Here is a 114,253-nt window from a genome sequence, read left to right as displayed (position 1 = left end):
TTCTCATGGGTGCAGGTCAGACCCGCGAGGAACCAAAGGACGGGAACGGGCGCATGTTCAGCCTCTTCGGGCAAGAACAGACCAAAGGTCATATCGGTGCCAGTCGCTTCTGATGCGTGCCGATACACACCTTGAACACCGCCGTAGCATTTGCTTTGCGAAATCGTTTCCATTGATGACCTCCAATTAGACTTGGACCCAGGCGATCACAGCCGAGACCGTTAAAATGCTAAGCGCCGTCGAAACGAGGATCGACGCTGACACGCGCGCAGGGGCGACCCCGTAGTGCTGCGCGAGAATATAAACGTTGCCCGCAACGGGCAGCGATGCCGCCGCAACCATAACCGAGGCCGGGAAGGGATCAACTCGGAACAGGACAAACGCGGCGAATGCGACAGATGCAGGATGCAGCACCAATTTGGCAAAGCTGAGCCAACCCGCGACGACTAACCGTTCCGCAGATTTGCTCGCAAGCGACGCACCAATCGCGAACAAAGCACCTGGAGTGGCAGCAGCGCCAAGAATGGTCAGGAAATCATTGATCGGACGAGGGATCGACCAGCCAGATGCCGAGATCAACATGCCTACCACGATAGAAACGATCATCGGGTTCTTCAGAAGACCCATTCCAACTGTGCCAAAAACGCTCCACGACAAACGTCCGTGGCGGCTACCGTAGATCAAGATCACGATGAGCGACGAAAAGACGATCAGATCGACAACCAGTACCATCATAATCGGGCCGATGGCTTCTTCGCCGAGGAGCATGGACAACATCGGAATACCGAGAAAGCCCGTATTCCCGATCACACCAACCTGTGCCTCTACCGCGGCCTCAGCGGTGCCAAGCTTTCGGACTATGGCGACCGTGGTGACCAGCAAATAGACCGCCATCGATCCAACCAAATATGCCCCCATGAACGGCCAATCGATCAACTGGTCAAACGACAGGTTTGCCGAGAACCGGATCAGCATCGCCGATAGGGCAAAATAGAATACGAACTTGGTGAGATACGAGGTCGCTTCGGACGAAAAGAAGCCCGTTCGCCCTGACCCATAGCCCAGCGCGATCAACATAAAGAACGGGAGTGTTTGAAGAAGAATTGCCCACATGCAAAACGGCTAGCATGGCATGTGAAGGAACGGAACCCGCCTTCTTTGCTAAGCCAGATTAGGCGCGGTGATAGGGTGAACCAGACAGGATCGACGCGGCACGGTAGAGCTGTTCACTCAGCATCACGCGCACCAGCATGTGGGGCCAAACCATCTTGCCAAAGGACAACGCAGCATCCGCTTTGGCACGAAAGGCAGGGTCCAGACCATCCGCGCCACCGATGACGAAGGCGATGTCCTGACGCCCTTGATCGCGCCAGCCCCCAAGTTGGTCGGCAAAGTCGGGAGAGGTCATGACCTTTCCACGCTCATCCATGATGCAAATGAGAGCGCCATTCGGGATCGCTTTTTCAAGCAGGGCGGCCTCAGCCCCCATACCCGCGTTCTTTTTATCCTCCACCTCAATGACGTTCGCAGGACCGAGCGCAAGCGCTCGTCCTGTTCGGTCAAACCGTGTTAGATAATCGTCGATAAGGTTACGTTCCGGCCCCGCCCGAAGGCGACCGACCGCAACTATATGAACGCGCATCAGTTCAGGCTTCAGCAGCCCCTGTCGGGAGCCACATTTTTTCCAGCTGATAGAATTCGCGCACTTCGGGACGGAAGACGTGGACGATTACGTCGCCACAGTCGACCAGAACCCAGTCGCCAATCTCTGCGCCCTCGACTTTACAAATAATGCCGAACGCTTGCTTCATACGTTCGGTGAGCTTTTCCGAAACCGCAGCGACCTGACGGGTCGAACGGCCAGATGCAATCACCATGAAGTCAGCCATTTCAGTTTTACCGCGCAGAGGGATCTGCACGATATCTTCGGCTTTGTCGTCTTCGAGAGACGCAACGACAGCGGCGAGAATGTCATCGCTCGTTACGTTATTAGAAGCCACGGTCATCGCTGGCTCCATGTGGGCAGTCGCATCTGCCGAGGTATTGAAAGACAGGTCATTGTCCTCCGGGGTTGCGCGTCGTCCAAACCCCGACGCTGGGCCTGTGCTAAAGGTAGCAGCGCATCGCTTTATTTTCAACAGAACAGGACCGCAACAGCAAACAACGTATAGATTCACATATGTGACATTCCACCCACGCAGAGTTTCCTTGCGAGACTCACCAAAAATAACTATGTGACCGCCCATGATCCAAATTTTCGACATGGATGACCGCGCGCGTTTGCGTGAACGGTTTTACGGCGAAAGCCGTTCGATCCTCGCCCGACTGTAATGTTGCGCGAGGCGCAGCACCGTTGCGCCTGTCCTCACGATCTGACTTTCAACATTTCCAAAGGTAAGAGCCATGTCGCCCAAGACGCTCTATGACAAAATCTGGGACGCACACGTCGTCCAACAATCCGAAGACGGCACCTGCTTGCTGTACATCGACCGCCACCTCGTTCACGAAGTGACCTCGCCGCAGGCATTCGAAGGTCTGCGTATGGCTGGCCGCAAAGTGCGCGCTCCGGAAAAAACCATCGCTGTTCCGGATCACAACGTTCCGACCACTCTGGACCGTGCGGACCCAGCGACCATGACCGAAGACAGCCGCATTCAGGTTGCTGCGCTCGACAAGAACGCCAAAGAGTTCGGTATCAACTACTACCCAGTGTCCGACGTTCGTCAGGGCATCGTGCACATCGTCGGCCCAGAGCAGGGTTGGACCCTTCCGGGCATGACCGTCGTGTGTGGCGACAGCCACACCGCAACTCACGGCGCATTTGGTGCACTGGCACATGGCATCGGTACGTCCGAGGTTGAGCACGTTCTGGCGACCCAGACGCTCATCCAGAAGAAGTCGAAGAACATGAAAGTGGAAATCACTGGCAAACTGATGCCGGGTGTGACCGCGAAAGACATCACTCTGGCTGTGATCGGCGCAACTGGCACCGCTGGCGGTACTGGTTATGTCATCGAATACTGCGGCGAAGCGATCCGCGATCTGTCGATGGAAGGCCGCATGACCGTCTGTAACATGGCAATCGAAGGCGGCGCACGCGCTGGTTTGATCGCTCCTGATCAGAAAACCTTCGACTACGTTAAAGGCCGTCCGCATGCTCCGAAAGGCGCTGACTACGATGCGGCTGTTGAATACTGGAAAACCCTGTTCACCGACGAAGGCGCACACTTCGATAAAGTTGTGACCCTCAAAGGTGAAGAGATCGAACCCGTTGTAACTTGGGGCACCTCGCCCGAAGACGTTCTGCCGATCTCTGCTGTCGTTCCGTCGCCGGAAGACTTCAAAGGCGGTAAAGTCGAAGCTGCGAAACGCGCGATCGAATACATGGGTCTGACCTCTGGTCAGAAACTGACCGATATCAAAATCGACACCGTGTTCATCGGGTCCTGCACCAACGGCCGTATCGAAGACCTTCGCGCCGCTGCAGAAATCCTGAAGGGCAAAAAAGTCAAAGACGGCATGCGTGCTATGGTCGTTCCTGGTTCGGGCCTCGTCCGTGCTCAGGCCGAAGAAGAAGGCATCGCGCAGATCTTTATCGATGCTGGCTTTGAATGGCGTATGGCAGGTTGCTCCATGTGTCTCGCGATGAACCCCGACCAATTGGCCGAGGGCGAGCGTTGCGCATCCACCTCCAACCGCAACTTTGAAGGCCGTCAGGGCTACAAGGGCCGCACCCACCTCGTTTCGCCGGCAATGGCTGCAGCTGCTGCAATCACCGGTAAACTCACCGACGTTCGGGAGATGATGTAATGGAAAAGTTTGAAACACTTCAGGGTATCGCAGCACCGATGCCGTTGGTGAACATCGACACCGATATGATCATCCCAAAGATCTTCCTTAAGACGATCAAACGTTCGGGTCTGGGTGTAAACCTGTTCGACGAAATGCGTTACGACCGTCAGGGCAACGAAATCGCTGATTTCGTCCTGAACAAACCGCAGTATCGCGACGCACAGATTCTTGTCGCCGGCGACAACTTCGGCTGTGGTTCGTCGCGCGAACACGCGCCGTGGGCTATTGCTGACTTTGGCATCAAATGCGTGATCTCGACCTCGTTCGCAGACATCTTCTTTAACAACTGCTTCAAGAACGGCATCCTGCCAATCGTCTTCCCGCAGGATGTTGTCGATGTTCTGATGAAAGACGCGGAAAAGGGCTCTAACGCTCGTATGACCGTTGATCTTGAGAATCAGGTTGTCACCACTTCGGACGGCCAAGAGTTCGCCTTCGAAGTCGACGCGTTCAAAAAACACTGCCTGATGAACGGTTTGGACGATATCGGCCTAACCATGGAGCATGTTTCGGCGATTGACGCGTTCGAAGCAAAGTCCAACGCAGAGCGTCCGTGGCTCTAAGCCACAAGATATAGCGTTACTTTAGCGGGGATCGTCCAAAAGGCGGTCCCCGCTATACATTTGGATACAGGACAAATGTAGTCTGCCACATTTCGTGCCACAGTTTCGCCCGCCAAAGCACCGCTTTGAAATGGTTGCATTCTCGCACCACTCATGCCGCAAAACCGCCCAATAGATTTCGTCATATTAACCCGTTAGTTGCAGCGGGGTCCGAAAATGGGCAACATTATGTCAAAGATGAGGCAGATCGTGCATATCGCACGAGGTCAAACTGGAAACAGGACACGGCAAAGCATCGGGTCCGGCCGGATTGAGGAAAAAAGAGAAGTGTTTTCGCGAATTGCAGGGGCAGTTCTGCGTGCAGCGTTTGTGGTGTTGCTTGTTGCGACTCCGTCAATGCTGTTACCGGGCACCCATTCAGACACCACCCAAATCGTCGCCCTTGTGGCGCTGATCGCGGCTGTCTTTACGTTCGTGGAATACAACTCGGACTATCCGAGCTTGGTCGAATTCCGCGATGCACCGCCATTCAATCGCATCCGTTTCATCGCATTGTTCCTCAGTGTGTTCTTCATCACGTTGATCGTACGCGGGAAGTTCGAACAAACCACGCTGACACTGTTTATTTCGGCCGTCGGGCATCGCCTGTCCGAGATGATCGACTTCCCGTATTCCCCTGTCCGCTTGATGGTTCTGATGCTACCCCAAGACGCCGATTTGGACCTAATCCAGTCGCTACGCACCGCTGCGGGCATCTCCTACCTTGTTTCCATCGTGTCCTTGGCGAGCTTTGTTCTCGCTCTGCGCATGAACCAATGGCCGTCGCGCACAAGTGGCTTCAACGTATGGACCAACATGCCGACGTTCGACCCGACGGCAGGTGGGGACATTGTGGAACGCCTTCAACGCGATGGCCAAGTTAACATTATCTTTGGATTTCTCCTGCCATTTGTCCTTCCGGCCTTCGTAAAGCTGGCCTCGGACTTTATTGACCCGATCAGCTTAGCAGAGCCGCACACGTTGATTTGGACGGTTTCGGCATGGGCGTTCTTACCTGCGTCACTCCTAATGCGCGGGATCGCGATGGGGCGCGTGGCACAACTGATCGAAGACAAACGTCGTCGCACCTTGTCCGACGATTCCTTGCAGCTTGCCTGATTTCCATGGGTGTATCGCCCGTTTGGGCGGACACCATTCGTATCGCAACCTATGCAGCGCCCCTGTCCAGAAATGGACCGGGGCTTTTGCTTGCCGACATCCTGAATGAAACACCTGAGATCGTGCAGGTTTCCGAGCGAATCGGAGCGTTGGCCGCCGATGTCCTTCTGCTGACTGATATCGATTATGACCGCGACCTACGCGCGCTGAACGCATTCAATGATCGCCTGACAGCCCCCTACCCTCATATTTTTGCACTGAGACCTAACAGCGGCATGCAAACGGGCTTCGATGTCGATCAAAATGGACGGCTCGGTGGGGCACGTGATGCCATGGGCTATGGGCTGTTCAGTGGTGACGGGGGAATGGCTATTCTATCGGACTTCCCCATAGGAACTGTCACCGACTACAGCGATGCGCTTTGGGCGGACCTTCCGCAGACGCTCATGGCCAAAGATGATCCCCTTCGAGGCGTCCAGCAGCTATCGAGCGTAGGACACTGGCAGGTTCAGATTTTGACGCCCAACCGCCCCCTCACACTCCTAGCGTTTTCAGCCACTCCGCCCGTTTTCGATGGGCCTGAAGATCGAAATGGGCGGCGAAACGCGGATGAAATTCGCTTTTGGCGGAACGTTCTGGACGGCGACTTTGGTCCTCCGCCCGACGACTTCGTCATATTAGGCATCGCCAACCTTGACCCCGACCGAGGGGAAGGACGACGTGAGGCCTTAATTAGTTTGTTGAACGACCCACAGATCCAAGACCCACTACCCAACCAGCCCACAGCGTATTGGCCCGATCCAATCGGCGCGTTACGCGTCGATTACGTCCTGCCGTCCGCCACTCTGACAATTCAAAACGCAGGAATCGAGGACACACCTATCGGACCACATCGCCCCGTTTGGGTAGATGTTTTATCAGCGCCATAAACCCCTTGGTTTCTTGACCCTTGGGCAGCAAACAGATAGGCCATCCCAGACCTTTTCAGACAAGGAAGTACGAGATGTCTAACCCCTCGATCCTGATCCTCGCCGGCGACGGTATTGGCCCTGAAGTAATGGGCGAAGTTAAGAAGATCATCACTTGGTACGGCGATAAGCGCGACCTCGCTTTTGACGTGAGCGAAGACCTCGTCGGTGGCTGCGCCTATGACAAATACGGCACCCCGCTGCACGACGATACAATGGCCAAAGCGCAAGACGTTGACGCTGTGCTGCTCGGCGCTGTTGGCGGTCCTCAGTACGACAACCTCGACTTCTCGGTGAAGCCAGAGCGCGGCCTTCTGCGCCTTCGCAAAGAAATGGACCTGTTCTCGAACCTGCGTCCGGCCCAGTGCTTTGACGCGCTTGCAGATTTCTCGTCGCTGAAAAAAGACGTCGTTGCTGGCCTCGACATCATGATCGTACGCGAACTGACCTCGGGCATCTATTTCGGTGAGCCGCGCGGCATCATCGAAGAAGGCAACGAGCGTGTTGGCATCAACACCCAGCGTTACACCGAATCCGAAATCGCACGCGTTGCACGTTCGGCATTCGAACTGGCACGTAAACGCGGCAACAAGGTCTGCTCGATGGAGAAGGCCAACGTTATGGAATCGGGCATCCTGTGGCGTCAGGTTGTGACCGAAGTTCACGATGCTGAATATCCAGACGTCGAACTGTCCCACATGTATGCAGACGCTGGCGCAATGCAGCTCTGCCGCTGGCCCAAACAGTTCGACGTGATCGTAACCGACAACCTGTTCGGCGACCTTCTGTCGGATGCGGCTGCTATGCTAACCGGTTCGCTCGGCATGCTGCCGTCCGCATCGCTCGGCGCTCCGATGGCGAATGGCCGTCCGAAAGCACTCTACGAACCGGTACACGGTTCTGCGCCCGACATCGCTGGCCAGGGCAAAGCAAACCCGATCGCCTGTATCCTGTCGTTCGCAATGGCTCTGCGCTACTCCTTCGACCAAGGCGCCGAAGCTGACCGTCTGGAACAGGCTGTTGAGAAGGTTCTGGCGGACGGCGTTCGTACTGCAGACCTGCTCGGCCCTGAAGGTGGCGTTCCTGTTTCCACTTCGGAAATGGGTGACAAGATCATCGCGGCACTCGACGCATCGCTCTAATCGCGATCTAAATTTTAGGAAGCGGGCGTTCATTTGAGCGCCCGTTTTCTTTTGCCTGAAGTCAGGAGTTTATCACTTGCACCACGCCAAAACCCGCTCCATAGCTGGGTTAGCGCAAACGGAGGCACCATGGCGGAATACGCAAAGAGCAACGTAAAAGGGGCCTTTTATGCCTTGGGCGCGATGGGTATCTACGCAACCCACGACGTCGTTGTGAAGTATCTGGGCGAAGCGGGCTTTGGCGCGTTCCAGATCATTTTCTTTGCGGCCTTGTTGAGCTTCCCATTGGTCACGATCATCCTGATGCGCGACACTGAGGCTGATAACCTCATCCCGCGTCACCCATACTGGATGGCACTGCGGATGGCGTGCATGGTGAATACGGGCGTTTGCGCCTTCTACGCCTTCACCGTGCTCGAATTGGCGCAGACCTACGCAATCCTCTTTGCCTCACCGTTGTTAATCACCATTCTGGCGATCCCGCTGCTGGGCGAAAAGGTAGGCATTCATCGTTGGCTGGCCGTTATCGTCGGTTTGATCGGGGTCATCATCGTACTCCGCCCTGGCAGTTCTGAACTTTCACTAGGTCATTTTGCGGCGATGTTTGCTGCGGTGACCAACGCCGTTGTTGCGATTATCTCGCGCAAGATTGGGGCAGAAGAACGCTCTGTCGTCATGTTGATGTATCCGATGCTGGGCAACTTCGCGGCGATGGCGATTGCTATGCCGTTTGTCTACCAACCGATGGAGATCGAGCATCTGGGCATGACCGGCATTATCGCGCTCTTCGGTCTGGTCGCATCGTTCCTCTTTATTCAGGCCTATCGCTCTGGTGAGGCTGCGATCGTCGCACCGATGCAATATAGTCAGATCATTTGGGCGACAGTTTACGGATACTTTCTGTTCGGTGAGAAACTAGATGCGCCTACGGTCATCGGTGCATCGATCATCATCGCCTCTGGTATATACATCGTCTTACGCGAAACTCGTGGCGCATCGAACACCAAACCAGTGTCCCAAACCCGCCTTCGGAGCGAAACTGTTACCTCCCCTCGGGTCTCCGTTTTGATGCGTATTCTCCAGGTCAAACAGGGCGGAAATTCCTAAGCGAATTGGGCTCCAAGGGCCTTGCAAATCCCCTATGGAAACTGTAACCCGCACTCCACGGTCGGAGCGTAGCGCAGCCTGGTAGCGCACCTGCTTCGGGAGCAGGGGGTCGGAGGTTCGAATCCTCTCGCTCCGACCAATTACGAAGAAGGCGCCGCTTGGGCGCCTTTTTTGTTGTCTGTTCTTCAGCTCAATCAATCTGCCGGATGATCGTCGTAATCAGTCCGCAAAATCCGGGCTGCATCACCGTCGGGATCTTCGTATTGTTTGGACCGCATCGTCCAGAAAAACCCAAATAGACCGACGGCGCCCAAGCACAGCGATACAGGAATGAGGAGTGACAGAACTTCCATATTACTTGGTCCGTAGTGCGTTGACTGAAACGATAATCGACGAGGACGACATCGCAATTGCCGCCGCAAGAGGTGTTGCAAAGCCCATAAAGGCAATCGGCACTGCGATCATATTATAGACCGCCGCAACGGCAAAGTTCTCAAGGATTCGAGATCGAGCCGATTTAGCGGTTCTGATGCCATCTATGATCCGAGAGAGGTTCCCGCTCACCAGAACCATATCTGCGGCGACCCGAGTGGCCTCTAACGCCGAAGCTGGTGCGATCGACACATGAGCAAGAGCCAGCGCGCCAACGTCGTTCAAACCGTCACCAACCATCAGGACCCGTTTACCCTGCGCCGCTTTCTCACGCAGAACCTCGGCCTTGTCTTGCGGCAATACGCCCGCCTGCCAATCGGTGATCAACAGTTCATCTGCGAGCTTGGACACGGCAGCGGTCGTGTCGCCCGACAACAAGGTCACTGGCATTCCCATCGCCTTGAGACCCGCAATCAACTCCGCTGCCCCATCACGCAGCGCGTCTTCGAATTGAAGTGCAAAGATTTGTCCGTCGATATCGAGGATTGTAGTGCTCTCCCCCTCAACCCCAATCCATTCGGCGCGTCCCAAACGCACCGCCCGACCATCGAGTAGACCCTGAACCCCCATACCTGGCTGTTCAGTTATATCGGTCACCGTCACGGAAGGCAGATCAAGGTCCCGCCCCGCAGCAACAATCGCCTTGGACCGCGGGTGACCCGACCCTTGAGCCAAGGCAGACGCGATCGCATGCACTTGAGGGTCCAGTTTGGTGATGAGCTGAGGTGTCCCTTTTGTCAGCGTCCCTGTCTTGTCGAACACCACCTCGTCAATCTCAGCGAGGCGTTCGAGCGCGGTCGCGTGTTTGACCAAAAGCCCCGCTTTGAACAAACGTCCCGATGCCACAGTCGAGACGGCAGGAACCGCTAGACCCAACGCACAAGGGCAAGTGATGATCAGAACCGCGACCGCGATATTCATCGCATGCCGCACATCCCCGCCCGTCATCCAGAGCCAGAAAACGAAGGCCGCGAACGCAAGAATATGGACGAGTGGCGCGTAAATACGGGCCGCACGGTCAGCCAAGGAATTGTATTTAGACTTCGCCTGCTCTGCCATCGACACAAGGTCAGCCAGCGCATGCAGCAACGTGTTCTCACCAACAGCTGTGGCCCGAATTTGCAGTGCGCCTGTCAAGTTGACCTCGCCCGCTTTCACTTCGGTTCCGACACTGACCGCAACGGGATCCGTTTCACCCGTGAGGAATGCGCGGTCTAGTTCCGATGCACCGCCGACCACTTCACCATCGACAGGCACACGCCCCCCCGGCTGAACGAGCAGAAGGTCGCCTACAGAAACGGCTTTGAGGGATACGGTTTCCGCGCCGTTCTCACCAATCCGTAGGGCGGTCGGTGCTTCCATTGCGGCGAGCTCGGTTGCGGCGGATCGCGCAACGCTTCGCATTTTTTGATCTAGATAGCGACCAGCCAACAAGAAGAACGTCAACGACAAAGCCGCATCGAAGTACGCATGGTCGCCATGGCTGATCGTTTCAAACAATGACATGCCAGCCGCGAGCAAAATCGCCAACGTGATTGGAACGTCCATATTCAGGTGAGCGACCTTAAGCGCACGCCATGCGCTGGTGTAAAACGGACGAGCCGAAAAGACGATGGTCGGCAGCGCGATCAAGGCCGACAACCAATGGAACAAATCGCGTGTTGCGTCCGTTGCCCCCGACCACACGGCGACCGACAGCAACATCACGTTCATCATCGAGAAACCAGCCACGCCCAATCGCATGGCCAGATCACGCGCCGAACGGTCCGCCTCGCCCACTGAGAGCGTCGCGCTGTCCAGCGGAGTTGCCTCGTACCCAAGGCTTGCGATGAACGCGACGACGTCTTCGTCGCTTGTGGTCGCGGGCACCCGCACGGTTGCCCGTTTGCGGGTCAAGTTTACCCGCGCGTCCTCGATCTCTTCCCGAGCGAGAAGACCGCGTTCAACCGTCTGAATACAGGCCGCGCAGTGGATCGTCGGGAGGGACAGATGCAATTCGCGGCTACCTTCGGTCGCGTCCTTTGCGGCACGACGAATGGCAATTGGAGTTGCCACACAGGCGGGACAAGCAGCAACTCCGGGATATTCAGCGGTGCTCATGATTAACTTCCGAACTTCACCTGAAGCCTTTGATGAAAATTGGTGCCATCAGCGGCGACGGCTTTGAGACGGAAGTCCCAATTCCCCGGCGCAGTGTGAATCGGTGCACGATAAACACGACCATCGAAAGCAAACTCGGGCGTTTGATCATCACGCACGTTGGTCGGGCGGCCAAAGATGCCGCCGATTTGCGCGTCGCCGACAGGTTGTCCATCAGCGCCAACTAGCTCAAGGATCAACTCATCACCCTCAACCCGCGCCTCAGCCGTCCAACCCAATGCGATCTGCTCTGCCCGTTCGCGGTCGAACTCTTGGCTCGCGACGTATGAGTTTTTCACTTCAAGACCGGGGAACGTCCGAATTGCGCTGAAAGCCATGACCAAGTTCACAGCAATAATCACCACAAAGAATGACGCAAAGATTGCAAAGAACTTTGGGCCTGTGATTGGGGCCTTAAAGAAACCGAGCATCAGTTGTTCCTTCCGTTAAAGATTGTATCGACAGACGCACGTTCCTGATTGGTCAGATCGGTGACCCAGAACGTGAACGGCACACGCTCGGACGAGGCGGCCTCGCTGCCTGCTGGAGCTTCAACATAGACACGAACGTTTTTCATTTCATCAGCATTCACGGTGATGATGGTGCCCTCAGAGCCCTCAACATCCAAGTTAAGTTCGGAGCCATTATTCAGAGCCAACCCAAATGGGCGTGCTTCACCGTGTTTGTTGCGGAGGCGAACCTCATAAACGTTACGGATGGTGCCATCAGACTTCACGATAAAGGTCGGGTTACGCACAGGCGATACCGTCATATCGATGTCCGAACGAATGAACAGCGCGAATACAAGTGCAAAGCCAACGATCGACCACAGCGCGGTGTAGAGGATCGTGCGTGGACGCAGGATATGCTTCAGCACCGGGATAGTTGGTTTGCCCTGCGTCTCGGACTCTTCGTCCTTGAGAGCGAGATAGTCGACCAGACCACGCGGCTTACCGATCTTGTCCATCATCTCGTCGCAGGCGTCGATACACAGACCACAGGTGATACACTCCATCTGCTGACCGTTGCGAATGTCGATCCCCATCGGACACACGTTCACGCAAGCCATACAATCAATGCAATCACCCTGATTAGCATCTACAGCCTGTTTTTTAAGTTTGCCGCGAGGCTCGCCACGCCAATGACGATAACCGATGGTGATGGTATCTTCGTCCATCATTGCAGCTTGGATACGAGGCCACGGGCAAGCGTAGATACAAACTTGTTCACGCGCGATGCCGCCAAAGAAGAAGGTCGTCGCGGTCAAAATGAACACAGTGGTATAGGCAATCGGGTGCGCGGAACCGTTCACCAGATTAACAAGAAGCGTCGGCGCATCGGTGAAATAGAAGACCCACGCGCCGCCAGTTGCCAGAGCAATCAACGCCCAAAGCACCCACTTAGTCAGACGGAGGCGCGCTTTGTTCACGCTCCATTTTGCATTCCAAAGACGGACACGCGCGTTGCGGTCGCCCTCAACCCAACGTTCAACAAGGATGAACAGGTCGGTCCAGACGGTTTGCGGGCAAGCATATCCACACCAAACCCGCCCCAACGCTGAGGTAAAAAGAAACAAGCCAAGGCCTGCCATAATCAGCAAGCCAGCCACGAAATAAAACTCGTGCGGCCAAATTTCGATCCAGAAGAAGAAGAAGCGACGGCTGGCAAGGTCAACGAGAACCGCCTGATCTGGCAGTTCCGGTCCACGGTCCCAGCGAATCCATGGGGTCAGGTAATAGATCCCCAAGGTTACGATCATGATCAGCCACTTAAGATTACGGAATTTCCCCTTAACACGACGCGGAAATACAGGTTCGCGGGCGGCGTAAAGTTGTTCTGGGGCCTCAGGAGAAGACATAATTAAATCCTAATATGGCTGTTCGCATTGTCCCCTTTTGGAACGAGAGCATTCAAGTCGCTTTGACTCAGATCAACAGTAATTGTCACACGAGCGATTCAGGATTAAATTTTTCGTAATTCGCAAAAGAAAACACCCTCGGCGGTGAAACCAGCCGAGGGTGTGGCCCTCTCGCCAGAGGGAAGTCATCGGTCAGGCGTCATGCGCGAACAGGGGGCTAGACCGATGGATTTCGACGCGGCGGCTGCAACACCGCGTCGAAAATTCTTTTACTGACCGCCACCAAGCTGGTGAACGTAGGCGGCAACTGCATTGATTTCAGCAGCCGACAGGCCAGAACCAGGACGGAACTCTTCGGACCACGCAGGCATGACACCTGCGCGACCTTTGACAAGGGTTTCAGTGATCGCTGCTTCATCACCGCCGTAGAGCCAAATGGCATCGGTCAGGTTCAGAGCACCGGTCATTTCACCATCAGGGTAAAGTGCGGTCGGATCTTCATATTCACGAGTAGCGGCAAGGCTGCCCATACCTGCGTCACCGTGGCACGATGCACAGTTGTCGAGGAACAGGGTTTCGCCTTCAGCAGCCAAAGCTGCGTCGTGCTCTTGGCCCGAGATACCGCGAACGTATGCAACAACCGCACTGGTTTCTTCGCCAGAGAAAACGTCTGCAAAGGACGGCATCACACCGCCGTAACCGCGAGCCGAGAACGACTGTTCGTTACGGATACCGTTGGTCACAGTGTATGCGATCTCGTCAATACGGCCACCCCAGATCCAGTCGTCGTCGATGAGAGCTGGGTAGCCCTTGGCACCAGCTGCACCCGAACCGTGACACTGAGAGCAGTTCGCTTTGAAGACAGCCGAACCCATGTTCACAGCAAAGCCGTGCAGGTTTTCGTCGTCTTTTAGAGCGGCCAGATCAACAGTCTCCAGCGCGGCGACCATATCAGCGTTTGCTGCATCAACCGCTGCCATCTCGTTCGCAACCCGTGCGCGGGTCGAGAAACCGAGGTAACCGGCAGTTGCTTCTTTTAGACCCGGCCAAGCAGGGTAAGCGACGGTGTACCAGATACCCCATGCGATCGTTGCATAGAACACCCAGACCCACCAACGCGGAAGCGGGTTGTTGTACTCTTCAATGCCATCCCAGGAATGGCCGGTCGTTTCGACCTCTTTTTTATCATTACGCGTGCTCATGTCCGAGCCTCCAGATCAACGTTTGTGTCAGGTGCAGGGGCATCTTCGTGCCGAAACAGCACGCTTGCCGCTTCGTTGTGGACCGTCCGGCTACCCGGACGGAAAGCGAAAACAATCGCACCCACAAAGAAGACAAACATCGCCAATAGCACCCAGCTGTCTGCGATTTCGCGGAAAATGTGATAGTTCATCTCACAGTCTCCTTAGCGGCTCGCATCAGGTTCAAAGGTGGAGAAATCAACCAGAGTGCCAAGCATCTGGAGATAGGCGATCAATGCGTCCATCTCGGTCAGCTCGGGTTGGCCGTCGAAGTTTGCGACGACTGCACCCGGATAGCGCTCTACCAGACCATCCCAATCGCCATCCGGATTGACTTGAACTTCAAAGTCAGCGGTAGCGCTTGCGATCATTTCTTCGGTGTAAGGAACACCAACAACCGCGTGGGTGGACATGAGGTCAGCGATATAGGTCGGCTCCAGCTCACGATTCAGCAGGAAGCTGTATTTCGGCATAACCGATTCAGGCACAACCGATTGCGGGTTACGCAGGTGATCCACATGCCATTCGTTCGAGTAACGACCGCCAACACGTGCAAGGTCAGGACCTGTACGTTTGGAGCCCCACTGGAACGGGTGGTCATACTGCGATTCCGCTGCCAGCGAGTAGTGGCCGTAACGTTCGACCTCATCGCGCATCGGGCGGATCATCTGCGAGTGGCAGACATAGCAGCCTTCACGGATGTAGATTTCACGACCCGCCAACTCCAGCGGGGAGTAGGGGCGCATGCCCTCTACGTCCTCGATGGTGTTCTCCAGATAGAAGAGCGGAGCGATTTCTACGATCCCGCCGATGGTAACTACACCAAGTGCACCGACCAGAAGCAGGGTGGCGTTCTTTTCCAGAACCTTGTGTTTATCAAGGATACCCATTTCCCGATCTCCTTATTCTGCAGCGGCGACAGCAGCGGCAGCAGGCACGCGCTTGCTAAATGCTGTCATCCACAGGTTGTAGGCCATGATGAGTGCGCCAGCGAGGTAGAGAATGCCACCTGTGCCACGCAGCACATACATCGGGAATTTCGCAGCAACGGTGTCAGCGAAGGAGTTCACAAGGAAGCCGTTCGCATCAACTTCGCGCCACATCAGGCCTTCCATAATGCCAGTTACCCACATCGAAGCGGCGTAGAGAACGATGCCGATCGTTGCGAGCCAGAAGTGCCAGCTCACCATGCGGAGGCTATAGAGCGATGCACGGCCCCACAGACGCGGTGTCAGGAAGTACAGAGCACCAAATGTGATCATGCCGTTCCAGCCAAGAGCGCCAGAGTGAACGTGACCGATGGTCCAGTCAGTGTAGTGCGACAGTGCGTTCACTGCGCGGATCGACATCATCGGGCCTTCGAAAGTCGACATACCGTAGAAGCCGATCGAGATAACCATCATGCGGATGATCGGGTCAGTGCGCAGTTTATCCCATGCACCAGACAGGGTCATCAGACCGTTGATCATACCACCCCACGACGGCATCCACAGCACGATCGAGAACACCATACCGAGGGTCGAAGCCCAGTCAGGCAGAGCGGTGTAGTGCAGGTGGTGCGGACCGGCCCAGATGTACAGGAAGATAAGCGCCCAGAAGTGGATGATCGACAGTTTATAGGAATAAACGGGACGTTCAGCCTGTTTTGGTACGAAGTAGTACATCATGCCGAGGAAGCCAGCGGTCAGGAAGAAGCCCACAGCGTTGTGGCCATACCACCACTGTGTCATCGCGTCTTGGACGCCAGACATCACTTGAACCGAACGCGAACCGAAGATCGACACTGGAACAACGAGGTTGTTTACGATGTGAAGCATCGCGATGGTGACGATGAAGGACAGGAAGAACCAGTTCGCAACGTAGATGTGCGGCTCTTTACGTTTGATGATCGTTCCGAGGAAGACCAACAGGTATGCGACCCAAACGACAGTCAACCAAAGGTCAACGTACCATTCCGGCTCTGCATATTCTTTCGACTGGGTTGCGCCCATCAGGTAGCCTGTTGCGGCCAGAACGATGAACAGGTTGTAACCCCAGAACACGAACCACGCGAGGTTGCCGCCCCAAAGACGAGCAGCCGAAGTGCGCTGAACGATGTAGAACGATGTCGCGATCAGCGCATTACCACCAAATGCAAAAATCACTGCGGAGGTGTGCAGCGGACGCAGGCGACCGAAGTTGCCGAAGCCCTGTAAAAATTCAAAGTTAAGCGCAGGGAACGCAAGCTGGAACGCAATAAACGTCCCCACCAAGAAGCCAGCAAGGCCCCAGAAGGTGGTCGCGATGACCCCATACCGCACGACGCCGTCCATGTAGCCGGTCTCGGGCGCAGATTTTGGTTCGCCGGCGCGACGCACCGACCAAATAAAGAGGCCGGCAGCGACGGCCATCACGATCAACGCATGGACCTGATAAGCCAGGTCGCGCGCGAAGTTCGCGGCAACTGCGGCGGCAAGGGCGACAACCCCCAACACCACTATTTTAATCCAATCCCACATATCAAACGTTCCCTTCTTCTGCCTGCGTGGATTCGTTTCGCAGGACTTTTGCTCTGGTTGGGGTTTCCCACCCATCCGGCTCAACTGCCTTGATCCATGTCAAGTTATCGTGAGCCTTCTTTTGCTACCCAATACAGGTCCAAACGTGCCGATAGAGCATGACCATCACGGGAGTATGAAATGCCTTACAAGACCATTTCGGTCGTTATAACTGATAGCGCGGCTGACTTAGACGCGCTGGTGACAGCTCATACAATCGCGAGCCGGTTAGACGCGCATCTAGATGTACATTGTGTTGGCATTGACCCCGCACGCTACGACCCAATGCCTGGCGGCACCTCTGCCATCATGGTCGAAACCGGCCTCGCCGAAGCCCGCGCCCGCGCTGAAAGCCTTGAAAAATGGGCGCTTGAGCATCTACCTGGCGAAAAGGGCGCGCTTTCAACGCAAGCGGTCGTTATTCCTCAGATGGGTCTGGACACACTGGTTGCGCGTCTTGCCCGCTACTCTGATCTTATCGTTGCCTCGAAGCCCTACGGCAAAAACCGCGGCCCACTTCAGGTCAATGTCCTCGAAGCCGAACTCTTTGGTACTGGCGCACCTGTTCTCGTGGTGCCCGAAACGGGTCCTGTAGGCGTTGAACCTTTTAAACGCGTTGCTATTGCGTGGAACGAAAGCAGCGAAAGTTTTGCTGCGATCCGCGCCGCCATTCCGATTCTCGCTGCGGCTGATCAGGTCGATATCGTAATGATCGATCCGCCGAGCCATTCTCCTGAGCGGTCCGATCCGGGGGGTGCAATCTGCATGATGCTGTCGCGTCACGGAATTCGGGCTGAAGTATCCATCCTCGCCCGCACAATGCCGCGTGTTTCTGATGTCATGATGCGGTTCGCGACCGAACATGGCTGCGATTTGATCGTGATGGGCGCCTATGGCCACTCCCGTTTCCGCGAATCAATCTTGGGAGGAGCAACGCGCGACCTCCTTGAGCGGACGGAAATCCCACTTTTGATGTCACATTAAAGATGAAAAAGGCGGCCCGTGGCCGCCTCTTTTATGGGATCATCCCGCCATCCATGTCGTCGCCCGTTTCGAGCAACAAGGCTTGAAAATCGTCGACACGAATGCGCCGTTTTCCATCGAGATGAATAATACCTTCGCGTTTCAGCGCGGAAATCTGACGGCTCACAGTTTCGAGTGTTAGACCCAAATAGTCCGCCATCGCCTCCCGCGTGAGCGGCAGATTGATATTAATCTGACCTGACAATGAAGACATTCCAATCACAGATTCACGCCGTGCAATGATTGCCAAAAGGCTCGCGATTTTCTCGCGTGCAGTCTTGCGACCCAAGATCAGCATCCATTCACGCGCTGCGTCCAATTCGTCCAGCGTCATATCTAGAAGGCGTTCCGCAACGTGCGGCGTCGTCATCAAGAGCTGTTCGAACGGTTTGCGGCGAAAACAACAAAGCGTCACATCGCTCACTGCGATGACGTCATAGGGCGAATGTGCACGACCCGGGCGACCGATAAAATCGGACGGCAACAAAAGTCCAACCATCTGGGTCCGACCATCCTCAAGTGTCTGGCTCAGACTCGCCACGCCCCGCACGACCGACGCCACAAACGTCAGTTCATCACCGGCCCACGCGATCGACTGACCGGCCTCGTAGTTCCGATAGTATTTGATCAACTCCAGTGCTTCGAGTTCGTCTGAATCGCATTTGGCACATACGGCCCGATGACGAATTGGACATTCTTGGCACTGAATATCGAGCGAGATTTGACTCATCGCAAAAACAATCCTGGTTCGCGCAGTTATTAAGGAACGACTATAACCCATTTTTTGGAGGGATACACAATGGAAACCCGTAGCAGATTGCGGGAATTGGGACTCTTTGACGCTCGCGCGCCACGATATACGAGCTACCCGCCTGCCAATCACTTTAACGGGAATGTCTCTCCCGACACGACCGCGCAATGGTTGCAGGCCGTTCCTTCGGGCGAACGGGTTTCGTTGTATTTACACATCCCGTACTGCCGACGCCTGTGTTGGTTCTGCGCATGCCGCACACAAGGAACAAGTACCGACCGTCCGTTGGTTCCCTACTTGAAATTGTTGAAAAAAGAACTGGCTTTGATTGATGCACACCTGCCAAAGGATGTGCTGATCAGTCAAATCCACTTAGGCGGCGGCACACCGACGTTGCTCCCTCCTGATTTGATCCTCGAACTCGGCGAAGCAGTAAACTCCTTCCGCCCAATGGCCGACGACTTGCAATTTTCGGTAGAGATTGATCCCACTGAGGTCGACCAAGCCCGCATCGACGCTCTGGTAAAAATCGGCATGACACGTGCGTCAATTGGCGTTCAAGATTTTGATCCAGCTGTCCAAGACGCGATAGGCCGTCAGCAAACATTTGATCAAACGCGTGATGTGGTCACGATGCTTCGTGATGCGGGCATTAAATCCGTGAATATGGACATCCTATATGGCCTTCCGCACCAAACCCGCGAACGTATGGCGGATTCTGTTCAGCGCGTTCTATCGCTGTCGCCAGATCGAGTTGCGCTCTACGGTTACGCCCACGTTCCGTGGATGGCTAAGCGTCAAGTTATGATCCCCGCAGAGGCTCTCCCGGACGCGGAAACACGTCTCGACCTGTTCGACATCGCCCGCGATTTGTTCATGTGGGACGGCTACCAAGAGATCGGCATCGACCACTACGCCCGCCCCGAAGATAGCCTTGCAACGGCAGACAAAGCAGGGACGATGCATCGCAACTTCCAAGGCTACACGGACGATACCGCAAAGGTCTTGATCGGCTTGGGCGCGTCGGCAATTTCGAAATATCCTCAAGGGTTCGCACAGAACATTTCGACCTCTTCGAAATACGCTGTGGCGATTGAAAGTGGGCAACTGGCAACAGCGCGTGGTCACACCATGAGCGACGATGACACTTTGCGCAGCGATATGATTGAAAAGTTGATGTGCAGCTTTGAACTCGATCTCGCTGAAATTGCCGCGGAACATGGCCTGCCGCTTTCAACCATTCAAAAGATGGTCCAGCCGATGATCGATCAGTTCCACGACCAAATGATCGTCAAAAACAACGTTATCCGCCTGAACGAACATGCGCGCCTGATCGCGCGCCTGTGCGCTCAAAAGATCGACGCGTATCAAATGCCAGAAGGGCGGCACAGTCGCGCCCTTTGACCTGTTCGATTTTGCCAGCTAATGATGTCCTTGATTTGATCAAATTGAGGACATCATGGCATTTGATCCACAACCTATCCGTTCTGGCTACGGTTATTCTATTTCCCCGATGACCGAAGCTGATCGCAATGCCCTCTACCATGCTGCGTCGGATCCTGTGACTTGGGCAGGGCACCCCGCCAGCGACCGCTACAAGCGCGAGGTCTTTGATCCGTATTTCGATAGCCTTCTGGCGAGCAAGGAAACGGTCAGTCTCCGCACAGAAGAAGGGGAGGTCATTGGCTGTTCTCGTTACTATCCCGCCCCCGATGTGCCTAGCAGCATTTCCATCGGCTATACCTTTATCGACTGCAAATATTGGGGTGGCGCAACCAATCGGGCGTTCAAGCGGCTGATGCTGGAATATGCTTTCGAAACCTTCGACGAAGTTTGGTTGCATATCGCTCCGTCAAATATCCGCTCCCAAAAAGCGAGCGTGAAAATCGGTGCGAAGTGGCGTTATGATGCTGACCTCTCTTTGGGTGGCGGCGCTGTTCAACCATGGAAATGCTACACAGTCTCACAGGCTGACTGGAACGCGGCTTTGCCGTCGGGAAACAGCTAAAAATGCGTCTCGGCATCATCGTCCTGATTTTGGCCTACGGAATGAGCCAGTTCTTCAGAGCTTTCATGGCCGTTCTGGCGCCGACCTTAACCGCCGAAACTGGCGCAACCGTCGAGCAGCTCGCCACAGCGTCTGGTGTTTGGTTTCTGACATTTGCAGCAATGCAGATCCCAATCGGCGAAGCTCTCGACCGTATTGGACCAAAACTGACTGCCGCTGTCGTGTTTGCAGTTGGAGGTGCTGGGGGCGCCGCGTTGTTTTCAATGGCGACCGCGCCGTGGCACATCACGGTTGCGATGGGCCTCATCGGGATCGGCTGCGCTCCAGTCCTGATGGCCTCATACTATATCTTTGCCCGCACCTATTCGCCCGCCGCGTTCGCCTCACTTGCCGCGATGATGGTGGGGCTAGGATCGCTCGGGAATATCATGAGCTCAGCGCCACTTGCTTGGGCTATTGAGGCATTCGGCTGGCGGCCTACGGTACTGGGGCTAGCGGCACTGACGCTCTCCATCGCGGGCCTGATCGTCGTAGTTGTCGAAAACCCAGAACGCGTCACGCACAGCCAAAAAGGAAGCGTGATGGATGTTCTGAAAATCCCAGCACTCTGGCCGATCTTATTGTTCCTGATGGTGATCTATGTGCCATCTGCGGCGTTGCGCGGCCTATGGTCCGGCCCCTATCTGCAATCGGTTTTCAACGTCGACGGAGGAGTCATAGGAAACGTGACCTTCTTTATGGCCATCGCAATGATCGTGGGTAGCTTTGCCTACGGTCCATTGGATCGCGTATTTGGCACACGGAAATGGATTGTTTGGGTCGGGAACTTTATGGGGATGCTGGCCTGTGTCGCCCTCGCTATATGGCCTGACCAAGGTCTACTCAGCGCTACCATCCTTTTGTCGACAATTGGCTTCTTTGGCGCGTCTTACCCAATGATCATGGCGCATGGACGCGGGTTCCTTCCCCCGCACCTCGTTGGCCGCGGGGTAACGCTTATGAACCTGTGCTCTATCGGCGCGGTCGGCCTCATTCAAACCTCGGCAAAGCCACTCACCGCCGCACTTTGGAGCGGCACGGTGACAGCCGCCGAATCCTACAGCAGGCTTTTCGCCTTTTTCGCCGCCCTTTTGGCAGCAGGTTTGATCGTTTATCTCTGGTCAAAAGACACAAAGGACTAGTGCGGCTTTATCGGCCTCTTCCACTTAGCCCCCTTTGCAGCTATACGCCCCACTGGTTAAACCAAGGAGAAGCCAATGGGCTATAAAGTCGTCGTCGTTGGCGCCACGGGCAACGTGGGTCGCGAAATGCTCAATATCCTCGCTGAACGCGAGTTTCCAGTTGATGAAATCGCCGCTCTGGCCAGCCGTCGTTCGCTGGGCACCGAAGTGAGCTTTGGCGACAAGACCCTTAAGACCCAAGACCTCGACACATTTGATTTCGCAGGTTGGGACATTGCACTGTTTGCAATCGGTTCTGACGCGACCAAAATCTATGCCCCCAAAGCGGCAGCATCGGGTTGCGTTGTCATCGATAACTCCTCGCTTTACCGCTACGATCCGGACGTTCCGTTGATCGTTCCCGAAGTGAACGCTGACGATGTCGTTGGCTACACAAAGAAAAACATCATTGCGAACCCGAACTGCTCTACCGCGCAGATGGTTGTCGCTCTGAAGCCACTGCACGACCGCGCTAAGATCAAACGCGTTGTTGTTTCGACATACCAGTCGGTATCGGGCACAGGCAAAGAGGCAATTGACGAGCTTTGGGACCAGACCAAGGGCATGTATGTCCCGGGTCAAGAGGTCGCTCCGTCGGTTTACCCGAAGCAAATCGCGTTCAACGTGATCCCACACATCGACGTGTTCCTCGACTCGGGTGACACGAAAGAAGAGTGGAAAATGGTCACCGAGACCAAAAAGATCCTCGACAAAAACATCAAACTGACTGCGACCTGCGTGCGCGTTCCTGTGTTTGTCGGTCACTCGGAATCGATCAACGTTGAGTTCGAAGAATTCCTCGATTGGGAAGAAGCGACTGACATCCTGCGCGAAGCTCCGGGCATCATGGTTGTCGATAAGCGTGAAGCTGGCGGCTATGTCACTCCGATCGAATGCGTTGGCGACTATGCGACCTTCATTTCCCGCATCCGTCAGGACGTTACCGTTGAGAACGGCATCAACTTCTGGTGCGTCTCGGACAACCTTCGCAAAGGTGCCGCGCTGAACGCTGTTCAGATCGCAGAAGTCCTAGGTCAGCGATGCCTGAAAAAAGGCTAAGCGCCACGCTATATCAAAAAGAGAGGCCGGCCCCTTGGGTCGGCCTTTTTTCGTTTCAGATCGAATCGGATGTGCCGTCAGCTAAGACCCTGATCTCTCGGACAGAATAAGAACGAACGTTCTCTGCCCCGATCCGGCAAACACCCCCTACAATTGAATAGGGTGGCCCTACCCACGTCCCTCACTCAGCCACCCCTACGCGCAGATGAATTTATTAAACATCCTGAGGTAGATTAACCCTGAGGCGAGCATGTCCCAACCAATGACCGCCTCAGTCAAGACGAACCTTCTTCTGTCCGGTGGCAAGCGTGTCCCAATCCTCGCTTGTTGCCGGATGTGAAGCACCCCGCCAAAGCCCTACTCGGGCCGCAGCCACCACTCACAACGGATCACTGATCCACAACACAGGATGAAAACAATGTCACTTGTGATGAAAGCTCGCCAACGTCGCCGTGCGGCATTGCTTGCCAGATACCGCAAATTGATTGCGTCACGGCCTGTCGTACTGCGGGGCGTTACCGCTATTTAAGGGAATTTCCCCTGACGTAGAAAAGGCGACCCTAGGGTCGCCTTTTTCATTAAACAGCTACGAATTTCTTCGACACGGGGTCGTAGGCATCCAACGTGCCGTCGCCGATATTGTTCCAAAGTCCGTGCAACGTCAGCATATCGTCATCGAGAGCCTTTTTCACAAACGGGAAGGTCGCGAGGTTTTCCAAACTGACCAGAACGGCCTCTTTCTCCAGTGCGGTCGTACGATCTTCGTCTGGCAGTTCGCGAACACGCTCAAAGCCAGGGCGCAACAGGTTGAGCCATGTACCCACGAAGGAGGTTTTGTCTTCAAGCTCTGGCGCATGCCCCATGCACATCGCCTCGCATCCAGCCACGCCACCGCATTGAGAGTGACCCAAAACGATCACATGCGCGACTTTTAGCGTTGTCACAGCATATTCGACCGCGGCAGACGTGCCGTGGTGATCGCCATCGGGATTATACGGCGGGACAAGGTTTGCGATGTTGCGGTGGATAAAGAACTCGCCCGAATCTGCACCAAAGATCGACGTCACATGAACGCGGCTGTCACAGCACGAGATGACCATGGCTCTCGGGCGTTGCCCTTCATCAGCCAGTCGCCGATACCACGCACGGTTTTCGGTATACGAGGTCGCTTTCCAACCTTGGTAGCGGCGCACCAAGTAATCCGGCAGTGGTCGAACGAATTCCATCTTTTCTCCCTTTCTGAACGGTTTCACAAATAGGCGGCATTTTCCCGAATTTCGAGACATTTTTCATTCTGCTGTAAACCAGTTGCCAATCGCCTCTGGGTAAACCCAACCCATGCAAGATCCGTTTTCATATAGGCTTGATGCCATGCCGAGGTCACAGCGCGTTGTCCGTCTTGTGCCACGACACCAATGTTTCTCTGTTAGCTTAACCCTCGATCGCATCTTGCAGGATTGCGACGATGAAGAAGCCGAAGCCAAGTTGATCGAAACCTTTGAGCATCTGGATCGGCTCCTTGTTTCCATTGAAAAATTTCATAGGGCGGGTGCCTTTGCGGCCTTGCCGGACCTAGCAAACGTTTTAGCTAAAAGTCTCACAGAAATCGGACTTGGGGACGCCGCTTTGATCGCAGGTCACATTGCAGAATGCGCACGTCGGCCAGATTTAATAGCACTCAGCGCCGTCATCGCGCGGCTGGAACGAGCTGTCCAATTTGCAGCACACAGCATATTTGGAGAGGTCATGGGACCAAAGCAGCCTTGATACCGCAACGGACTCAGATAATGTCATCTAAAATTTTAGGAGATGCATCTTGACCACCTCGCGAAATGACGCTCACCCAATTCCCACATGGGTGGTATCGCCAGAAAGTTGGGCAAGTTTTTCTGCCAACCTGTCGCCAGTCGCCCTCAGCTGGGCAACTCAGCACGGGTTCAATGGAGGCGCTGGTCAAGCCGTCATCGTCCCGAACGAACACGGTGAAGTCAGCCTCGCACTCCTCGGCGCGGGCGATGAAAAAGCGAAGATCAGACAGCGTTTCATCGTCGGCGCCGCTGCGGCCAAACTCCCCAAAGGCACTTACAAACTAGAAGGCCTCGAAGGAGACGATCTTTTTGAAGCCGCACTAGCGTGGGAACTCGAGGCTTACAGGTTCAGCCGCTACCGGACCCAATCCGAAATGCCGGCGCTTCTCGCCCCCAATGAAGCGATTAATGGCGAAAAACTAGCCGCGTTTGTGAACGCTGAATACCTCACCCGCGACCTCATCAACACGCCAGCGAGTGACATGGGCCCAGAGGAATTGGAGCAAGCCACACGCGATCTCGCTCAGAAATTCGGCGCGCGCGTCCAGTCCGTCGTCGGAGACGATCTACTGACCGAGAATTTCCCACTGATCCATGCCGTTGGACGAGCCTCGCCTCGTGCACCACGGTTGATCGAGATGAATTGGGGCACAAAAGGACCCCGTTTAACTCTCGTCGGTAAAGGGGTCTGCTTTGACACGGGCGGCCTCGACATCAAACCCTCTGCATCCATGGGATTGATGAAAAAGGATATGGGCGGCGCGGCAACCGTGCTGGGCCTCGCGTATATGATCATGTCGCTCAATTTGCCGCTGCAGCTACGGGTCCTGATCCCCGCCGTTGAGAACTCGGTCGCCGGCAATGCATTCCGCCCACAAGACGTCTTGCCAAGCCGCAAAGGGCTTAGCGTTGAGATAAACAACACCGACGCTGAAGGTCGATTGGTCTTGGCCGATGCGCTCGCATTTGCGGCAGAAGATGAACCCGATTTCCTTGTGTCCATGGCCACACTCACTGGTGCCGCTCGGGTCGCTGTTGGTCCAGACTTGGCACCGTTCTACACCGATGACGATGCTGCGGCGGACGCGCTAACGCGTGGTGGTAAGGCACTGTTTGATCCCGTCTGGCGGATGCCATTCCATGCGCCATATGAGGCGCTAATTGAGCCAGCGATCGCAGATTTGGACAACGCCCCCTCGGGCGGCATGGCCGGATCGATCACAGCGGCATTGTTCCTTCGTCGTTTTGCAAGTCCAGCCTACATGCATTTCGACATCTATGGATGGCAACCAATCGCAGCCCCTGGACGGCCCAAAGGCGGCGCAGGCCAAGGCGCGCGGGCGTTGCTACATGCGTTGAACGATATTCTGGACCTCTAACATGTCAGACCGCCGCACGACTGCCGTGAATGAGCGCGTGGCAGCGTCCCATTTGCTTGGCACTGTCCAAGCGCCAGAGTTCGTCGATGGTGAAACCACTTATGTCCAGCGTCCCGTTGTTGACCTTTTGGACATTCCAGGGGGCAAGCGGGATCGACAACTTTTGGCTGGCACCAAGGTCACAGTATATGAGGATTTGCACGGCTGGTCGTTCGTTCGGTCTGACCTCGACGGCTACGTCGGCTACGTCCTTAGCTCTGCGCTAAACCAAACTTGGCGACCGACACATCGCATCGTGACGAGATCAACTCACGCCTATCGTGACGCAAATATGAAATCGACGGATCTCCACCGTCTATCTTTGGGCGCGGAAGTCCCAGTTGAAACCTTCGTGGGTGAGTTTGCCCATACCCCTTTCGGTTATATCCCTGCTTCGCATTTGCGACCCCGCGACGAATACGAAACTGACACCGTCGCCGTTGCAACGCGATTGCTCGGAACACCTTATCTATGGGGTGGCAACTCTGCGGACGGCATTGATTGTTCGGGCCTCGTTCAAATGGCTCATCGGCTGTGCGGGCTGCCCTGCCCTGCCGATAGTGACCAGCAACAGGCCGCAATGGGAAACTCGGTCGATGACGCCCCGCAACAAGGCGACCTCTTTTTCTGGCCGGGCCACGTGGCACTAGTCGCGGACTCTCAACGGATCATTCACGCAAACGCCCATCACATGGCCGTTGCCTATGAACCGATCCAAGATGCGCTAGAACGGATCGGACCTGTGACCGCGCATAAACGACTGTAGTCAATCAACCGCTCGTATCAACTTCCGTTCGAGCACGGACAAAACGGCTTTTAGGTCGTTTCCGCGTTTCAGCACTTGCCCCTCGGCTCCAATGACAGCGTATTGGCCCTGCTTCAAACGTAGCTTTGGTCGCTTTTCGATACGATACAGTGGATGCTCTGCCGTGCGCCGAAAAACAGAGAAAATTGCGACCTCACGCAGGCACGACAGCCCATAGTCCCGCCATTCACCGGCTGCCACGAACCGACCATATAACCCGAGGATCGGCGCAAGCTCTGTGCGGTGGAAGGCAACCTGTTCCGGCTGCGCGGCAAAAGACGTAGGTATTTGTATCGTCATAACGGTGAGATTTGCTGCAATTTCGTTACAAATCAAGCATGCCTTGATGTTGCCCAGAAATTACCCCGCAAAGGTCCTCGACCGGCAAAAGTCGCGCCGCAATCATTGCGCATAACCAACTTATGCAAAGTGCTACGGCGCGGCGATGTTTAGCCCCCACCCAGTTCGCCGCGTCGGACACCTTGCGAAGAATAGGACCCCGCATCCCCAAGATGCGGGGTTTCCTGTTTCTTCACAAAGCCTACCCGCAGAAAATCCGTGCCAGCGTGCCGTCCTCGCCGACTTGGAAATTCAGACGCTCGGCACGATAGTCCATGGTCATCATGGAATTTGGACGCAACACGCGGACCTGCCGCAGGATCAATACACCCTCAAGCACCGTCGCATCGCGTCCGATCAGACCGCCATACTGAGCACCACCACAGGTATCTTGGGTCACATCTGGGAGGGCTGGCAGTTTAGATGTGCCAACGTCCTGACAAGCCGAAAGAAACATTGAGGACACAATAATAGAAAAAACCAATCGGGTCATTTTTGTCATTTTCATCATCTAGTTCACTTCAATCATCCACATCCACATTCGAACCGAAAAAATACCGTTGAATAGGACTTTAGCATCGTTCACCTTTGCGGAAATTGCAAAAAGGGAGGTTTCGCATGCGCACCCGTGCAGCAGTTGCCGTAGAAGCCGGCAAACCACTAGAGATTATGGAAGTGAACCTCGAAGGCCCGAAAGCGGGCGAGGTCCTGATCGAAGTCAAAGCTACGGGCATTTGTCACACCGACGAATTCACGCTTTCTGGCGCGGACCCAGAGGGGCTCTTCCCTGCCATTCTCGGCCACGAGGGCGCTGGTGTCGTTCTCGAAGTTGGTCCGGGCGTGACCAGCCTCAAACCAGGCGATCACGTTATTCCGCTCTACACGCCAGAATGTCGCGAGTGCGAATACTGCCTCAATCCAAAGACCAACCTATGCCAGTCGATCCGTTCGACCCAAGGTCAGGGCCTTATGCCCGACGGCACATCGCGGTTCTCGATGCTCGATGGCACCCCGATCCTGCATTACATGGGTTGCTCGACCTTCTCGAACCACACAGTTCTGCCTGAAATCGCACTGGCGAAGGTGCGCCCTGATGCGCCGTTCGACAAGATTTGCTACATCGGCTGTGGCGTCACGACGGGTATCGGCGCGGTTATCAACACCGCAAAAGTCGAAATCGGCAGCCGCGCAATCGTCTTTGGTCTTGGTGGCATCGGCCTCAACGTAATTCAGGGCCTCCGTCTTGCAGGCGCAGACCAGATCGTCGGCGTTGATCTGAACCCTGACAAAGTACCCATGGCAACCCGCTTTGGCATGACCGACTTCGTGAACCCAGCTGAGGTTGACGGTGATCTGGTGGCCTACCTCGTTGCGCTGACCAAAGGTGGCGCGGACTACACGTTTGACGCAACAGGCAACGTAAACGTCATGCGCACCGCTCTGGAATCCGCGCACAAAGGCTGGGGTGAATCGATCATCATCGGTGTGGCACCTGCTGGTGCAGAAATCAGCACACGTCCGTTCCAGCTTGTCACTGGTCGCAGCTGGCGCGGCACCGCATTTGGTGGCGCTCGCGGTCGCACTGACGTGCCGAAAATCGTCGATTGGTACATGGACGGTAAGATCGAGATCGATCCGATGATCACCCACACGATGCCTCTCGAAGACATCAACAAAGGCTTCGACCTGATGCATGCGGGTGAATCGATCCGTTCGGTCGTGATCTTCTAAAACGCAAAAGCCCCGCTTCTAGCGGGGCTTTTCATTTGTTCAGTTGGCGATCTAGGCCCCGTAGCGAGCCATGAACATCTCAACAGCGCCATCGACAACACGCGCCTTGTCAGCCTCAGCGACAGGAACGTCGTGTAGAAACATCACGCGATCCATCAGATCGACTTTGCATAGGGCCTGAAACTGATCGGCGGCGAGCTCAAAATCTTGGATCTTTAGTTCACCACGTTCAACGTACTGCTTTAGAAAATAAACAATGCGGGAACGAACTAGCGCTGGGCCACAATCGTAAAACTGGCGACCCACTTCGGGAAACCGCTCGGATTCAGCCATGCACATCCGGTACATACGCGTGTTGAACGTCTGAGACATGATGTTGATCATCTCATACCCAGCAAAGCGCAGAACGTCGCGCGCAGGCAGAGAAACGTTCACTTTGGCCGTCGCCGTATCCGCTTGAACCGCACATTCGTTCCGCGCAACCTCCATAAACAAGAGGCGTTTGTCAGGGAAATAGCTGTAAAGCGTTGCCTTGGATACGCCTGCGGCTTTCGAGATGTCATCCACGCTCGCCCCGTCAAAGCCGTCTTTGAGGAATATCTCGCGGGCACCTTCAAGGACCTGCTCGAACTTACGTCCTCGTTTAATTTCCTGACTGTCGTCGGGCATGATGCCTCCGTCTGAACCGAGCCACATTATAAACCGCTCGGTTCAGATCAAACAAGGCATCGCCTTATTCTTGAGCGCAAACGCCAGCTTGTAGCGACGTGGCATCGAAACAACCTTGCGTCGTCTCAGGCGCAGGGTTCTGCGGCCACGTCAGGTTCGGGAATTGCATCGGTCCACCCATCGCTAAGACAGGCGAAGAGACGAACATCAGTGTGGCAGCGGTAAGGGCAGGAAGGAGTTTCATATCAGACCTCATAACTGGGATGAGTCGATTTCTAAACTAAACTGTTTGGTTTTGTAAATACAAAAATGAACCGATCAGTTCAGTTCGTGCGGCAACTGGTCTCCGTTGCACCTGCCTCAGAAAGGTCTAGGGTGGCCTCAATCAGAGAATGGAGCGCTCAATGATCCCCGGTTTCTCGAGCCGACGCCGCTTTTCCGACCTTACAGAGCAAGAAATTCTGGCCCTCGCCATTTCCTCGGAAGAGGATGATGCGCAAATTTATCGCATGTATGCTGAACGGCTTCGGGCGGATTTTCCTGCCTCTGCAGCGATCTTTGATGGCATGGCCGCAGAAGAAGATGAGCACCGTCGCCGATTGATCGACGAACATGAACGTCGGTTTGGCGGTGTGATCCCGCTCATCCGTCGTGAGCACGTTTCCGGCTATTACGCGCGTCGCCCAATTTGGCTGGTTGAAAACCTCGGCCTCGAAACCATGCGGTCAGAAGCAGCTGCAATGGAGAAGCAAGCTGAACGGTTTTACCTCGCGGCGGCCAAGCGCACCTCGGATGTGGGCACACGTAAATTGCTGGGTGACCTCGCCGCGGCCGAGGCCAATCACGGAGAGTCGGCGGTCACGCTCGAACAAACTCACCTGACGGAAACGACGCGCGACGAAGAAGCAGACGAAGCCCACCGCCAGTTCGTTCTCACTTGGGTCCAGCCTGGCCTTGCGGGTCTCATGGACGGCTCGGTTTCCACCCTCGCGCCGATTTTTGCGACGGCTTTTGCGACACAAAACACGCATACGACTTTCCTCGTTGGCCTCGCGGCGTCAATCGGCGCTGGTATCTCGATGGGCTTTACCGAGGCCGCATCGGATGACGGCCAAATCTCCGGCCGAGGTTCCCCAGTGAAGCGCGGCATCGCGGCAGGCGTGATGACCACATTGGGCGGTCTTGGACACGCGCTACCCTATTTGATCCCGCATTTTTGGACCGCGACTATGATCGCCTTCGCCGTAGTCTTTGTTGAACTGTGGGCCATCGTTTGGATTCAGAACCGCTACATGGACACGCCGTTTTTGCGCGCCGCATTCCAAGTGGTCCTTGGCGGTGCGCTCGTGTTTGCAGCAGGTGCTTTGATCGGCGCGGGATAGATCACGCCGAATTTTGTCGATCATAGCGGCGAGGGCTGTTCCTTGACTTTAGGGGACGTTAAGACGGAGCCGAACCCAGAGGAGCAAACCATGACCCGACCCAAACCCGTTGTTCTGTGTATTCTGGATGGCTGGGGCAATCGCCCTGACGCGACTGCTAACGCACCTGCACTCGCGGACACACCCACCTTTGACCGCATCATAGCAACCTGCCCTACGGCAGAGTTGATCACCCACGGTCCCGATGTCGGCCTCCCCAGCGGGCAAATGGGTAACTCTGAAGTCGGTCACACAAATATTGGCGCAGGCCGTGTCGTTGCTATGGACCTAGGCCAGATCGACCTTTCGATTGAGGACGGTTCCTTTGGCAAAACCGAGGGCATCTTGGCCTTCATTACCAAGTTGAAAGAAACAGGCGGGCAGGCTCATTTGATGGGTGTCGTCTCGGACGGCGGTGTTCACGGCCACATCGAACACATCATCGCAGCCGCAAAAGTTTTGACCGACGCGGGCCTTCCGGTCGCCCTCCATGCGATCACTGACGGGCGCGATGTTGCACCGAAATCGGCAGACGTTTTCATGGCTGATCTCTTGGCGCGACTGCCCGAAGGCTGCACCGTTGCGTCGGTCACTGGTCGCTACTTTGCCATGGACCGCGACAACCGTTGGGAACGTGTGTCGACCGCATACCACGCGATGATCGACGCCAAAGGCGCGTTCACCGCGCCGGACGCGGCAACCGCTGTTGCAAACGCCTTTGCCCGCGGCGAAACCGACGAATTCATCCAAGCAACCGTGATCGAAGGATATACTGGTGTTCAATCTGGCGACGGTTTGTTCTGTTTGAATTTCCGCGCCGACCGCGCCCGCGAAATCCTTGCGGCCATGGCACAGCCAGACTTTTCTGGGTTTGATCGCGGCGCGCTGCCGCCGTTTGCAGCGCGACTGGGCATGGTCGAATATTCCGTCGATCACAACGCATGGTTCGAAACCGTTTTTCCTAAGCGCAAGATCGTGAACACCTTGGGCGAATGGGTTGCAAAGCAAGGTCTGACCCAGTTCCGACTGGCAGAAACCGAGAAATATCCGCACGTCACGTTCTTCCTTAACGGCGGCAAGGAAACGCCTGAAGTCGGCGAAGACCGCTTTATGCCGTTGTCGCCGAAGGTTGCGACCTATGATCTTCAGCCAGAGATGTCAGCGCCCGAAGTGACTGCGAAATTCGTGGAAGCGATCGAACAAGGCTACGACCTGATCGTCACCAACTATGCAAACCCTGACATGGTCGGACACACTGGCGACCTGCAAGCCGCGATGAAAGCCTGCGAAGCCGTCGATCAAGGTTTGGCTAAAGTTGTCGAAGCCTTGGAAAAAGCTGGTGGAGCAATGGTCATCACCGCGGACCATGGCAACTGCGAAATGATGATCGATCCAGAAACAGGCGGCGCACATACCGCGCACACGCTCAACCCAGTTCCAGTGGCAGTCTTTGGTGGGCCCAAAGGCGTGACGCTACGCAACGGACGTTTGGCTGACCTCGCACCAACCCTGCTGGACCTGATGGAGCTTCCGCAGCCCGACGAAATGACTGGACAGAGCCTGCTCATCCGATGATCCGCACGACCACTCTCGTCCTATCGCTTTGGACTGGAACCGCCTTTGCTGAGGCAGATCCGGGCCAAGCAGCCCTTGCTGCTGCGGCACGGATCGAGGGCGCGAGTGTCATGCTCCAAGAGGCAGACACTGCACGCGACAGGGTGTCCGCTCTGACTGAAACGGTCAAAGCCTACGAGGACGGCCTCGTCGCTCTTCGCGCGGGGCTTCGCCAAGCCGCCATTCGGCAAGAAGCGCTTGAGACCGAACTGGACGCAAAATCGGATGAAGTCGCGCAATTGCTCGGCGTTCTGCTTTCAATGGGCCGTGCACCTGCGCCCGTGCTGTTGCTGCACCCAAGCGGGCCAACGGGAACAGCGCGGTCTGGCATGATCCTCGCAGATGTGACCCCTGCCCTGCAACAAGACGTCACCAAACTGCGCTCTCAACTCGAAGAAGTCGCACTGTTGCGCGATCTGCAGGACAACGCAGCCGATAAATTGCGCCAAGGGCTGGACGGAGCTCAGACCGCTCGCGCCTCATTAAGCGCAGCAATATCCGACCGCACCGACCTACCGCAGCGTTTCACCGAAGACGCTATTCAAACCGCGCTCCTCATTTCCTCTGCCGAAACGCTCGATGCGTTTGCGAGCGGTCTGAATGACACCATTGGTGAGGAAATGGACATTCCATCGCCCGACGCACTGTCGATGCGGGGCAACATTCCCCTTCCTGTCCAAGGGCGCATCCTCCGTGGCTTCAACGAAGAAGACCTCGCAGGGATTAGCCGCCCTGGGGTCCTTTTGGCGACGCAGCCCCGCGTCCTCGTCACGACACCTGTCGCAGCCACGTTGCGGTTCAAAGGACCGCTGCTCGATTATGGAAACGTGGTGATCACTGAGCCCGCCGCAGACATCCTTTTTGTTTACGCGGGCCTCGCTGAAACGTTTGGCCAAGTAGGTGAAGTTCTGCCCGCTGGATCACCGGTGGGCATGATGGGTGGAGATTCACCCCTAGTTGACGAGATTTTGACCGATTTAGAGAACGGATCAGGCATTCGGGCCACGGAAACCCTTTATCTTGAGGTACGAGAAGGGCAATCTCCGGTAGACCCCGCGATCTGGTTCGCGATGGAGTGAGGTATACTATGAAGAAATTCGCCATTGCGGCAGCGTCGGGCACCATTCTTGGTCTTCTGGCTACAACGCAGATCGCTGGCCCCTTGATCGCTCAAGAGGCCGACCGCAATTCAACGGTCTATGAACAGCTTGATCTGTTTGGCGATATTTTCGAACGCATCCGCGCGCAGTACGTCGAAGAAGTCGATGAAACCGCGCTGATCGAGGCGGCGATCAACGGGATGCTCACATCCCTCGACCCGCACTCCAGCTACCTATCCCCCGATGCTGCCGCAGATATGCGCATTCAAACCTTGGGTGAATTTGGCGGCTTGGGGATCGAAGTGACCCAAGAAGAAGGCTGGATCAAAGTCGTCTCCCCGATGGATGGAACGCCAGCGGATGCTGCGGGCATTCTCTCGGGCGACTTTATCACCCAAGTCGATGGCGAGAGCCTTTTGGGCCTCACACTGGATCAAGCGGTTGACCTGATGCGCGGCCCTGTCGGGTCCGAGATCATCCTGACCGTCGTGCGGGAAGGTGAAACAGAACCCTTTGAAGTTTCGATCATCCGCGACACAATCAAACTCACAGCCGTTCGCGCACGGACCGAAGGCGATGCTGTCGTCCTCCGCATCGCGACCTTTAGCGGTCAGACCTACGACGACCTGATCTCTGGCTTTGAGGCTCAGATCGAAGAAGCTGGCGGCAAGGAAAACGTCAGCGGCGTTATCCTTGATCTGCGTAACAACCCTGGCGGCTTGCTTGACCAGGCGATCTATGTGTCTGACGCGTTCCTTGATGCTGGTGAAATCGTATCGACCCGCGGCCGCAACGCGGCTGACGGCGACCGCTACAATGCGACGCCAGGTGACATCACTGACGGCATGCCCATCGTTGTTCTGATCAACGGCGGGTCTGCATCTGCATCGGAAATCGTATCAGGTGCGCTCCAAGATCACCGCCGCGCGATCGTGGTCGGCACCAAATCGTTTGGCAAAGGTTCGGTACAAACCGTCATGCCGCTGCGCGATGATGGCGCGATGCGTTTGACAACAGCACGTTACTACACGCCGTCGGGCCGTTCGATCCAATCGCTCGGCATCCAACCAGACATCATCGTTCAACAGCCACGCCCGCGCCCTGCGGTTGAGGTGACCGAGGATACACCAAACATGCGGTCCGAAGCAGACCTGCGCGGCGCGCTGAACAACGATAGCCTGACCGAAGACGAAATCCGCCAAATCGAAGAAGACGCAGCTCGCGCCGAAGCAACGGCAGCCCTTCGCGAAGAGGATTACCAGTTGGCCTATGCAATCGACATCCTTCGTGGATTGAGCGCACTGGGCAATCGCGAGTAATTTCGCGCGCTTCTAAACCCAAGGGCAGCACCTAATCGTGCTGCCCTTTTTCGTTTGTCTGCTTGGCCTTATGGTGGTCGCGCGATAGACTTTGCCAAACCGTTGAAAGGCTCCTACGATGACCCCTGAACAGATTGCTGCACTCCCCTACCGTCCTTGCGTGGGCGTTATGCTTGTCAATCAAGAGGGGCGGATTTTTGTCGGTCAACGCAACGACCGCGATCAAGATGCGTGGCAAATGCCACAAGGCGGCATCGACAAAGGCGAAGACCCACGTGACGCCGCCCTGCGCGAGCTGTGGGAGGAAACGGGCGTTACATCTGACCTCGTGACCGTCGATGCCGAAACCGAAGGCTGGGTTGCCTATGATTTGCCGCATGATGTGGTCCCGAACATTTGGAAAGGCCGTTACAAAGGGCAAGAACAGAAATGGTTCCTGCTGCGCTTCAAAGGGTCAGATGAGCAAGTCAACATCGCAACTGAGCATCCTGAATTCACCCAATGGAAATGGATCGATCCCGCCGACGTTGTGGCCTCCATCGTCCCGTTCAAACGTGCCGTTTATGAACAGGTGCTTGCGGAACTCGGCCCCAAAATCTAGCGAAGCCGTTCGAGCATATGGAGCGTTGGGCGCCCATCCGCAGATAACCCCACACTGCTCTGCCATGCCCTAAGGGCTGACCGAGTCTGCGGCCCCGGCCTGCCGTCTACAGACCCAGCGTTAAATCCCGCAGCATTCAGGCGCCGCTGCAATTCTGCAGCCTCAGCAGAAGTCAAACCACGATCGCCGCGGGGCCACGACGCAACAAACGGACCGCCCCCTGCAATACGGTCTGCCAAATGCCCGACGCCGATCACATAGGCTTCGGATGCGTTGTAGCGCTCAATCGTTCGGAAATTCGCGAATGTCATCAGCGCGACGCCGCGCGCGCCTGCTGGCAAAAGCAACCCTGCCGACCCGTAATCAGGAACCGCTCGCCCATCGACACCAACAACACCTTGCTGCGCCCATTCTGACGGCATTCGCATGGTGCTGCGTCCCGCTTGTGCAAAATTGAAAGTGGATGGCAAACGCACCTCGACGCCCCAAGGCATTCCTCTTCGCCAATTGAAGCGCGCCAAGTAAGCTGCCGTCGATGCTAGAGCGTCAGTCGGATCATCGGACCAAATATCCCGCCATCCATCACCGCGAAAATCGACGCCATAAGCCTCAAAGCTTGTCGGGATGAATTGAGTATGACCCATCGCGCCGGCCCAGCTGCCCACGAAATCTCGTTGCCGAACATGGCCAGCCTCAAGGATGCGCAGCGCTGCCATCAGCTGTTGCTCAAAGAACCGACCGCGCCGTCCGTCATAAGCAAGAGTGGCCAGTGCTTCGATCACTGGAATGTCACCGCGACGGGCGCCATATGCGCTTTCCATCCCCCAAATCGCACAAACGATCGCAGCGGGAACCCCGTAGCGGTCCTCAATTTCGGCTAACAGACGGCGATTGTCGCGGAACGCCCTGCGTCCATTAGTGACGCGGCTCTCCGACACGACGAGGTCGAGGTAGTCCCAAATCTCGCGCCGAAACTCCGCCTGATTGCGATCCCGCTCGACCACTTCGGCGTTATAGCGAACGTTTGCAAAGGCCGCGTCGATGGTTCGTTGGGATATACCCCGCGAACGCGCTCGTGATTTGAAGCTAGCCACCCAGCCGTCAAAACCGCTTTGCGCATAGGCCAAACTCGGCACAGACAAAGCACCCAAAACCATCGCGCGACGGGACAAAACCATAGGACTACTCACACCTTGAAACCTAGCTTCAAGGTAGATCACTCCTGAAAACTTACAACAAAAGCCTCAGAGACCTGCGAGATTACGCCGATCTACTTACGCGTTCGTTTCACCTTACGGCGCACCTTATCGGCTTTCTTCTTGGCAGCGTTCGCTTTGCGTCGCACAGGTCGGCCACGGCCACCGCGCATTGGGCCCTTCGGCATGATGAAGTCATCGATCGAGATAATTTCGCCGACAAGACCACCGGAAATCGGCGCGGCTTCGGTCAATTTCAGAGTGACCCGTTGGCCAAGGCCGATGACCATGCCCGACTGCGACCCAAAGAGCTGTTGGGCTTCGGCATCATAGTGGAAAAATTCGCTCCCGAGTGAACGCACAGGCACCAGGACGTCTGCGCCCGTTTCATCCAGCTTCACAAAAACGCCAAACTTTTGAATGCCACTAATACGGCCAGGTAGCTCCGTCCCAACGCGATCTTTCATGAATGCCGCGAGATAACGGTCAGTCGTATCTCGCTCGGCGATCATCGAACGGCGTTCGGTATCGCTGATTTGCTGCCCCGTCGCTTCGAGCATTTCGATATCCCAATCGCTGAGACCATCATTGCCCCATTTATGCGTCTTGATCAGAGCACGGTGCACGATGAGGTCGGAATATCGACGGATCGGCGAGGTGAAATGCGCATAGTTGCGCAGTGCCAAGCCAAAGTGACCAAAGTTATTCGGCCCGTAATAAGCCTGCGTCATCGACCGTAGGGTCGACATGTTGATCAACTCATCCTGCGGCGTGCCTTCAGCCTGACGGAGAAGTTGGTTGAGGTGGCGGGTCTGCAAAACCTGACCTTTGGCCAGCACCAGACCGCTTGCTTGCGCGACTTCACGTAGGCTGTCCAGCTTTTCGGGGCTTGGTTCTTCGTGCACGCGGAACAACAACGGCGTGCGGTGTTTGATCAGTTCTTCAGCGGCGGCAACGTTCGCCAGCACCATGAATTCTTCGATCAATTTGTGCGCATCGAACCGTTCTTTGAACGCGATCGACGTGACCTCGCCCGCGTCATTCAACACGATCTGACGTTCTGGCAGATCCAATTCGAGAGGCTGGCGCACCGCACGCGCCTTTTTCAACGCTTCATAGGCGGCGTAGAGCGGCTTCAAAACGGGTTCGAGGAGCGGACCTGTTTTCTCATTCGGCATGCCGTCGATGGCGGCTTGTGCCTCCTCATAGGCCAAAGAGGCCGCCGACCGCATCAATCCGCGCACGAACCGATGGCTGATTTTGCGCCCCTCAGCATCGATCCGCATCTCGACGGCCATACAAGCGCGATCAACAGCTTCGTGCAGCGAACATAGATCACCCGACAGACGGTCAGGCAGCATCGGGACAACACGATCAGGGAAATAAGACGAGTTTCCGCGCTTACGCGCCTCACGATCCAAGGCGGAGTTCGGGCGCACGTAATAAGCGACGTCGGCAATCGCGACCCAGAGATAGAAACCTCCTTCGTTGTCGGGATCACTATCTGGAATTGCTAGGACCGCGTCATCCCTGTCGCGAGCATCGGCTGGGTCAATAGTGACAAGCGGCAGATGACGCAGATCGGTGCGGTCCTTGAGTTCCGCTGGCTTAACGCTGTCCGCTTCCGCGATCACATCGTCAGGAAATGCGTCGGGAATGCCGTGTTGGTGGATCGCAATTAGGCTGACCGCTTTGGGTGCGGATGGGTCACCAAGTCGATCAATAATGCGCGCTTTAGGCAGGCCAAGCCGCCCTTTTGGGCCGCTCTGCTCTGCTTCGACCAATTCGCCGTCCTTGGCCCCTGCGGTCGCGCCCTCTGGAACGATCCATTGTTTGTCGGCTTTTTTATCGATGGGGACTATACGGCCACCCTCGTGGCTCTGCCGAAATACACCGACAATCCGCAACGGGTTTGACCCGACGCGACGGATCATGCGCGCAGTGTAATCGTAGTCCTCGCCTTTAACCTCGGTCATCCGACCCAAAATTCGGTCGCCAGGTGCCAAAGCGGGATCCGTATCGCGCTGGATCATAAGAATGCGCGGCATCGCACCATCACCACGCCATTCCAGTGGACGCGCCCACAGGTCACCGTTGTGATCAGGGTCGATCACTTGCAGCACCGCAACGGGCGGTAGTTTTTCAGCGTCGCGATACGACGACCGACGCTTGGTCAGCGCACCTTCATCTTCCAACTCTCGCAAGATGCGTTTGAGATCGATCCGCGCAGAGCCTTTGATGCCAAAGGCCTTAGCGATATCGCGCTTAGCGGTGAGGGTCGGGTTCGTGGAAATCCATTCGAGGATTTCCTCTTTTGAAGGAATACGTGTCATGCGACAGCCCTAACACCAGACGGGGCACAGCGCACCCGCCTTCTTTGATGAAACCATACTCTGGTCCCGATCCAACGTCTTGCGAAAGTCAGGGATCAGCCGAAATAATCGTTCAGAATTCGGGTGTAGATGGATTTCAACTGACCGATCTGGTCAACCGCGACACGTTCATCCACCTGATGCATAGTTTTCCCGACAAGCCCAAATTCGACCACAGGACAGTGGTTTTTGACAAACCGTGCATCCGACGTGCCACCCGAAGTCGATAGCTCGGGTGTTTTGCCCGTCACAGCCTGAACAGATTTTGACACCAGATCCGACAACTCACCCGGAGGCGTGACAAAGCTCTCACCCGAAATTTTCACGCGCATATCGACTTTGACGCCGAACTCTTCGGCGATCTTATCGGCTTCGCCCTGCATCCACGCGGTCAGACTTTCACCTGTATGAAGGTCGTTATAGCGGATATTCACGGCCGCGCGGGTCTGCGCAGGGATCACGTTCGTCGCGGGGTTGCCCGTGTCGACTGTGACGAAAGCCAGCGTCGATGGATCAAAGTGGTCGGTGCCACTGTCCAACTCATGCGACGACATACGGTCAACCAACCGCGCCAGCGCAGGAATAGGGTTATTCGCACGATGCGGATAGGCCGAGTGTCCCTGAACACCCGTCACAGTAAACCACGCCGTCAACGAACCGCGGCGCCCGATCTTCATCATTTCGCCCATTTCATTCGGACAGGTCGGCTCACCAACCAGACAGACCGACATGGATTCACCCTGCTGATCCATCCAATCCAAAAGAGCGACCGTGCCATCATCGGCATCACCCTCTTCGTCACCTGTGATGGCGATCGCAATCGCGCCATCGGGCGGCGTTTGTTTCACAAAATCAATAGCGGCCGCGACGAATGCCGCAACGCCAGACTTCATATCCGTCGTACCGCGACCATACATGAACCCGTCTTTGATCTCTGCGCCAAACGGATCAACGGTCCAGTCGTCCCGGTTTCCCAATGGTACGACATCCGTATGACCATTGAACCCGAACGTGCGGTTCGCCCCTTTACGGCCCCATCGCGCGTATAAGTTCGAAATTCCGCCACGGTCCACGCGCGTGCAGTCAAATCCAGATGCACTCAATAGCTCTTCGAGCAGTACCAAAGCGCCACCTTCGGCGGGCGTCACAGAGGGACAGCGGACAAGTTGAGCGGTAAGATCAACGGGATCGATAGGTGCGGTCATAAGCGTCTCCTTTGCACCAGCCCTACCCAAGCCCCAAAGCCGATGCAATCAGGCGAATGTGGCGACTGGAACACAAAAATTCCACATGGGTAAATTTAACTATACAAAAGTGTTAACAAAAAATCTTTGCACAGGTTATGGTTGTCTCAAAATAGAGACCCGAGGCAGGGCAGACCCCAAGATGGTCAGTGGCGAGCAGTAAAGCCACATTTATAGAGTTCGGATTTTGTGTCCGTCTTGAAGCATGCGCTGACCTTGGCAGAGAGCTGAGGCAAAGATGGTTAGTGGAGTCGAAATCGGTTACAACACCGGTGCGAGCGCCATGCAGATGGCCGAAACAATTTTCGGCGATGGCGTCACAGTTGTGTCCGCCTCCTATACGGGCGACAACAGGTCATCTGCGATTTACACAAACGGTGATCTCACTGGCGGTGTTGCGCCGTCAGACACGGGTGTCATCCTATCTACGGGTCAAGCCTCCAGCTTTACCACGTCGAACCGATGGCAATCGAACACATCCACCAGCACCACAACGAACACGTCTGGCGTCAACAATGACGCCGACTTCAACGCGATTAGCGGCGGTTCGACCTATGATGCGGCTTGGCTCGATGTAAGCTTTATCCCGACAGGCGACACACTAACCCTGAGCTTTGTTTTCGCGTCGGAAGAATTTCCAGAATACACCACATCATCGTTCAACGACGCCGTGGGCGTATGGGTCAATGGTGTCCACGTTCCCCTATCGATCGGGGACGGCACGACCTCTGTGAACAACGTAGGTGGACCGACGGGTTCCAACCTTTACGTCGACAACACCCAAGACCAATACAACACGGAAATGGATGGCTTTACCGTCACCATGACCCTGAACATCCCCGTCGATCCCAACATCTTGAACACGATTAAGATCGGGATCGCGGACGTTGGGGACAGCAGCTACGACTCAAACATCCTGATCGCTGCGGATTCAGGTCAAACAACTTTGATCGCCGTGACTGATGATGTGTCGATGTATGCCAACGGAACCAAAACGTTTGACCTGCTTGGCAACGATACGAACGCCACCTCAGGCACCCTTCAGATCACAGAAATCAACGGTGTTCCGGTTACGGCAGGCAGCACACTCACACTGACAACAGGCCAAACGATCACTGTAAACGCTAACGGCACAATCACGGTTGTTGCCGATAGCGACGGAGAAGCGGTCAACTTTACCTACCAAGTTGACGCCTTGGACGGTTCGACTGTCGTCGGAACGTCGACGGGTATAGTCAACCTCGACGTCATTCCCTGTTTTGTCTCTGGCACGTTGATTTCCACAACGCGCGGCATGGTGCCGGTCGAAGACCTTTCAATTGGTGACATGGTCCTCACCATGGACGAAGGCCCGCAGCCTTTACGCTGGATCGGCAATCGCGAAGTCGAAGCCACAGGGAAAATGGCTCCTGTCCTGATCGAAGCGAATGCAATCGGTGAACACGACGCGTTGATGGTATCCCCACAGCACCGTGTTCTTATGCGGGACCCGCTGGCCGCACTGCTCTTTGGCGAAGAAGAGGTGTTAGTCAAAGCGCGAGATTTGGTGAACGGATCAACCATTCGCCACGTCGAAGGCGGAACGGTCACCTACCACCACATCCTGTTTGACCGCCATCAAGTCGTCTATTCCGAAGGCCTCCCGACAGAGAGCTTCCACCCCGGCCCACAGGCAACAAATCAATTCGACCCAGAAGTGCTCGAAGAAATTTGCACGCTGTTCCCAGAATTGACGCCAGAGACTGGAATGAACCACGGCCCTGCCGCGCGACTTTCGCTGAAATCATACGAGGCTCGCCTCCTTGCCGAGGCTGCTGCATGAGTTGGATCGGCCTGCGCGATCACAACGGTACCCAGCGGTTTCACCCCAGTGGGTTAATCGGTGATCAAACCAAGGTGAAACGGGTTTCGGCCGATGCCCTGATCGCCAAGGGCACGCTGCTTATCGAAACCATCCATGACCCCGATAAGGTCAGGCGTAATTTGCTACGGTTCGCGGCAAATACCCCGTGGCACAGCGCCCTAAGGCTGACTTTGGACCCAGATGGGACCTTACGGTTGCTGATGGGGCAGGGGCAGGTCACCGCAGATTTTGCGTTGAAAACCGACCTACATACCCACAAAGGCACCGCCGCAATCTGGTTCACATGGGACGCACCAGCCCGCAAGGGTCTGTTGGCCGTCCTAACCTCGACCAATGAGTTCTATTGCTGTGATCTCTTTGCCCCGATCCCGCTGTGCTTTCGGGACGCAGACCGCATTTGCACACATCCCCAAGCAACCCAGATGGACTCTGCAACGACATTCGTTGCGATTGCCGATAGCATCGAACCTGTCGGGCCGCCCGCAACCCTCTCGGGCCAATCGATCATCGAAACACCCAACGGCCACGTCCGTCTTGAAACGCTGAAACCAGGGGCAACGGTTGTCACTGCAGATGGAGAAACGGCTCAGATCCGATCAATCGCCACGCAAACGCTTCCTGCCCGCGGTATGTTCACACCACATATCATTCGTGCACCCTATTACGGAGCGAGAACCGATTTGATCATCGGTCCACGCCAGCATGTCGAACTCGGCGGATCAAAAATCGAATACCTGTTCTTGACGGAATATGTGCTGACTGAGGTTGGCCACCTGACAGACGGACGCGAGGTTCTGGCCACCAGTCAGAGCGATCTTGTGACGTATTACCATGTCATGCTCGACCGCCATGACGTCCTCGAACTTACAGGTGTTCGATTGACCAGCCTTGACCCTGCACCATTCCGCCAAAACGCTGCAATGCGTCAGCACGGCATCCTGCGCGACGTGCCACAGGAATTGCTACCGACAGGCCCATCAATTGACCTGCAGCATCTCAGAAATTTCGAAGCTGTATTGATCCCGAACCGCTAGATCAGGCGTCATTATCGTCAAAGAACGGGGTCATCTGCGCGACGATCACGCTGTTTTCTTCAAGTGCGCGCTGCATCAGTTCCTGTTCGTCTTCGTCGATATCGTGACCTTCGGCAAGACGTTCATCCAAAGTGCCATAACCCGTCACGTCCAGCGGATTTAAGTCGGCCTGCTTTAGGATCGCAACCGTTTCGCGGACGGCTTCAGCTTCATCAACACCGCTGGAATAGCACATCAGCGCGGCGCCAGTGCTGCCATCTGGCAGACCGTCACCTTCCTTGCGACCGACCTGTACCAAAAGGGTGTAGACCTGTTGTTTGGTGTCTTTTTTGACCATTTCGGCCCCCTCTTGCCTTGTTCGGCGCATGATTAACGGTTGAGACCGTTTGACTGTGAACGCGATGATTTTCAAGTGGCGACGCAAACCGCATTATACTTTTGCACCGCGAAAATCGGCAAAACCTACTCAAATGATCCCCGAAAATAACCCTTAGGTGAATAGACCTGTTCACCTATTTGGCCCCTAATGTGAACGTCGAGACACCTCATTCGCATGTGGTGTCGCTTCAGTCTTTCAGAGACGCGGGTGACTCTCCGTCACGCCCACGTCACGACTTTGCCCCGCAAGCTACCGCTCGCGGGGCTTTTTTATGGCCGCGACAAAAGCAAAGGCGCGCCCAAAATGGACGCGCCCTAAACTCAATATGAGAAAGATAATTAATCGCGCAGAAGTTCGTTGATGCCTGTCTTCGAACGCGTGCGTTCATCTACACGCTTAACAATAACGGCGCAGTACAAGTTGATACCGTTTTTCGACGGCATCGAGCCCGAGACGACGACCGAATACGGCGGCACTTCACCGAAGAAAACTTCGCCCGTTTCGCGGTCAACGATTTTGGTCGACTGGCCGATGTAAACGCCCATGCCCAGCACCGAACCTTCGCGGATGATGCAGCCCTCAACAACCTCAGAGCGAGCACCGATAAAGCAGTTGTCTTCGATGATGGTCGGGCCAGCCTGCATCGGTTCAAGAACGCCACCGATACCTACGCCACCCGACAGGTGAACATGTTTACCGATTTGTGCGCACGACCCAACGGTCGCCCATGTGTCAACCATAGTGCCTTCACCTACGTGCGCACCGAGGTTCACGAAGGACGGCATCAGAACGACGCCTTTGGCAATGTACGCAGACTTACGAACAACTGCGTTCGGAACAGCACGGAAGCCAGCCGCTTGGAAGTCTTCAGCGCCCCAACCTTTGAACTTGCTGTCGACCTTGTCCCACCAGCTGTGACCCTGCGGACCACCAGACTGAAGCTCCATATCCTTGATACGGAAACCCAAGAGCACGGCCTTTTTCGCCCACTGGTTTACATGCCATTGACCGTCATGCTGACGTTCGGCAACACGCAGTGCACCGCTATCAAGCGCGTTGAGCGTATCTTCAATCGCTTCACGGGTTTCGCCCGTGGTCGCAGGGGTGATCGTATCGCGGGCTTCCCACGCGGCTTCGATGGCAGCTTCGAGCTGGACGTTCGACATGTGGCCTCTCGGTGTTAGATGTGGTTTGAACCTTCCGAGGGGCTATAGACCGTTTCACCCCCAAAGAGCAATAAAAGGCACGACCCATGAGAGACGACAACCGACGCCACCCCCTTCGCCACTCAGGAGAAGACCGTCAGGCCGCCAAACACATCCCTGACACTCCGCAGACGCGGTCGCCGACCTATAAACTGGCGTTTTCGGACACGGATTTCATGTGTCGCGAAGATCTCCGCCCTGTTCGTCTGCAACTCGAACTCCTGAAAACAGAGTTGGCGATGGACGAAGCTCAGATCGAATCAACGATCGTTCTGTTCGGTGGTGCACGGATTCCAGCACCCGAAAACAAAGCCACGGCGCGAACACAGACGCTCTCTGATCTGTCGAAATACTACGAAGAAGCACGACGCTTTGCCCGCATGATGACCGAGCTTTCGCTGAAAAATGGGGGCCAAGAGAACGTCATCGTCACGGGCGGCGGTCCTGGAGTGATGGAAGCTGGTAACCGAGGCGCAGCAGAGGCAGGCGGTAAATCAATCGGCTTGAACATCGTCCTTCCGCACGAGCAAGCGCCAAACCAATACGTGACGCCAGAACTGTGTTTCAACTTCCACTACTTCGCCATTCGGAAGATGCATTTCCTGATGCGCGCGAAAGCGGTTTGCGTGTTCCCAGGTGGTTTCGGTACCTTGGACGAAATGTTCGAGAGTTTGACCCTGATTCAGACAGGTCGGATGGAGCAAATTCCATTCTTACTCTTCGGTAAGAAATTCTGGGAAAAGATCATAAACTGGGATGCACTCGCTGACGCGGGCACCATCTCGGATCAAGACTTGGCGCTCTTCCGCTATGTTGAAACAGCAGAAGAAGCGATGGACGCGCTCGCAAACTGGGAAAACGTGGGTCAAAAGCGCGGGTCTATCCCGGGACGTTGACCGAATGTGCGGGGCTTTAGAGCCCCGCTTCTGCTTCGATCTGAGCGCGCGATTTACGTGCCCGTTCGGTTGCGGATTTCAACTGACCACAAGCGGCCATGATGTCCTCACCGCGCGGCGTGCGGATTGGTGACGCATAGCCTGCTTCCATCAGGATCCGCGCAAACGCGTGGATACGGTTGTTCGACGACCGTTTATACGGAGCCCCCGGCCATTCGTTGAACGGGATCAGGTTCACTTTGGCTGGAATACCGTCGAGCAGTTTGACTAAACGATGGGCGTCCTCGAACGTGTCGTTCACACCGTCGAGCATCACATATTCAAACGTGATACGTTCGCTGTTCGTCGCCTTCGGATATTCGCGAAGTGCGTCCAAAAGGGCCTCAATGTTCCATTTTTTGTTTACCGGAACGAGCTTATCGCGCACTTCATCGGTCGTTGCGTGGAACGATACCGCGAGAAGGCAGCCAATTTCCTCGGCAGTCCGTGCGATTTCGGGAACAACACCAGAGGTCGACAGCGTGATGCGGCGACGGCCCAGTGCGATGCCTTCACCATCCATGGTGATCTTCATCGCATCACGGACGTTTTCGAAATTATAGAGCGGCTCGCCCATGCCCATCAGAACGATGTTAGACAGCAAACGTGGGCCATCATCACCAGTGCCAGTGCCTGGCTCGGGCCATTCATCCAAATCATCGCGCGCCAGCATGATCTGACCAACGATCTCAGAGGCCGTGAGGTTGCGCACCAATTTCTGCGTGCCCGTATGGCAGAACGAACAGGTCAGCGTGCAGCCAACTTGGGAAGACACGCACAGCGTTCCGCGGCCTTCCTCAGGAATGTAGACAATCTCGACCTCGTGGCCGCCCGCAATACGAACGAGGTATTTGCGGGTGCCATCCTCGGACACGAGCTTTGTCACCAACTCAGGACGCTCAATCACGAAATTCTCGGAGAGCATCTTGCGATAGTCTTTGGACAGGTTGGTCATGACGTCGAAATCGGTCACGCCCCAGTGGTAGACCCACTGCCACACCTGATTGAGGCGCATCTTGGCCTGCTTCTCGGGCGTACCTGCTTCGATCAATGCCTCACGCATTTGTTCGCGGGTCATGCCAGCAAGGTTTTTGGCTCCCTCCGGCAGTTTGCGGGGGATTGTCAGGACGTCTTGGGTAATCGGAGCAGTCGCGGTCATAGCAGCCTCGGGTGCGGGTAGATGGGCGCTCATATAGGATTCGGGGCAGAATTCAAAAGAATTCCGCCCCAATATAAGTCAAATAATGGTGCAGCGGGTCGAAATTAACCAGCGCAGCGGCGCTGAGCCTCTTCCAACGATGCCGTGAAACCCAAAAGCGAGAAGCTATCTTTGGTCACGGTGCCGCGTGCGGAACGCGCTGTCAGGACCGCTTCAGAGCCAGCACGCATCGCCGCAACAATCTGTGCATCGGCTTCGGCATTAGCAGGCCAAGCGTTTTCGCCCTGAACGTAGAGATCATACTCGCGTCCACCGATTTCCATCTTCACAGTTGATTCACCTGCGAACGGATACCCACCCGTGAACACCACTTGGCCATTCAGACCAGCAGAGGGCTTAAAGAAAACGTAGAGCAGGATATCACCACGGCGCACCGCAACCACGTTGCCATCGCGTGTGTTCACTGTCTCTTTGGGTGCCGAAACGATCCAGCATTCGCGCGGATCATTGCCTTCAAAGACACTCCAGTCGGTGTTGGCGGCTACGCGATTGTCAGAGTCCTGCGCGACAGCAACACTAGCCGTACCGAGCGCAAGAGCGACAACTGCCGCACGCATCATTCCAGAAATCATTAGACAGCCTCCAAGCTGTTTTTGCCTCTTCTTCCACTCACCCGATGCTCTACCGTCACCGTTCCGCCAGCGGATCTATTCTCTCGATGTTGTATCTTTACCAAGAAAAGAGGCCTATGGGAAAGTCCTATTGGCGCACGAAATTGTGCGGATTCCCGCCTGAACGCCCTGAACTCAGGCCATTGCATCCCAAATCAGCTTAATCGCCATCGCTGTAGAGGCGATCACTAGAACGGGTTTGATAACGCGCGAGCCGACTTTCATCGCCAATTTAGAGCCCAGATAAGCCCCTGCCATCTGCCCCGCGCCCATACATAGCCCCGTCACCCAGAGCGGTTTAGCAACCAACGCAAAGGCAAGCGTCGCACCCACGTTGGATGCAAAGTTCAGTAGTTTTGTATGTGCCGTCGCTTTCAGCACGCCATAGCCACCCAAGGCGACGAAACCGAGCATGAAAAACGCCCCCGTGCCTGGCCCGAGGAGGCCGTCATAGAACCCGATTACGGGCACGAACGCGATCATGAACAGAGCTGGGCTGATGCGTTGCACTCGATCCAGATCATCCAAACCGGGTTTAAATGCAAAGAAGAGCGCGACTGCGATCAGCAAAACGGGCAAGCCCAAGCGGATCACATCTGTGGGCAGGAACGAGGCGAGCAACGCACCTGCGATCGATGCTGCAAATGACATCAACGCTGAGGGCATTTGGGCTAACAGGTTCACATGCCCAGCCCGCGCATAGTTGATCGCAGCCATGCCTGCGCCAAACAACCCTTGGACCTTATTCGTTGCGAGTGCCGTAATCGGGTTCAGACCAGCTATCAGCAGCGCAGGAATGGTAATCAATCCACCACCGCCCGCGATCGAGTCGATAAAGCCCGCCACAAACGCAGCGCCGGTAAGAAGAACGAGAAGTTCGACAGAATGTTCTAGCACTTAGGATACAAACTCGCTGCGTTTATACCCCTGCAGATAGAGGAGCGCGGTCAAATCGCCGTGGTTAATACGAACGTTGCACTCTGCCTGCACACTTGGCTTCGCGTGAAGCGCCACGCCAGTGCCCGCACGACCGAGCATACCGAGGTCGTTCGCGCCATCACCAACGGCAATCACATCGGCCTCTGAGATACCCAGACGCGCTGTGATCTCTTCCAGCGCCTGAACCTTCGCTTCGCGACCAAGGATCGGGTAGCCGACTTTACCCGTCAGCTTGCCGCCTTCGGCAATCAGGGTATTCGCACGGTTTTCATCAAACCCCAACGCTGCAGCGATGCGTGATGTGAACGCGGTAAATCCGCCAGACACCAAGGCCGCGTAACCGCCCTGTGCTTTCATTGTCTGCACCAGTTCATAACCGCCTGGCATATGGGTGATGCGGGTATTCAGAACGTGTCCGATAACAGCCTCATCCAACCCTGCCAAAAGGCCAACACGCTCTTCCAAAGCGCCGTTGAAATCCAACTCGCCATTCATCGCACGCTTTGTGATGTCTGCGACCCGTTCACCTACGCCAGCTTCGGCGGCCAGTTCATCGATGCATTCCTGACGGATCATCGTCGAATCCATATCGGCAAGGAGCATCTTTTTGCGACGTCCTTCGGTCGGCTGGATCACCAAATCGATCCCATTCGACTGCAGATCGGACCAAACATCCCAAAAATTCGACGGCTCTACGGGCACTTCGAACTCCGCTACCTCATCAACCGACAACCAGATCGCGTCGCCACCGCCCCACGCATTACGGAGCGATTCCACCAATGGCGTTTCGATTTTCCGCTCGGATGGCGCACAAAGAAGGGTGACGGTGAACATCGGACAACTCCGGTTACGACTGGTTTCGCTAGCGTTTCGCATATCCCTAAGCCGCTGCCAAGCAGGTCCGAAGTTTCCGATAGTAGTCGCTGATGGTTCAATTGCGACCTTTTGCCGAAAACAAGCGTCATTTTCCCCATTGCAGCTTTCTGCACTGCCGCATATGTCCAGCAGCGGGACACCTCTCCCCAACGAGAGGCGCTTATCTGAAAGGGTACCAGAAATGGTCAAAGAGACTCCGGCAACGCGTCCGGCAAATGCGCGTTTTTCTTCCGGCCCCTGCGCCAAGATTCCAGCCTTCGAACTCAATATGCTCGCCGACGCCCCGATGGGTCGCTCTCACCGCGCTGCTGTTGGTAAAGCAAAGCTGAAAGAGGCAATCGACCTCACCCGTGAAATTCTCGGCGTTCCCGCCGACTACCGCATCGGCATCGTTCCGGCGTCTGATACTGGCGCTGTTGAGATGGCCATGTGGTCGATGCTCGGCGCTCGTGGCGTCGACATGGTCGCTTGGGAATCCTTCGGCGAAGGCTGGGTCACCGACGTGGTGAAACAGCTGAAACTAGACGCAAACGTTCACAAAGCTGCTTATGGCGAAATCGTCGATTTCACCAAAGTGAACTTTGACAACGACGTTGTCTTTACTTGGAACGGCACCACTTCGGGCGTTCGCCTGCCGTCTGGCGATGCGATCCCTGCGGACCGCGCTGGCCTGACCATTTGTGATGCGACCTCCGCTGCTTTCGCGATGGACCTCGCTTGGGACAAACTCGACGTTGTGACCTTCTCTTGGCAGAAGGTTATGGGCGGCGAAGGTGCCCACGGCATCCTGATCCTCAGCCCACGCGCTGTTGAACGCCTCGAAACTTACGTTCCTGCATGGCCGCTGCCAAAGATCTTCCGCATGACCAAAGGCGGCAAGCTGATCGAAGGTATCTTTGTTGGTGAAACGATCAACACGCCGTCAATGCTGGCTGTTGAGGACTACCTTGTTGCGCTGAAATGGGCGCAAAACCTCGGTGGCCTGAATGCACTGATCGCACGTTCGACCGCCAACGCTCAGGCCATCTGGGACTTTTGCGCAACTCGCGACTGGATCGCTAACCTTGCTGTTTCCGACGACATTCGTTCGAACACTTCGGTTTGCCTGAAGTTCACCGACGACCGCATCCAAGACGGCGCTGCATTTGCCAAGGCCGTAGCAAAACGTCTCGAAAAAGAAGGTGTTGCGCTGGATGTGGGTGCCTACCGTGACGCGCCTGCTGGTCTGCGTATCTGGTGTGGTGCAACCGTCGAAACCTCGGACATCGAAGCAATGCTTCCGTGGCTCGAGTGGGCATTCGAAGCAGAAATCGAAGCACAAGCGTGATCTTGCGGGGCGCGATTAACCGCGCCCTTACCCCCCATTTTCGGGCAGATGCCCACAAATAAAGGAGCCCCATCATGGCCCCCAAAGTTCTTATTTCGGACGAACTCTCCCCCGCAGCCGTTCAGATCTTCAAAGATCGCGGTCTTGAAGTCGACTTCCAGCCTCAGCTAGGCAAAGACAAAGAAGCGCTCGAAGCGATCATCGGCAACTACGATGGTCTCGCGATCCGCTCTGCGACCAAAGTGACCGAGAAAATCATCGCCGCTGCGACCAATCTCAAAGTCGTCGCTCGCGCTGGTATCGGCGTCGATAACGTGGACATCCCGACTGCCTCGAAAAAAGGTATCATCGTGATGAACACGCCGTTCGGCAACATGATCACCACGGCTGAGCACGCTATCGCAATGATGTTCGCTGTCGCACGTCAAATCCCCGAAGCGTCTGCATCCACCCATGCTGGCAAATGGGAAAAGTCGAAATTCATGGGTGTTGAGCTGACTGGCAAAACACTTGGCGTTATTGGCGCAGGTAACATTGGTTCGATCGTGATCGATCGCGCTCAGGGCCTGAAAATGAAGGTCGTCGCATACGATCCGTTCCTGTCCGAAGAACGCGCTGCGAAAATCGGCGTTGAGAAACTGGAGCTCGACGAGCTGCTCGCACGTGCTGACTTCATCACCCTGCACGTTCCGCTGACCGACTCGACCCGCAACATCCTGTCGCGCGAAAACCTCGCGAAAACCAAACCAGGCGTTCGCATTGTGAACTGTGCTCGCGGTGGTCTGGTTGACGAGGAAGCTCTCGCTGACATGCTGAAATCGGGCCATGTTGCTGGCGCTGCGTTCGACGTGTTCTCGGTCGAGCCTGCGAAAGAAAACCCGCTGTTCAATCTGCCGAACGTTGTCTGCACCCCGCACTTGGGCGCAGCTACTTCGGAAGCGCAGGAAAACGTGGCGCTTCAGGTTGCAGAACAAATCTCTGACTACCTGCTGACTGGCGCTGTTACCAACGCACTCAACATGCCGTCCGTGACCGCCGAAGAAGCAAAAGTCATGGGCCCGTGGATCAAGCTGGCTGGTCACCTCGGTAACTTCATCGGCCAGATGACCGACGAACCGATCAAAGCGATCAACGTGATGTATGACGGCGTCGTTTCCGACATGAACCTCAAAGCGCTCGATTGTGGCGTGATTGCAGGCATCATGAAGAAAGCGAACCCTGACGTGAACATGGTGTCCGCACCTGTGATCGCAAAAGAACGCGGTATCAAACTCTCGACCACCACTCAGGATCAGTCAGGCGCGTTCGAAGGCTACATCAAAGTGACCGTTGTCACCGATGGTTACGAGCGTTCGGTTGCTGGCACGGTGTTCTCTGATGGCAAGCCGCGCTTTATCCAAATCAAAGGCATCAACGTCGACGCCGAAGTTGGTCAGCACATGCTCTATACCACCAACGAAGACGTTCCGGGCATCATCGGTACGCTGGGCTCGACCCTTGGCAACAATGGCGTCAACATCGCGAACTTTACCCTTGGTCGCGCTGGCGCAGGTGGCGAAGCAATTGCGCTTCTCTATGTAGACGAAGCGCTCAATGCTGAGACACTAAAAGCCCTGTCAGAAACCGGTAAATTCAAGCAGGTCAAACCGCTGGTCTTTGACGTGGCTTAATCCACGCTACATTCACTAAAAGGGGGCGGGTTTCCGCCCCTTTTTCCATTTGAAGCCCTGCCGTTACACAGGCCAACTATGACGAGGGCTTACCACACGTTCGGGACACATCATGATTTACGCTATTGGCGATATTCACGGCCAAATCGACCAACTCGAAAACGCACTTCGCCTTATAGAAGTCGATGGTGGTGCAGACGCTCATATCGTCTTTCTCGGGGATTATACGGACCGTGGTCCCAATAGCCGCGCTGTGGTAGAGCGACTGCTGAATGGCGTTGCCGAAGGTCGGAACTGGACTGTTCTGCGCGGCAATCACGACCGGATGTTCTGTCGTTATCTCGCGGATGGCACCGAGCACGACTCCCAGATTAAGTCTGGCAAAGGTTGGTTCGATCCTGCCCTCGGCGGGACAGAAACCCTACGGTCTTATGGAGTCGACGTTGGCGGCACCGACACACTCAAACGTGCCCAAGCCGCCGTTCCCCCCGAACACCTCGCATTCTTGGAAAGTCGCCCGCTCTGGTTCGAAACGGACGAGTTGATCTTTGTTCACGCAGGCATTCGTCCCAACATTGCGATGGAGGACCAGATTGAGGACGACCTGATCTGGATCCGCATTGGTTTCTTGGATCACGAAGGCCCATTCGAGAAACTGATCGTTCATGGTCACACCGCACTGGATACGCCAACTCATCTTGGCAATCGGGTCGATCTCGATGGCGGCGCTGGCTATGGCCGTCCGCTCGTTCCTGCGGTATTTGATGGAACCACCTGTTTTACTTTGACCGATCAGGGGCGCGTTCCGCTACTACCGTCGGTTTGAAAGACCTTAAATGCCCGTTGAATTTTCGTCCCTTACTGACCTAATGGCACACGGTTTTGACACCGTGATCGACGTGCGTTCCCCTGCCGAATACGCCGAGGACCACATCGCGGGCGCGATCAGTCTGCCAGCCATGTCGAACGAAGAACGAGCAACCGTCGGGACGATCTACAAACAAGAAAGCCCATTCAAAGCCCGCAAAATCGGCGCGGCAATCGTTGCCCGCAATGTTGCGCACCACCTTGAAACCGCACTTTCTGACAAGGATGGCGGATGGAAGCCGTTGGTCTACTGCTGGCGCGGCGGACAACGTTCAGGGTCCGTAGCCATCATCCTCAAACAGATCGGATGGCGGGCGGATACCATCGCGGGTGGGTACAAGACCTACCGTCGCTTCGTATACAACGACATGTATGAGACCCAAGTCCCGCACCGCTTTGTGCTGTTAGATGGGAATACAGGGACAGCAAAGACCGATATTCTTAACCGTTTATCTGCGCACGGCATCCAGACACTCGACCTCGAGGGGATGGCGCAGCATCGCGGCTCTATGTTGGGCGGTGTTGCGGGTGGCCAACCTGATCAGAAAACCTTTGAGTCCCGATTGGCTTGCAAACTATCGACACTGGACCCAAACCACCCAGTCGTCGTCGAAGCCGAAAGCAGCAAAATCGGACGCTTGAATGTGCCGCCGACCGTATGGGCCGCGATGTGCGATGCACCTCGTATTGATATCGAAGCCCCAGTTGAAGAACGGGCGCGGTATTTACAGGGCGCCTACGCCGATGTCATCGCAGACACCGACCGCTTGACCGCTCTATTGCAGCCGCTTCGACAACATCGCAGCCATGCGACCGTCGATCACTGGGAAACCCTGCTACGGGGCGGTGACTTTACCGCTCTCGCACGCGCTTTGATCGTCGATCACTACGATCCGTCCTACGCGAAATCCCGATCAGTGCATGCACCGACCGTTCTTAGCTCGCTTCACAGCGACACCCTAGACGACATCGGACAGGCCAACTTGGCAGAGCGCGTGGCCGATATCGTCAAATCACTTTGATTGCTGGTGTGTCGGTGATCCGGCCAATAGCCGCAGCGCCATAACCACAGAGCTTCAATTTCCGCACCATTTCGTCAGCAAGATCGGCACGCACAGCAGCCAGCAAACCGCCCGAGGTTTGCGGATCGAACAATAGATCGAACCGCGGCCCTTGCGCCCCAAAGACGCCGCCAGCCCCCTCGCGATTTTCGTCCCAAAGCGTGGATTTCACACCTGCGGCGATCAGCTCTTCGGCGCCACGCAACACTGGCAGGTTCGCCAAGGTGATTTCTGCGCCAACGCCTGATGCTTCGCAAATACCAGACAAATGCCCTGCCAGACCAAAGCCTGTGACATCCGTCATCGCTCGTGCTTCGGACGCTAGGATACGGCTCGCGACAGCCTGTGGTTCAGCCATACGCTGATAGACCGCCAATACATCGCGCCCCTTTGCGAGCCCCCGCATTTCGGCGGCCAAGAGAACACCTGTACCCAGTGGCTTTGTTAAGATGAGAACGTCGCCCTCTTTTGCACCCTCAATCGTGCGCACGTCACCTGTAGTGCGGCCCGTGATGGTAAAGCCGATGGTGAATTCTGATCCGACTGAGGTATGTCCCCCCGCGATGACCGCGCCTACCCGCCCCATAACATCCGCCGCAGCCGAGGTAATCTCTACCATTGTGCGTTGCTGAAGCTCTGACGACATGCGCGGCAAGATCACAGACAACGTAGCAGCCTGAGGTTCCGCCCCCATCGCCCAAATATCGCCCAGCGCATGGGTCGCAGCGATGCGCGTCATGAGATCGGGATCATGGGTAAAGGCTCTGAGATGATCGGTGGTCATAACGAGGGTCTCACCGCCGACCTCAATCACTGCTGCATCATCACCTTTCACATAGCGAACGTCATCGCGGTCACTGCTGGGCAAGTCGGCAAGGGCTGCACGCAATGCACTTCGTCCTACCTTGGACCCGCATCCTGCACACATCGGGACATCGCCCAAGACCGCGCGGACACCGTCAGCGACCAGTGCAGGCAACTTTGGCTGCGCCATTGCGGGCAAGTTATGGAATTTCTCCATGAACGTCGTATCGATGCGGTTTTTCCACAACCACAACAGCGGCCCCCGAACAGCCGTTCCAAGCTTTTCTGCTAGTGCGGATTTCTGACCGAGTGAGACGAGCTTGAGGTAATCTTTCTGCGGTTGGTATCCTTTGAAGGTTCCCCCCGACAGAGCGGCCCGAAGGTTATGGAACAGAACCGGCGCTTCACGAACAGCAAAAACACCCGCCTTTGGACGTGGCGCATGGGTGAGATAGGCACAATCGCCCGCCGCGAAAACGTGACTATCGCTCGACTGCAAGGTTGGTCCGACGCTGATAAAACCTTGGTAAAGGTTCAATCCCGTCTCAGCGATCCAACCATGCGGGCGTGCGCCTGTCGCACCATTGGTAAAAGTAGACGGAATACGCGTGCCATCCTTTAGGACCACAGAATCCGCCGTCACCTCAACGACATCCGTGTTCTCGATCAGCTCGACACGCGCCTCTTTTAGCGATTTCAGCAATTGAGACCGAGCCGTATCGCTAAATTCGGACAGCGCTGTGCCGCGATCAATCAAACGAACCTCGGCCGATTTGCCTCGCAGCGCATGTGCCATCGCCATAGAAAGTTCAGCACCCGCAACGCCGCCACCCAAAACCGCAACACGAGGCTTCTTGGCCTCTTTGCGATAGGCATCCCAACGCGCCGCAAATGTATCGAGAGGTTTTGCAGGAATACCATGTTCAGCAAATCCCGGCAGATCAGGCATCTCGGATGTGATCCCGATATCAATAGACGCGATGTCATATGGTATCGGTCCACGCCCCTTGAGGCTGATGGTCCGTCTACGCAAATCAATCCCAGTGGCTTTGTCCACGATGACCCGAGCACCCGCAAATCGCGCCAGTTTAATCAGATCAATATCGAGTTCATCTTTGGAATAGTGTCCCGCCACAAACCCTGGCAGCATTCCAGAGTATGGAGCCGTGGGCGCAGGGTTAATCACTGTCAATCGAACGCCAGGCAATGGGTTCATGCCCCACATCCGCAAAACGAGAGCGTGCGTATGCCCACCGCCGATCAAAACGAGGTCGCGGGTCAGAGGGATTTGATCGTGCATGATGGGTGACTCGTTCGCAGTTCGATTACCGATCCACCGAGACTGACATTTGGCCTCTCAACTGGCAACCGGACATCCCACCGCACCACCATCATTGATTTCCCGAAATGACGGAACGTTTCACTGTTTTCCCACATTACCATGAGTAACCTTCGCCCAACGGGAGGACCACAATGACTGACATCGTAATTTTGGGCGGCGCACGGACCGCAATTGGCACATTCGGCGGTAGCCTCGCAGGCACGGCTCCAATCGACCTTGGCGCAATCGCGGCCAAAGCAGCTTTGGAGCGTTCGGGCGTCACTGGAGATCAGATCGGCACGACGGTCTTTGGCCACATCATCAACACCGAACCGCGTGATATGTATCTGTCACGCGTTGCTGCGATGCAGGCTGGCGTTCCTGAGACAACTCCCGCCATGAACGTGAACCGCCTGTGTGGGTCGGGCGTTCAGGCGATTGTATCGGCCACGCAGTCGTTGATGCTCGGCGATGCGGATTTCGCATTGGCTGGTGGCGCGGACTGCATGAGCCGCTCGCCCTACATCCTCCCCGATGCACGGTGGGGTGCAAAAATGGGAGACATTCGCGGCCTCGACATGATGGTCGGCGCACTGACCTGCCCATTCGGCACAGGTCACATGGGCGTCACCGCTGAAAACGTTGCGCGGGATTATAACATCAGCCGCGAGGACCAAGACGCTTTTGCAGCAGAAAGCCAACGCCGCGCATTGGCCGCGATGGAGGCAGGGTATTTCGACAGCCAAATCGTGCCCGTTGAGGTGAAGGTAAAACGAGAGATGGTCGCCTTTACCCGCGATGAACACGGCAAACCGACCACCGTAGAAGCCCTCGCTGGCCTACGCCCCGTGTTCCAAAAAGACGGCTCTGTCACCGCTGGCAACGCAAGTGGCATCAACGACGGTGCTGCGGCTGTCATCCTTGCCCGTGCTGATGCGGCAGAAAAAGCAGGCCTCACACCGAAATTCCACATCGCCGGCTATGCGCATTCTGGCGTCGCACCAGAGGTCATGGGTATTGGCCCGATCCCAGCCGTTCGATCCTTGTGCGAACGCACTGGCCTTTCAATCGCGGACTTTGACGTGATTGAATCGAACGAAGCCTTCGCGGCCCAAGCCATCGCGGTGGCTCGTGAGCTTGGATTTGATGCGGCCAAGGTGAACCCGAATGGCGGCGCAATTGCTCTTGGCCACCCTGTCGGCGCGACGGGTGCCATTCTGACCGTCAAGACCATGTATGAACTCGACCGCATCGGCGGCCGCTATGGCCTCATCACCATGTGTATCGGTGGTGGCCAAGGCATCGCGCTGGCGATTGAGCGCCTCTGATCATTCCTCAGGATAGTCGCGGGAGAACACCAAGGTGTTGTCCTGCGACATCTCTGGATCAAAGGCATATCCACCCGTGTGGAACCCCTTAAGATCCTCCACCTCTGTGATGCGGTTTTCGATGATATACCGCGCCATTGCACCCCGCGCCCGTTTCGCGAAAAAGCTAACGATCTTTGGCTTGCCGCCTTTGACCTCATAGAACTGTGGCGTCACCACACGAAGTTTCAGGGCCTTATTGTCCGCCGCATGGAAATATTCCTGTGAGGCACAATTGACCAAGATATCCGTCCCAATGGCCTCCGCCTCTGCGTTTAGGCGCTTGGAAATTTGTGTGCCCCAGTAGTCATACAAATCCTCGCCGCGACGGGTCTTGAGCTTGCTCCCCATCTCTAACCGATAAGGCTGCATGCCATCCAACGGACGCAGCAACCCATACATCCCCGAGAGTATCCGCAAGTGATCCTGCGCCCAGCGCAACGCATCTGGATCAAGGGTCTTTGCTTCCAACCCTTTGTAGGTGTCCCCATCGAACGCAAAAACCGCTGGCTTTACATTCTCGGGCTCTGGATCGGCGCTATAAGCCTTGAACCGATCGCGGTTCAATTTCGCTAGATTATCCGAAATCGACATCAGACCTTTCAGGTCTGACAGGGTCAGGTTCCGCGCAGCCTTGGCCAATCGCATCGCATCATCAGGGAACATCAGGTCAGTCATTTCGGCCGAAACAGGTGACATATCCAAAGATTTTGCGGGGGAAACGACGATCAGCATTTATGGCTCCTTCTTGCAGAGGGGAACCTAGCACTCACCCCTCAAAACTAAAGGGGCCAAACGCAGTTAATCCCCTGCTCAAATACACATGATTGTTAGGAAGCTTCTGACAAAACGCCCAAGAATGCATCCCCGAACCGTTCGGCATATTTCGCGCCGAGCACACGCTCCATCGTCGCCATGTCCCGAGGACGCATTTGCGCGACTTTCGCCAACAACGATGCCGAACATGTCATCGGTTTACCAGTGCCATCTTCGCCTCGACTGAGGTCGGCCTGCACTTCGAGCAGTCGATCATAAACCGAACCTTCACTGCGCCCCGCCATCTTGCGACGCGCGGGGTGAAGTTGTGCCACCTCACCTGCAATCACCGAAAGAAACGCATCACCGTAGCTCTGCAGTTTCTTCGCGCCTACACCGCTGATCTTTGCCATCTCGTCTAAGCTCATCGGGCGCTTCTGCGCCATCTCGATCAGAGTGCTATCGTTGTAGATGATATACGCGGGCACACCCGCCGCCTCCGCCAATGCACGGCGCTTCGCCTTAAGCGCTGACAACAATGGCGCATCGTCCTCGCTCACCAGCATTTTGATCTTATTGCCAGTCTTCGCGGCCTTAATCGTATCGCGCCGCAGCTGGATCGTATCCTCACCACGTAGAATGGGTCGCGCTTTTTCGGTCATGCGCAAACCACCATGCCGTTCAGGATCAGGGCGCAACAAATCATGTCCCATCATCTGTCGAAAAATCGCCTGCCATTCACGGCGACTATACTCTTTGCCAACGCCGTAGGTCGGCAACTGATCGTGTCCACGCTGTTTGATCTTATCCAGATCAGAGCCCAACAAGATCTCGATCAGATGCCCGGACCCATAGCTTTCCCCTGTCCGCAAAGCCGCAGACAGCGCCATCCGCACAGGCGTTGTTCCATCGAACACATCGGCAGGCTTGTCGCAAAGATCGCAATGACCGCAGGCCGTCGCCTCTTCGCCAAAATAGCCGAGCAGGGTTTTGCGACGGCATTCTAGCGCCTCGCACAGCCCCAAAAGCGCATTGAGACGCGCGTGATCAGCCATACGACGTTCCGGCGGCGCAAGACCCTCATCAATTTGCTGACGACGGTAACGAATGTCATCGGGTCCAAAGAGCGTGAGTGTCTCAGCGGGTGCTCCGTCACGACCTGCGCGACCAATCTCTTGGTAGTAAGACTCAATCGATTTCGGCAGGTCTGCATGGGCAACCCAACGGATGTCTGGCTTGTCGATACCCATACCAAAGGCAACGGTCGCAACCACGATCAGTCCGTCCTCTTGCTGAAAACGTCCCTCAACAACGCGACGGTCTTCCGCCTCCATCCCGCCGTGATAATGACAAGCCGCATGTCCCGCCTCTCGCAACGCTTGAGCGATGGTTTCCGTTTTGGCTCGCGTGCCGCAATAGACAATCCCAGACTGCCCTTTTCGCGCGGCCGCGAACGACAATATCTGCTGGCGCGGCTGATCCTTCACGGCAAAGGCGAGGTGGATATTCGGACGGTCAAATCCGCGCAGGAACGTAACGGGGGGAACGCCATCAAACAGCTTTTCAACTATTTCCGCTTGAGTTTCTGCATCAGCCGTCGCGGTAAAGGCCGCAAGTGGCACGCCCAACGCCCGCCGCAACTCGCCAATCCGCAAATAATCTGGGCGAAAATCGTGGCCCCACTGGCTAACGCAATGCGCTTCATCGACCGCAATCATGCTCACTCCGATGCGACGCAACATTTGCGGTACGCCGCCCGCGGCCAACCGCTCTGGCGCCATATACAAGAGCTTGAGACGCCCCTCTTCCAGCGCCTGCCAAACGGCATCGGTTTCTTCTTGAGTATTGCCAGAGGTCAGCGCGCCAGCCTCAACCCCAGCTTCACGTAGCCCTCGCACCTGATCACGCATCAAGGCAATGAGTGGCGAAATAACGACGGTCACACCCTCGCGCACCAAGGCTGGAAGTTGGAAACACAACGACTTACCGCCGCCTGTCGGCATAATGGCAAGCGTGTTTTGCCCCAGAGACACCGCCTCAACGATCTCTTCTTGACCCAGACGGAACCCGTCGAATCCGAATACGTCGCGCAAAAGCGTGGCTGCGGTCATAAGATCAATTTCTGGCTGCTCGTTTTGCCTAAAGAATCACAAGCCCCCAGTCAGAGCAACCCCACCCTGCCTTTGTGCTTGAAATATCCCGGGGTGAATTGGCCAAAGGCCAAGAGGGGCAGGGCCCCTTACGCCTCAGTCGATCACGCGAGCTTCATCAACCAGCATCACAGGAATGCCGTTTCGGATCGGATAGGCCAACTTCACAGCGACCGAAATCAGTTCCTGACGCGCCGCATCATAGTCCAAACGGGTTTGCGTTTGAGGACAGACCAAGGCTTCGATCATCTTCGGATCAAAAGTCATTTCGCTCATTGTAGCCTCTCTTCACCACCGCCATGCAAAGCGTAGCTGATCAAGGTGATCAACGTTTCCCGCCGTTGTGCCAACTCTGGCGCTTCTAACAACGCTTGTCGATCCTCGGGCTCAAAGGGGCATAACATCGAAAGCGAGTTGATCAAGAGTTCGTCTTCGGCGTCTCGAATTCCGTCCCAATCGGTCGACAAACCTTTGTCATCGAAAAAGCGCTCCAGCAACGACAACAACACGTCTCGGTCCATGTCTGGGTCGTGTTCTACGGGACCGAGATCCCTACCAAAACCATCCCAAGAGACATTGAACTTACGGTACGGCGTAAACCCATCAACCTCGTCTGCCAAACGAAACCGCGAAATGCCCGTGAGGGTGATCATATAGCGACCATCTTCGGTTTCGGAGAACGCGGTTAGACGCCCAGCGCAACCGATGCGATGCAACCCACGCCCGCCATTTGGCTGGATCATTCCCAACAACCGCTCAGGCGTCTTCATCACATCCTCGATCATCGCAAGATATCGAGGTTCAAAAATGTGCAACGGGAGCTTTGCGCGTGGCAGCAACAAAGCTCCCGGAAGCGGGAATACCGGAATAGAAAGCGGCAGATCGGATGATGTCCTCATAACCCGCAAGGTAGGACGCTCCGTCCGTCAGGCAAATATCATCGAAGACAAACGGCGGCGACCGTTCAGAACGATCGGGTCATTGGGCTTGAGAGCATCAAAGATTTGGAACATCTGGGCTTTGGCAGCGCCGTCATTCCATTCCCGATCACGACGGAACATTTCCAAGAGTTCATCGACTGCTTCGGCAACTTGTCCTGCCGCATGCAATGCCTGCGCGAGGTCCAAGCGAAGCTGCATATTATCAGGGTCTGCAGCAACTGCAGCACGCAGATCATCTACAGGACCTGCCTTTTCCGCCTGACGGGCCAATGCAATTTGTGCAAAGGCAGCCTCGATTGGGGCTGATTTCGAAATGGACACAGGAACGCCGTTCAACACGGCCTCAGCCTGATCAAGGTCGCCCATCGCAACATAGCACCGCGCCAGACCACCAAAAGCCGCTGCGTTTTCAGCTTCTTCACCAATAATCGCAACGAACACTTCAGCCGCGTCGGCAGCGTTGCCTTCGGTGAGCATATTTTCAGCTTCTTCCAGCGCAGCCTCTAGGCCCTCTGCACCGCCCAAAGAAGCTAGTTTCGAAACGAACTCTTCGATCTGGCTTGGCGGGATTGCACCTTGGAACCCATCAACAGGTTGCCCTTGGAAAAACGCATAAACGGTCGGGATGGACTGAACGCGCAACTGGCCAGCGTAACCTTGGTTTTCGTCTACGTTGACCTTGACCATTTTCACAGCGCCGCCAGCCTTGTTCACCGCGGCCTCAAGAGCGGGTCCAAGCGTCTTACAAGGGCCGCACCAAGGCGCCCAGAAGTCTACGATGACCGGAACCTCTTTGGACGCTTCAATAACATCCTGCACAAAGGTTGCGTCGGTTGTATCAATGACCAGATCGCCAGTCGTTTTTTGTCCGCCAAGTTCGAGCATCATGCCCTCCTAGAATTCTATTTGCCCTTATATGAGCAGCCTGTAACGGGAAGACAAGTTACATCCCGTTATTGAAATGTTTTAAATGTCGAAGGTCGCAAAAACTGGCGCGTGGTCACTGGGCTGTTCCCATCCGCGCACATCACGCCTGATCCGGCTGGAATGCGCCGCATTCGAAATATCGGGCGTCGCCCAGATATGATCCAAACGGCGACCTTTGTCGGCTTCGTCCCAATCCTTCGCACGATAGGACCACCAGCTATAAAGCAGCCCCTCTGGAATATCCTGCCGTGTGATATCGACCCAACTCGCTGAATCTTGCACTTGAGCAAGGTGTTCAACCTCGATCGGAGTGTGGCTGACGATCTTCAACAGCTTCTTGTGATCCCAAACGTCATCTTCGCGCGGGGCAATGTTGAAATCACCAACGATCACAGTCTTTTCTGGTTTGGTCTTGTGAAAGTAATCCCGCATCTCGGTTAGATAATCGAGTTTCTGACCAAACTTTTCGTTCTTTTCACGATCAGGTTCGTCGCCGCCCGCAGGTATGTAGAAGTTCTGGATCGTCACGCCATTCTCAAGCCGACCTGCAATGTGACGCGCATGATTGAGCGATGCAAAATCTTGGGCATCGGTTTCGACGATGGGCATCTTTGACAAGATCGCCACGCCGTTATAGCCCTTCTGGCCACGTGCGATCATGTAGTTGTAGCCAAGTGCCTGAAACGCTTCGAACGGGATTTTCTCGACAGGGCTTTTGCATTCCTGCAGGCAGAGCACATCTGGCATATCTTCAGTCATGAGCCGAGACACGAGAGCTTCGCGCAAGCGAACAGAGTTGATGTTCCAAGTGGCCAGCGAAAAAGTCATATCCGTCTCCATATTTCAGACAGATGTGTAGCGCGATCACGCGCCCACGACCACCAGTATCACGCAGAAAAAAGCCCCCGCGAAATGCGGGGGCAAGTCCAACAGGGAGGATGATGGCGTAACCCTGCCATCAAGGGAACGATTCAACCTATACGACATTTTGGTCGTATTTTATACTCAAATCAGGCGACCAACCGATATCCACCGCTTTCTGTGACCAAAAGGCGAGCATTGGAGGGATCGGGCTCAATCTTTTGACGCAGACGATAGATGTGCGTCTCAAGCGTGTGGGTCGTGACACCCGCGTTATACCCCCAAACCTCGTGAAGCAGCACATCGCGCGGCACGACGCCATCAGTCGATCGATAAAGATACTTGAGGATGTTGGTTTCTTTTTCCGTAAGGCGGACCTTTTTGTCGTCCTCGGTCAGCAGCAGTTTCTGCGCTGGCTTGAACGTATATGGCCCGATTTGGAACATAGCGTCTTCGGACTGTTCATGGGTGCGAAGCTGCGCACGGATACGAGCCAGCAGCACTGGGAATTTGAACGGCTTAGTGATGTAGTCGTTCGCCCCAGCGTCCAAACCCAAAATGGTGTCGCTGTCGGTGTCATGCCCAGTCAACATAAGGATCGGACATTTGACACCTTGCTTGCGCATCACCTTGCAAAGCTCGCGCCCATCGGTGTCAGGCAAACCTACGTCCAGAATCACGAGATCGTAGATCCCTTCTTTGACACGGCCGATTGCGTCGTGGCCATTGCCAGCCTCAAAGACGTCAAAGTCTTCGGTCATAATCAATTGTTCGCCCAGCGCTTCGCGCAGGTCATCATCGTCATCGACAAGCAAAATGCGTTTGAGTTGTGCCATAGCGTTTTTGGCCTCCATTCACGTCTGATTGAACATCTGTGACTTGGTACGCTTTAGGGCAAGGTTTCCGACAAAAATTCACGCGGTCGTGTCGTAGAGAAGGGAAATGTTTCAATTCCCTTCAAATCACCCTAGTTAAGTCAGACAAAGCAAAGGTTTCGACGATGGGATTTGCACCCGATATTACAGAACGGCTAGCGCGTGCCCGTGCCGACTTGCGGATGGGCGTTCCTGTTGTGCTGGAAAGTGGCGCTCTGGTTCTAGCGGCAGAAACATTAAACGCCGCCCGTTTGGCCGAGGTAAGGGCAATGGGTGCAGCCAGTATTGCGGTCACATCTCACCGCGCTTCGACACTCAAGGTCGCGGCCTACGACGGCGATCTGACACGTATCGCGTTGCCTGTTGATGCTGCGCTGACCTGGGTTCGTGGCATCGCGGATCCAGCTGATGATCTACGGCACCCCATGAAAGGCCCGCTCCACGCACGTCGTGAAGGTTCTGCAGAACCCGCCCGTGCTGCTATTGCCCTGACCAAAGCCGCTCGCTTGTTGCCAGCGGCGGTCATGGTGGACCTCCCCAATCCAACGAGCTTTGCGCAGGCCCACAACCTTACTGTCGTTCCCGATTCTGCAGCACTCGCCACCGATTTGTCGCCACTCGACCCAATTATCGCTGCCCGTATGCCGCTCGATGTTTCAGAAGCAGGTCGTTTGCACATCTTCCGCCCTCACGACGGCGCCGAAGAACACTATGCCGTAGAGATCGGCCAGCCTCCACGGGACAAGCCCGTTTTGGCGCGCCTTCATTCCGCTTGTTTTACGGGCGACGTTCTCGGCAGCCTAAAATGCGATTGCGGTCCGCAATTGCGTGGCGCGTTGTCTCAGATGGGTCAAGAAGGCGCGGGCGTGCTCTTGTATCTCAATCAAGAAGGGCGCGGCATTGGCCTCGCTAACAAAATGCGTGCCTATTCACTTCAAGATCAGGGCTTTGACACCGTCGAAGCAAATCACCGCTTAGGGTTCGAAGACGACGAACGTGATTTTCGCATCGGAGCAGAGATTTTGCGCCGCATGGGGTTCAGTTCGGTTCGATTGCTAACCAACAACCCTGCGAAAGTTGCACGCATGAACGATAGCGGGATTGAAGTCGCAGAACGCGTCGCCCTCAAGGTCGGCGAGAACCGCCATAACCACCACTACCTTGCGACGAAGGCATCGAAATCAGGACACCTCCTGTGACACCGCTCGATCTGGTCGTCGGCCCAACTGGGTTGCGTTTCATGAACCGCCATTTCGCCTGTAACATTGGGCGCGGCGGTGTCACTGACAACAAACGCGAAGGTGATGGCGCGACCCCACGTGGGCAACACCGCATTGTCGGCATGCTCTATCGCCCGGATCGGATCGCAAAACCGACTGACTGGGCCGTGCCGATAGGCCACACTGATCTCTGGTCCGACGATCCCAACCATGAGGACTACAACCTCATGGTTCGCGCACCCTACCCACATAGCCACGAAAAACTACGGCGCGCTGATCCGCTCTACGACCTCGTTCTGATTCTAGATTGGAACTGGCCCTACGCCGTCAAAGGACGCGGCTCTGCCATTTTCATCCATCAATGGCGCCGCCCCGTTTATCCGACCGATGGCTGCGTGGCTCTGTCGCGGCGCGACCTGCATTGGATCGCACCCCGCATCAACTACCAAAGCCGAGTATATATACTATAGCCCTTAGCCGTAGTCGCGCTCACCAAAGATCGCCGAACCGACGCGAACATGGGTCGCACCAAAGGCAATCGCCTTTTCAAAATCAGAACTCATCCCCATCGAAAGCCCCTCAAGGCCGTTCCGTTCCGCAAACTTACGCAACAGCGCAAAGTGCATCGACGCTTCCTCGTCAGCTGGTGGAATACACATCAAACCCATAATCGGCAGATCGAGCGCACGACATTCAGCAACAAAAGAGTCGACATCTGCAGGTAAAATTCCAGCTTTCTGCGGCTCTTCACCCGTATTCACTTGGATGAACAAATCAGGACAGGACCCGATCTCTTGGGCAATACGTGCAATCGCATGTGCCAGTTTCGGACGATCAACCGAGTGAATCGCATTCACCAACTCCATCGCCGCCCGAGTCTTATTGGTTTGTAGCGGCCCAATCAGGTGCAAATCGATTCCTTCGAACTGTTCGCGGAACGCTGGCCACTTTCCCTGCGCCTCTTGAACCTTATTTTCGCCAAAGACTCGCTGCCCTTCGCGCAAAACAGACTCCACTTTGGTATTGGGCTGTACTTTTGAGACAGCGATCAAAGTGACGCTTCCCTCTGCGCGACCACCTTCGGCCTCAGCTTTTGCAATGCGGTCTTTGATGTCCGACAAACCCATAACGCGCTCCTGATCGTCTTTTGTTTTAAGGCGGCTCAGCAGGACATAGGACGATCAAGCCCCCCTGTCACCCGCCATTTCAGTGATAGACGGGTGTGTCCTTCGTGCATCATTTTTGATCAAGGCACCGAATGAACGGGGCAAATGACTTGAGTGGTGGGGGCTTTGGGCGCACATATCCTGCCAATGCTAGGTTCACTGGCATTCATGTGAATGCAAAAACACGAGGGTAAACCATGAAAAAGATCCTTCTCGCTTCCGTCGCACTGACCGCTTTCGCTGGCGCAGCTGCTGCTGAAGTTTCGTTCGGCGGCGACGCTAAACTCGGCTACAACGATAACAAAGTGCTCGAAAATGGCTTCTACTGGGAAGCTGGTCTGACCGCAAAACTGTCGCAAGACCTCGACAACGGCCTCACCGTAGCTGCAACTTTGGATATCGATCTGGTTGACGCAGCTGACACAGCGCTGTCTCAAGCAAGCACTTCGTCTTCTGACTGGGTTCTTACCATCTCCAACGCTGATGGCTCGCTCGCTTTTGGTGACGTTGCTACTGCAGCTTCCACTTTCGCATTTACTGGCGACATGGATGGTTCGATCAACGACCACACCGAAGACTACGACATGGACACCACCAACACTGGTACGCAAGCTGCTGAGGGTGGTCTGTTGGCTAAGTACACCTACGGTGACTTCTCGATCGCAGCTTCAACTATCGTAGGTACTGGTGGTACTGGTGCAGTCGGCGGTTCTGGTATGGATGGTGCGACTCAAGTTGCAGCTGCTGGCTCTTTCGGCGGTATCAACGTAGGAATCCTGTCGGTTTCTAAAGAAGCTGCAGGTGCACTCGCAACTAACAGCGCAGCAGTTGTTGACGCAACGCTCGTATCCATTGGCGGTTCGCTTGCTGGCGTGGACGTAGTTGTGAACGCTGGTGAAGTTAACAACGTTGACCGGTCGGGCATCTCGCTGAGCTATGCTATGGGTGATTACACTCTTGGCGCATATGCAGCTGACCTCGGCGGCACTACTGAAACCATCTCTCAGGTATCGGTAGCTTATGCGTCTGGCCCGCTTTCGGCTAAAGCGTACTACACCGACAACCGTGGCGGCGTTAAGAACGCTGACGAATGGTCGGTTGCTGTTGGCTACGATATGGGTAACGGCCTCGTACTCAACGCTGGTATCATCGACGGTAGCGACGCTGTCGCTGGCCGTGGCACCGATGATGACCAGTACAACTACTTCGTAGCTGACTACAGCCTCGGCGGCGGCGCATCGTTCCTCGTATCGTATGCTGATGCAAACAATGATGCAGCTCTGAACTCTTCGGACATCGATACTACTCTCGGTGGATACGAGCTGAAAGCTGGCACTACTGTTCAGCTGAAGTTCGCATTCTAATCTGACACTGTCAGTTTGAATGAGAGAGCGGCGCTTCGGCGTCGCTCTTTTCTTTTGGCAAAGCTGGTTCTAACTTTGCTCCAACCAATACTTCGACGAGGCTATGATGCATAAGATCGCCCTACTCTTGACTGCAGTGCTACTGCTCAGCAGCTGTGGCACAGCCAAAGGCTTCCTAGATGGCACTGGCAGTGTGCTTGAAGGCATGGCAACTGATGTGCGTAGCTTGGGCGGGATGCTGAACTAAACCAGCTCCACTGCTCGTGCCAACTGCACTTCGTTTACGTCGATGTATCGCTGCGTTGTTACGATGCTGCGATGCCCAGCCAAAGCAGCCAACACACGCACATTTACTCCGCTGTTTGCCAGTTTGGTGATGAATGTCCTGCGCCCGCTGTGACTGCTTGCCCCTTTTAGCCCAGCTGCACTGTAGATGTTTAGAAACAGCTGACACATGGTGTTGGCTGAGAAAGCACCGCCTATCTGTGTTTGAAACAGCGGCGTTTCTGGTTTGCGCTTGCGAATGACTGGGTAATAGTCAGCGAGCGCCTTGTTGAGCTTGCGCCCTACAAACACTCTGCGCTCAAATCCGCCCTTGGTTTGCTCTGCTGCGAGTACGAAGCTGTCGCGTACTTTGCCTGTGTCCTCGTACACATCTGCTATCTTGAGCCCTGCAATCTCGATTACACGCAGCCCTGCAAGAAAGCTCAGCTGTAAGATCGTGCGATCACGTACGCAGTGTCTCCGTGCTCGACAGTAGTTCAATACCATCTTGATCTCGTCTTCGCTCAGTGTACGTGCTTGCGCCATCTTCTGCTCCATTCTCTCATCTCTGGCAGTACACACAGCATAAGCTCTGAGAGCCTGGTTGGACGACCGAAGATGGCTCCACTGCAGGGCTCAATAACTTCAAACACTTAGCCTGTTCTCTCAGCAAAACACGATTTTATGAGAGGTTGGGTGTCAACAAATGCCGCAAAACTGAACAGCAGTGTTGAACCAGAAAAAATCGGTTGGTTGGCGAAGTTGATAAATAACTATGTAAGGCAACACATAGGCGCACAAATAAGGGTAGGCACTGATATAGATTTGGCAGGCAGCACTACAGGCACAACTACAAACGAGATAAAGGTTAGCACGCCGACTGTAATAGTGCCGCAAATCCGTTCTGATGTGAGACGGTGAGTAAACGTACTGCTCGTTGTACGCTTCAATCAACTACCCCATCCTTGTCGGTGGGATGCTTAAAGTTGCAAAGGCATAAATGTTCAGCCAGCCAGCAGCTTTGATTGTCGTAATAGTGTGGTGAATGATGTGTGCTCATGTATGTGCAGCACAGTCAGCAAGTGAAACGGATGACAGCCTCGATGAGAGACCCGTTATCACATGAGATAGCTCAGCTGTATGGGTCTCATGTGTGCGTATGATGCGCTGGTAATAGAGATGATAGCAAAACCTGCTCTTCCTGTAATGGTTCAGCGATACAGCCTGACATAGCGACGCAAAAGGCGTGCGTGTTTAGATTGATGCCCAAAGGGGCGTTGATCTAACTGCTCGGCGAAAGGGATTTAGATAATAGATCATCAATAGATGTCTAAATGATCACCAAGCACAGCAAGCGAAGTGCATACGAAGCGCGGTGTGTGAAGGTGATACACAGACGCTACAGCGGATGTGTTGAAACAGCTGAGCAGTCACAACTGCCACAAACTGTTGAGTGATAAATACATCAACAAGGAGGTGGTATGGATGACTGTTGGATTACTGGAACAGATACGTGATCAGTTGAAGAGCTGTAATGCTGTAAGCAGTGAACGCGAGTTCTGCGAGCAATGGCTGGGCAAGAGTGCGTGTTATATGCGTACATTACGATTTACGGGTACAGCGCCCAGTGCCGATGCACTCAGTGTCTGTGCCAGCAAGCTCAAGTGGCATGAAGGACATTTGTCTCAGAGCACACAAAGTCATCATGTGCATTGGGCTGGGGTGTTTGGTAAACTGCACACCCAGTGCATCGAAGCGATTGAAACCCAAGCAGAGCGCAAGTGGCGCAGCCGAAATGGGGTACTGCATCAATGAGAGCAGTGCTGCAAAATCTGCTGGTGGAGTACTTAGCGATTTGGGGTGGTGATTTAGCAGCCCCAGCAAGGCGCAAGCTGTGAGTGCGCTTTCAGATATACAACGTGCGTTGAACGTGGTGCGACGCATAGCAAACGAAGAGGCTTATAGCACCAAGCTGTCTGCATTGGCTCTTATGCATGATGCGATGGGAGATGTGCTGACGAAGCTGCGCGACACTGACAAACCCAAAGCACAGCCTCGTCCTCGCGCTCCCAAGCCGCCCACTATGCCCGTGCCTAAGCCAGCCGCTCCTTCGCCACAAAGCCCCAATCCGCCAAAGCCTACTCCTCGCCCATTTACTGAACCAGAAATCGCTACAGAGAAATAAACTTGCCCAACTTCAGTGCGGCTATAAGTATCATTATGGCACTAAATGGAGGATACAATGCCGACACTCGCAGAACTGATGAAGAAACATAATGTAACACCAATGCAAAGCCCAAGTGCTGGGCCACGCTCGAAGCTACTGGTGCAAGTAGAACGTATGTTATCCACGATTGATACTTACAAGGATGTAAGTGAGCTAAATGGCGACACAACGCAGTACTGGTGGGCGCCACAAAGCGTTGATGGCAAGCGCCGTCTAAGTGCTCGCTACGGCGGCAAAGTGGTAGAGGGCTTTATTACCTATGCCGACAATAGTCTCGAAGGTGTGCGTGGTGCACTGCAGAACTTCCACGCTATCATCAAAGACAGCACCGATGAGACTTGGGCTGAAGAAGAAGAGCGCCGCAGAAAAAAGTAATACGGCGTGTTGTACGAATGTATGAGCAAGTTGACACTGGGCCGCTGTATGACCAAGCGGTCCAGTTGTTGAGCACCTACAGATCCGTTGCGGCACGCATGGCAACTGCAAGAGCCAGTACACGTGGCAAGCTGGATAGACGGCTTGAGAAGTTAGGTGAGCAAATCGCTGAGCGTTTGGGTGAGCTGACAGAGCATGAACGCATGGCGTTGACTGGCTGGCGTGATGGCATAATCGCTGGCACCTATGACGTTGATCATGAAGCTCTAATGGCACAGCCTTATGAGAGCATACGTCGCATTGATCGCTGGACTGAAGAATATGATCCCGCTGACTATGAGACGACACAGTCTGTATCTGCATCATCCAATCCCAATGCAGAGCTACTCATGTTCTTACGCAAGGGGCTGGACTGAGGCGTTTACTCAGCAACAGAACACAGGATCATCTGTGCGATTTTGGCGTATTTGTTGCGATTTATAGCTGTTCAATATCTGCTTGCTGTTGGGGCTGACTGGCATAGTGATGCAGGGATCAAATACGATCCAAGTCGATAGCGCCTGCAATAATATCTACGCGATCCTGCAAGGTATTAGGGAACAGCTGAGCATACCGTTCCGTCATCGAAATATGATAATGCCCCAACAGTCGCTGCACTTCGTAGATACTGGCGCCATTGTTGATCAGTAGGCTTGCATATGTATGTCGAAGATCATGCATACGCACTGACGGCAAAGCAGCACTTTCTCTTGCTTCTACAAAGGCATTATGCAGGCTTGTATATGGGGCTCGAGTACGGGGATTGGCAAAGATCCAACTGTCACGTGTTGTCGGCACACCCAAAACTTCTGATCGCGCTTTGACTTGCTGCAGCACTGACAGCGCCTTGTCACTCAACATAACTGTTCTGCTGCGCCCACTTTTACTGACCGCAACAAACAGTTCCTTCTTGCGCTCATCAATATCAGTCCACCGAGCAAGTCTAAGTTCGCTCTTCCGCGCACCCGTCAACAACAGCAGCTTTACGAATAGATGCAGATACGGATGACTGCTGCGCTTACAGGCACTGAGCAAGCGTCGTATCTCAGCTTCAGTTAGGAACCGCTGCACGTAGTCTCCAACGGGCAACTTTCTAATCGCTGCGCCCTTGAACACGTTCTTGTCCAAGTATCCCCAATGTACGGCGATGTTTAGGATACGGTTCAGCATCGATGAGTGCTTGTTTACTGTTGCGGGTTTGTAGCCCGCATCAATCTGATGCAGCACCCAGCTATCCAAGTCCTCACTGGTAATCTCCCTCAACGGCTTTTGACCCAGTGATGAGCGGATGTGCTTGTTGAACACATAGTAGTCCAGCTGACTACGACGCTTGGTAGCCTTTGCAAACGCATAGTACTTTGCATCAAAGAAGTCTGCGAGCGTTACAGCTGGCTCTGCAGCTTCGCTCACAGCGACGCTCTTCTTGTCCTTGCCGAATAACTTCGAAATCGGTCGCATATCGAATATCTCCTTGCTACAACGCTAATGTCAGCTGCACACAAGGACGACCAAGTTCTTGATTTAGGTAGTGAAAAATACTCCGACTACCATTCCGCTATCCTTCTCGCTTCCGTCGCACTGACCGCTTTCGCTGGCGCAGCTGCTGCTGAAGTTTCGTTCGGCGGCGACGCCGCAATCGGTTACATCGATGGCAACACCGTTGCTAACAACGGCATGTACTGGAACGCAGACCTCAACGTATCCGCTTCCCAAGAGCTGGACAACGGCCTGACCGCTGCAGCTTCGTTCCACTTCAACATCACTGACAACGACAACGTTGGTGGCGATCCAGTTACTGTTGGTGACGACTTCGTTCTGTCCCTGACCTCGGCAACCGCTGGCCTCGTATTCGGTGACACTGAATTCGCAGCTGTTTCCGCATGGAAATCCGCTGGTTCGATGCTGCGTGACGGCTTCCGTGAAATCGGCGCCGACGAAACCGTACTCAAAGGCAACGTTTCGTTTGGTTCGGTTGAGGCTTCTGTTTCGTACCTCGTAACTGCTGGTAACGACCTTCAAGGTGCAGATATCGGCGTCACCGCTGATCTCGGCGCTGCAACTGTAGTTGTTGCTTACCAGGAAGCTATCGGCACAGCTGACGAAATCCTTGGTCTGAGCGCGGCAACCACTCTCGGTGGTGCAGACCTCACCGTTGCATACGCTAAAACTGGCGACGAAGATTCGATCGGCGCAAAAGTTGGCTACGCTATGGGCGACGTTAAAGTCACCGCATTCTACGTTGCAGAATCGCTCGGCGACGACGGCTATGGCGTTACAGTTGACTACTCTGCTGGCGCACTCTCCGTACAGGGCTTCTACGAGAACGTATGGAACGCTACTGTACTTGAAGAAGAGTACCGTCTGCAGGGTCAATATGACCTCGGCAACGGTCTGGTTGTAACTGCAGGCCTGATCGATGGCGACGACGTTGCTGATGACGACTTCGCAAACTACCTCGTTGCTGAATACGACCTCGGTGGCGGCGCATCGGTTCTGGCTTCGTTCGTTGACGGTAAAGCTGGTGGCGTAGGTTCGACCGACGTCGACACCTTCGGTGGCTACGAACTCAACGACGGCACCACTCTCGAACTGTCCTTCGCATTCTAATCTGACCTAGTCAGTTTGAATGAGAGAGCGGTCCTTCGGGGCCGCTCTTTTCTTTTGTGACCACAGGTTTACCCCTTAAGCCTTGTGACAGGCTCTGCCCCACGTTACACATTTTGCGACGTCGGCCCCAAAGCGGGGTCATGGACATGAGGGCAATACAGTGACCGCTTTCCAAAAAACGACCCGCGTGATGCTGGTGACCGCAATGGCCTTGGGCCTGTCTGCTTGTTCGGGCGGCTTTAGTTCGCCGTTCAGCGGCTTATTCGGTGGCAAATCAAACGATGCTGGCGCTGTACGTCAGGCAACGCGGACCGCTGGGGCGGAGTCTGTGGCGGTCAACCGCTACCTCTGGGCCGCTTCGATCGATGTTCTGTCGTTCCTCCCCGTCGAGAGTGTCGACCCTTTCACTGGCGTGATCGTCTTTGGCTACGGCACCCCGCCGGGTGGTGGCCGCGCATACCGTGCGACTGTGCATATCTCTGATCCTGCGCTTGATGCTCGTTCGCTCAATGTCGCGCTGCAATCGCGCAATGGCGCGGTCAGCCTTGAAACACAGCGCGCTGTTGAGGACGCAATCCTCGCCCGTGCGCGTCAGATCCGTATTCAAGACCGCGGCCTATAGAAACTGCCGCGAAAACCTTTTAATACCGCGCCGGGCCCTGTTGCCCGGCGTTTCCATGTCCCAAAGGACCGATCCATGTCCCGCTATACCGCCGCTGATATCGAACAAAAATGGCAAGCCGCCTGGGAACAGGCTGGCGTATTCACCGCAAAACGCGATGAGACAAAGCCGAAATACTACGTGCTCGAGATGTTCCCCTACCCGTCGGGCCGCATCCACATGGGTCACGTGCGGAACTACACCATGGGCGACGTGGTAGCTCGTTTCAAAATGTCGACGGGTCACAACGTTTTGCACCCAATGGGCTGGGACGCGTTCGGTATGCCCGCTGAAAATGCTGCGATGGCATCGGGCGGCCACCCCAAGGATTGGACATACAAGAACATCGCCGACATGCGCGGCCAGATGAAACCTCTTGGCCTGTCGATCGACTGGAGCCGTGAATTCGCGACCTGCGATCCAGAGTATTACGGCCAGCAGCAGGCTCTGTTCATTGATATGCTGGACAAGGGTCTGGTCTACCGCAAGAACGCCGTGGTTAACTGGGACCCCGTCGACATGACCGTTCTGGCAAACGAACAGGTGATTGACGGCAAAGGCTGGCGCTCTGGCGCCGATGTTGAACGCCGCGAGCTGACACAGTGGTTCTTTAAGATCTCGGATATGGCTGGCGATCTGCTGGACAGCATCGATAACCTCGATGATTGGCCTGCCAAGGTGAAGCTGATGCAAGCCAACTGGATCGGCAAATCCCGCGGCCTGCAGTTCTCGTTCGAGCGCACGGACGCTGGTGACGCGATTGAGGTTTACACCACGCGCCCCGACACTCTGATGGGTGCATCCTTCGTTGGTATTTCGCCCGATCACCCGATTGCGAAAGAGCTCGAAGCCAACAATCCAGAAACCGCGGCGTTTGTCGCTGATTGCCGCAAGGGTGGCACGACCGAAGAGGCGCTGGAAAAGGCTGAAAAGAAGGGCCTTGATACCGGTATTAAAGTCAAACATCCGCTGGACCCGTCCAAAGAGCTTTCTGTTTGGATCGCAAACTTCATTCTGATGGACTACGGCACGGGTGCGATTTTCGGTTGCCCTGCGCATGACCAACGCGACTTTGACTTCGCGACGAAATATGGTCTCGATATCACTCCGATCTTTGTTGCGGATGGCGCCGAAGAAGAGACCCTGACCGAAGCCTACACTCCGCTGAAGTCGGAGAAGGTCCGCTATATCCGCGGCTTCGCTGGCCAAGAGCTTCAAACTGGTGAAGACGGCGTGAATAGCGCAATCGACAAAGCAGAAGCCGAAGGTTGGGGCACAGGCGTGACCAAATTCCGCCTGCGTGATTGGGGTCTTTCGCGCCAGCGCTATTGGGGTTGCCCGATCCCAGTCGTTCACTGCGAAGACTGCGGCGTAGTTCCTGAGAAAAAAGAAAACTTACCTGTTCAGTTGCCAGACGATGTCACCTTTGACGTGCCAGGTAACCCGCTGGACCGTCACCCGACGTGGCGCGATTGCGCTTGCCCGTCGTGTGGCAAGCCAGCCCGCCGCGAGACGGACACCATGGATACTTTCGTGGATTCGTCGTGGTATTACGCACGCTTCACCTCGCCACGTGCTGACACTCCGACCGTTCAGGCTGATGCCGACTACTGGATGAACGTTGACCAATATATCGGCGGTATTGAGCACGCGATCCTTCACCTGCTTTATTCACGCTTCTTCGCACGTGCGATGAACGTGACAGGTCACTTGCCCGATAGCGCGCGCGAGCCGTTCAATGCGCTCTTCACCCAAGGCATGGTGACACATGCGATCTATCAGACGACCAACCCTGAAAACGGTCGCCCGATCTATCACTACCCCGAAGCGATTGAGCTGCGTGATGGTAAAGCATTCGTTATTGCGACCGGCGAAGAAGCACAGATCATTCCATCTGCCAAAATGTCGAAATCGAAGAACAACGTGGTCGACCCGTTGAACATCATTTCGTCGTTTGGCGCTGATACCGCCCGCTGGTTCGTTCTGTCTGACAGCCCGCCAGAGCGTGACGTTGAATGGACTGCCGCTGGCGCCGAAGCGACGGCTAAGCACCTCGCTCGCGTGTTCCGCATCTGCGCCGATATCGCAGAGATGGACGACGCCTCGACCGAGAGCGATCTGGAGCTCCTCAAAGCAACGCACAAAGCGATCTTTGACGTGACCCAAGGCTTTGAATCGTTTGGCTTTAACGCCGCGATCGCGAAACTCTACGCCTTTACCAACCTCCTGCAGAAATCATCCGCTGGCGGTAAGGCAAAGAAAGAGGCAGCGCGCATTCTGGCCCAGTTGATGTCGCCGATGACGCCGCACCTGTCCGAAGAACTCTGGTCGCTCTTGGGCGGTGAGGGACTTGTGACCACAGCCGCGTGGCCCGTCGTCGACGAAGCTATGCTGGTCGAAGACACGGTCACCCTGCCGATCCAGATCAACGGCAAACGCCGCGCGGAAATCAGCGTGCCTGCAGATATGTCGAAGGAAGAGGTTGAAAAGCTCGTCCTTGAGAACGAAGCTGTGGTCAAAGCGCTGGACGGTGGCCAGCCGAAAAAACTGATCGTGGTTCCAGGTCGTATCGTCAATGTCGTCGTCTAAATCCATTACCCGCTACACCCGTCGCGCCCTCTTAGTGGGGGGCGTGGCGACGTTGGCGGGGTGTGGGTTTACGCCAATCTACGGTGAAAATGGTTCCGCATCCAATCTTCGGGGCAAAGTCGCTTATGACACTCCCGACACGTTGGACGGCTACCATCTGCGCGAACGTCTCCAACGACGTTTAGGGCAGACGGAAACGGCTGAATATCAGCTGTCCGTCCGAACGACCCTCAGCAGCAGTTCGGTTGGTATTGCAGAAGACTCTACAGTTCTGCGCGCGACATTGACGGGAACGGCAACCTTCTCTTTGGTTGATAGCGCGGGCGCCGTCATCTCAAACGGCACGGTCGAAACATTCAGCGGCTACTCGACAACGGGCAACGTTGTGTCGACTCGTTCGGCTGAACAAGATGCACATGAACGCCTGTCCATCGCGCTAGCCGACCTTATTGTAGCCCATATTCTTGCGGCTCAAGTCGCTGATAAGCCATGAAATTAGGTGCGCGCGAAGCGTCTGGCTACTTCCGGAAACCAGACCCCGGCAAGGCTGGCCTACTGATTTATGGCACCGACGGCATGCGCGTGGCTCTCCGCCGCAAAGAAGTCGTCGATGCCCTCGTCGGACCACAAGGCGAAGCAGAAATGCGTTTCACTCGCATAGCCGCTGCCGATTTACGTAAAGACGGCGCCCTTCTGAACGATGCAATCAAATCCCAAGGTTTCTTCCCAGGACAACGCGCGGTTTTAGTTGAAGACGCCGCCGACGGTCTGGCAGAAACGATCCGCGTCGCAATGTCGGATTGGAGGGATGGCGATGCGCAAGTGATCGTGACAGCGGGTTCGCTCACGGCAAAGTCGTCGTTACGTAAATATTTCGAAGCCCACCCGAACGCCTTCGCGATCGGGATCTATGACGATCCACCTGCCCGCGACGAAATCGAAGCCAGCCTTGCCGCAGCAGGACTTAAGGCGATTGGACGCGACGCGATGGACGCTATCGTCGCGTTGTCGCGTACTCTTGATCCCGGTGATTTTCGGCAGACCATTGAGAAGCTGGGCCTCTACAAACTCAACGATAGCAGCGAGTTAAACGTCGACGATGTCGATGCCTGTCGACCACAATCTGCAGAGGCTGGCGTCGATGATTTGCTCAAAGTGGTGGCCGATGGGCAGCCACAATTGATAGCGCCATTGCTGCGCAGGCTTTATGCGCAGGGCGTCAATCCGACAGGCTTGTGCATCAACGCGAACCGTCATTTTCGCGCTCTGCACACAGTCGCATCGGACCCTGGGGGACCGTCATCGGGGATTGGGCGACTTAGACCACCAGTGTTCGGCCCTCGTCGTGACGCAATCCTTCGACAAGCCAGCACATGGGGTCGTGATCGACTAGAACGCGCTTTGAGCGAGCTGCTGACGACTGACCTGACACTGCGTTCATCTTCAAAGGCCCCACAGCAAGCCTTGATGGAGCGTGCTTTGGTCCGCCTCGCGATGATGGGGAAGCGGTAAAATAAAAAGGGCGGACCATTGGCCCGCCCCTTTCGTAACTCTATTCGGACCGATTAGGTGCCCGAAGAAGAAGACGAACCAGCAACTGCAGCAATTGCGCCAAGTGCCAGCAGTGGAAGTACAAACTTCGACAGGCCTGGCTTCGGTGCCACGGCAACAACACCAGTGTTAACTGGCTGTTGAACAACAGCGTTCATGCCACCAGCGTGAGCAGAGGTTGCTGCAACTACGGCAACAGCCGCTGCGAGAAATACTTTACGAATTAGATATGCTCCAATTGAATACCAAACTACGCTTTGAATACCTCGAAAAAACCTCACAATCAACTTTCAACTTTGAATTGTTCTTAAAATTGCTGTGTTGTGGCATGTCCGACGCTTTTGCCAAGCCATTGCTGTGATTGAACAACGTCGCGGTACCCATTCACCCAATAATAATTGGCGAATGCGACGTCTTCGCTTCGGCAGGTCTCCTGCAATTTTGTTGCCCCAAAGCTACGGTCAAGGATCGTGACTTGATCCTGTCCGACCGTTTCAAGCTCACATGAGAATTCTATTCGGATAACTTCATCCGAAGAATCGAGTTGTTCGATACGGCGGGAATAAGTTCCTACACCACGGCGCAAAGCCGCCGAAAGTCCGCGAGTATCAGCTGCGTAGATGTCTTCGCCAAATCCACGCGTCGCTACGACAATACCGTTCTCAAGCGTGATAGTCATCCCAATAGACGAAATCCATGTCTCTTGATTTCCGTTGGACCCGATCTTTTGAAAGATGTCTGCAACCTCCAACGACGGAACGGCAGCCAAGATAACAGGTGTTTCCGAGGCAGTTAGATCGGCGAAAGTGTAGGTTGGAATGGCCTCTACATCAGGTTGGTTAAAGCGTGACTTAACCGCTGCCGAAACTTTCGAAGCCGTGTTTCCTTGGGCCAAAGGCCCGCAGGCAACGAGCGCTGAAAATGCGACAAATTTAAGTAGATTTCTCATCGCCAGAACCGTCCCCAAGAATCACCAAAGTCTGAAATGTCGCCAGACCGAATTGCATCGTAAAGTCGCCCATCGACATCAAGCCGCGCGCCGCCGTCACGTGTAAGCGAGCTCAATCGAGTATCAACCAACTGCGTTGACGGCATACCCGTTGCCCAATCCATCGGAATGGTCAGACGAATACCTTTGTCGAACGATCCCTCACCAAAGTCTTCAAACGGAACATCGGTAAAGGTTGCATAGGCCCCGATCCGCCAGCCGTTTTGGAACTCACGATCCACGGAAACGGTTGCACCCCAATCTCCGGCCAAATACCGACCAGCATCAACTTGAAGGTGGAAGTCATTTTGCATTGCCCAATAGGCAGACAGATGACCCGTGATGACATTGTAGTCTTGGAACCCGAGGCCCTGATCAAAATCGCGCTGCGCGGTGTAGTTCAACTCAACCCCAAATGCGAGGTCGCTATCGACTGGCCTCCAGAGTAGCTCTGTCGAAATACCGCCGAACATAGGCTCGAGATAACCGAAGGTTACCCGTGAATAGAGTTCCGAGGCGGGACGCCCATACCAAGCAAACGTGAGGTAATCGATCCCACCATCACCCTGGTCAGCATAATAGGGCGCATAACGACGAACGGGTTCGATCGTCGAAGCCGAAATCGAGGGATTGTCGATCCGGTTGTCGTAGACCGATTTACGAATTGAACCCGCAACGACAATGTTGGGCCGAATTTCGTAACGCATCGCCGCTTCAATACCGACTTCGACGGTTGCAGGGTTCCGGCTGTCGAAAAGCGTCAACTCTCCGTACGGCATGATGCCCCACTTAAAGTTACTCGTTTGGGTCGGAACAAGATCGGAATCATCTCCAACCATCGCCTCTGTCACATCAGCCCGAGCATAAATTGCTTCGGCAGACCCGATTTGGTTTTCAAGGCTCTCCAAATCACTCCGTGTGATCGTCGTCGTAGAAGTCGGAACGCCCAATCGGGTTGGCTCGAAGATGAAAGTTTCAATCGACGGAGGGAGCGCATAGGTGAAAACGCGCGAAATACGCCCGACGGCCTGTGCCTCGGATCGGTATTGCGTGTTCTCATATCGAAGTCGGATCGAAGTATCAGTGAGTTCAATGCCTTGAACAACAATCCCGTCTTGCCCCAGTGCCTCAACAAGAGCGGTCTGAATGGACTCATCTGGCAACACTGACCGATCCCATGTCCGTGCAGCTCGCAAATCCTCTGGCCGAACGACGACTGGCATCGGTGCGGTATCGTAACCGCCAACCGCAGGACGGCGGTTTGGGTTCAAAACCGAAGTAGCCGTGACACCGATTTCGCTACCTTAGAGCGCGTAAATGCCAAGTTCATAGTTTTCGTTCGGGTGATATTTGAGACCAAAGTTGAGCGGCGACTTATGGTCGAACGTCCCGTTGGCTACTTCGCGCTCGTAGGCATCTGAAGAATACTCAGCCGCGAAAGTCAGCGAAGGGTTAATCTGCCATTCGACCCCACCGAACAATGCGGCGTCACCACGAAAATAGAGGTCATATGCAGGAACACCACCTCTGCCATATATACTGCTGCGCGACGGACGCGTCTCCATTGCGCTCGCAATCGCGCCGAGCGGGTTGGTAAAGCCGTTATAGCTCCCCATTCGGCCCCAACTGATACCAGCTGTCGCCCGCAAATTGGTGCCAATTGTTTTTGTTCCGACGACGTACTCAGAAGTAAGTAGCCCTGTTCCCATAAAGTCGCGCAGCCCGACAGCAACAGCGGGGAGCCATTCGGATTCATCTCTCAAACGATATTGCAGGTCAAAGCTGCGATCGTAGGTCGAAGCTGTATCCACGCCAGTGTATTCAGGGATGATCGAATAGCGGAAAGTCCCCGACAACCTCGGCAAAATCTGAAAAGTGATAGACACGCGGGTTTGATCTTCGAAGGCCGATATCTGGCTCGATAGATCTGCATCCTGCGCGGACAAAGCGGATGGCATTTCAATGATGCCGATCGTCCCATACATCGAATACTCAGGACGCCAATCCTGCGCCATTACTGTGGTTGACCCAACAACCGAGGCCGTCAGTGCGAGCAATCCGCGCAAAACAGTCATTAAAACTCTCCTAAATTCAGAGTTCTTCTACCTTTCGAAACCTAAAATACAAACATCGCATGAAGTCTTGATGCGAGTAATCTCTTAGGGTTGCGAAACTGCATCCATCTTGGGCTTTTCTCGTGAACGAAAATTGCTGGTCCCAAGCCACCTCAAACAGGTCGGCTAGTGCCCGCCCACGTCGAGCTGCGCCGCATAATCAATCGCCGCCAGCGCAGCATGTCTCCCCGTTGCCAGACATCCTGTGATCAAATACCCGCCCGTGGGTGCTTCCCAATCGAGCATTTCGCCAACACAAAACACGCCCGCGCGGTCCCGCATCATCAAACCATTGTCCAGAGCGTCGAACCTCAGCCCACCCGCGACAGAAATTGCCTCATCCATTGGACGAGGACCATCGTGCCGAATGGGGAGGTTTTTAATCAAAGTCGCCAGATCATCAGGGAATGGACGACCAAATTCATTCAAGAGGGCAATTTTCACTGGATCAAGGCGAAACGTTTTACGGAGGACATTCGAGAGTGACTCTTTGCCTTTCCGAGAGAGCTTTTGCCGGATGTCCTCAACGGTTAGCGATGGTAACAAGTCGATAATCAATGGTGCGCCATCACGTACTGCAGCCGAGATCGTATAAATCCCACCGCCTTCGATCCCACGAGACGAGATCACGAATTCTCCGCTGGTTCTGTGGTCACCTGCTATAAGCGTGCACCCCTTAACAGGCGCCCCGAAATGGGCCGTCATGTGGTCCGACCATGAAACGATAAACCCCATGTTGGCGGGTTTGAACGGCGCGATATTGTCAGGGAATTGTTCAGCCCATAGCCCATCAGACCCAAGCCGCGCCCAACTCGCACCACCGAGGGCGAGGATCACGATGTCTGCCGAAACCGACTGAGAGCCATCGGGCGTCTCGAATAGCCAATCGTCACCGTCCCAACCTGTCCATCGCCACCGTGTTTGCAACTTAACCTGCTGCGCATCCAATCGCTTTAGCCACGCCCGCAGCAACGGTGACGCCTTCATCACCACGGGGAACACACGCCCAGTCGAGCCTATGAATACCTCTTGGCCAAGCCCATTTGCCCACTCAATCACTTGGTCAGGGCCGAACGCAGACAAAGCTGCAACCATCGAGGCCGGAATGTCACCGTAGGCTTCTAGGAACCCAGCCCCAACTTTGGTCAAGTTCAAACCTGATTTACCCGCCATCAGAAATTTGCGCGCGGGAGACGGCATCGCATCGGCGATCAACACGGAATGCCCATCAGCCGACAGAACATCCGCCGCCATCAGGCCCGCAGGACCCGCACCGATTACCAATGCCTTTGCCAAATGTCTGCTCCGTCCGAAAACACTTAACCGACGGGTAACATGGGGCAGGTCAGGTTCCAACTACTGGTGATTAACCGACAAGACCTTTGATGCCCGCAATATGGCTTGGCTTTGCTTCCAACGCATCTGTAGCGATCTCGCGGACCATGGACATCAAGTTATCAACCTCGACCAATCGATCGACCAGACCAAAGGACAACGCCTCATCAGCAGTGATCTTTTGACCGCCCATTAGGATCAGTTTCGCGCGGCTTGGGCCGAGTAGTGCAGCCATCCGTTTCGGGTCAGACGGCTGCGGCAAAAAACCAAGCTTCATGACAGGATAAAAGAACTTTGCCGTCGGAACCGAAATCCGCAGATCACATGCCAGAGCCATCCCAAAGGCACCGCCAGCCAAAGTGCCGTTGAGCGCGGCAATCGTCATGCACGGCAGTGCGGCAATCGCACCTGAAAGGCGTTCCCAAACAGGACTAGTGGCCAATCCTGCGCGGGCCTCATCCAAGTCGGCACCTGCGCTGAATACCTTGCCTGCGCCCGTGATAACGAACACCTTGGCAGCGGTCGCAGATTCCGCAAATTCCGCCAGTTGGGTCAGCATCTCCTCGGTCAGAGAATTCGCTTTCTCTTGGCGGTCAATCGTGGCGATCCAAAGATCGCCCTCTTGGTCAAAACGGATCATGCCACACCTATAGCCTTGCGTATTTCAGGATCTCTTAGTTTCACATCCTGCCCTAGATAAACATCGGCCTCTTCGCCGCACATCCAAACCAAAGCCTTGGCCGGCCATTCGGGTGGAATGTGATCAGACCATTCGAGTTCCGCTACAGGACCCAGACCAGACGATTTGATATCACGCTGCATTTGGGTCGCCACTGTACCAGGAGACAAGCCCAACGCGCGGATACCTGCGGCCCGATATTCAAGGTCGATGTGGCGGGTCAACATGTAGGCTCCGGCCTTAGACGCACAGTAGGCTGACCAAACTTCGTACGGGTTATGCGCAGCGCCCGAAGAGATGTTCAAAATGGTCCCGCACCCTTTTGCAATCATGCTGGGCAATACGGCGCGTGCACCATGAAACACGCCTTTGAGGTTCACATCGACGGCAAGGCCCCACTGATCCACGTCGGCCTCGGCAAGCGGTGCCATTGGCGCAATGACGCCCGCATTATTGACAAGAACGTCGATGCTGCCGAACTGCGAAAGCGTGCGATCAATGGCAGACTTCACGGCCTCGAATGACGTAACATCGCAAGGAATGGCCAACGCAGTCTCCCCGATCTCTGTGGCGATTGCTGCAATCCGATCCGCATCGCGCGCCAAGAGAACAACATTCGCGCCTTTTTCCGCAAATTCTCGTGCTGCAGCCTCACCAATGCCTCGGCTGGCACCTGTAATAACGACCGTTTTGCCTGTCATCTTCATGTTTTCTTTCTCCGTCATCTTTATCGCAGCCGACTGAATGGTTACTTTTAGACATAAGTGATCACTGCCATGACACTTTAATGGCAAAACATTTTTCAAGAGTTGTCTGGGAAAGGATACCCACCATGAATACTAGAAAATTTGGCGCAAGCGTTTGCCTTGCCACACTGTTCACCGCTCCCGCAGCTTTTGCAGATGTTACCGCCCAAGAGGTTTGGGACAATTGGAAGTCCCAAATGGCGATGTACGGCACCGATATGATCACATTCGGTGCGGAAACGATGTCGGGCAACACACTGACGATCGAAAGCACCACATACGATGCTGATCAGGACGGCATTACGATCAAAGCGGAGATGGGGCCGATTAGCCTGACCGAAAACGGCGATGGCACTGTTTCGGTCATGATTCCTGAACAATACCAGATGTCGATGGGCAACTCGGAAAACTTCGCCGAAAACCACGGGACCATTTCCATCACTGTTGCCAACTTTGATATGGTCGCCAGCGGAACCGCGGACGCGATCAATTACGATGTCTCGGCGGATTCGTATTTGCTTGAGCTGGTAGAAGCGTTCGACGGCGGAAAACCAGTGCCGGTTGAGGCAAGCCTCAAGCTCAACGGATTGTCGGGCGTCTATTCCGTCCTCACCGGCGATCTACAGACTGTCGGCTATGATGTGTCGGCGTCCTCTATGGACGTGTATTTCGACCTGAACGAAGAGTTCGAGAAAATGAACGTGTCCGGCCGAACAACGGGCATGTCACTTGCGTCGAGCATGATCGTGCCAACTGATTTTGACCAGAAATCGCCTGAGACAATGTTTATCGACGGTGCAGAGATGTCGTTCGATTACACCGCAGGCCCGTCGACATACATCATCAGCGTCACGGATGGTTCTGGCACGCTCAACATGGCAAGCGCGACCGAGTCTGGCCACCTCAGCTTTGGTTTGGATAAGGACGCGATGTCGTTCGCTGCGCTCTCAACAGGTTTGAACTTCCAAGCCATGGGTGGGCAGGTTCCGCTGCCGCTAGATATCACCGCGGAAGAGTACGGTGTGAGCTTTGAAATGCCTCTGGCTAAGACCGAAGAACCTGCTCCGTTTGCGGCAGGGATCACCCTTACGGACCTTGGCCTCAACGACATGCTTTGGATGATGGCAGACCCGCAGGGCATCCTGCCCCACGACCCGATCACCTTCCAAGTCGCTGTGACAGGCGCGGCAAAGCTATTCTTTGACGTAATGGACCCGAAACAAGCCGCCGCGCTTGAGCAAACCGATGTTCCTGGCGAACTACACGCTCTGACCCTTCAGAACCTGAAACTCGCCATTGCTGGCGCAGAGATTACAGGGACGGGTGATTTCACCTTTGATAACACCGATCTGCAAACCTATGACGGCTTCCCACGCCCCGAAGGCAGTCTGTCTTTGGTCGGCAAAGGCATCAATGGGCTCTTGGATAAGGTCGAACAAATGGGTCTGCCCGTCGGTGATCAGATCATGACCGCACGGATGATGTTGGGCATGTTCACCCAGTCCACTGGCGACGATCAGATCGAAACAACCATCGATATGAATGCCCAAGGCAACGTGATGCTGAACGGTCAACGTATCAAGTAAATCAACAGCCCGTCCCAGTGACTTTGGGGCGGGCACACCATGCCGGACTTGCAGGGACAGGCCCTGCGGTCTAGGTCATGGGTGACCAAAGGTGTGCCCATGACAAAATCGCTTTCTGACCTGACCAGCCTACTTCTCGATCTCGCCCGTAAAAGCGGTGCCGATAGCGCCGATGCGTTGGCCGTTGATGGAACTTCGGTTCACATCGATGTTCGCGGTGGTGCCCTAGAGTCCGCCGAAAGATCCGAAGGCGTCGATGTTGGTTTGCGCGTGTTGGTCGGCCAACGGCAGGCCTGCGTATCGACCTCTGACACACGCCCCGATGCGCTTCGCGAATTGGCAGAGCGCGCAGTTGCGATGGCCCGCGTAGCCCCCGAAGATCGATATGCAGGGTTGGCCGATGTCGATCAACTTGCCACGGATATCGATAGCAGCAGACTAGAGCTGTTCGACCCAACGCCTGAGCCTGATCCCGCCATGCTACAGGACGATGCAGCCCGCGCCGAAGCGGCAGCACTGGCCGTCAGCGGCGTAGAGCAAGTGATCGGCGCATCCGCAGGCTACAGCCATCGCCGCGTTCACATCGCTGCAACGAACGGCTTCGCGGCAGGATATGAGCGTTCAGACCGTGGCATTTCCTGTGGCGCACTCGCTGGAACTGGCAGCGGGATGGAACGTGATTACGATCATGACAGCCGCATTTTCCAGTCCGATATGCGCGACGCGGCGGACATTGGCCGCACCGCAGGGGAACGCGCGATTGAGCGCCTCAACCCACGCCGCCCCAAAACAGGCAGCTATCCAATCCTATTGGACGAACGCATCTCTTCATCACTGATCACCCACCTCTTGCAGGCGGTAAACGGCAGCATGATTGCACGTGGTTCATCATGGGCACGTGGATTGAAAGGGACACAAGTCCTCCCCGAAGGTCTGTCGCTGATCGAGGACCCGCACCGCCCGCGTGCGAGCGCCTCGCGTCTCTTCGACGCCGAAGGACTGCCGACAGCCCGTCGTGCGATTGTAGAGAATGGTATCCTAACCGAATGGACGCTCGACCTCGCCACAGCGCGGCAACTCGGACTGGCCAGCAACGCACATGCGGCACGCGGCACATCCTCAACGCCCAGCCCCTCTGTGACGAACGTTGCCTTGACCCAAGGCGACAAGTCTCGCGCCGACCTCATCCGCGATATGGGCACTGGACTGCTGGTGACGTCTTTTATTGGCTCAACGATCAACCCGAACACGGGCGACTATTCCCGAGGTGCCGCTGGTTTCTGGATTGAGAACGGTGAAATCACCTACCCCGTCAATGAGATCACAATTGCGGGCAACCTGATCGATATGCTCAAACGGATCACCCCCGCCAATGATGCTCGCCAACACCTAAGCCGTGTTGTGCCATCGCTCTTGGTCGAAGGGCTGACGCTTGCCGGTGACTGATCTCGACCTTCTGATAGACGCGGCCCGCAAAGCAGGGGAAATCGCAGCGGACTTTTTTCAGTCGGCTCCAAAGGTATGGGACAAACCCGCTGGCCAAGGCCCCGTGACCGAAGCGGACCTAGCCGTCGATACCATGCTGCGGGAATCGTTGACCGCAGCGCGGCCCGACTATGGTTGGCTGTCCGAAGAGACCGATGACACCTCGGATCGCCTATCAACAACCCGCCAGTTCATCGTCGATCCAATCGACGGAACCCGCGCGTTTATCGACGGCTCCAAGGACTGGGCCCATTCGCTCGCTATTGTCGAAAACGGACTGGTTTTAACCGGCGTCGTTTATCTACCGATGAAAGACCAGATGTTTGCTGCGGGGCGTGGCGAGGGCGCAACGCTGAACGGTGAAACCCTGCATGCCGGTGAAACCGCAACGCCGCCAACGATCCTCACGAACACGCCGACGATGGATGTGACCAATTGGAAAGACGCGCAGCCCCCCAAGGTTGACCGCCATTTCAGATCATCACTTGCCTACCGCATGTGCCTTGTCGCCGAGGGTCGTTTCGACGGAATGATTACCCTCCGCCCAAGCTGGGAATGGGACATCGCTGCGGGGGCTTTGATCCTGACCGAGGCAGGCGGCACCGTGACCGACAAAAAAGGTATCCCGCTGCGATTTAACAATCCCCATCCGCAGGTGAACGGAGTGATCGGCGCAGTGCCGACCTTCCATCAAACCCTCGCAGATCAACTGCTCTAACCAAATTCCGCGTTGTCGTCTGCGACTGCCTTTAGCATGTCCGTCAGGATCGCAGGATCGGCAGCGTTCACACGGCTCCAGTTCGGGATAAACGGCGTTTCCATCGGGTTATCGAGGAACACGCTACCCGCCTGCATGATATTCGCAGCGAACAGCTCAACAGCTGTTTCTTCGGCGTGCCGATCAAGGTCGAGACCGTTCATTCTCGCGTCGTTGTAGTAGGTATCGATGAGGTCGAGCGCCATTCGGTAATAGGTCGCTTTGATCGACCGGAACACCTCCTCACTCAGCACCGTGCCGTCGGCAGCAAGCTTTCGGTATAGGGCTTTGCAAATGTCGACCGACATTCGGCTGAGCCCTTTGTTTGCATCATCAAGAGAAAGGTCCTGATGTTTATGGTCATATCGATCGCTGATCTCGACCTGACAAACGGCCTGCGGCGATAGGTTCCGCCAAGCTTCGGACAAGAGGCCGATCTCTAAACCCCAGTCCGATGGAATACGCATGTCTGGCAAGATCGCGGTCCGCATCGCGAACTCTCCTGCCAGCGGGTAACGAAACGACGATAGGAAATCGAGATAATCTCGCTGTCCCAAGACCTTCTTGAGCGCCTGCAAAAGAGGTGTCACGAGCAAACGACTGACCCGTCCATTTAACTTTCGATCCGCCACTCGCGGATAGAATCCTTTGGACATTTGATAGGGAAATGCAGGGTTGGCGACGGGATACACAAGCCGCGCCAACATATCTGCCGAATAGGTCACGACATCACAGTCATGGACCGCAACGACTGCAGCCTCCGCTTGGGCCAAAGTGTAACCAATGCAGAACCAAACATTCCGCCCCTTCCCTGGTTCGTTCGGTGACAAGGCTAGCTTTTTCAAACGCTCATCAATCGCCTGCAAACGCGGGCCATCGTTCCAAAGAATGTCGTGGTTCACCTTGAGACGCGAAAAGAACTGCCGTGCGTATCGGTATTCTGCTTCGGTTGCACGATCGAGGCCAATGACGATTTTATTGAGGTATGGCACCTTATTCAGTTCATCAATGATTGCGGGCAGAGCCTCGCCTTCGAGTTCCGAAAACAGCGACGGGAGGATAAGGTTGATTTTGCGGTTCATCCCGAACGTAGACAGCTCATTCGTCATCGCTTCGGTGGATGCGCTCCGCAAATTGTGCAGGGTCGCGATGCTTCCGCTCTGGTGAAAATCGGCCAAGGGTCAAACCTCCTGTTGTTTTCTGTTCAGCTCCGGATTCCAAATCTCAACATATTTCAGAACCGCTTCGTTCCAGCCCGCAGGCCCAACGAGTTTCGTGCGAATAATGCGCCCATCCGCCTCTCCTACGAGCGGCGGTAGCGGCGCTGCATGCGGGTTGTTCACCACCACGCCCAATGACGCTGCCTGCAACATTTCAACATCATTAGGCGCATCACCCAGCGCGATCGTTCGACAAGGTGCAAATCGCGCCGAAAGCTCTCTCATCCGATCCGCCTTGGTCGCACCGAACGAAAGTGTCAGGAACCGCCCGCCACGCCGTGCGTGCACTCCATGCTCAGCCAAAACCGCTATAAACTCCGCTTCGGCTCGCTCACTTCCGCGCCACAACCCAGGTTCAGAAAACTGACGAGCATGAGCCAGTCGAGCCCCAGATATGGACAACCCAGTTTCACGCGAAATGCCCTCTACACCCCAATCGGTGAACCCTTCAAAATCACGGCGCAGAGCATCAGGTATCTGCGCGAGGACCCGCATAATCCTGTCATGATCGCCACGATCAGATCCAGCGGTCGCTCCACCCTCAAGAAAGCCAGCGCCATTTTCGACGATTGCAGGCATATGGCCGAACCCAATTGCATCCCGAAGCTGTTCAATTTCGGCGGCAGTCTTTGAACTCGCTAAGATCAGCGGAATATTCCGCGTTCTCAATCGATTCAGTGCAGGCGCGGCTGGCGCCCAAGAGTAAGTTTCATGATCCAGAAGAGTTCCATCCAGATCGGTGAACACGGCGATGCAGGGCAATACGGTCCTCTTTTCTTCACCTACAGGGTTGGCCATCAACGACCAGAAGGCAAGTAAAAATTTCTGCACCGCAGCAAATCCTTGAGTTGCATAAGGTTAGGGCACATCTGTATCGAAACCATGACGGTGGTTCTCTTGACCCTTTGCCTCCAATGCTTAGGGTGGCGCACATCCAACACAGCGGAGTTTCCCCATGGCCAATCGTCTGCATCTCGTCTTTGGTGGCGAACTTGTTGATCCCAGCACCACGACTTTCAAAGACGTCAACAATATCGATATCGTCGGCATGTTCCCCGACTATCAGTCCGCCCATGACGCATGGAAAGCGGCGGCCCAGCGCACCGTTGATGACGCTCATACACGCTATTTCATCGCTCACATTCACAGGCTGCGGGACGAAGGCCTTGCGGCTTCCCCGACCGAAGAGCTGGGGCTGTAATCCCTAAATGGCATCGTCATTGTTCCTAAACCTCTACCTCTTGGCCCGCACCTGCGGGTCAGGCGAGGTCATAGGCGCAAACGAACCTACCCCCCCTTCCCAGCCCGTCATTTGGGTGCACTGTCGAAACACGGCAGATGCAGATCACATTCGACGGGTCATGCGACAAATGCAGGACGACCTCGAACAGGTCGCATTTGTCGTGACCGGATCGTCGCTAGACACTGACACCTCTCCAGACGGGATGATCACGGTATCAAAAGGACCAGGTCGAAACCTGCGTGATATTTCACGGTTCATTGAACACTGGAAACCCATCGGACTGGTGTGGATTGGGGGACAAATTGATCCCGCGATCATAACCGCAGCCGACCGATATTCGTTTCCGAAATACCTGATCGCTGCGGACGCAAACGACTTTATCCCTGAAGGACGAAAGTGGTTCTTTGGGATGCGTCGCTATCTTCTTTCGGTTTTCGACGACGTCCTCGCCGCTGATAAATCCAGTGCCGAACGGTTTCGCCGTTGGGGTGTCGCCTCAGACCACGTCGAAGTCATCGGACATTTCGATGATCAAGCGCCCGTTCTGTCATGCAACGATGCAGAACGTGCCGATTTCGCAAGAACCATCGATACGCGCCCGATCTGGCTCGTCGCAAATGCGATTCCCGCTGAGATAAATTTGATCATCGAGGCGCACCGCAGCGCATGCCGCAGATCACATCGGCTGCTTTTGATCGTCGTTCCTCAGGATACGCGCCAGGCACCCGAACTCGCCGCGAAACTCATCGATGCTGGATTTGAAACCGTTCTTCGGTCTGAAGGCGACCCGACCGAGACGACCCGAGCGCTGGTCGCCGATCTCGATGGTGAATTAGGCATGTGGTATCGGATTTCGCCGATTACTTACATGGGCGGCACGTTGACCAGAGGAAGTCGCCATCCGTTTGAGGCCGCGGCACTTGGCTCTGTTGTTGTGCACGGACCTACAACGGCACCCTATGCTCGCTTCTATATGCAGCTCGACAACGCGGGTGGCGCGGCACCAATTGCAAACGGCGCAGCACTGGCCAAAACGATCGAAGACCTGCTATCCCCTGACCTTACCGCGCAGATTGCCCATGCCGCTTGGGATGTCACATCGCGCGGAGCAGAGGTAACAAACCGGATTGCCGCTCTGATTAGCACAATCCTAGACAAGGCCGAAGGATAGGATGCGCGCGCCCAACTATTGGTTCACCCCCGCTGACAAACCTGCGCTCATGGCGCGGATACTGTCGCCTGTTGGGGCGCTCTATGGGTTTGTCACAGCGCGTCGTGTGGCTAAGTCGGGATATAGGGCCTCTGTCCCCGTGATCTGTGTCGGCAACATCAACGTTGGCGGGACTGGAAAAACACCGACGACCATCGCACTTGTCCAACGGCTTATTGCCCTCGGCTATTACCCCCATGTTGTGTCGCGTGGCTACGGCGGCAAAACCATTGGCCCGACCCAAGTACGAGAACGAGATCACAACGCCGAGCATGTAGGTGACGAACCCCTTTTGCTCGCAGCATTTACCCCCACATGGGTCGCACAGGATCGCGCGGCGGGCGTCAAGGCCGCAGAAGCTGCAGGTGCGGACGTTATTTTGCTCGACGATGGGTTTCAGAACCCGTCGGTCACTAAAGACCTCAGTATCGTCGTCGTCGATGCGGCGCGTGGCTTTGGCAATCGGCGCGTCATGCCCGCTGGTCCCTTACGTGAAACGGTTGATGCAGGTCTAAAGCGCGCACAAATCGTCCTGTCGATTGGAACAAACGGTGTGCCATTGGGCGACCTACCTGTTCCGCTCGTCAATGGTCGACTGGCACCGTTACAGACGGGAATGCCGTGGGCAGGAATGCCTGTTCTCGCTTTCGCAGGGATCGGCAATCCAGACAAGTTCTTTGCCACCCTCCGCGAACTAGGTGCGAATGTCATTCACGGTGAACCCCTGCAAGACCACCAACCGCTGACACCTGCCCTCATGCTCCGCTTAGAGGCAGAGGCGCAGTTGCGTGGAGCACAGTTGGTCACGACCGAAAAAGACGCGGTTCGTCTGCCAGACTCGTTCCGCTCAAAAGTGCTGACAGTTCCAGTTCGGCTAGAGCTAGAGGATTGGGGACCAATCGACAGCGCCCTATCCGCGATCGGCATCACCAAAAAATGAAGGGCAGCCACTGGCCGCCCTTTGGACTGAAACCATGTTCCAGATTTATTCTGTATAGCCAGCCTCAGTCAGCTTTTCGTCGAGGATTGCTGCAAACTCTTCATAGCTCATGTTCGAATACTTCTGACCTTGGATCAGGAACGACGGCGTGCCTTCGATGTTGTCACGAACGCGGTTCTCTTCGTACCAAGCGACCAAAGCCTGCGCGGTATCGGCATCCTGCATACAAGCATCCAGCGTCGTATCATAAAGGCCTGCGACCTTACCAATATTGCGTAGGTTTGCAGCGATCTGCGCTGGTTCGCCCTGTGCCCAATCACGTTGGCGTTCGAACATCATCGACACGATCCCGTGGAAGCGCATTTCGCCACCACAGCGCGCAATCATCGAACCCCATAGGCCGTAGCGGTCGAAAAAGACCTCACGGAAGACAAAGCGCACTTTGCCAGTATCGATGTAGTTTGCTTTGATCTGCTGGAACTGGTTGGCGTGGAAGTTCGCACAATGCGGGCAGGTGAAGGACGCATATTCTACGATCTCAACTGGCGCATCCGGATTGCCTAACACCATATCAGGAATACCAGCGGCGGCCTCTGCCTCTTGGGCAAATGCAGGGAAGGTCATACCGCCAGCCATCATGGCTGCACCGGCGGTGGTGAGGAAAAGACGTCGTTTCATTACTGCCTCTGTCAGGTTTTCCGTTTGCTTAACACATTGGTCGCCAAAAGCTCTAACGCTTGGCGCAATCCATCGTCACCGACACCCTGCCCGATATCGCGGGCCTGTTCGACCACTTCAGGCGCGGGTGCGGGTTTCTCGGCTTTGGGTGCATGACTAAATGCCACCTGCCCATCGCTAAATCCTGTTGGTGCGGTCTGCGTGACTTTCACTCGCGCAATGGCACGGTAGCCATAGCATCCGTTCACTTTTTGCAGGATTTGTTCTTTCTGCATCTCAAGGATCGGCGCCATCGATCCCGTGGTCAAAAGCGTGAGCGTCGCGCCCATACCGTTCCGCCCGTAAGACACGTTTACAGGTCGCGCCATCGACGCTGTCTGTTGCCCCACGATCTCTTCCCAATGGGTCAAAAGACGCGAAACGGCAAAGCCACGCGATTCGCTCGCCTCACGGATGCGGGTCTGCATCAGGCTTACAGCGCGGGAAAAACCGCGAGTGGTTCCATTGGAGCGTGGCTGTTTCATCTTAGTGACCTATGTTACCGACCGAGGCGGCAGTTGCCAGCGAAACCACTGTTACAGGAGCTAAAGATTGCGTGACGGCCTAAGTGATATGCTTTTGGATTGGTATGACCAACATGCCCGCGTCATGCCATGGCGCACATCGCCCGCGGACCGCAAGGCGGGCGTTATGCCTGATCCCTATCGTGTGTGGCTGTCAGAGGTGATGCTGCAACAAACGACAGTTGCGGCCGTCAAAGACTACTTCCGCCGCTTCACTGAACGCTGGCCTACGGTTGTTGATTTGGCCAATGCCGCCGACGCCGATGTAATGGCTGAATGGGCAGGTCTCGGCTACTACGCCCGCGCACGGAATTTGCTGAAATGCGCCCGCGCGGTGGTGTCGGATCATGGAGGAACGTTCCCTGACACGCGCGAGGGTCTGCTGACCCTCCCTGGCATTGGCCCATACACCGCAGGTGCAATTTCTTCGATTGCGTTCAACAGGTCTGAGGTCGTCGTGGATGGCAACGTCGAACGTGTGATGTCTCGGCTCTATAACGTCCACACCCCGCTACCTTCTGCTAAACCTGAACTTACGGAACTCGCACGTGACCTGACACCAAAGGATCGCGCAGGAGACTACGCTCAGGCCGTCATGGACCTCGGCGCAACCATTTGCACACCAAAAAGCCCAGCCTGCAGGATCTGTCCGTGGCGCGATCCGTGTCAGGCTCACGTCGAAGGGACTGCAGCAGAACTGCCAAAAAAGACTCCTAAACAGCCGAAACCGGTCCGATTTGGCATTGCTTATGTTGCCCGTAAACCTGACGGCACGTTCCTTTTGGAGACACGGCCAGACAAAGGGCTTTTGGGCGGGATGCTCGGCTGGCCCGGATCGGACTGGAACGATGCGCCAAAAGCGGCGCCTCCCATGGAAGCTGATTGGCAAACACTCAATGTCGAAGCGCTGCATACGTTCACCCATTTCCATCTGCGCCTCAGAATCGAAATCGCGCGTGTTCCTGCCGAGGCCGAGGCAAAGAATGGGGTATTCATGACATTGGACCCAAGTGCGCTGCCAACTGTCATGCGTAAGGTTTACGACCTCGCAGTGGGTGCTTTCGGCACTGATTGAAACCCTAAACCGATAGGCGTAACATTCAGCCAAAGGTAGAGGATCGATCACATGACGCCCGCACAATCGGTTTGATCATTCACAAAAGCTCTGCCGTTTTGGCTTTCAATGGCTCTCGTCCCGCTGCCTGTTATTGGTGCAATTTATGGCGGTTGGACCTTGGCACTGACGCCGCTACTCGCTTGGCATATCTTTACCATCGTCGATGCCGTCGCTGGTCTAAACGAAGAAAACCCCGACACCGAAACCCCAACGAAAGACCTGTTTTGGTATCGGCTGATCACCATGATTTGGCCGCCAGTGCAGTTCGTGATGATTTTCGGCCTTCTGGCTTACGTCACCTCGACAACCCATCTGCGCTTCGGCGAAAAAATCGCAGTGATGCTCGATGTTGGTATTCTGTCGGGCACGATTGGGATCGTGTACGCGCATGAGTTACTGCACCAGAAAAACACGTTCGAACGGTGGCTTGGAGACATTCTTCTGTCCATGGTTCTCTATTCGCATTTCCGAACCGAACACTTGCTGGTTCACCATATCTACGTCGGCACGCCGAAGGATGCGGTGACGGCTCGCTACAACGAAGGGTTCCACCGTTATTTCGCCCGAGTTCTCGTGACATGTCCGCCCTCAGCGTTTGACGCGGAACGCAAAATGCTTGCCCGTCGGAACCTCGCGTGGTGGCATCGGAGCAATCCGTTTTGGCGCTATGCCGCCCTGCAGTTGATCATGCTTTCGATTTCGTTTGCGATTGGCGGGATCGCTGGCCTTGGCCTCTTTGTTGTCCAAGCCTTCATGGCCGTCCTTGCCCTCGAACTGACCAATTATGTTGAACATTACGGACTAACGCGTAGACATTTGGGTGATGGGAAATACGAACATGTCAAACCACATCATTCGTGGAATGCGTCTCATACGGGCACGAACTGGCTGCTGATCAACCTTCAGCGCCATTCGGATCACCACTATAAACCCGACCGACGGTTCCCACTCTTGCAAACCTATGATGAGAACGAAGCGCCACAGTTGCCGTTCGGATATCCGCTAATGGCAATGGCTGCCTTAGTGCCCCCAGTTTGGCGGCGCTGGATGAATCCCAAGGTTCGCGCTTGGCGTCGGCAGTACTACCCCGACATAACCGATTGGTCAGCCTATAAAACTGCCAGCAATCCAATGCCTCGATAGCAAAAAGCCCCGCCGAACAAACGGCGGGGAGGTATGAGCCTACAACAGCCGAGCAGGGCTGGTGGCTCTGGCGGTAACTCTTGATCAGCTTAGGCTGACATTTCCGAGCGGATCTGCTGGCGCAGGAGATCAATCGGAACAGTCTGACCGTCCCGTTTAAAGTGCCAGTAGGTCCAGCCATTGCACGACGGCGCGCCTTCGAGATGGGCACCGACCTGATGGATCGACCCCTTCATGTCCCGACCGACAATTGACCCGTCCGCACGAACCTTGGCCGTGTGACGACCGTTGATGCTGAACAGCTCTTCGCCTGGACGCAGCAAACCACGTTCAACCAGAACGCCGAAGGCAACGCGCGGCTCGGCCCGTTTGGACTGCGAAACCTCAAGCGCTTCTTTGTCGAATTTGCGCACGGCTTCGATGCGTTTCTTCGCAACCAAACGGTACGCTTCTTCGCGCTCAATGCCGATAAATTCGCGACCCAGCATCTTGGCAACTGCACCCGTGGTGCCTGTGCCAAAGAAAGGGTCCAGAATCACATCCCCCGGGTTTGTCGTGCCGAGCAGAACACGATGGAGGAGCGATTCCGGTTTCTGTGTCGGATGCGCCTTATCGCCTGCATCATCTTTGAGACGCTCATGACCCGTGCAGATCGGAAGCACCCAGTCAGAGCGCATCTGCACACCTTCATTCAAGGCCTTTAGGGCCTCGTAGTTGAAGGTATATTTGCTGGCCTCTTCTTTGGATGCCCAAATCAGGGTCTCATGTGCGTTGGTCAGACGTTTGCCGCGGAAGTTGGGCATGGGGTTCGACTTGCGCCAAACCACATCATTCAAAATCCAGAACCCTTGGTTCTGAAGTTCGGCACCCATCCGGAACACGTTATGGTAACTGCCGATCACCCAGATCGCACCGTTCGGCTTCAGCAAACGGCGCGCCGCTGCCAACCAATCACGTGTGAACTGGTCATAGGCCGCGAAGGACGAAAACTGGTCCCAGTGATCATCAACGGCATCGACTTTGGAGTTATCGGGGCGATGAAGATCGCCACGAAGTTGGAGATTGTAGGGCGGGTCCGCAAAAATGAGGTCCACGCTGTTTGCGGGAAGCGAGTTCATTATTTCAATGCAATCGCCCGCAAGAATACTATTCAGAGGGAGCGCTGCCGCGCCCTTCTCTTCTGCTCTGATCATTTTACTGCCTCGTATAACCGGCGGATTTTTCCGCTCTATGGTTGGCCTTAAGATGAGTCAGAGGGGGGGCGGTGTCAAAAAGTTTTTTGAATCAAGCCTTTAAGTTTTATTCTTGATACAAGATGTTGTGCACGGGTTTAAACGATCGCCTATGATGTGGTGTAACCCCTTTTTTTACGAGTGCTTCGAGGTGTTCTTTCGTCCCATAGCCCGCATTTCGCTCCCATCCGTAGCCCGGAAACTGTTGCGCTAAGTCCACCATAATTTGGTCTCGACACATTTTTGCCGCAATTGAGGCGGCAGCGATCGAGACGGAACGGGCATCTCCCTTCACGATAGCTTCGGCTGGAATCTGGATATTTTGGGGAATCTTATTGCCGTCGATCAACGCGTAGTCAGCAGGAACAGACAGTCCATCGAGAGCACGACACATCGCCAAATGCGTGGCGTGATATATGTTGAGACTATCCACCTCTTCCACTGATGCATGTGCGATCGAAACATCCGCCACGTCCAAGAGCGCCTCTAGCAACATGGCGCGTTTTTTCGGGGTCAGTTGTTTAGAATCATTCAGACCGTCGGGCACCTGTGCGGGATCAAGCACGACAGCACAGGCTGTCACAGGACCACACAAAGGCCCGCGACCTACCTCGTCCACACCCGCGACACGAAGATAACCACGATCCATCGCGGCGCGTTCAAATGAGAAATCAGGAGCAATCTTTGTCATTGCTCCACCTAAAACGGGGCGAGGGTAATTGTCCAACCCTCGCCCCGCCCTCAGCACCTTTGGTGCCTGCTGCTCGACCCTTTTAGCGGCGCTCTGTTCGGAAACCGTATTGGCGGAGACACGACGCATTGAAGCCATTTCGCGTGTGCCCATTCTGACGATAAGTCGTCTGACAATCGCTCGGGAGCGCGTCGAAGTTGGCGTAGGTCCGGCGCAGACAGCGGCTGTTATACAACTCTCGTGTTTCGCCATGGCGGCTCAGTTCGATGCTGCATGCTTCGGGCAGGGGCGCGACACGGCGGGCATTATGACCCCAATTGTCACGACGATGATCATCGTGACCTCGAACACCTTCCCTGCGATTTGGGTAGGTTTGCGGCGGCGTGACCTGAACTTGCGCTCGTCCATTGTTGTCAGAAAGAGCCGCACCGACAATGGCGATCAAGGCCAATCCTGCGAGCGCCTTAGCGACATCGTCATTGCCAGCTTGGGCTGTGGTGGGCACCGAAAGCGCCAGAGAAAGTGCGGTCAATCCCGCGGTTACTGTCTTGAACATAGTGTGTCCTTTCTTCGTCTGACGCGATGGTGCGCCGTGATGAAAGGACGATGGGTTCGTCACCGTGTGTTGCTCAATATCAGTGCTGAGCCATTCGATAACACACCCTCACACTCATTCGGTTATTGAATAGCGCCGCACCTTCTGGTGTTCTGATCACATCATGAAACACGCGATATCCTTCATTCTTTTCCTGATGGCGTCGGCTGCGCAGGCGGACTGCTACGCAGACTATAAGGCCAAACAGGATTCCCCATTGCGTCTGCAATACGGGGTCGCTCGCATCGACGGGCCATGCACTGCCGCGCAAGCCGAGGCAGAACTCTCACCCCGTCTTGAAACTGCGGGCTGGGTATTATTGAACGTCATGGATGTATTTGACGAAACCGGGCTCGAACAACGACGGGACAGTGCAGGTGAATTCTATCTCCGCTTCTGAGACACGCGCGACAGGCAACAAATTCGTTCTCGGCGGCATCGCCGCTGTGGTGCTGATCCTATTGATCACCGCAGCGGTGATGTTCGCGAACCTGCCCGACGCAAATGCGTTCAACGCACGGGTCGAACAGATCTTTGTTGAGAATGACAGTTTCACTTCACAGGCCGAATTGAAACTTCTGGAAATCCTTGCCCAGTCGGGCACGGCATTTTCCGATACAATCGCATCCTATCAGGTGCTGATTTACGTTCTGCTGGTTTTTGCGACCGCCCTGCTGATCGCAGCGATCACTTTCCTGGTCATGCTTGTTCAGTTCAATCGACGCATGGGACAGATTGAACGCAAGGGGATCGAAGTGAATTCGTTGCTGATCAGCCGCGATCAAAATACCGTCTATCTGAATAACTTTGAATTCAAACTCACTGAAGCTGCGATCGAAACGCTCTCTGTGCTTGCCGAAGCACGCATGGACGACGATGTGCTTTCGGGCGCAGAAATCGAGGCCGTTATTTCTGGCCGAAACGCCGCAGACTGTGACGAGGCGGCAGGCGCGACCCGCATCAAACGCCTGCGCGACACCTTGGGCAACCAGATGGTCAGTGAACTACTGGTCAAAAACATCGCGCGGCGCGGCTATATGCTCGCCATCGATAAAGACGTCATACGGATGGTGTGATCGTCAGCTCAAGAAGTAGGGATCGGCACGGCGCCAGTAATGCATCAGGTCACGCCCTTTCACGGGCGATATGCCCATGGCCTCTGCTGCCAGAACGTCGCCCGCGACTAATGCCGCCATTTTGTAGGCAATCTGAGGGCCGCGTGCAGCGCGGCCATCCTTAAACACGTCTTCGATTTGTGCAGCGGCCGAGGTGAGGGCAAAACATATCATCAGCGCTTTTTGCTCGGGCCACCGTTGCGAAATGTGCCGCACGACGCCCCTGATCCGCTCTGGATCACCAGCCGCCAATTCGCCGATGGCGAACTCAATCATATGATCTAACTCTGAACCGTTCATACCCACCTAGCCCCCAAGGCTTTACCATTTCTTAACGATTCTCAGCTCAATCAACTAGTTACAATTCAGAAACTTACTGTATCCGCAGGAAATTCGGATCAACCCGACGCCAGAAATGCAAAAGGTCCTCGGCAACAGAAGGGATCTGCCCCATCGACTGGACGGCATGTACATCCGCCGAAATCAAAGCGGATAGACGATAGCCCAATGGGATCACAGGATCAGAGGCAGCCGCCTCGCCAAAACTATCTTCAATCGCTTCAGTTGCAGAGGTGACCGCATATACAAGCGCCAAAGCGGGTTGATCTGGCCAACGTTCGGCCATTTTGCGCACCATGGCACGTTTGCGATCCTCGTTCCCCGACAGGAGTTCCTCCATCGCAAATTCAATCATTTCATCTAGTGGCGCCGCTCTCGTCATTGCCCCGTGTCCTCGTCAAAATTTGCCCCACGCGACGACTCTATTCAATCTTTCCGCGAATGTCCTGCATTTGTTAATATTTTGATTAATTCCTAAAATACAGAGACTTTGCTGCTTCATAGTGGAGCAAAATCACCAAAGCACCCGTACACATTTGTATCGCTTAGGTTGTGTGAAAAATGGGAATTTGGTGACCCCGACAGGACTTGAACCTGTAACCTGCCCCTTAGGAGGAAAAAGCCTTCAGATAATTTTCTTTAATATCAATATTTTATAATTGGTCTTGGAATATGTATATGTATTGTATAGAAAGTCATCTGGATACTGATCGTCTGCAGTCATTGTTAGCTATTCTGAAAGTATCGTTACTGCATCCAAGTGACCCCCATCAACGCACAGGTTGCTGTGTACTTACCTACTAGTTTAGCCATAAAATAAACCAAAAAGTAATACATGTAGATGTGACATCTATGATTTTGCCTCAATGTTTGGTTTGAATTCTGGAAGGTTAGTCAAAACCCCTCTAATAGCTGAAAAGTTCGCCATGTTAGACTGCCTATGGAAGCAAAGACACCTGGCAGAATGCCAAAAGAGGAGATGACTTTGTCGAGTGAAATTGACCCACAGAACCGCAACGAAATCAGCTTCCGGTTAAAACAGGTGCAGGCTAAAGATGTTACCCATTCAGGAGGACGGGGCGAGCCTTTCCATGACTGGTTCCCGTATCTTGAAGGCTATTCTTCGCAATTTGTTAAACAGATCCTTGAAGCCAAGTTTAATAATCCAAAATCACTTCTCGAACCATTTTGTGGCGTCGGGACGACCCCTATTGCATTGGCTCAGCTCGGTATTTCGTGCGGATATACTGAGGTTAATCCTTTTCTAGTTGAATTAGTCACTTTGAAAGCTGCTTGCCTAAAGATGTCACCAGCCCAACGTGATGAAGCAATCAAAGGTCTAAGAAATCTAAAAATGCGGGTTTCGGTGGGGGAAAGAGAGCGGACTCATGAAGCGCTAAGAGTAAGTTATTTAGCTGTCTTTGGGACTGCACAATATTTTCGAAGCGACGCATTCGACGAAGTATTATCACTTAAATCGATAGAAAGCAGTATAGTATCAGACACCCTCTTAAATTCATTCTTTCGCATGGCTGTCGCATGTAGCCTGCTTGAAGCATCCTTACTTCGTAGGGCAGGTGACGTTCGGTTTAAAACCGAGAAAGAGCTTCAAAAACCAATTCGGAGTATATCGGATCTTGTAATTGATAAACTTTCCTTATTTGAAAATGACCTTAACTCAGTAGCCCAACTGAAAGCTCCTGAGATTAAGCTCTTAGGAAGCAACGCTAAGAATCTAGTCTTGGGTAACGCTGCCAAATATGACGGTGTGATTACCAGCCCACCCTATCTAAATGGAACGAACTATATCCGTAACATGAAACTAGAACTGTGGTACTTAGGCTACTTATCAAAAAAGTCTGACCTAGGCGAATTTCGGAAAGCAGTTGTAACTTCGGCGATCAACGATGTTTCCAAGACATCTGGCTTGCTCATCGTCGACGAAGCTAAAGAGATTGTCGATGCTGTCTCTAACAGTTGCTATGATGCCCGCATCCCCAGGATGATTGCAGGCTACTTTGAGCATATGAAGCTCGTCGCTGAAGGCATTTTTGCACAAGTTCAAGATGGGGCACCTGTGTGCATCGACATTGGGGACAGCGTGTATGGCGGGATCCATGTCCCTACACACGAAATTCTCAGCGCTGTTTTTGGGAATGTGGGGCTGACGCTTGAAGATGAAGTTATATTAAGGAAGCGTCACTCTAATCGTGGCGCAGCGCTAAGCCAGCGACTGCTGATATTCAGGAAGTAGGATGGATCAAAAGCTTTGGAGCCAATTTAAGAAAGAGCTACCGCATAAAAAGGGAGCTTTCTCTAAGCGAAACTGGGGGACACCCCTTCATTCACTGTGCTCGTATCAGGGTAAACTAAAACCTGCCTTGGCCCATCAATTGGTACAGGTATTCTCTAAGCGAGGGCAGACCGTCTTTGATCCATTTTCAGGATCAGGCACTGTGCCTTTAGAGGCAGCCATATCTGGCAGATGTGCAGTTTCCAATGACTTGAGCGACATGGCAGTAGCCATGTCAAATGCGAAAATCGGCAATACAAATAGAATGGCGTGTGACTCATTGATTGATGCTCTAATTGTGTGGGTGTCAACTCGATCAGTTGAGCCAAAGACAATTGAAGATACTGCAAATATTCGTTTCAATAAGACAATTGCAGAGTATTTTGAACCGAACACCTTTCAAGAGGTTTTGAAGGCCCGTGACTTTTTTGCAAAAACCAAAGATCTCGGTGATCCCAATTGGTGTTTGGTATTTTCAGCTATGCTTCATATCTTGCATGGGAATAGGCCATACGCCTTATCCCGCAATAGTCATCCCTTGACCCCTTACGCTCCAACAGGAGACTATGTTTACAAGAATGTTTCAACACACTTAAGAACAAAAGTGCACTCTGCTCTTGCGGCAAAAGAGAGCTTACCACTGACGCCGCAAAGCATATCTATCCAATCTGACGTTCGAGATCTGTCTCAATTGGCCGATGGCTCTATCGATGTCATCATTACTTCTCCACCGTTTGCTTCATCGACACGGTTCTACATGACCAATTGGATGCGTTTTTGGTTTTGTGGCTGGTCACTAACAGACTTTGACAATGCAAGCGCTCAATTCATTGAGGGGAATAAGGACAAATCATTGATCGTTTACGAGGACATCTTTAAAAGTTTTGGGCGTGTCTTAAAAAGCGGTGGTCCCGTTGTTTTGCATGTCGGTAAGAACAAGGCGGTAGACATGTCAGAAAAGCTACAACTATTGAAATTTAATGATTTTGAAATGGTTGATGTATTCTCAGAGTGTGTGGGATCTTCCGAAAAGCATGGGATCAAGGACAAAGGTGGTACGGTGGAGCATCAATACCTGGTTTACGCCAAGAAATGATCGTTCCATTTCTTAGAGAAACTAAAATCACCAAAGTCCAACTCAGAAATCTTGAGTACCCTATCAAGCGACTTGCAAATGAGTTCAGCAGAAGTTTTTCCATCTTTTTCCTTCTTGAGGAAATCTTGGTTTAAGAAGTCATCGACGAGCCAATCACAACGTTCAATTAGTGCCTTCAGCACGTTGATGTTGGGTAACGGCTTGAGCAGCTCTGGAAGTGGAATCCCAGTGAATTTACTCAGCTCAACAAGCTCTGTTTGACTATAAAAATCTTTAGGTTGACGATCTCGTTTGGTAGAATTGCAACTACCGCAAAGTGCTGTCGCCGTTTCATCGAGTGGCCAAAGCAATGCCAGTGGCCGTGTGTGATCTAGGTGCATCTCTCTTGCTGTTCTCAAACGGTCACCACATTTGAAACATTTCTTCCCGAATTTCTCCCAAATGAATGATGCAAGTTCGACTCCAGTCTTGTGCCGAAATGCTAACTGCTCTGACACCCCAGACATTTCCGCAATCATGAGCTCAAAGTAGCGGCGTCTCTGGCTATCCTCTTTCATTTGATCAGCAGAACGTTGAGGATTTAAGGCGGCATTTACTACAAATTTCTTACAAAATCGGCACTCAAGTTGGAAGCCATATTCAAGCTCCACAAATACCCCCTTGTCTAAATCATTAACAATTCCAAAGCCCTTGTGGCGACAAGGCCGCTTCGCAACACAGTGATTTGAGAACGATAATGTATGTCGTTCGGCAGGTAAGTTGATTGGGAGGAATCGAGCGCAGCGATTACATTCTTTCACGACTACTGAGAAAGGTTTTTCATGTGCAGTGGCGCCAATTACCACTTCACCAAACCTTGTGTAGAAATTAGCTTCGGGAGCAAAGGTATGAATGTTCTTTAATACGTTGTCTCGAGCTCCTTCGAAAAAATCGTGCCAAACCTCACCACACTCAGCATTAAATATTTCAATATCCGTAGCCCTACTTGGCGTAAGCGTTATGCGGAAGTCATTAGGTTCTTCTGCCTGCCATATGAACCCACATTTATTAACGGATAATGGATCTTCGTAATTAGTGTGGAAGCGTGAACTGAACCACTCCCTGTTGCTTTGCAGAGAAACGGTTACATCGGATCGATAATAAAATCCAAAGCCCGAAAAGTGACCAGATGCAATCTCAGGGAGAATGAAATCTATGTTCAGAGGAGATTGTGGTGAAGCTCGATAAACCTTTGATGGCAGCCTTCGAAGACTTCCCCCAGTAGCTTCTGAATGGCTCTTAAAACCAGACATTCTCGTCGACGGACGACGCCGCCCAGAATACGCAGCTTTACCTGCACGTTTCTGTAATTTTGGTTCCTCTGACGCCATCTAAATATTGTTGCATCAAAGGAATTAATATACAAGACCGGCTACTCAATTCGTTATTAATACAATTTTTAATTGATTGGCCGACATCAAGTCGCCAGTCGACCAAACCTATATATCATATTAAGTCCACGATCTTCCGCCTCGCATCGCTATCACCTTCAATATACCGCTGTGTAACAGCCAAAGACGAGTGCCCAGCCAGCATCTGAACATCCCGCAATGATCCACCTACTGTGCTGATTTTTCGAGCAGAATTTGTGATGAATGTACGGCGACCGGAATGTGATGAGCAACCCAGTAGCCCAATATCATTATACCAGCGCTTAAACATATTCACGACAGCCTGCGGTGACGTGTGCTTCGATCGCTCGGTTGTCACCACATAAGCCGTTTCGGATCCGAAATGCCTTTGTTGTCTGGCGACATCCAACATTTGGATGAGGTTTCCACGAAGTTGCTTGTTCAAAGGTACAATCCGACCTGATTTCCCCTTCGATGCCTCGTCCGTCAGATGGATCGAGTCTCCCACCTCCCCGTCAGCCCCAAGAACCATCGCCCACCTGAGGTTGGCGATCTCCTTTGCCCTCAGCCCTGCACGAACCGAAAGCAGAAAAACCGTTTGATCCCGAAGCCCGTGCCGTCGTGTCAGAAGAAAAGCTGTTAAAGAGTCTACCTGACCCTTGGTAAGAGTTTTTGCTTGTTTTCCTAAAGCCATCACGCACCTCTGATGATGTTATGTCACTGATTCATAATAATAAAATCAGTCTAAATCGAACACGGAGAAGTGCTTAAAAAGTTTTGTGGCAGAGCAACGGCTTAAGCCAACTGGTTATCAAATGGATCTTAGTGCATCAGTGTCTGGAGACCTCTGAGCGAACTTTACCACGGTAAATGACAGGGTTGTCAGAACATCGAGCGCCGAGGCAAAGTAACTTACAAGCCAAGAGGGTCGTAAAGAATGGAACGGATATTCATCCCCACAGTTAACCGCCCGAAACAGCAAATTACTTACGAGCATCTACCGCCGCACCTTCAAAAACGGGTGACTCTTGTAGTTCAAGAATGGGAACAAAATAACTACAATTATGATTGCGACTATTTGGTCCTACCGTCTGAAATCAATCTTGGCGATCGTCTTTGTCTGGCAAAAACACGAGCACATATCTACCGAACAGCACGAAATGAAAAATATGCTGTTCTTGACGACGACATAGTATTCAAGCGACGAAATTCAAAGCGCTTCACCGGCAATAGCAATATGGCAACATCGTCTCGACAAGCAACAGACGACGACCTCACAGAGATGTTTGAGCTATTTTCGCAGTGGCTTGATGAAAAAAACGTAACCCTTTGCGGAGCAAGCCAAGTCCAAAATATTCCCGCAACCCAAGCATACCGAAACAACGCATCTCTGAGTAGTGCTATATGGGTAAACGGATCTGATTTTTCAGATGTTCTCGACGATTTACCACTTACTGAAGTAAAGTACGGCGAAGATACTCTGTTCTTTCTTAGCTTGCTTACACGAGGTTTTGGTAATCGGGTCAGTCAAGAATTCTGTTTCGAAAACAAAAGCCTCGGCAAGGATTTGCAGCAGAGCTTATGGGACAGTGCGACCCATGATGAAGTTTGGCGAGACCATCAACGAATTCAAGAACTTCTCCCCGATTTTTTCAAAGTACTTCTGGATGCCGAAGGTAACAGGGTACCGGGTGGCTTCCGAAACTATGGCAAGGTTAGAACGTATTGGTCGAAAGCGTTCAAGCAATCACAAGTACCATTAAAAGCTGCGACCAATAAATTTGGGTCTGTCAAAAAAACCGTACAGTCCAACCCAGTGGAGGTTTCAAAGATGACGTTCAACCTTTCGGACTTTTCAATTCCGGGTGACAATCAGGTCACCATCTCATCAAAGCTGGAAGCTGAACTCAAAAGTCATTTCCATACCGACCGCCGAAATCGCTTTAGGCTTTATGTTCTCAGCAGCGGCATTAGGCGCAAATATCTTGATGAAAATGCGCAGAAATATACCGACGAATTCCTAAAGTGGTACGACAAGGCAGGAATGAAGAAGCTGTTTGGCTCAATCGCAAATTTCACCAAATATGCATCAGCTGGGGATGTGATCAGTTATGTTGCATCCGAAACGAGTGACCCCGAAAAGTATCTCAACCAATTGCCTGTATCGGTGGGCGCTCTCTACGAAATATCGATGATCTTGAAAGCAAGTGAAGAAACATTCAAACTCTGCCTGCAATTTACGGCATCGAGGAAAACAATCGATGAACCAAAGTTCGACTGGAAAACAAAGAAACCAGCACTGATCGGTCCAAGAGTGACCGAACAGACAGTGCGGACTTGGCGCCAAAAATGGGAAAACCCTCCTCCTCCGAAGGCAAAACGCACTGATAAGAGGACGTTACCTCTACTGACAATTTACTGTTCCGGTGAACTACTCGACTTTGATCGCAAGACGGGTGACAAGATTGGCTGCCTAGACTTGGAGCAAGTTGAACAGTTCCTTCAATTGGTTTCAGCGCACTTTGGCGAAGGCAATAGTGCTCAGTTCCGGTTTGAGAGTAAAATGGATGACCTTACGAAAATGTACTTCAAGCGTAAGGAATACTACGATGTCACTCGAAACGCCGTGAAAGGTCGCAAGGATACATCGGGACGGTACGTTTAACTATGGTTAAGAAGCCAGAAGTTCAGGAGTCTCATACCTACCAATCTTTGGCTGGACTAATGCCATCAACGGTAGATGGCTCAAAACCCGATAAGCCAAGCACAAAGCTTCCCGACTACCCTTTCACCATGAAGGTCAACACTTGGACCCTTGGCGGCACTGAGAAGTTTGCTGAGGCAATTGGGATGGACCTGTGCAGTGATGTCAGAGCATTCACCTTTGTTGCAACACCAAACACCTCAAGGTCAGGGATTTACACAGAGAGACGGTCTGATCCCTTTAAAAAGCGAGCAACTCATAAGAATCGTATCGAATCAAAGCTCTGGACCAACACACTTGAGTTTATGCAAGATGGTTGGATCCATTACATATCTTTCAAAGTCACATTTAACACCGAACATGACTTCCTAGAATTTTGTCGACGGGTTAAGCAAAGATTGAGTGTCGGTCAGGCATTTATGACCTATCCGCCGACAAAGCCAAAGGTTTACAAATACCACTGGGTTTCAGAATGGGGCAACAAGAACCCAAAGTATCCAATGTATATCATTTCAAAGGGTCGAGGTGACAGTCGCCTTACTGCTCGTTTTTTTGAGAGAACCAGTATCCCATACTTCATCGCTATCGAACCACAGGATTATGATGAGTATGCTTGTGTCATAGACGAAAAGAAAATCCTTGTTCTACCATTTTCTAACCATGGTGATGGTCCAGGTCGAGCAAGAAACTGGTGCTGGGATCATTCTGTAGAACATGGCTTCAAAAGGCATTGGGTATTCGACGACAATATAGTTGAGTTTAGTCGACTGCACCGACATCGTCGGCTACCTATCGCTGATGGAGGGATGTTCCGAGTTATTGAAGAGTTTGTTGATCGCTTTGAAAACGTTCCTATCTCTGGACTGGTGTACGACTTTTTCGCACCTGAAAAGGGAGCGTTTCCACCATTCATCCTCAACACCCGGATTTATTCGTCTTTACTAATTGAGAATTCCTGCCCGCATCGATGGAGAGGACGTTATAACGAAGACACCATTTTAAGTTTGGATGTTCTGAAGGATGGTTACTGCACAATGCAATTTTACAATCTGCTTCAAGGAAAATCGCCTACCCAGAAGCTAGGTGGTGGTAACACAGCAGAGTTCTATTCTTCAGAGGGGACTTACAATAAGTCCAAGATGCTTGAGATGGCTCATCCTGATGTAGCAAGAACCGTCTGGAAATATGGGCGGTGGCATCATGAAGTAGACTACCGACCTTTCCGAGATAACACACCAATATACGTAAAAGACTATAACGCATCAAAAAATAAATATGAAACCGATCAGTTCAAAATGCGCCGAGAGAAAATCAAGTGAGGATATTTCGGATCAGAAATGGGATAAGAAAAAATGACTGACAAAGATAAATACCAAGACCTTCTTAAAGGCATAGAAAGCCCGAAAGTCCGTGCACGAGGTGAGGCAGGAAGTCCGCAAAATTCATTACGTTTCAAACTTTACAAGGTGGCATTTGATCGAATTGAAGATGGTATTAAAAGTGAGAGCTTTTTTGAAGTCATCGCCATTGCTGATAGTCTAATAACAGATCGTATTCAGGCGTTGGTTCAGTTTCTACGAAGGGAAGAACCCGAGCATTACGTGCATACTAGTATCGGACTTGCGCTTGAACTTTTACAAGTTGAAATGAAAAGCAGAAGTATTGATCTAGGTGACGAATTCAAAAGCCTCAGAAAAAAATTGAATGAATGGGTACCTGAGAGAAACATTGCAGCCCATGGTTTTGTGACAATCACACGTAAAAACCTAAACGAAGATCTGGATCACAGATTAGAGCATCTAAAGAATACCGCCATCACTGGAGCAGAACTGGCACGCATAACAACAAATCTTACGACAAAAGTATTAAGAGAATTACATATCAAGACTAATTCTTCGATAAAGCAATAGCTGTAGTAATTTGTGCTGAAACAGAGCCGACCTGATACCTTTGGGAAACTAAACCGTCAAGCAGATCAATAAACGCCCGAGTAAGAGCATCGACCTTGGCGTCGGAGCTCTTTGCATTGGTGGCAGTCCTCAAGGTTTGCTTGGCTTTATTATAAGATCGAACAGCATTGTTGCCATGGTTCCTACCTTGCAAGGCATAAGCCGCAACAGCCCCCTTCTTGACGACTCCTTCTTCCAGAGCCTGTTGCTCTGCAAGAAATGCCTTGAAGCCCTTCATGTCGTCCTCAACAGGATTACTGTCACCCGACCTGATCGATAAGACATAGCCTTCGCCATCTTTGTAACATCGTCAGCCCTTGATTGGTCATAAGGCTCAATAACTTCGATCTGGGTTACTCGTTGTTTGTAAAGGCTTCTAATGAGCTCATGTTTGGTCTTGATGGTGGCTTGATCATTCATCATCATAAAAATCCTTTGCACTATAAAACCAGTTTACCGGCTCATATAGGTCTTCTCGTGAGTTCTTAACGAAGTCTCGTATCATCCTATTCATTTCAGCCGTCATATTGGTCCTAAGCTGATAACAAGTTTCTTCAAATTGCATCTTGAGCCCTGATGGGATCCTAAAGTTCATAAGAAATATTTCTTGTTTCATATTGATCTCCTTGATTAATAAATCATGTAAATATTTATGTTTTCTTTAATCTATCCCTTCGGGATCAATGACCCTTCGGGTCATTGACTTTAGATATTTTATTTTAATTTATTATTGTGGATTTGTTTTGAACACACTTCACCTTCCGAGAGGTGAGGTATGTCCAAGGGCTTGTGTCTTCGCCTCTGTCCACATTCCGTTAGAGCAACCCATCATGCTATGGGTAAGGGCGGTTAGCCGGTCTCCTTTTATGCTCCGCTTCAAACCAGCGGCATAACCGATCAGCCAACGGAACGACTTTGATCGGTCATCGAAGGTTGCAGTGTGGCAGAGCCTTCATCGTGACGATAATTTTTATTCAGCCCATTCGCCTTTGCTGCCTTGAAACCAAGATAAATCTTGGCGGGTCCTAACTCAATCTGCACCGACGTTCCAATCAAGTACCGCCGTTACTCATCAGGGTTTCCCCACGAGGTTTGACATCCAATATGTTATTGTCCGGTTGGACATGTTTATTTATATGAGATAATCTATACGGGTGAAGATATTTTATATATTTTCACAAAGAAGATCATAATAAAGTGCTTCTTGGGTGCTGCAAATATCTGGGGCAACTTGATCTTGAAGGATAGCAATTATAAGTTCGCATTCGCCTTTGTATCCTGAAAACTTGATCCTCTCCTCGTTTGGTTCAGGGAAAAACTGTAATCGCTGAATAATATCACCCTCAGGACAGGTTAGTATAATTTCATGAATATTATAGGGAAGGCAAGTTGGAAATACTTGCATCCCCGAAAACCTTTCGCATATTTCTTCTATTTTTTCCACTTTTAACATAGTTTCAAGCGTACCATAGGTCACTCTTTTATTTTTTTCCCTTTTGTATGTACAATTGATATTGACGCCAAATTCCTTATCTAGAGTTGATAGGCAATCCTTTATCTTTCCGTTTATATCGACTTTCATTTTATTCTCCATTTTTATTAATAAATATCTGAGGTAAATGACCTCAAAAATAAGATATCATAGGCTAAGCACCTGTAAACAAAAGTTTTACACTTAGCTCAATCCATTTCGGGTCCGAAATGAGTCAAATATACAAATGACGTTGTGATTATAAATTGATCACCAAATCTTTGTAAACCATTCGCCATTTTTTCGGCGGAGCCATGATCGCATATTTAAATTTTTTTATAAAAACCGAATAAATGAATTTTAGCTCCACATTTGATTATCAAAATTCAATCCATTTTCTCGGAACAACACTTTCAAGCTTGACAAACTTAAGGGCTCACTTTGATTGAATGCGTGTTTAAAAAGTAAAATCATCAGCATAGGCGCATCAATTCTTTTAATTATAACAAATTCTTCATGATCCCAATCACCGTAAATTTGTTCAAGATTATCACCAGTTAAATATTCCTCGATTTGAATATCCCATTCCTTCGTGTAGTAAATTCTGACAGATCTCGTGTGAACGCTTCCGTCAATTTCCCAAGAATTAGAAAAGACTTCAAAGGCTTCTTCTTGCTTTAACATTTTTCGATATCGCCCATAGTTCTTAATATTTTCTAAGCATGGACAAAGCGTCTTTATATTTGTTCAATCTTTTGACATCCTCCATCGTGATATTTTTTATCCTCGTCACATCAAGATTATCCAGAATATCTGCTATCTTAACTTGTCTCCCTAACTGATTTTGAGCGGCACGTTCTATAAAGTCTTCGTAATTTTGATCTTCATCTGATTTTGTTACAGATTGCAGGGCTTTCAAAATTTTTTCTGAAAATCCCTCAGCTCTTAATCTTTCAATATTCCAGCCATCACAATCTTCAACTACATCGTGAAGTACGCCCACAATCCTTTCTTCTTCACTACATAGAGAAAGCATTACCCTCAATGGATGCAAGATATAGGGATTTCCCCCTTTATCAGTCATTCCACGATGGGCTTCGACAGCAATTTCAATAGCTCTTTGCAGATGCATAGTGTATAAATTCCCTCTATAATACACAGGTTTGTAGGTTCTTCGCCAACACCCTCAAGAGACGTAAGATCCGTGCGTAGAACCGTTCGATCTGATCGACTTGCGACCGAGCGTGCTCGACAGGGTTGAAGATTTTCAGTCACCTATCGCTTTTGGTAATCTTCATACATGTTGCCGTATGGCGCAAAGAAGAGAGCACTTAAAGCTTCCTCATGGTCGTTTCGACTATAAGATCGCCATGTAAAACCTTTACTTGCATTAAAGGTCATACACTGAATCGCCTAAAAGGGATATTTGTTATTGGCTTTGGTGGTCGTATTTTGATTGGTGGTTTTCTTGATTGAAGACACTATGTCCGGCGTCAAAATGTGCCCGTAGAATTTTTCAATCATCTCGACTGACGTGCCCATATTCTTTGCCAAGATATATGGATTGATGTTTCCACGAAGCCGTTGCGTCCCATAGAAGTGGCGCAGGGAATAAGGCGTCCTGTTCATCCCGTCTTTAGTAATCGGCACTTCGCAGTAATTAAGCATCGAATTGAACCCGACCTTGAACGACCCAATCGGCTTTCCTGAGTTGTGATTGATGAATACCGGCTCGTTGAGGGGTGGATCACCGCCATCGAGATCAGAGCGGCGCAGGTCATACATACGCCTGAGGAAGACCTCACATCCTGGATTGCAGACAACTTCTCTTAAGCCAGTCTTGCCATTCACCTTGATGATCACGAGGCGCCCAGCCTCAACCTCAATCGTTGAGACATCATCCCAAGTGACAGTCCTCATCTCACCGATTCGGATGCCGCTGTTACTTAAGAGCAGCACATACTGCTGAAGGACGAACCGCTCTCGCCAATGACCGTTGGAACGACCTTCCTCGACCCAGGCTCTCATTCCAATCGTGATCTTCTTCCATTCGGCAAGGGTAAAGGTAGGACGTCGATTGATACCTTTCGTCTCAATCTTGGGGATCTTGAAAGGCTTGGTGACGTGACCTCTCTGTAAAGCGAACTTCATCAAGCTTTGGATCGCATTCCGCTCACGGTTCAACGTGTCGTCAGTCGGCTTCTTGCGTTTGAAGTTGAGCTTTCGCCAATCCCAATAGGCATGGAAATCCTTGGCTGTGAGCTGATCGATTCTCATCTTGCCAAAGTAATCGAGAGCATAAGTCGCAACATACTCGACAGACCGATCCTTGGTCTCAACCTTCTGATAAGCGTTGCGGCGAGAGTTTTTCCACTCCTTAAACACATCAGCGAAGGTGTTGGATTTGATCGAGCCACCGACTTTGATGTGGTGATACAGCTCATCGTAGAAGTTCATCGCCAATCTGACGGCTTCATTCCGATCTGAAGTCTTGGTCGAAACAAACTTGTAGCCTGAAGCATTGGGGACTTTGAGTCGAACGTGATACTTCGGCTTCTTGCCTTCCCGCAGAAACAAGACGATCCGACCATCACCCCTGAGGTCCTCATAGTCCCGATCGATAGCCATTTCTGCACCTCACATCACACACTGAATTTGTGACATGATATCAAAAAGATGGTCGATTTTACACTGATTTTTGTATATGTTTTGACTATGGCTATTTTGACTACTTTGGGTCAAAATACAGAAAGTCAAAAAGACATAAATTATTGATATATAATGATAAAATTGGTGACCCCGACAGGACTTGAACCTGTAACCTGC

General features: G+C 53.9%; 112 protein-coding genes, 2 tRNA genes and 1 pseudogene (2 of these 115 cut by a window edge). 55 read left to right on the top strand and 60 right to left on the bottom strand.

From position 1 onward, the window contains the following. The 4 genes in view from fghA to rsfS are tightly spaced (at most 58 nt apart) and all read right to left on the bottom strand, a layout consistent with a single transcriptional unit that may run on beyond the window. Positions 1 to 173, bottom strand: partial view of an S-formylglutathione hydrolase gene (fghA, locus tag QWY83_RS01425; protein ID WP_249946780.1) — the beginning only. The gene continues 655 nt to the left of window position 1, outside the view; only the first 173 of its 828 coding nucleotides appear in the window; its start codon is at positions 171 to 173; its stop codon lies beyond the left edge, outside the window. 13 nt (positions 174 to 186) lie between these two features. Beyond that, positions 187 to 1,113, bottom strand: coding sequence for an AEC family transporter (locus tag QWY83_RS01420; RefSeq protein WP_249946779.1), 927 nt, complete (start codon positions 1,111 to 1,113; stop codon positions 187 to 189). A gap of 58 nt (positions 1,114 to 1,171) precedes the next feature. Further along, entirely contained in the window at positions 1,172 to 1,642 is a 471-nt protein-coding gene (gene rlmH, locus QWY83_RS01415; protein WP_249946778.1) for a 23S rRNA (pseudouridine(1915)-N(3))-methyltransferase RlmH, read from the bottom strand. A gap of 4 nt (positions 1,643 to 1,646) precedes the next feature. Continuing rightward, a complete protein-coding gene (gene rsfS / locus QWY83_RS01410; RefSeq protein ID WP_231924726.1) occupies positions 1,647 to 2,018 on the bottom strand; it encodes a ribosome silencing factor in 372 nt (123 codons plus the stop codon). Between the two features lie 385 nt (positions 2,019 to 2,403). Between rsfS and leuC the strand changes: the two genes are divergently transcribed. From leuC to QWY83_RS01375, 7 genes are all read left to right on the top strand, one after another. After that, entirely contained in the window at positions 2,404 to 3,810 is a 1,407-nt protein-coding gene (gene leuC, locus QWY83_RS01405; RefSeq protein ID WP_249946777.1) for a 3-isopropylmalate dehydratase large subunit, read from the top strand. Next, on the top strand, positions 3,810 to 4,415 hold the full coding sequence (gene leuD, locus QWY83_RS01400) for a 3-isopropylmalate dehydratase small subunit (protein ID WP_105235999.1): 606 nt from the start codon (positions 3,810 to 3,812) through the stop codon (positions 4,413 to 4,415). Before leuC ends, leuD begins: the two co-directional genes overlap by 1 nt. 327 nt (positions 4,416 to 4,742) lie before the next feature. Further along, a complete protein-coding gene (locus QWY83_RS01395) occupies positions 4,743 to 5,573 on the top strand; it encodes a hypothetical protein (RefSeq protein WP_249946776.1) in 831 nt (276 codons plus the stop codon). Positions 5,574 to 5,578: 5 nt separating this feature from the next. Next, positions 5,579 to 6,502 (top strand): endonuclease/exonuclease/phosphatase family protein, encoded by a 924-nt coding sequence (locus QWY83_RS01390; RefSeq protein ID WP_249946775.1) that lies wholly within the window; start codon positions 5,579 to 5,581, stop codon positions 6,500 to 6,502. 74 nt (positions 6,503 to 6,576) lie between these two features. Beyond that, entirely contained in the window at positions 6,577 to 7,683 is a 1,107-nt protein-coding gene (leuB, locus tag QWY83_RS01385) for a 3-isopropylmalate dehydrogenase (RefSeq protein WP_105236001.1), read from the top strand. Positions 7,684 to 7,812: 129 nt separating this feature from the next. Further along, positions 7,813 to 8,790 (top strand): DMT family transporter, encoded by a 978-nt coding sequence (locus tag QWY83_RS01380; protein WP_249946774.1) that lies wholly within the window; start codon positions 7,813 to 7,815, stop codon positions 8,788 to 8,790. Between the two features lie 62 nt (positions 8,791 to 8,852). Further along, a tRNA-Pro gene (locus QWY83_RS01375) sits at positions 8,853 to 8,929 on the top strand. 55 nt (positions 8,930 to 8,984) lie between these two features. Here QWY83_RS01375 and ccoS read toward each other — a convergent pair. From ccoS to ccoN, 8 genes are all read right to left on the bottom strand, one after another. Continuing rightward, positions 8,985 to 9,143, bottom strand: coding sequence for a cbb3-type cytochrome oxidase assembly protein CcoS (gene ccoS, locus QWY83_RS01370; RefSeq protein ID WP_067547259.1), 159 nt, complete (start codon positions 9,141 to 9,143; stop codon positions 8,985 to 8,987). 1 nt (position 9,144) lies between these two features. Beyond that, a complete protein-coding gene (locus QWY83_RS01365; protein ID WP_249946773.1) occupies positions 9,145 to 11,322 on the bottom strand; it encodes a heavy metal translocating P-type ATPase in 2,178 nt (725 codons plus the stop codon). Between the two features lie 2 nt (positions 11,323 to 11,324). Then, positions 11,325 to 11,792, bottom strand: a complete 468-nt coding sequence (locus tag QWY83_RS01360) for a FixH family protein (RefSeq protein WP_249946772.1) — start codon at positions 11,790 to 11,792, stop codon at positions 11,325 to 11,327. After that, positions 11,792 to 13,219: a cytochrome c oxidase accessory protein CcoG gene (ccoG, locus tag QWY83_RS01355; protein ID WP_105236004.1), complete on the bottom strand. Its 1,428-nt coding sequence runs from the start codon at positions 13,217 to 13,219 to the stop codon at positions 11,792 to 11,794. The genes QWY83_RS01360 and ccoG overlap by 1 nt, the downstream gene beginning before the upstream one ends. Before the next feature lie 269 nt (positions 13,220 to 13,488). Continuing rightward, complete coding sequence (gene ccoP / locus QWY83_RS01350) at positions 13,489 to 14,421, bottom strand: cytochrome-c oxidase, cbb3-type subunit III (RefSeq protein WP_249946771.1); 933 nt, start codon at positions 14,419 to 14,421, stop codon at positions 13,489 to 13,491. Continuing rightward, entirely contained in the window at positions 14,418 to 14,612 is a 195-nt protein-coding gene (locus QWY83_RS01345) for a CcoQ/FixQ family Cbb3-type cytochrome c oxidase assembly chaperone (RefSeq protein WP_067547275.1), read from the bottom strand. The genes ccoP and QWY83_RS01345 overlap by 4 nt, the downstream gene beginning before the upstream one ends. A gap of 12 nt (positions 14,613 to 14,624) precedes the next feature. Further along, the gene (gene ccoO / locus QWY83_RS01340; protein WP_249946770.1) at positions 14,625 to 15,350 is read right to left on the bottom strand and encodes a cytochrome-c oxidase, cbb3-type subunit II; all 726 of its coding nucleotides are present in this window, start codon (positions 15,348 to 15,350) and stop codon (positions 14,625 to 14,627) included. Between the two features lie 12 nt (positions 15,351 to 15,362). Beyond that, complete coding sequence (gene ccoN, locus QWY83_RS01335) at positions 15,363 to 16,958, bottom strand: cytochrome-c oxidase, cbb3-type subunit I (protein ID WP_105236008.1); 1,596 nt, start codon at positions 16,956 to 16,958, stop codon at positions 15,363 to 15,365. Between the two features lie 180 nt (positions 16,959 to 17,138). Here ccoN and QWY83_RS01330 point away from each other — a divergent pair, with 180 nt between their 5' ends. Continuing rightward, complete coding sequence (locus QWY83_RS01330) at positions 17,139 to 17,981, top strand: universal stress protein (protein WP_249946769.1); 843 nt, start codon at positions 17,139 to 17,141, stop codon at positions 17,979 to 17,981. A gap of 31 nt (positions 17,982 to 18,012) precedes the next feature. Here the strand turns inward: QWY83_RS01330 and fnrL are convergent, their stop codons facing one another. Further along, positions 18,013 to 18,750: a transcriptional regulator FnrL gene (gene fnrL, locus QWY83_RS01325; RefSeq protein ID WP_105236010.1), complete on the bottom strand. Its 738-nt coding sequence runs from the start codon at positions 18,748 to 18,750 to the stop codon at positions 18,013 to 18,015. A gap of 69 nt (positions 18,751 to 18,819) precedes the next feature. Here fnrL and hemN point away from each other — a divergent pair, with 69 nt between their 5' ends. From hemN to QWY83_RS01305, 4 genes are all read left to right on the top strand, one after another. Continuing rightward, positions 18,820 to 20,175, top strand: coding sequence for an oxygen-independent coproporphyrinogen III oxidase (gene hemN, locus QWY83_RS01320; protein ID WP_249946768.1), 1,356 nt, complete (start codon positions 18,820 to 18,822; stop codon positions 20,173 to 20,175). A 55-nt stretch (positions 20,176 to 20,230) separates the two neighbouring features. Further along, complete coding sequence (locus QWY83_RS01315) at positions 20,231 to 20,779, top strand: GNAT family N-acetyltransferase (protein ID WP_249946767.1); 549 nt, start codon at positions 20,231 to 20,233, stop codon at positions 20,777 to 20,779. Positions 20,780 to 20,781: 2 nt separating this feature from the next. Then, positions 20,782 to 21,960 (top strand): MFS transporter, encoded by a 1,179-nt coding sequence (locus QWY83_RS01310; protein ID WP_249946766.1) that lies wholly within the window; start codon positions 20,782 to 20,784, stop codon positions 21,958 to 21,960. Positions 21,961 to 22,035: 75 nt separating this feature from the next. Then, positions 22,036 to 23,058 (top strand): aspartate-semialdehyde dehydrogenase, encoded by a 1,023-nt coding sequence (locus tag QWY83_RS01305; RefSeq protein ID WP_249946765.1) that lies wholly within the window; start codon positions 22,036 to 22,038, stop codon positions 23,056 to 23,058. Positions 23,059 to 23,636: 578 nt separating this feature from the next. On the opposite strand, the gene QWY83_RS01300 is transcribed toward QWY83_RS01305, so the two are convergent. Continuing rightward, positions 23,637 to 24,284, bottom strand: coding sequence for a carbonic anhydrase (locus tag QWY83_RS01300; RefSeq protein ID WP_249946764.1), 648 nt, complete (start codon positions 24,282 to 24,284; stop codon positions 23,637 to 23,639). A gap of 590 nt (positions 24,285 to 24,874) precedes the next feature. On the opposite strand from QWY83_RS01300, the gene QWY83_RS01295 reads away from it, so the two are divergent. Beyond that, positions 24,875 to 26,245, top strand: coding sequence for a leucyl aminopeptidase family protein (locus QWY83_RS01295; RefSeq protein ID WP_435404488.1), 1,371 nt, complete (start codon positions 24,875 to 24,877; stop codon positions 26,243 to 26,245). 1 nt (position 26,246) lies between these two features. After that, positions 26,247 to 27,050: a C40 family peptidase gene (locus QWY83_RS01290; RefSeq protein ID WP_249946762.1), complete on the top strand. Its 804-nt coding sequence runs from the start codon at positions 26,247 to 26,249 to the stop codon at positions 27,048 to 27,050. Here QWY83_RS01290 and QWY83_RS01285 read toward each other — a convergent pair whose 3' ends face one another. Further along, entirely contained in the window at positions 27,051 to 27,389 is a 339-nt protein-coding gene (locus QWY83_RS01285; RefSeq protein WP_105236018.1) for a DUF2794 domain-containing protein, read from the bottom strand. 241 nt (positions 27,390 to 27,630) lie between these two features. Then, complete coding sequence (locus QWY83_RS01280; RefSeq protein ID WP_249946761.1) at positions 27,631 to 27,885, bottom strand: I78 family peptidase inhibitor; 255 nt, start codon at positions 27,883 to 27,885, stop codon at positions 27,631 to 27,633. 161 nt (positions 27,886 to 28,046) lie between these two features. On the opposite strand from QWY83_RS01280, the gene QWY83_RS01275 reads away from it, so the two are divergent. Further along, positions 28,047 to 29,159 carry an S-(hydroxymethyl)glutathione dehydrogenase/class III alcohol dehydrogenase gene (locus tag QWY83_RS01275; protein WP_249946760.1) on the top strand — a complete coding sequence of 371 codons (1,113 nt, stop codon included), beginning with the start codon at positions 28,047 to 28,049 and terminating at the stop codon, positions 29,157 to 29,159. Between the two features lie 51 nt (positions 29,160 to 29,210). Here the strand turns inward: QWY83_RS01275 and QWY83_RS01270 are convergent, their stop codons facing one another. Together QWY83_RS01270 and QWY83_RS01265 are read right to left on the bottom strand one after the other, a co-directional pair. Then, a complete protein-coding gene (locus QWY83_RS01270) occupies positions 29,211 to 29,828 on the bottom strand; it encodes a TetR/AcrR family transcriptional regulator (protein WP_249946759.1) in 618 nt (205 codons plus the stop codon). A gap of 64 nt (positions 29,829 to 29,892) precedes the next feature. Further along, entirely contained in the window at positions 29,893 to 30,072 is a 180-nt protein-coding gene (locus QWY83_RS01265) for a hypothetical protein (RefSeq protein WP_105236021.1), read from the bottom strand. Between the two features lie 160 nt (positions 30,073 to 30,232). On the opposite strand from QWY83_RS01265, the gene mbfA reads away from it, so the two are divergent. From mbfA to QWY83_RS01240, 5 genes are all read left to right on the top strand, one after another. Then, positions 30,233 to 31,210 carry an iron exporter MbfA gene (gene mbfA / locus QWY83_RS01260; RefSeq protein WP_249946758.1) on the top strand — a complete coding sequence of 326 codons (978 nt, stop codon included), beginning with the start codon at positions 30,233 to 30,235 and terminating at the stop codon, positions 31,208 to 31,210. 90 nt (positions 31,211 to 31,300) lie between these two features. Further along, positions 31,301 to 32,824, top strand: coding sequence for a 2,3-bisphosphoglycerate-independent phosphoglycerate mutase (gene gpmI / locus QWY83_RS01255; RefSeq protein ID WP_249946757.1), 1,524 nt, complete (start codon positions 31,301 to 31,303; stop codon positions 32,822 to 32,824). Further along, positions 32,821 to 33,942 (top strand): murein hydrolase activator EnvC family protein, encoded by a 1,122-nt coding sequence (locus QWY83_RS01250; protein WP_105236024.1) that lies wholly within the window; start codon positions 32,821 to 32,823, stop codon positions 33,940 to 33,942. Before gpmI ends, QWY83_RS01250 begins: the two co-directional genes overlap by 4 nt. An 8-nt stretch (positions 33,943 to 33,950) precedes the next feature. Then, positions 33,951 to 35,282: a S41 family peptidase gene (locus QWY83_RS01245; RefSeq protein ID WP_249946756.1), complete on the top strand. Its 1,332-nt coding sequence runs from the start codon at positions 33,951 to 33,953 to the stop codon at positions 35,280 to 35,282. 118 nt (positions 35,283 to 35,400) lie between these two features. Further along, on the top strand, positions 35,401 to 35,883 hold the full coding sequence (locus QWY83_RS01240; protein ID WP_249946755.1) for an RNA pyrophosphohydrolase: 483 nt from the start codon (positions 35,401 to 35,403) through the stop codon (positions 35,881 to 35,883). On the opposite strand, the gene QWY83_RS01235 is transcribed toward QWY83_RS01240, so the two are convergent. The 3 genes from QWY83_RS01235 to dapE form a co-directional block, all read right to left on the bottom strand. Next, a complete protein-coding gene (locus tag QWY83_RS01235) occupies positions 35,880 to 37,073 on the bottom strand; it encodes a lytic murein transglycosylase (protein WP_249946754.1) in 1,194 nt (397 codons plus the stop codon). The two genes, QWY83_RS01240 and QWY83_RS01235, sit on opposite strands and share 4 nt — an antisense overlap. An 80-nt stretch (positions 37,074 to 37,153) precedes the next feature. Continuing rightward, positions 37,154 to 39,412, bottom strand: a complete 2,259-nt coding sequence (gene rnr, locus QWY83_RS01230) for a ribonuclease R (RefSeq protein ID WP_249946753.1) — start codon at positions 39,410 to 39,412, stop codon at positions 37,154 to 37,156. 95 nt (positions 39,413 to 39,507) lie between these two features. Then, complete coding sequence (gene dapE, locus QWY83_RS01225) at positions 39,508 to 40,656, bottom strand: succinyl-diaminopimelate desuccinylase (RefSeq protein WP_249946752.1); 1,149 nt, start codon at positions 40,654 to 40,656, stop codon at positions 39,508 to 39,510. 277 nt (positions 40,657 to 40,933) lie between these two features. Between dapE and QWY83_RS01220 the strand changes: the two genes are divergently transcribed. Together QWY83_RS01220 and QWY83_RS01215 are read left to right on the top strand one after the other, a co-directional pair. Further along, positions 40,934 to 42,517 (top strand): Hint domain-containing protein, encoded by a 1,584-nt coding sequence (locus QWY83_RS01220; RefSeq protein ID WP_249946751.1) that lies wholly within the window; start codon positions 40,934 to 40,936, stop codon positions 42,515 to 42,517. Then, positions 42,514 to 43,593, top strand: coding sequence for a Hint domain-containing protein (locus QWY83_RS01215; protein ID WP_249946750.1), 1,080 nt, complete (start codon positions 42,514 to 42,516; stop codon positions 43,591 to 43,593). Before QWY83_RS01220 ends, QWY83_RS01215 begins: the two co-directional genes overlap by 4 nt. 1 nt (position 43,594) lies before the next feature. On the opposite strand, the gene QWY83_RS01210 is transcribed toward QWY83_RS01215, so the two are convergent. Then, positions 43,595 to 43,930 (bottom strand): DUF8846 family protein, encoded by a 336-nt coding sequence (locus QWY83_RS01210; RefSeq protein WP_249946749.1) that lies wholly within the window; start codon positions 43,928 to 43,930, stop codon positions 43,595 to 43,597. A gap of 380 nt (positions 43,931 to 44,310) precedes the next feature. Then, positions 44,311 to 45,138, bottom strand: a complete 828-nt coding sequence (gene dapD / locus QWY83_RS01205; RefSeq protein WP_249946748.1) for a 2,3,4,5-tetrahydropyridine-2,6-dicarboxylate N-succinyltransferase — start codon at positions 45,136 to 45,138, stop codon at positions 44,311 to 44,313. An 86-nt stretch (positions 45,139 to 45,224) separates the two neighbouring features. Here dapD and QWY83_RS01200 point away from each other — a divergent pair, with 86 nt between their 5' ends. After that, positions 45,225 to 46,073, top strand: coding sequence for an LOG family protein (locus tag QWY83_RS01200; protein WP_249946747.1), 849 nt, complete (start codon positions 45,225 to 45,227; stop codon positions 46,071 to 46,073). A 16-nt stretch (positions 46,074 to 46,089) separates the two neighbouring features. On the opposite strand, the gene rlmN is transcribed toward QWY83_RS01200, so the two are convergent. The 4 genes from rlmN to serB form a co-directional block, all read right to left on the bottom strand. Further along, positions 46,090 to 47,271, bottom strand: a complete 1,182-nt coding sequence (gene rlmN / locus QWY83_RS01195; protein WP_249946835.1) for a dual-specificity RNA methyltransferase RlmN — start codon at positions 47,269 to 47,271, stop codon at positions 46,090 to 46,092. A 104-nt stretch (positions 47,272 to 47,375) separates the two neighbouring features. Then, positions 47,376 to 47,903: an invasion associated locus B family protein gene (locus QWY83_RS01190; RefSeq protein WP_067547363.1), complete on the bottom strand. Its 528-nt coding sequence runs from the start codon at positions 47,901 to 47,903 to the stop codon at positions 47,376 to 47,378. 174 nt (positions 47,904 to 48,077) lie between these two features. Continuing rightward, positions 48,078 to 48,839: a TSUP family transporter gene (locus tag QWY83_RS01185; protein WP_105236035.1), complete on the bottom strand. Its 762-nt coding sequence runs from the start codon at positions 48,837 to 48,839 to the stop codon at positions 48,078 to 48,080. Continuing rightward, entirely contained in the window at positions 48,840 to 49,715 is an 876-nt protein-coding gene (gene serB / locus QWY83_RS01180; RefSeq protein WP_249946746.1) for a phosphoserine phosphatase SerB, read from the bottom strand. Positions 49,716 to 49,938: 223 nt separating this feature from the next. Here serB and QWY83_RS01175 point away from each other — a divergent pair, with 223 nt between their 5' ends. From QWY83_RS01175 to mnmH, 4 genes are all read left to right on the top strand, one after another. Beyond that, positions 49,939 to 51,084 carry a phosphoserine transaminase gene (locus QWY83_RS01175; RefSeq protein ID WP_249946745.1) on the top strand — a complete coding sequence of 382 codons (1,146 nt, stop codon included), beginning with the start codon at positions 49,939 to 49,941 and terminating at the stop codon, positions 51,082 to 51,084. A 74-nt stretch (positions 51,085 to 51,158) separates the two neighbouring features. Continuing rightward, entirely contained in the window at positions 51,159 to 52,754 is a 1,596-nt protein-coding gene (gene serA / locus QWY83_RS01170; RefSeq protein WP_105236038.1) for a phosphoglycerate dehydrogenase, read from the top strand. Between the two features lie 112 nt (positions 52,755 to 52,866). Further along, the gene (locus QWY83_RS01165) at positions 52,867 to 53,580 is read left to right on the top strand and encodes a metallophosphoesterase family protein (protein ID WP_249946744.1); all 714 of its coding nucleotides are present in this window, start codon (positions 52,867 to 52,869) and stop codon (positions 53,578 to 53,580) included. 43 nt (positions 53,581 to 53,623) lie between these two features. Next, on the top strand, positions 53,624 to 54,643 hold the full coding sequence (gene mnmH, locus QWY83_RS01160; protein ID WP_353958933.1) for a tRNA 2-selenouridine(34) synthase MnmH: 1,020 nt from the start codon (positions 53,624 to 53,626) through the stop codon (positions 54,641 to 54,643). Here the strand turns inward: mnmH and selD are convergent. Further along, on the bottom strand, positions 54,630 to 56,786 hold the full coding sequence (selD, locus tag QWY83_RS01155; RefSeq protein WP_249946742.1) for a selenide, water dikinase SelD: 2,157 nt from the start codon (positions 56,784 to 56,786) through the stop codon (positions 54,630 to 54,632). The genes mnmH and selD overlap by 14 nt on opposite strands. A gap of 173 nt (positions 56,787 to 56,959) precedes the next feature. On the opposite strand from selD, the gene QWY83_RS01150 reads away from it, so the two are divergent. Then, positions 56,960 to 58,135: an acetyl-CoA C-acyltransferase family protein gene (locus QWY83_RS01150; protein WP_249946741.1), complete on the top strand. Its 1,176-nt coding sequence runs from the start codon at positions 56,960 to 56,962 to the stop codon at positions 58,133 to 58,135. Here QWY83_RS01150 and yaaA read toward each other — a convergent pair whose 3' ends face one another. The 7 genes from yaaA to QWY83_RS01115 form a co-directional block, all read right to left on the bottom strand. Continuing rightward, positions 58,136 to 58,909, bottom strand: a complete 774-nt coding sequence (gene yaaA, locus QWY83_RS01145) for a peroxide stress protein YaaA (RefSeq protein ID WP_249946740.1) — start codon at positions 58,907 to 58,909, stop codon at positions 58,136 to 58,138. It abuts the gene before it with no gap. A 95-nt stretch (positions 58,910 to 59,004) separates the two neighbouring features. Next, positions 59,005 to 61,041: a DNA helicase RecQ gene (gene recQ, locus QWY83_RS01140; RefSeq protein WP_249946739.1), complete on the bottom strand. Its 2,037-nt coding sequence runs from the start codon at positions 61,039 to 61,041 to the stop codon at positions 59,005 to 59,007. Between the two features lie 135 nt (positions 61,042 to 61,176). Continuing rightward, positions 61,177 to 61,356, bottom strand: coding sequence for a Trm112 family protein (locus QWY83_RS01135; RefSeq protein WP_249946738.1), 180 nt, complete (start codon positions 61,354 to 61,356; stop codon positions 61,177 to 61,179). Further along, positions 61,353 to 61,979: an LON peptidase substrate-binding domain-containing protein gene (locus QWY83_RS01130; protein WP_249946737.1), complete on the bottom strand. Its 627-nt coding sequence runs from the start codon at positions 61,977 to 61,979 to the stop codon at positions 61,353 to 61,355. Before QWY83_RS01130 ends, QWY83_RS01135 begins: the two co-directional genes overlap by 4 nt. 27 nt (positions 61,980 to 62,006) lie before the next feature. Then, a complete protein-coding gene (locus tag QWY83_RS01125; protein ID WP_249946736.1) occupies positions 62,007 to 62,906 on the bottom strand; it encodes a thioredoxin family protein in 900 nt (299 codons plus the stop codon). An 81-nt stretch (positions 62,907 to 62,987) separates the two neighbouring features. Further along, positions 62,988 to 63,776, bottom strand: coding sequence for an exodeoxyribonuclease III (gene xth / locus QWY83_RS01120; protein ID WP_249946735.1), 789 nt, complete (start codon positions 63,774 to 63,776; stop codon positions 62,988 to 62,990). A gap of 182 nt (positions 63,777 to 63,958) precedes the next feature. Next, positions 63,959 to 64,645, bottom strand: a complete 687-nt coding sequence (locus tag QWY83_RS01115; protein ID WP_067547397.1) for a response regulator transcription factor — start codon at positions 64,643 to 64,645, stop codon at positions 63,959 to 63,961. Positions 64,646 to 64,809: 164 nt separating this feature from the next. Here QWY83_RS01115 and ribA point away from each other — a divergent pair, with 164 nt between their 5' ends. Together ribA and QWY83_RS01105 are read left to right on the top strand one after the other, a co-directional pair. Beyond that, positions 64,810 to 65,883, top strand: coding sequence for a GTP cyclohydrolase II (gene ribA / locus QWY83_RS01110; RefSeq protein ID WP_249946734.1), 1,074 nt, complete (start codon positions 64,810 to 64,812; stop codon positions 65,881 to 65,883). After that, complete coding sequence (locus tag QWY83_RS01105; RefSeq protein ID WP_249946733.1) at positions 65,880 to 66,374, top strand: L,D-transpeptidase family protein; 495 nt, start codon at positions 65,880 to 65,882, stop codon at positions 66,372 to 66,374. The genes ribA and QWY83_RS01105 overlap by 4 nt, the downstream gene beginning before the upstream one ends. A gap of 3 nt (positions 66,375 to 66,377) precedes the next feature. Here the strand turns inward: QWY83_RS01105 and QWY83_RS01100 are convergent, their stop codons facing one another. Further along, positions 66,378 to 67,031, bottom strand: a complete 654-nt coding sequence (locus QWY83_RS01100; protein WP_249946732.1) for a YggS family pyridoxal phosphate-dependent enzyme — start codon at positions 67,029 to 67,031, stop codon at positions 66,378 to 66,380. A 236-nt stretch (positions 67,032 to 67,267) separates the two neighbouring features. Between QWY83_RS01100 and QWY83_RS01095 the strand changes: the two genes are divergently transcribed. Both QWY83_RS01095 and QWY83_RS01090 read left to right on the top strand, forming a co-directional pair. Further along, entirely contained in the window at positions 67,268 to 68,434 is a 1,167-nt protein-coding gene (locus QWY83_RS01095) for a porin (protein WP_249946731.1), read from the top strand. Between the two features lie 103 nt (positions 68,435 to 68,537). Continuing rightward, positions 68,538 to 68,681, top strand: coding sequence for a hypothetical protein (locus QWY83_RS01090; protein WP_249946730.1), 144 nt, complete (start codon positions 68,538 to 68,540; stop codon positions 68,679 to 68,681). Here the strand turns inward: QWY83_RS01090 and QWY83_RS01085 are convergent. Next, positions 68,678 to 69,256, bottom strand: coding sequence for a tyrosine-type recombinase/integrase (locus QWY83_RS01085; RefSeq protein WP_249946729.1), 579 nt, complete (start codon positions 69,254 to 69,256; stop codon positions 68,678 to 68,680). The two genes, QWY83_RS01090 and QWY83_RS01085, sit on opposite strands and share 4 nt — an antisense overlap. A gap of 891 nt (positions 69,257 to 70,147) precedes the next feature. Between QWY83_RS01085 and QWY83_RS01080 the strand changes: the two genes are divergently transcribed. The 3 genes from QWY83_RS01080 (at position 70,148) to QWY83_RS01070 (ending at position 71,716) form a co-directional block, all read left to right on the top strand. After that, a complete protein-coding gene (locus QWY83_RS01080; protein WP_290245194.1) occupies positions 70,148 to 70,513 on the top strand; it encodes a DUF6626 family protein in 366 nt (121 codons plus the stop codon). Between the two features lie 427 nt (positions 70,514 to 70,940). After that, on the top strand, positions 70,941 to 71,300 hold the full coding sequence (locus tag QWY83_RS01075; protein WP_105236051.1) for a hypothetical protein: 360 nt from the start codon (positions 70,941 to 70,943) through the stop codon (positions 71,298 to 71,300). A gap of 98 nt (positions 71,301 to 71,398) precedes the next feature. Further along, entirely contained in the window at positions 71,399 to 71,716 is a 318-nt protein-coding gene (locus QWY83_RS01070; protein ID WP_249946727.1) for a hypothetical protein, read from the top strand. A gap of 118 nt (positions 71,717 to 71,834) precedes the next feature. Here the strand turns inward: QWY83_RS01070 and QWY83_RS01065 are convergent, their stop codons facing one another. Next, positions 71,835 to 72,797 carry a tyrosine-type recombinase/integrase gene (locus tag QWY83_RS01065; protein WP_067547420.1) on the bottom strand — a complete coding sequence of 321 codons (963 nt, stop codon included), beginning with the start codon at positions 72,795 to 72,797 and terminating at the stop codon, positions 71,835 to 71,837. A 27-nt stretch (positions 72,798 to 72,824) separates the two neighbouring features. Here QWY83_RS01065 and QWY83_RS01060 point away from each other — a divergent pair, with 27 nt between their 5' ends. The 5 genes from QWY83_RS01060 (at position 72,825) to holA (ending at position 78,708) form a co-directional block, all read left to right on the top strand. Further along, a complete protein-coding gene (locus QWY83_RS01060) occupies positions 72,825 to 73,946 on the top strand; it encodes a porin (protein ID WP_249946726.1) in 1,122 nt (373 codons plus the stop codon). 160 nt (positions 73,947 to 74,106) lie between these two features. Continuing rightward, entirely contained in the window at positions 74,107 to 74,568 is a 462-nt protein-coding gene (locus QWY83_RS01055) for a DUF3576 domain-containing protein (protein WP_435404487.1), read from the top strand. A 75-nt stretch (positions 74,569 to 74,643) separates the two neighbouring features. Beyond that, entirely contained in the window at positions 74,644 to 77,196 is a 2,553-nt protein-coding gene (leuS, locus tag QWY83_RS01050; protein ID WP_249946725.1) for a leucine--tRNA ligase, read from the top strand. Further along, positions 77,183 to 77,689, top strand: a complete 507-nt coding sequence (gene lptE / locus QWY83_RS01045) for an LPS assembly lipoprotein LptE (RefSeq protein ID WP_249946724.1) — start codon at positions 77,183 to 77,185, stop codon at positions 77,687 to 77,689. The genes leuS and lptE overlap by 14 nt, the downstream gene beginning before the upstream one ends. Beyond that, positions 77,686 to 78,708, top strand: coding sequence for a DNA polymerase III subunit delta (gene holA, locus QWY83_RS01040; protein ID WP_249946723.1), 1,023 nt, complete (start codon positions 77,686 to 77,688; stop codon positions 78,706 to 78,708). Before lptE ends, holA begins: the two co-directional genes overlap by 4 nt. A 346-nt stretch (positions 78,709 to 79,054) precedes the next feature. Here the strand turns inward: holA and QWY83_RS01035 are convergent, their stop codons facing one another. The 5 genes and pseudogenes from QWY83_RS01035 to QWY83_RS01015 all read right to left on the bottom strand — a co-directional run bounded on the left by QWY83_RS01035 (position 79,055) and on the right by QWY83_RS01015 (position 84,570). Then, entirely contained in the window at positions 79,055 to 79,696 is a 642-nt protein-coding gene (locus QWY83_RS01035; protein WP_249946721.1) for a YjbF family lipoprotein, read from the bottom strand. Continuing rightward, positions 79,693 to 81,720 (bottom strand): annotated as a pseudogene (locus QWY83_RS01030) (YjbH domain-containing protein). Before QWY83_RS01030 ends, QWY83_RS01035 begins: the two are co-directional and overlap by 4 nt. 255 nt (positions 81,721 to 81,975) lie before the next feature. After that, positions 81,976 to 83,145 carry a TIGR03862 family flavoprotein gene (locus tag QWY83_RS01025; protein ID WP_249946720.1) on the bottom strand — a complete coding sequence of 390 codons (1,170 nt, stop codon included), beginning with the start codon at positions 83,143 to 83,145 and terminating at the stop codon, positions 81,976 to 81,978. 70 nt (positions 83,146 to 83,215) lie between these two features. Next, entirely contained in the window at positions 83,216 to 83,824 is a 609-nt protein-coding gene (locus QWY83_RS01020; protein ID WP_249946719.1) for an enoyl-CoA hydratase/isomerase family protein, read from the bottom strand. Continuing rightward, complete coding sequence (locus QWY83_RS01015) at positions 83,821 to 84,570, bottom strand: SDR family oxidoreductase (RefSeq protein ID WP_435404490.1); 750 nt, start codon at positions 84,568 to 84,570, stop codon at positions 83,821 to 83,823. The genes QWY83_RS01020 and QWY83_RS01015 overlap by 4 nt, the downstream gene beginning before the upstream one ends. A 125-nt stretch (positions 84,571 to 84,695) precedes the next feature. Between QWY83_RS01015 and QWY83_RS01010 the strand changes: the two genes are divergently transcribed. From QWY83_RS01010 to QWY83_RS01000, 3 genes are all read left to right on the top strand, one after another. Further along, positions 84,696 to 86,195 (top strand): DUF2125 domain-containing protein, encoded by a 1,500-nt coding sequence (locus QWY83_RS01010; RefSeq protein WP_249946717.1) that lies wholly within the window; start codon positions 84,696 to 84,698, stop codon positions 86,193 to 86,195. A gap of 99 nt (positions 86,196 to 86,294) precedes the next feature. After that, positions 86,295 to 87,641 carry a TldD/PmbA family protein gene (locus tag QWY83_RS01005; RefSeq protein WP_249946716.1) on the top strand — a complete coding sequence of 449 codons (1,347 nt, stop codon included), beginning with the start codon at positions 86,295 to 86,297 and terminating at the stop codon, positions 87,639 to 87,641. Then, positions 87,634 to 88,398: a 3'(2'),5'-bisphosphate nucleotidase CysQ gene (locus QWY83_RS01000; protein ID WP_353958932.1), complete on the top strand. Its 765-nt coding sequence runs from the start codon at positions 87,634 to 87,636 to the stop codon at positions 88,396 to 88,398. Before QWY83_RS01005 ends, QWY83_RS01000 begins: the two co-directional genes overlap by 8 nt. Here the strand turns inward: QWY83_RS01000 and QWY83_RS00995 are convergent. After that, the gene (locus QWY83_RS00995) at positions 88,395 to 89,615 is read right to left on the bottom strand and encodes a glycosyltransferase family protein (RefSeq protein WP_249946714.1); all 1,221 of its coding nucleotides are present in this window, start codon (positions 89,613 to 89,615) and stop codon (positions 88,395 to 88,397) included. The genes QWY83_RS01000 and QWY83_RS00995 overlap by 4 nt on opposite strands. Positions 89,616 to 89,618: 3 nt before the next feature. After that, positions 89,619 to 90,488 carry an HAD-IIB family hydrolase gene (locus QWY83_RS00990; RefSeq protein ID WP_353958931.1) on the bottom strand — a complete coding sequence of 290 codons (870 nt, stop codon included), beginning with the start codon at positions 90,486 to 90,488 and terminating at the stop codon, positions 89,619 to 89,621. 124 nt (positions 90,489 to 90,612) lie between these two features. Between QWY83_RS00990 and QWY83_RS00985 the strand changes: the two genes are divergently transcribed. From QWY83_RS00985 to lpxK, 3 genes are read left to right on the top strand one after another with little or no spacing between them, the layout of a single operon-like run. Further along, positions 90,613 to 90,858, top strand: a complete 246-nt coding sequence (locus QWY83_RS00985; RefSeq protein ID WP_067547455.1) for a DUF4170 domain-containing protein — start codon at positions 90,613 to 90,615, stop codon at positions 90,856 to 90,858. Between the two features lie 7 nt (positions 90,859 to 90,865). Continuing rightward, positions 90,866 to 92,071, top strand: coding sequence for a 3-deoxy-D-manno-octulosonic acid transferase (locus QWY83_RS00980; protein ID WP_249946713.1), 1,206 nt, complete (start codon positions 90,866 to 90,868; stop codon positions 92,069 to 92,071). A 1-nt stretch (position 92,072) separates the two neighbouring features. Continuing rightward, complete coding sequence (gene lpxK / locus QWY83_RS00975) at positions 92,073 to 93,050, top strand: tetraacyldisaccharide 4'-kinase (protein WP_249946712.1); 978 nt, start codon at positions 92,073 to 92,075, stop codon at positions 93,048 to 93,050. A 45-nt stretch (positions 93,051 to 93,095) separates the two neighbouring features. Here the strand turns inward: lpxK and QWY83_RS00970 are convergent, their stop codons facing one another. Further along, complete coding sequence (locus tag QWY83_RS00970) at positions 93,096 to 93,728, bottom strand: DsbA family protein (RefSeq protein ID WP_249946711.1); 633 nt, start codon at positions 93,726 to 93,728, stop codon at positions 93,096 to 93,098. Positions 93,729 to 93,739: 11 nt separating this feature from the next. Next, positions 93,740 to 94,252 carry a DUF721 domain-containing protein gene (locus QWY83_RS00965; RefSeq protein ID WP_249946710.1) on the bottom strand — a complete coding sequence of 171 codons (513 nt, stop codon included), beginning with the start codon at positions 94,250 to 94,252 and terminating at the stop codon, positions 93,740 to 93,742. A gap of 88 nt (positions 94,253 to 94,340) precedes the next feature. On the opposite strand from QWY83_RS00965, the gene mutY reads away from it, so the two are divergent. Next, positions 94,341 to 95,366, top strand: coding sequence for an A/G-specific adenine glycosylase (gene mutY / locus QWY83_RS00960; protein ID WP_249946832.1), 1,026 nt, complete (start codon positions 94,341 to 94,343; stop codon positions 95,364 to 95,366). Positions 95,367 to 95,474: 108 nt separating this feature from the next. Next, a complete protein-coding gene (locus QWY83_RS00955; protein ID WP_249946709.1) occupies positions 95,475 to 96,551 on the top strand; it encodes an alkane 1-monooxygenase in 1,077 nt (358 codons plus the stop codon). A gap of 89 nt (positions 96,552 to 96,640) precedes the next feature. Here QWY83_RS00955 and QWY83_RS00950 read toward each other — a convergent pair whose 3' ends face one another. The 3 genes from QWY83_RS00950 to QWY83_RS00940 form a co-directional block, all read right to left on the bottom strand. Beyond that, positions 96,641 to 97,744, bottom strand: coding sequence for a site-specific DNA-methyltransferase (locus QWY83_RS00950; RefSeq protein WP_067547477.1), 1,104 nt, complete (start codon positions 97,742 to 97,744; stop codon positions 96,641 to 96,643). 106 nt (positions 97,745 to 97,850) lie between these two features. Continuing rightward, the gene (gene rnhB, locus QWY83_RS00945) at positions 97,851 to 98,474 is read right to left on the bottom strand and encodes a ribonuclease HII (protein ID WP_249946708.1); all 624 of its coding nucleotides are present in this window, start codon (positions 98,472 to 98,474) and stop codon (positions 97,851 to 97,853) included. An 82-nt stretch (positions 98,475 to 98,556) separates the two neighbouring features. Further along, positions 98,557 to 99,030: a hypothetical protein gene (locus tag QWY83_RS00940; protein WP_249946707.1), complete on the bottom strand. Its 474-nt coding sequence runs from the start codon at positions 99,028 to 99,030 to the stop codon at positions 98,557 to 98,559. A 163-nt stretch (positions 99,031 to 99,193) separates the two neighbouring features. Between QWY83_RS00940 and QWY83_RS00935 the strand changes: the two genes are divergently transcribed. Then, positions 99,194 to 99,469, top strand: coding sequence for a hypothetical protein (locus QWY83_RS00935; protein ID WP_249946706.1), 276 nt, complete (start codon positions 99,194 to 99,196; stop codon positions 99,467 to 99,469). Beyond that, complete coding sequence (locus QWY83_RS00930; protein WP_435404486.1) at positions 99,447 to 100,145, top strand: winged helix-turn-helix domain-containing protein; 699 nt, start codon at positions 99,447 to 99,449, stop codon at positions 100,143 to 100,145. Before QWY83_RS00935 ends, QWY83_RS00930 begins: the two co-directional genes overlap by 23 nt. A 3-nt stretch (positions 100,146 to 100,148) precedes the next feature. Here the strand turns inward: QWY83_RS00930 and QWY83_RS00925 are convergent, their stop codons facing one another. Both QWY83_RS00925 and QWY83_RS00920 read right to left on the bottom strand, forming a co-directional pair. Continuing rightward, positions 100,149 to 100,484: a hypothetical protein gene (locus QWY83_RS00925; protein WP_249946705.1), complete on the bottom strand. Its 336-nt coding sequence runs from the start codon at positions 100,482 to 100,484 to the stop codon at positions 100,149 to 100,151. A gap of 73 nt (positions 100,485 to 100,557) precedes the next feature. Further along, the gene (locus QWY83_RS00920) at positions 100,558 to 100,905 is read right to left on the bottom strand and encodes a hypothetical protein (protein ID WP_105236068.1); all 348 of its coding nucleotides are present in this window, start codon (positions 100,903 to 100,905) and stop codon (positions 100,558 to 100,560) included. Between the two features lie 558 nt (positions 100,906 to 101,463). On the opposite strand from QWY83_RS00920, the gene QWY83_RS00915 reads away from it, so the two are divergent. Further along, the gene (locus QWY83_RS00915; RefSeq protein ID WP_249946704.1) at positions 101,464 to 102,777 is read left to right on the top strand and encodes a hypothetical protein; all 1,314 of its coding nucleotides are present in this window, start codon (positions 101,464 to 101,466) and stop codon (positions 102,775 to 102,777) included. A 1-nt stretch (position 102,778) separates the two neighbouring features. After that, positions 102,779 to 103,912, top strand: a complete 1,134-nt coding sequence (locus QWY83_RS00910; protein ID WP_249946703.1) for a DNA methyltransferase — start codon at positions 102,779 to 102,781, stop codon at positions 103,910 to 103,912. On the opposite strand, the gene QWY83_RS00905 is transcribed toward QWY83_RS00910, so the two are convergent. Further along, positions 103,897 to 105,204: an HNH endonuclease gene (locus tag QWY83_RS00905; RefSeq protein ID WP_249946702.1), complete on the bottom strand. Its 1,308-nt coding sequence runs from the start codon at positions 105,202 to 105,204 to the stop codon at positions 103,897 to 103,899. The two genes, QWY83_RS00910 and QWY83_RS00905, sit on opposite strands and share 16 nt — an antisense overlap. A gap of 193 nt (positions 105,205 to 105,397) precedes the next feature. Next, positions 105,398 to 105,997, bottom strand: coding sequence for a tyrosine-type recombinase/integrase (locus tag QWY83_RS00900; RefSeq protein WP_249946701.1), 600 nt, complete (start codon positions 105,995 to 105,997; stop codon positions 105,398 to 105,400). 243 nt (positions 105,998 to 106,240) lie between these two features. On the opposite strand from QWY83_RS00900, the gene QWY83_RS00895 reads away from it, so the two are divergent. The 3 genes from QWY83_RS00895 to QWY83_RS00885 are packed head-to-tail and all read left to right on the top strand — an operon-like array spanning position 106,241 to position 109,917. Next, positions 106,241 to 107,968 carry a GREB1-related protein gene (locus QWY83_RS00895; RefSeq protein ID WP_249946700.1) on the top strand — a complete coding sequence of 576 codons (1,728 nt, stop codon included), beginning with the start codon at positions 106,241 to 106,243 and terminating at the stop codon, positions 107,966 to 107,968. 2 nt (positions 107,969 to 107,970) lie between these two features. Then, positions 107,971 to 109,326, top strand: coding sequence for a GREB1-related protein (locus QWY83_RS00890; RefSeq protein ID WP_249946699.1), 1,356 nt, complete (start codon positions 107,971 to 107,973; stop codon positions 109,324 to 109,326). A 33-nt stretch (positions 109,327 to 109,359) separates the two neighbouring features. Continuing rightward, complete coding sequence (locus tag QWY83_RS00885; RefSeq protein WP_249946698.1) at positions 109,360 to 109,917, top strand: hypothetical protein; 558 nt, start codon at positions 109,360 to 109,362, stop codon at positions 109,915 to 109,917. Here the strand turns inward: QWY83_RS00885 and QWY83_RS00880 are convergent. The 6 genes from QWY83_RS00880 to QWY83_RS00855 form a co-directional block, all read right to left on the bottom strand. After that, positions 109,895 to 110,194: a hypothetical protein gene (locus QWY83_RS00880; protein ID WP_249946697.1), complete on the bottom strand. Its 300-nt coding sequence runs from the start codon at positions 110,192 to 110,194 to the stop codon at positions 109,895 to 109,897. The genes QWY83_RS00885 and QWY83_RS00880 overlap by 23 nt on opposite strands. 927 nt (positions 110,195 to 111,121) lie before the next feature. Beyond that, the gene (locus tag QWY83_RS00875) at positions 111,122 to 111,538 is read right to left on the bottom strand and encodes a hypothetical protein (RefSeq protein WP_249946696.1); all 417 of its coding nucleotides are present in this window, start codon (positions 111,536 to 111,538) and stop codon (positions 111,122 to 111,124) included. A 249-nt stretch (positions 111,539 to 111,787) separates the two neighbouring features. Next, positions 111,788 to 112,111 (bottom strand): hypothetical protein, encoded by a 324-nt coding sequence (locus tag QWY83_RS00870; RefSeq protein ID WP_249946695.1) that lies wholly within the window; start codon positions 112,109 to 112,111, stop codon positions 111,788 to 111,790. A 22-nt stretch (positions 112,112 to 112,133) separates the two neighbouring features. After that, positions 112,134 to 112,559, bottom strand: coding sequence for an HD domain-containing protein (locus QWY83_RS00865; protein ID WP_249946694.1), 426 nt, complete (start codon positions 112,557 to 112,559; stop codon positions 112,134 to 112,136). A 281-nt stretch (positions 112,560 to 112,840) separates the two neighbouring features. Next, positions 112,841 to 114,055 carry a tyrosine-type recombinase/integrase gene (locus QWY83_RS00860; RefSeq protein ID WP_249946693.1) on the bottom strand — a complete coding sequence of 405 codons (1,215 nt, stop codon included), beginning with the start codon at positions 114,053 to 114,055 and terminating at the stop codon, positions 112,841 to 112,843. Positions 114,056 to 114,218: 163 nt separating this feature from the next. After that, positions 114,219 to 114,253: transfer RNA gene (locus tag QWY83_RS00855), tRNA-Arg, on the bottom strand; it runs 42 nt beyond the window's last position.

The sequence above is a fragment of the Marivivens donghaensis genome (assembly GCF_030410045.1).
GTDB lineage: Bacteria > Pseudomonadota > Alphaproteobacteria > Rhodobacterales > Rhodobacteraceae > Marivivens > Marivivens donghaensis.
Note: the sequence above shows the minus strand (reverse complement) of the source record. Positions and strands in the feature narration are given on the sequence as shown.

What these genes read in the sequence shown, in the direction of transcription:
- QWY83_RS00965 (WP_249946710.1), bottom strand. Translation starts at nt 94,252, where the DNA reads ATGAAACAGCCACGCTCCAATGGAACCACTCGCGGTTTTTCCCGCGCT.
- QWY83_RS01015 (WP_435404490.1), bottom strand. Translation starts at nt 84,570, where the DNA reads ATGAAGATGACAGGCAAAACGGTCGTTATTACAGGTGCCAGCCGAGGC.
- mnmH (WP_353958933.1), top strand. Translation starts at nt 53,624, where the DNA reads ATGGCACACGGTTTTGACACCGTGATCGACGTGCGTTCCCCTGCCGAA.
- rnr (WP_249946753.1), bottom strand. Translation starts at nt 39,412, where the DNA reads ATGACACGTATTCCTTCAAAAGAGGAAATCCTCGAATGGATTTCCACG.
- QWY83_RS01035 (WP_249946721.1), bottom strand. Translation starts at nt 79,696, where the DNA reads ATGAGAAATCTACTTAAATTTGTCGCATTTTCAGCGCTCGTTGCCTGC.
- mbfA (WP_249946758.1), top strand. Translation starts at nt 30,233, where the DNA reads ATGATCCCCGGTTTCTCGAGCCGACGCCGCTTTTCCGACCTTACAGAG.
- QWY83_RS01020 (WP_249946719.1), bottom strand. Translation starts at nt 83,824, where the DNA reads ATGATCCGTTTTGACCAAGAGGGCGATCTTTGGATCGCCACGATTGAC.
- QWY83_RS01345 (WP_067547275.1), bottom strand. Translation starts at nt 14,612, where the DNA reads ATGAACTATCACATTTTCCGCGAAATCGCAGACAGCTGGGTGCTATTG.
- lptE (WP_249946724.1), top strand. Translation starts at nt 77,183, where the DNA reads ATGTCGTCGTCTAAATCCATTACCCGCTACACCCGTCGCGCCCTCTTA.
- QWY83_RS01290 (WP_249946762.1), top strand. Translation starts at nt 26,247, where the DNA reads ATGTCAGACCGCCGCACGACTGCCGTGAATGAGCGCGTGGCAGCGTCC.
- QWY83_RS01095 (WP_249946731.1), top strand. Translation starts at nt 67,268, where the DNA reads ATGAAAAAGATCCTTCTCGCTTCCGTCGCACTGACCGCTTTCGCTGGC.
- QWY83_RS01100 (WP_249946732.1), bottom strand. Translation starts at nt 67,031, where the DNA reads ATGGGTTTGTCGGACATCAAAGACCGCATTGCAAAAGCTGAGGCCGAA.
- QWY83_RS01220 (WP_249946751.1), top strand. Translation starts at nt 40,934, where the DNA reads ATGGTTAGTGGAGTCGAAATCGGTTACAACACCGGTGCGAGCGCCATG.
- ccoP (WP_249946771.1), bottom strand. Translation starts at nt 14,421, where the DNA reads ATGAGCACGCGTAATGATAAAAAAGAGGTCGAAACGACCGGCCATTCC.
- QWY83_RS01150 (WP_249946741.1), top strand. Translation starts at nt 56,960, where the DNA reads ATGACTGACATCGTAATTTTGGGCGGCGCACGGACCGCAATTGGCACA.
- QWY83_RS00915 (WP_249946704.1), top strand. Translation starts at nt 101,464, where the DNA reads ATGGAAGCAAAGACACCTGGCAGAATGCCAAAAGAGGAGATGACTTTG.
- QWY83_RS00910 (WP_249946703.1), top strand. Translation starts at nt 102,779, where the DNA reads ATGGATCAAAAGCTTTGGAGCCAATTTAAGAAAGAGCTACCGCATAAA.
- QWY83_RS01070 (WP_249946727.1), top strand. Translation starts at nt 71,399, where the DNA reads ATGGCAACTGCAAGAGCCAGTACACGTGGCAAGCTGGATAGACGGCTT.
- lpxK (WP_249946712.1), top strand. Translation starts at nt 92,073, where the DNA reads ATGCGCGCGCCCAACTATTGGTTCACCCCCGCTGACAAACCTGCGCTC.
- QWY83_RS00925 (WP_249946705.1), bottom strand. Translation starts at nt 100,484, where the DNA reads ATGAACGGTTCAGAGTTAGATCATATGATTGAGTTCGCCATCGGCGAA.
- QWY83_RS00950 (WP_067547477.1), bottom strand. Translation starts at nt 97,744, where the DNA reads ATGATCAGAGCAGAAGAGAAGGGCGCGGCAGCGCTCCCTCTGAATAGT.
- ribA (WP_249946734.1), top strand. Translation starts at nt 64,810, where the DNA reads ATGGGATTTGCACCCGATATTACAGAACGGCTAGCGCGTGCCCGTGCC.
- rnhB (WP_249946708.1), bottom strand. Translation starts at nt 98,474, where the DNA reads ATGACAAAGATTGCTCCTGATTTCTCATTTGAACGCGCCGCGATGGAT.
- QWY83_RS01420 (WP_249946779.1), bottom strand. Translation starts at nt 1,113, where the DNA reads ATGTGGGCAATTCTTCTTCAAACACTCCCGTTCTTTATGTTGATCGCG.
- QWY83_RS00920 (WP_105236068.1), bottom strand. Translation starts at nt 100,905, where the DNA reads ATGACGAGAGCGGCGCCACTAGATGAAATGATTGAATTTGCGATGGAG.
- QWY83_RS00955 (WP_249946709.1), top strand. Translation starts at nt 95,475, where the DNA reads ATGGCTCTCGTCCCGCTGCCTGTTATTGGTGCAATTTATGGCGGTTGG.
- QWY83_RS00970 (WP_249946711.1), bottom strand. Translation starts at nt 93,728, where the DNA reads ATGAAACGACGTCTTTTCCTCACCACCGCCGGTGCAGCCATGATGGCT.
- QWY83_RS00935 (WP_249946706.1), top strand. Translation starts at nt 99,194, where the DNA reads ATGAAACACGCGATATCCTTCATTCTTTTCCTGATGGCGTCGGCTGCG.
- QWY83_RS01200 (WP_249946747.1), top strand. Translation starts at nt 45,225, where the DNA reads ATGAGAGACGACAACCGACGCCACCCCCTTCGCCACTCAGGAGAAGAC.
- leuB (WP_105236001.1), top strand. Translation starts at nt 6,577, where the DNA reads ATGTCTAACCCCTCGATCCTGATCCTCGCCGGCGACGGTATTGGCCCT.
- rlmH (WP_249946778.1), bottom strand. Translation starts at nt 1,642, where the DNA reads ATGCGCGTTCATATAGTTGCGGTCGGTCGCCTTCGGGCGGGGCCGGAA.
- QWY83_RS01310 (WP_249946766.1), top strand. Translation starts at nt 20,782, where the DNA reads ATGCGTCTCGGCATCATCGTCCTGATTTTGGCCTACGGAATGAGCCAG.
- hemN (WP_249946768.1), top strand. Translation starts at nt 18,820, where the DNA reads ATGGAAACCCGTAGCAGATTGCGGGAATTGGGACTCTTTGACGCTCGC.
- rsfS (WP_231924726.1), bottom strand. Translation starts at nt 2,018, where the DNA reads ATGGAGCCAGCGATGACCGTGGCTTCTAATAACGTAACGAGCGATGAC.
- QWY83_RS01280 (WP_249946761.1), bottom strand. Translation starts at nt 27,885, where the DNA reads ATGTTTCTTTCGGCTTGTCAGGACGTTGGCACATCTAAACTGCCAGCC.
- QWY83_RS00940 (WP_249946707.1), bottom strand. Translation starts at nt 99,030, where the DNA reads ATGTTCAAGACAGTAACCGCGGGATTGACCGCACTTTCTCTGGCGCTT.
- QWY83_RS00985 (WP_067547455.1), top strand. Translation starts at nt 90,613, where the DNA reads ATGGCCAATCGTCTGCATCTCGTCTTTGGTGGCGAACTTGTTGATCCC.
- serA (WP_105236038.1), top strand. Translation starts at nt 51,159, where the DNA reads ATGGCCCCCAAAGTTCTTATTTCGGACGAACTCTCCCCCGCAGCCGTT.
- QWY83_RS01165 (WP_249946744.1), top strand. Translation starts at nt 52,867, where the DNA reads ATGATTTACGCTATTGGCGATATTCACGGCCAAATCGACCAACTCGAA.
- holA (WP_249946723.1), top strand. Translation starts at nt 77,686, where the DNA reads ATGAAATTAGGTGCGCGCGAAGCGTCTGGCTACTTCCGGAAACCAGAC.
- QWY83_RS00865 (WP_249946694.1), bottom strand. Translation starts at nt 112,559, where the DNA reads ATGCATCTGCAAAGAGCTATTGAAATTGCTGTCGAAGCCCATCGTGGA.
- QWY83_RS00880 (WP_249946697.1), bottom strand. Translation starts at nt 110,194, where the DNA reads ATGAAGGGCTTCAAGGCATTTCTTGCAGAGCAACAGGCTCTGGAAGAA.
- QWY83_RS01090 (WP_249946730.1), top strand. Translation starts at nt 68,538, where the DNA reads ATGATGCATAAGATCGCCCTACTCTTGACTGCAGTGCTACTGCTCAGC.
- leuC (WP_249946777.1), top strand. Translation starts at nt 2,404, where the DNA reads ATGTCGCCCAAGACGCTCTATGACAAAATCTGGGACGCACACGTCGTC.
- QWY83_RS01075 (WP_105236051.1), top strand. Translation starts at nt 70,941, where the DNA reads ATGCCGACACTCGCAGAACTGATGAAGAAACATAATGTAACACCAATG.
- serB (WP_249946746.1), bottom strand. Translation starts at nt 49,715, where the DNA reads ATGTTCACCGTCACCCTTCTTTGTGCGCCATCCGAGCGGAAAATCGAA.
- QWY83_RS01270 (WP_249946759.1), bottom strand. Translation starts at nt 29,828, where the DNA reads ATGCCCGACGACAGTCAGGAAATTAAACGAGGACGTAAGTTCGAGCAG.
- QWY83_RS01130 (WP_249946737.1), bottom strand. Translation starts at nt 61,979, where the DNA reads ATGAGGACATCATCCGATCTGCCGCTTTCTATTCCGGTATTCCCGCTT.
- QWY83_RS01010 (WP_249946717.1), top strand. Translation starts at nt 84,696, where the DNA reads ATGAATACTAGAAAATTTGGCGCAAGCGTTTGCCTTGCCACACTGTTC.
- rlmN (WP_249946835.1), bottom strand. Translation starts at nt 47,271, where the DNA reads ATGACCGCGACTGCTCCGATTACCCAAGACGTCCTGACAATCCCCCGC.
- QWY83_RS01085 (WP_249946729.1), bottom strand. Translation starts at nt 69,256, where the DNA reads ATGGAGCAGAAGATGGCGCAAGCACGTACACTGAGCGAAGACGAGATC.
- QWY83_RS00875 (WP_249946696.1), bottom strand. Translation starts at nt 111,538, where the DNA reads ATGAAAGTCGATATAAACGGAAAGATAAAGGATTGCCTATCAACTCTA.
- QWY83_RS00890 (WP_249946699.1), top strand. Translation starts at nt 107,971, where the DNA reads ATGGTTAAGAAGCCAGAAGTTCAGGAGTCTCATACCTACCAATCTTTG.
- QWY83_RS01330 (WP_249946769.1), top strand. Translation starts at nt 17,139, where the DNA reads ATGCCTTACAAGACCATTTCGGTCGTTATAACTGATAGCGCGGCTGAC.
- ccoN (WP_105236008.1), bottom strand. Translation starts at nt 16,958, where the DNA reads ATGTGGGATTGGATTAAAATAGTGGTGTTGGGGGTTGTCGCCCTTGCC.
- ccoS (WP_067547259.1), bottom strand. Translation starts at nt 9,143, where the DNA reads ATGGAAGTTCTGTCACTCCTCATTCCTGTATCGCTGTGCTTGGGCGCC.
- QWY83_RS01215 (WP_249946750.1), top strand. Translation starts at nt 42,514, where the DNA reads ATGAGTTGGATCGGCCTGCGCGATCACAACGGTACCCAGCGGTTTCAC.
- QWY83_RS01380 (WP_249946774.1), top strand. Translation starts at nt 7,813, where the DNA reads ATGGCGGAATACGCAAAGAGCAACGTAAAAGGGGCCTTTTATGCCTTG.
- mutY (WP_249946832.1), top strand. Translation starts at nt 94,341, where the DNA reads ATGCTTTTGGATTGGTATGACCAACATGCCCGCGTCATGCCATGGCGC.
- QWY83_RS01275 (WP_249946760.1), top strand. Translation starts at nt 28,047, where the DNA reads ATGCGCACCCGTGCAGCAGTTGCCGTAGAAGCCGGCAAACCACTAGAG.
- QWY83_RS01365 (WP_249946773.1), bottom strand. Translation starts at nt 11,322, where the DNA reads ATGAGCACCGCTGAATATCCCGGAGTTGCTGCTTGTCCCGCCTGTGTG.
- QWY83_RS01135 (WP_249946738.1), bottom strand. Translation starts at nt 61,356, where the DNA reads ATGAGCGAAATGACTTTTGATCCGAAGATGATCGAAGCCTTGGTCTGT.
- QWY83_RS00905 (WP_249946702.1), bottom strand. Translation starts at nt 105,204, where the DNA reads ATGTCTGGTTTTAAGAGCCATTCAGAAGCTACTGGGGGAAGTCTTCGA.
- QWY83_RS00860 (WP_249946693.1), bottom strand. Translation starts at nt 114,055, where the DNA reads ATGGCTATCGATCGGGACTATGAGGACCTCAGGGGTGATGGTCGGATC.
- QWY83_RS01175 (WP_249946745.1), top strand. Translation starts at nt 49,939, where the DNA reads ATGGTCAAAGAGACTCCGGCAACGCGTCCGGCAAATGCGCGTTTTTCT.
- ccoG (WP_105236004.1), bottom strand. Translation starts at nt 13,219, where the DNA reads ATGTCTTCTCCTGAGGCCCCAGAACAACTTTACGCCGCCCGCGAACCT.
- QWY83_RS00870 (WP_249946695.1), bottom strand. Translation starts at nt 112,111, where the DNA reads ATGTTAAAGCAAGAAGAAGCCTTTGAAGTCTTTTCTAATTCTTGGGAA.
- xth (WP_249946735.1), bottom strand. Translation starts at nt 63,776, where the DNA reads ATGACTTTTTCGCTGGCCACTTGGAACATCAACTCTGTTCGCTTGCGC.
- QWY83_RS01060 (WP_249946726.1), top strand. Translation starts at nt 72,825, where the DNA reads ATGTCAGCTGCACACAAGGACGACCAAGTTCTTGATTTAGGTAGTGAA.
- yaaA (WP_249946740.1), bottom strand. Translation starts at nt 58,909, where the DNA reads ATGCTGATCGTCGTTTCCCCCGCAAAATCTTTGGATATGTCACCTGTT.
- dapE (WP_249946752.1), bottom strand. Translation starts at nt 40,656, where the DNA reads ATGACCGCACCTATCGATCCCGTTGATCTTACCGCTCAACTTGTCCGC.
- QWY83_RS00885 (WP_249946698.1), top strand. Translation starts at nt 109,360, where the DNA reads ATGACTGACAAAGATAAATACCAAGACCTTCTTAAAGGCATAGAAAGC.
- QWY83_RS00900 (WP_249946701.1), bottom strand. Translation starts at nt 105,997, where the DNA reads ATGGCTTTAGGAAAACAAGCAAAAACTCTTACCAAGGGTCAGGTAGAC.
- QWY83_RS01300 (WP_249946764.1), bottom strand. Translation starts at nt 24,284, where the DNA reads ATGGAATTCGTTCGACCACTGCCGGATTACTTGGTGCGCCGCTACCAA.
- dapD (WP_249946748.1), bottom strand. Translation starts at nt 45,138, where the DNA reads ATGTCGAACGTCCAGCTCGAAGCTGCCATCGAAGCCGCGTGGGAAGCC.
- leuS (WP_249946725.1), top strand. Translation starts at nt 74,644, where the DNA reads ATGTCCCGCTATACCGCCGCTGATATCGAACAAAAATGGCAAGCCGCC.
- QWY83_RS01065 (WP_067547420.1), bottom strand. Translation starts at nt 72,797, where the DNA reads ATGCGACCGATTTCGAAGTTATTCGGCAAGGACAAGAAGAGCGTCGCT.
- QWY83_RS01360 (WP_249946772.1), bottom strand. Translation starts at nt 11,792, where the DNA reads ATGCTCGGTTTCTTTAAGGCCCCAATCACAGGCCCAAAGTTCTTTGCA.
- selD (WP_249946742.1), bottom strand. Translation starts at nt 56,786, where the DNA reads ATGCACGATCAAATCCCTCTGACCCGCGACCTCGTTTTGATCGGCGGT.
- QWY83_RS01125 (WP_249946736.1), bottom strand. Translation starts at nt 62,906, where the DNA reads ATGCTCGAACTTGGCGGACAAAAAACGACTGGCGATCTGGTCATTGAT.
- ccoO (WP_249946770.1), bottom strand. Translation starts at nt 15,350, where the DNA reads ATGGGTATCCTTGATAAACACAAGGTTCTGGAAAAGAACGCCACCCTG.
- QWY83_RS01265 (WP_105236021.1), bottom strand. Translation starts at nt 30,072, where the DNA reads ATGAAACTCCTTCCTGCCCTTACCGCTGCCACACTGATGTTCGTCTCT.
- QWY83_RS00980 (WP_249946713.1), top strand. Translation starts at nt 90,866, where the DNA reads ATGGCATCGTCATTGTTCCTAAACCTCTACCTCTTGGCCCGCACCTGC.
- QWY83_RS01005 (WP_249946716.1), top strand. Translation starts at nt 86,295, where the DNA reads ATGACAAAATCGCTTTCTGACCTGACCAGCCTACTTCTCGATCTCGCC.
- QWY83_RS01190 (WP_067547363.1), bottom strand. Translation starts at nt 47,903, where the DNA reads ATGATTTCTGGAATGATGCGTGCGGCAGTTGTCGCTCTTGCGCTCGGT.
- QWY83_RS00895 (WP_249946700.1), top strand. Translation starts at nt 106,241, where the DNA reads ATGGAACGGATATTCATCCCCACAGTTAACCGCCCGAAACAGCAAATT.
- QWY83_RS01390 (WP_249946775.1), top strand. Translation starts at nt 5,579, where the DNA reads ATGGGTGTATCGCCCGTTTGGGCGGACACCATTCGTATCGCAACCTAT.
- QWY83_RS01315 (WP_249946767.1), top strand. Translation starts at nt 20,231, where the DNA reads ATGGCATTTGATCCACAACCTATCCGTTCTGGCTACGGTTATTCTATT.
- QWY83_RS01245 (WP_249946756.1), top strand. Translation starts at nt 33,951, where the DNA reads ATGAAGAAATTCGCCATTGCGGCAGCGTCGGGCACCATTCTTGGTCTT.
- recQ (WP_249946739.1), bottom strand. Translation starts at nt 61,041, where the DNA reads ATGACCGCAGCCACGCTTTTGCGCGACGTATTCGGATTCGACGGGTTC.
- leuD (WP_105235999.1), top strand. Translation starts at nt 3,810, where the DNA reads ATGGAAAAGTTTGAAACACTTCAGGGTATCGCAGCACCGATGCCGTTG.
- QWY83_RS01210 (WP_249946749.1), bottom strand. Translation starts at nt 43,930, where the DNA reads ATGGTCAAAAAAGACACCAAACAACAGGTCTACACCCTTTTGGTACAG.
- QWY83_RS01285 (WP_105236018.1), bottom strand. Translation starts at nt 27,389, where the DNA reads ATGACGATACAAATACCTACGTCTTTTGCCGCGCAGCCGGAACAGGTT.
- QWY83_RS01250 (WP_105236024.1), top strand. Translation starts at nt 32,821, where the DNA reads ATGATCCGCACGACCACTCTCGTCCTATCGCTTTGGACTGGAACCGCC.
- QWY83_RS01240 (WP_249946755.1), top strand. Translation starts at nt 35,401, where the DNA reads ATGACCCCTGAACAGATTGCTGCACTCCCCTACCGTCCTTGCGTGGGC.
- QWY83_RS01305 (WP_249946765.1), top strand. Translation starts at nt 22,036, where the DNA reads ATGGGCTATAAAGTCGTCGTCGTTGGCGCCACGGGCAACGTGGGTCGC.
- fnrL (WP_105236010.1), bottom strand. Translation starts at nt 18,750, where the DNA reads ATGAGTCAAATCTCGCTCGATATTCAGTGCCAAGAATGTCCAATTCGT.
- QWY83_RS01115 (WP_067547397.1), bottom strand. Translation starts at nt 64,645, where the DNA reads ATGGCACAACTCAAACGCATTTTGCTTGTCGATGACGATGATGACCTG.
- gpmI (WP_249946757.1), top strand. Translation starts at nt 31,301, where the DNA reads ATGACCCGACCCAAACCCGTTGTTCTGTGTATTCTGGATGGCTGGGGC.